This is a genomic window from Methanosphaera sp. (assembly GCF_022768985.1).
Taxonomy (GTDB): domain Archaea; phylum Methanobacteriota; class Methanobacteria; order Methanobacteriales; family Methanobacteriaceae; genus Methanosphaera.
On sequence record NZ_JALEKL010000009.1, the window covers coordinates 173,015 to 288,357 of the forward strand.

The window sequence follows — 115,343 nt, forward strand, 5'->3', positions numbered from 1 at the left end:
TTCGTCGTTGGTATGCAACATCATCAACAAAAGCAGGAGATCAACGTTTCCTAAATTCAATAGATGTTATAAATCTTATGATTGATGTTTTCAAAAAACATGGAGAATATGAAACATATAAAAAACAACTCTTTGATAAAAAAGTATCAACAGGACTTATGAGATATAATAAAATTAAAGAAGAATTTAAAGATGTGTACTATGATACACTACGTGCTGATTTCCTTAAAATATTAGATGATCCTGTTGAATATAATGATCTTATATCTACTGTTAAATATTCAAATAAAAAGATCTTTGAACAAGTAATAATATCTGAAAATCATGATGAATTTGATCTTCTAAGAAGTGCATATTCTGAGGAAATGGATAATCAAAATGAAAAAAGAGAATATTTCAACAATCTTCTAAATGAAGACTTTAAAAACCTTGAAAGAATAGATTCTGATTATAAAAATGCATATTTCAATAAAATAAAATCTAACTTTACAGATATTCTTATGAATAAAAAAAGTTTTGGTAAAATATATCAATTCTTATACCGTAATAATAAGAAAAGATTTGAAAGAGTTATTATATCAGATAGTTATGATGAATTCAATGCTTTAAATCAGAAAGATAAGATTCAAAATGATGTAAATAGATTAAATTCACAAATTAGAAATAAACAAAAACAGTATAATAAGGCTAAAGCTGAGGCTGATGAGTTGTTATCATCAAATAGTTGGAAATTAACAAAGATACTTAGAAGAAATTAAATTATATAATTTAACCTCCCCTAATTTTTTTTTATCTATGTTTTTTTTATGATTTATCTGGAAGTTTTTTCTGATCTGAATCATATGAACTTCCTATTAGTTTTCCAGATTTTGTATCATATTGTCTGAAGTTACCATCTGAATATTCAACTTGTCTGTAGTGACTTCCATCACCTGCTTGGTAGTTTTCACGTACATCTTCACTTACTACTGATGGTCCTGAATGTCCTGAATGGTGTGATGATGATGCTGTTGATTGTTCATGATGATCACCTGCTGGTGTTGTTGTGTTGTTGTCTGTTGTATTGTTTGTATCGTTAAGTGTTGTGTTGTTTGCTGTTGTGTTATTTGTTGTATTGTTTTGATTCATCATTGATGGTATTATTGTTGCTGCTGCACATACTAGGGCTGCTACAATAACTACTGCAACGATAATGGTTATTATTCCTCTTTGTCGCATATTTAAGCCTCCCTTATATTTTATTTTATCTTAAATATAATGTATTTTATTTTTAATCTATTATATTAAGTTTTTTAGTATTTTATTTGGGAGTTTATGCAAACTTTATTCAAATGATGAAATATTTATTCAATTGATGGAAGATATTTTTGATCTTCAGGATATGAACTTCCTATTAGTTTTCCTTTTTCATTATATTGTCTAAATCCTCCATCTGAATATCTAATTTCTTTGAAGTATCCTCCACTATTTTGTCCATTTTTAACTTTTTTTATTGAAACTACTTTTCGTTGAACACCTTGTTTGTTTTTTGATACTTTTTTTCCTTCTTTTTTTAGTGCAGCTTTTACATCTAGATTTTTTAGATTACATTTTACTGTACTTTGTTTTATGTTGTCTTTTATGTTTTCTTCTAGTTTATCTTGATTTAAATCTGTTTTTTTCACTGTATCTTTATGTTGTATGTCTGATGTTGCACATGCACATGACATTGCTGCCATCATTATGCATACAAACATTACAGCAAATAATGATTTTGATTTCATAGTTTATCACCCACTTTTTAATAATTTTTATGATTATCTATCTTTTATTTTAATTATTTATAGTTAATTTGGAGTGTTTTTTAGTATTTTACGAATTATTTATTCTTTTTTTTAGGTTATTATCAAGCTATTTTTATAGTTTTTTATTTCTAAAAACCTTTTTTTATTATGATTATTTTTTCTTATTTTTTTAATTAAAAAAAAAATATTTTGTCATAACATTTTTAGAACAACCTTTAAATACTACGTAGTATAAATTATAATTTAGAGTGTCATAATATGTTGTGACACTCAGAAAAATACCTAAATAATATAAAATAAAAATACTAAAAACTTTAAAAATAACCATTTAATTGGATAAATAAAGCATAATTATATTATTTAGATATTGAAAGATAAGTGATCATGAATTATTATAACATGAAAAAAAGCCTTTCAAAAAAAAATTAAAATAGTTGTCAGAAATATATTAGAACAAAACCTTTATATACTAATGACTATAAATTATAATTTAGAGCGTCATAAAAATATATGACACCACAAAAAAAATAGTGGAGATCAAAAAAATATATAATTTAAAAAAAAATATAGAAAAAGGTGGGATAAGCCATGCAAATAGAATACATGGATGAAATAAAACACTTACAATCAAAGATGACAAAATCAAAATTATATTTTCTAAAAAAATCATTACTAGAAAATAAAGAAAATAAAAATAAAAAAGACAATGTCATAAAATACTTCAATCAAGAAGTATCAGAAAATATGAAATGGAAATTAAGACTAATAAACAACACATAAAAATTAGTAAAATCAGATAAGAGGAGATGTAGCATGACACAAAAGAAATTATATGAAATTGCAGATATCATAATGGGAATGAGAACATCAAGATACATAAAAAATGAAAAAGAAGATACAAAAGAGCAGAAAATATTTGGACGTAAAATAAAAACAGAAGAAGTTGCAAAAGATATAGATGAAAAATTCTATGCAAAAAAAGGTGACATAATACTTTCAACAGCACAACCATACAAATGTCAAATAATAGAAAATGAAAAATACACAGATACAATAATTCCAATGAAATATGCAATAATTCGAATAAAAGATCCAGAAAAATATGACATATCATACCTCTACTATCTACTAAATAGTGACAGCTGTAAAAAACAAATACAAAGAGTAAATGAAGGAACAGGACCACTTAAAATAGTAAAAATGAAAGATATACGTGAATTAGAATTTAACTTCCCAGAAATTGAAAAACAAATAAAATATAGTGAATATCTAAAACTAGTAGATAAAAAAATAGAACTACAACAACAAGTTATAGTGATGAATAAGATAATTAAAAAAGACATCATCAATAGAATTGCAAATAAAGAACAATAAGAAAAGGGTGTATAATATGGATAAAATTACAAATATAATGGGAAAAGTACGTGGATCAAGATTTGCATATGAATATAAAGACTACATATTATCATTCATATTCTACAGATATCTATCAGATAAACAACAAAAACTTCAAAATATGAAAGAAGACATCACACAAGATGAAATAAAATCAGAACTCGGATATTATATAGATGAAAAATACACATGGAATAATATAATATCTAAAATTGAAGATAAAAACATTAAAACAACCACAGATGACTACAAAGAAGTATTTGAAAACTTTAAAAAAGAAGTTCAAGATACAATCTATGATGAAATATTCAATTATATTAATTTTGATAATATAGAATTTAGAGAAAATCCAATAGATAATGAAATAGGAATATTAGATGAAATCACATTAATTATCAATGAAGTTGACTTTGAAAATCCAGATAAAAGTATTGGTGAAATATTTGAAGAATGTATTGAACAATTAGGACTTCAAGGTAGAATAGGAGAATTCTACACACCATGTGAGATAAGTGATCTTCTTGCTGAAATTGTAACATGCAACATTAAAGATAAGAATCAATCATTTAATATCTATGATCCAACAGTAGGATCTGCATCACTACTTCATAAAGTAGGTCAAAAACATGGAGGTTCTAATATTAAATACTTTGGACAGGAAATTAACTATAATACATACAACATGGCATGTATGAATATGTTAATTAATGATATTAAACCTGATAATATCAAATTAAATCATGCAGATACACTAGAAGATGATTGGCCATGCTATATTGACTATGATGGAGTAAATCAGCCATATACATTCGATGCAGTAATTTCAAATCCAACATATTCAATGAGGTGGAATAATAAAGAAAGAAGTGATGATCCAAGATTTAGTGGATATGAACGCTTACCACCAAAATCTGACTATGCATTCATACTTCACAGCCTATATCACTTAAATGAAACAGGAACAATGGCAATTGTTCTACCAGAAGGTGTACTTTTCAGAGGACTTAATGAAAGAAATATTAGAAAAACACTAATTGATGAAAACTACCTTGATTGTGTTATAAGACTACCTGAAAATCTCCTCTACTATACAAGAATTTCTGTTGTAGTACTGGTATTTAAGAAAAATAAATCCAATAGTGATGTTTTATTTATTGATGCAATCAATGAATATGAATCATTCAGGGGAGGAAATAAACTTACATCTATTGATAAAATTATTAATACATACAAAAATAGGTGTGATATAGATGAATTTTCACACCTTGCAACAGTTGATGAAATCAGAGAAAATGAGTATAACCTTAATTTACCACGATATGTTGATACATTTGAAGGAATGCCACCTGTTGATATAGATGATTTCCTTAATGAAATAGAAGATATTGAAGAGGAAATAAAAGAAATTGATGCAAAACTTGAAGAATATAATAAACAATTAAATCTATTCTAATTGTATTAATGGTTGTTGAATTTATGGCAGGAAATGGAGGCAAATAATAATGGTAGGTATGGTTGGAAATAGTTGGAGGAATGATATTTAGGAATTTTGTGAGCATATACATTTAATGGAAACTCTTCAGTAGATAAAAACACCTATTGTATAATATTAAGAATTAAAAGAATATCTGAATGAAGTTTTGACATCTAATGTATAGTTGTTTATTTATTCATTTTTATTTCACTTTGTTTTAAGTTTATAACCCCCGATAGTCATAATAATTTAAACATCCAAAAATCTTTGAAATTGCATAGGAAAAATAGGGTTTAAGTTTCAAGGATTAATTAATCTTAAATATAGGATTATGGGATGATTATGTACTATATCACCACCAATAATTGAAAAGTTTTCTATTTTAACCCTAAAACTTTTTTTTATATTTGTTTAAGTTGGTTAATACATAATAGGTGTTAGTTTTATATGCTAACACCAATCACTCTTTTTAAATTAATTTTATATTATTAAATATTTTAAGAAATATAAATTCTATATATAGCAATAAATTAAATATATTTTAAATTTAAATTTTTTTTACATTAATAAATGGATTATAATATTATGTTAAGTCAATCACCAGTTAATTATAGAAAATCAACACATAGAAGTAAAACTCCTGAGGAGACACTTAGTGAAATTTCTGAAGTTACAAAACAAATAGGTCTTACAAGAACATCAAATATTACACATCTTGATCGTGTAGGTATTCCTGTTTTTACATCAATTCGTCCAATGGCACAAGAGGGTGCTGTTAGTGTATATGCAGGAAAAGGTCCAAATGAGGTTCATGCAAAGGTATCATCTATAATGGAGGCAATTGAGCGATATTCTGCTGAAATGCAAGATGATGATGAAACTATTATTAAAGAGTATGATCCATGTGATTGTCTTAATCCTGAAGATTTAATTCTTCCACGTGATGTATATGATGGACAACCTCTTGAATGGACTAAAGGATATTCAATTAAGACAGGAGAAGAAGTTCTCATTCCATCAAATGCTGTGTATCATCCATATAACACAGAAGATATTACACATATATTCTATTCAAATACAAATGGTCTTGCATCAGGAAATACAATTGAAGAGGCAATATTTCATGGTATGATGGAAGTAGTAGAACGTGATGCATGGAGCTTTTTTGAAGCATTTAAAGAAGAGAAAAAAGAAGTTGACTGCCAGGATGCATCAAATGAATATATATGTGAGTTACTTGATAAGTTCAGAAGTGCAAACGTTGCAATAAAGCTTATTGATCTTACAGCAGACAATAATATCCCAACAATAGGTGCTGTATCTGAGGATTTAACACTTAAAGATCCTGCTCTTTTAACTATTGGTATTGGAACACATCTTGATGCAAATATTGCAGCAATTCGTGCAATTACAGAAGTTGCACAGAGCCGTGTTACACAAATTCATGGTACACGTGAAGATACAACCCGTGCAAATCTCTTACGTGATACAGGTTATGATCGTATGAAACGTCTTAACAGACACTGGTATCGTGAAAATAAGGAGTCTGTTGCAATTGATGATATTGAGAATTTATCTAAGAATTCATTTAAGGAAGATATTGAAGTTACACTTAAACTTCTTGAAACCTCAGGAGTAGAAGATGCATACTATGTTGATCTTACACGTGATATTAATATTCCTGTTGTTCGTGTTATTATTCCACCACTTGAAGTTTATAGTGTTGATTCATCACGTGTTGGTATGCGTTTAAAACCTAAGGATATGTTTTATTAAATTAGATAATAATGGAGTGTGGATTATTTTGAAACAAGCAATAGTTGTTAGAACAGATTTAAAGATGGGAAAAGGTAAAATTGCAGCTCAAGCATCACATGCTGCAATTGGTGCATATAAAATTGCAGATAAAAGTAGCATTCGTAAATGGGAACAGGAAGGACAGAAAAAAGTTGTACTTAAAGTATCATCAGAACGTGAGCTTCTCGAGTTATTCTACAAAGCTAAAAATACATCACCTGTTGCATGTACTTTAATTACAGATGCAGGTCATACACAAATTGAGCCATCAACACGTACATGTATTGGACTTGGACCTGCATCAGATGATGAAATTGATGCTCTTGTTGGGGATCTAAAACTTCTTTAGATGTGATATTTCTATGGTTTGTGTTGTTAAAATTGGTGGTAGCCTATTTCCAGAATATCTTAATGATTTATATCCGGTATTTCAACATTTTAGTAGTGAAATAGTTCTAGTTAATGGTGGTGGTGATCTTGCAAATAAGATCCGTGATTATAACTTGGAATTTAATTATTCAGATGATGTAAATCATTGGTGTGCAATTCGTTGTATGGATATTCTTGGTAAATTAATATGTGATAAATTTGATGATATTATTGCCATAAAATCATTTGATGAAATAGATAAGGTTCATAAGATGGGTAAAATTCCATTAATTCTTGCATATGAGTTGATGAGACAATTAGACCCTCTAGAGCATAGTTGGGATGTTAGTAGTGATTCTATTGCATGTTGGGTTGCAAGTGAAATTAATGCTAAATTATTAATATTAACAAATATAAATGGTATATATAATGGTGACATTTACTCAGCAAATAGAAAACTTATAAAATATATAAGTGCCAACGAACTATTACTTTTTGATGAAACTTGCGTAGATAAATGTTTACCTAAATTACTACTCAAATATGAAGTAGACTGTTTTATAATCAATGGAAAACGTCCCGAATGGGTTTATAGTTTTTTAGATGATAATTTAAATGCAAACGATACATATACACTTATAGGAGGAAAATAACATGGCAAAAATGATTTGTACATCATGCAAACAGGAAATTTCACCAATTGATGAATATGTAAAATTCCACTGTCCTGAATGTGACTCAGAAATTTACAGATGTCCTAAATGCAGAACCTTTGGTCACGAATATGAATGTGAATGTGGATTCAAAGGACCATAGATTCAACTTTGAATTAATTTAAAATTTAAAATTTATAGGAGATATTGATTATGTCTGATGTAGCAGCAATATTAAAAGTAATGCCTGAAAGTCCTGAAGTAGACTTAGATGCATTAAAACAAACAATTACTGAAACAATTGATGAAAATGTTCTTGAAAGAATTGAAGATGAACCTATTGGATTCGGATTAGTTGCACTTAATATTACTATCGTTGTAGACGATGGTGAAGGTGGAACAGAACCTATAGAAGAAGCTTTAGCAAACATTGATGATATTCAAAGTGTTGAAGTAGTTGATGTAAGAAGATTAATGTAAATTTTTATATTTACACATAAATCTTTTTTTTATATAGAATTGAATTCTCTTTTTTTTATACTTAATTTTTATAATTATATACTTTTTTTTGAATTATTATTTTCATAAAACATAAGTATTACTTTTTATAAAATTATTATTAATTTTGTTATGTTAGATATAATATGTGCAATAATAATTGGAATAATTTGTGGAATAATAACAGGAATAATACCAGCACTTCATGTAAATACAGTTGGTATAATAATATTTTCAATATCAGATAAAATTCTAGCCCATGTAAATATAGCAACACTTACAACTTTTTTTATAGCAATTGCAATAACACATGCTATGTTTGAATTTATACCATCACTTCTTGTGGCAATACCACAGGATGATACAGTAATGTCGATTCAACCTGCACATAGATTGATTTTTAAGTCAAAAGCATGTGAGGTAATACGCTGTGTTAGCTTTGGTGGATATTTATCAATAATTATTTTGATAATTTTAATGCCATTGCTTTTTATGATGCTGCCACCAATTTATGGTATGCTTCATGACTATATTGGCTATTTATTAATTGTTGTAATGATTATTATATTATATAATAGTGGTGAAAATAAGATAAAAAAGTTAACATCAACACTTATATTTCTTACATCAGGAATTCTTGGTGTTGTAATGCTTGGTGGTAATGTTAATAGTAATTTAAGTCTTCTTTGTATGTTATCTGGACTTTTTAGTGTTAGTAGTTTGATTTATTATTTTAATAGTAATTCACAAATTCCTCCGCAAGATGAAATTCATAGTATTAATGTTAATTTTGATTTTATAAGATCTGCATTTGCAGGTAGTATTTCAGGTTGTATTCTTGGTCTTCTTCCTGGTCTTGGTCCTGCTCAGGGTAGTGTTATTGCCCAGGCATTAACATTTAATTCAAAGGTATCTTCGCGTGATTTTCTTATTACAAATAGTGGTGTTAATATTTCAGATACACTTTTTTCTATAATTGCAATTTTTCTTATTGGAAATCCTCGTAGTGCTATTAGTGTATATGTTGCAACAATAATTGGTGATGTTACATTTAATTATATCATATTTTTCATATTTGTTTGTCTTATCTGTGTATCTGTTAGTTGTATCATCTCTATTAAGGTTGGTGATTTTCTTATTTCTAAGATTTCAAATATTAATTATAGAAAATTAAATACAATACTTATTGTTGCAATTACATTAATTGTTATAATTTACTGTATTTATACCTCTGAATGTATATGGTATGTTCTTATTTGTTATACTACATCAGTAGCTCTTGGAATTATAGTAAATGTAGTTGATTTAAATAAAACTTTACTTATGGGTGTTTTAATTATACCTTCTATTGTCATATATCTTGGATTGTTTTAGATAATTATAACATCTTTTGCAATTTTTGATAAAACATCCCTAAATTTATCACAATCAATTCCTGGAAATGCATCAATAAAGGCAACATCAAATTCTATATCAGTATGATTTGCTATATCTTCAATATCACAACATAAAAGTTCATAACATTTTGGATCATTAAATCCATTAACTTCAAGATTAAGTTTTGTTGTCTTTATTGCTTCAGGATATATATCATTAAATACAACCTTTTTTGCACCACACATAAGAGCATAAATTCCAAGACTTCCAGGTCCTGCCATTGCATCTAAAACTGTGGGATTATCATATTTTTTCAGTGCATTATCTACATCTACTATTTTTTGTGATATTTCTTTTGGATATTCTATGTGTATTTTACTCTGATTTTTATATACAACTACAGGATCATCTAGTGGTGTATTTTGTATGTCACAGCGTATTGGACATCCTACTTTTAACTCATAGTTGTTAATTTGTGAATCCTTAGTTTTTTGTCCTATGGTTGTATTTACATCACCACATATTATTGCCTTAACTTCACATACTTCATTATAAATTTTTTGTGCAACTTCACCATTAATTTCATCCATTATTATTACAACAGATCGTTTAGGTAAATATGGTGAGCTTTGAAGATATATTGCAGGTGTTATTAGTGGCATTCCAACTTTTCGTATTGATGCTGAATTTGATATTTCCCCACTTTCTATCATTATTTTAAGTATGTGTGCCATTACAATGTCTATGTGGCGTTTATTACACACAGGACATCTCATATAATTTGTATCTATTTTTTCAAGTTTTATTTGACGCTTTAGTGGTATTGCCTTTTTTAGTGTCTTGCTATGACAACTACTACATGGCATGTATCGTTCATTGATATTTTCTAGAATTTGCTGTTTTGTTTTTATACAGCTGGTATTATCACAATTACATTTCATATTATTATATTTCTAGTTTTATAGTATATAACATAAAAGTAATACTTTTATAATAAAGTTGTAATAAAATATTATTAAATCAAAAAATATTATGAAACATATTCCAGAATATAAAATAAAAAAAGACATAAAACTTGATGAAGAACAACAAAAAGAATATGAAAAAATAAAAGAAAAAATCATACAACAAAACCTAAACAACCAAGACATACAACAAGATATAAAAAAGGTAGAAATTGAGATAAAAAAACATACAAACAACACACAAATAATATCAAAACTACTAAAAGACATAAACAATTATGGAAAACTAGATGAACTACTAAAAGATGATGAACTTGAAGAGGTAATGATAATAGGAGATATGAAGCCTGTATATGTCTATCACAGACAACACGGCATGATGCAAACAAACATTAAACTAACATCAAATGAGACACGTGAAATAATTGAAAAAATAGCAAACAATGTACAAAGAAAAATAGACATACAAACACCAATTGTTGATGCACGTCTTGATGATGGAAGTCGTATCAATGCAACAATACCACCAATAAGTGTAGATGGACCAACACTAACAATACGAAAATTTAGAAAAAATCCATACACAATAGTAGATCTAATAAAATCAAATACAATAAATATCCACTTTGCAGCATTTATGTGGCTTGCAATAGAGGGAATGGGAGTTAAATCATCAAATATAATAATTGCAGGAGGAACAGGATCTGGTAAAACAACAACACTCAACACACTTACAACATTCATACCACCATATGAACGTATAATAACAATAGAAGATACACTAGAGATGCAAATACCACACAATCATATTATACGAAATGAGACAAGACCACCAAATATAGAAAATAAGGGAGAAATAACAATGGACTTACTTCTTAAAAACTCCCTAAGACAAAGACCTGACCGGATAATTGTAGGTGAGGTACGGACAAATGAGGCAATAACACTCTTTGGAGCACTTAATACTGGACATTCTGGTATGGGAACAGTACATGCAAACTCTGCACATGAAACAATAACACGACTTATTAATCCACCAATGAATGTACCACCGATTATGATAAAATCAATAAATTATATAATAATGCAAAACAGGCTTTATAATCCAAAGCTTGGAACAATACGACGTATAAGTGAGGTTGCAGAAGTTGTTGGAATGGAAGATGAACATATTCAGTTAAATAAGATCTTTACATATGATCCCTCATGTGATATGCTAAGGTATGTTGCAATAAATTCAATTACATTAAATGAAATTGCAAAGCTTAAAAATATTACAAATCACAAAATAAATGAGGAAATTGAAAAAAGAAAACAATACATCCAATCATATATTGATAAATACCCAGGCACCTCAGATATAGAACACCTGCAAAGATACATTAACAATTACTACTTTAGCTAAAATTAAAGGTTATGATTAAAGAAATTCTAATTAAAATAGGACATATCATACTTACAGGTGATATTAAATTATATAGAAACAATATGGGTGATGATATTGATGATGAAAATAATGATAAGATCTATAAAAACCATTACCTGATAGTAGTGTTATTGTTTGTAAATATTATCTTAGCAGTTATCATACCATATATTATACTTCCCTTAATTATTATTGAAGTTAGTGTATTATTTATTAAATATAAGCTCCCTGATGCAAGGAAAAATAAGAGAAAATCTATGATACTAAAACAACTTCCCTTCATGCTACGACAACTTGCAACACAACTTAAAGCAGGAATAGGACTTTTTGATGCAATGGCAATGATAGCTGATGGAAACTATGGTATACTATCTGATGAATTTAAAATAACACTAAAACAGATACAATATGGAACAAACTACATCCAAGCATTAGATGAACTATCAAAAAGAGTAGACATTGAAATATTTACAAAAATAATAAATCAAATAACAAGAACACTAAAAAATGGTGGAAATCTAGCAGATATACTAAATACAATGGCAAATGAAAATTCAGAAAATATGAAGATAAAATATAAACAATACTCACAGAAACTAAACTCTGTAATGTTAATATACATGTTTATATCAGTACTAATACCTACAATAACATTTATCATGATAATAGCAGCATCAATGATAATGGGACCTATAATACCACCAGAACTATTTATACTACTATATCTAGTATTTTTTCCACTAATTGTAGTGTTAATGGTCATATTTATTAAAAGTATGGAACCTACAATATAATAGAAAAATTCATAAAAAAATATAATTTAAAACTAACTAATATTATATATTAAAAGATTTTTAAAAAAACAATAAAAAAAAAGAGAATGGGATTGAAAAACATTGAAAAAACAGGAAGATTATATTAAAAATTTCTCAGAAAATAAAAATATAATAAGTCAATTTCTAATAAAAGAAAAAGAAATCAGAAGAACAAAACAAAACAAGCCATACCTTCAACTTACAATGCAAGATAAAACAGGTGAAATAAAGGGAAGAATGTTTTCAAACCATACACATAAAGAATTTAATAAAATTAAAATTAACAATGTATACAATATAAATGGAGAAGTACGTGAATTCCCTGAAAATTCAAAAAGATATAATATAATAATAAATTCAATAATGCCATCAAAGAAATATGACATGGAAAACTTCATAAAAAAGGCTGAAAACTATGAAGAAAACATTGAATTTTTCAATAAAACAATAGATTCAATAGAAGATCCTGACTTATCTTTAGTTCTTAGTCAATTCTTTGATGATGAAGAATTTAAAGAACAATTTATAAATGCACCAGCTGCAAAAATGCATCATCATAACTATCGTGGAGGATTACTTGTTCATACAAATGAAGTTATAAAACTTGCAGATGCAATAGCAAGTATTTACTCAAAGATAGATCGTGACTTACTTATTGTTGGTGCAATTCTTCATGATATAGGAAAGACAAAAACATACACCTTTAACGATGAAATTATTGATATTAACTATGAAGGACGTATGCATGATCACCTCTATATTGGTGCAAATATGGTAGACAATAAAATTAAAGATCTTAATATTGATGATGATCTTAAAGTTAAACTTGTTCATATGATACTTTCACATCATGGTGATGCATCACTTGGATGGGGTTCTACTGTAAGTCCTCAAATTCCTGAAGCTATAGCACTTCATTATGCTGATGATATGAGTGCAAAGCTTACTAAGGCTGTTGAAAATATATAATATAAACCCCCTTAATTTACTTTTTTTTATAATTAAATTTATTATGAAATAAAATCAAAGTAATATATATTAAACTTTTATAATAAGAAAATTTATACACTTACAATTATTATAAAAACTAAGAGATAAAATTTTTTTATAAAATCAAACTTTTAAAGGTGTAGAGATTGGAGAAAATCAAAATCGCAATTGTTGGACTAGGAAACTGTGCTAGTTCACTAATTCAAGGAATATACTATTATGCTAATAAAACAGAAGATGACGTAGATGGACTAATGCATTGGAGTATCGAAGGATACAAGCCATCAGACATAGAAGTTGTAGCAGCTATTGATATCGATGAAAGAAAAGTAGGTAAAGATGTAAGTGAAGCTATCTTTGCAAAACCTAACTGTACAACAGTATTCTGCCCTGATATAGATGAAATGGGAGTAGAAGTTACCATGGGAAAAGTTCTTGATGGTGTAGCTCCTCATATGGAAAATTATAAGGATGATTCAACATTTATTATTTCAAAAGAAGCTGAAAAATCAAAAGAAGAGATTGTTGAAGTTCTTAAAGAAAGTGGAGCAGAAATGCTCGTTAACTATCTTCCTGTAGGTTCTGATAAAGCAGGAAAATTCTATGCAGACTGTGCACTTGATGCTGGAATTGCATTTATTAACTGTGTTCCAATATTTATTGTAAGTGACCCTGAATATGAAGCTAAATTTAGAGAAAAATCAATACCATGTATTGGTGATGATATAAAAGCACAAATTGGTGCAACAATAACTCACAGAACACTTGCAAGTCTATTTAAAGATAGAGGTGTTCGTCTTGATAAAACATACCAACTTAACACTGGTGGAAATACAGACTTCCTTAACATGTTAAATCATGATCGTCTTGCATCAAAAAGAGAATCAAAAACAGAAGCTGTACAATCAGTACTTGCACACCGTCTTGATGATGATGACATACACATAGGTCCTAGTGATTATGTACCATGGCAAAAAGATAACAAGCTCTGTTTCCTACGTATGGAAGGACGTACATTTGGTGATGTGCCAATGAATATTGAACTTAGATTAAGTGTAGAAGACAGTCCTAACAGTGCAGGATGTGTAATTGATGCAATTAGATGTTGTAAAGTTGCACTTGAACGTAAAATTGGAGGAGCACTTACATCAATTTCATCATATACAATGAAACATCCACCAATACAATATACAGATGATATTGCACGTGAAAAAGTTGAATCCTTCATTAAAGGAGAACTTGAAAGATAAGAATGTGAAAATTATCTTTTAAATTTTATTTACTCTCCACCTTATATTCTTTTTTTTTTAACTCATTTTTTTAAAATTAAATTACTAGGATAAATATTATATTCATAAAAATAAAAAATAGCTCTATAAAAAAAATTTATGGGGGATGAGGATTAGAAATAGTTATTGATTTTATTCTTTTTTAACTACTTCTTTATGTTCATTATTTGGAACAATCTGCATTTTTCCATCAGTATATGTTTTATTTAATTCTTCACCATCCATCATATAATGAAGACACATTGCAAGTGCTGCAACTTCAGAGTGTGGCTGGTTTGTAACTGATAAGTTCCAATCTGCAAGTTCATATACTTCTGTTGGTACTCTTGATCCACCAACAATTATGAGTTTATCTCGACCATTATCTCTGATTTCTGGAATTACATCCTCTACATGTTTTCCATACATTGTAAGGTGTATGATTTCATATCCATTTCTTTTATGTTCCTTAATTACTTTCATTGCAGCAGGATCATATTCAACTTTAAAGTCTCCTCCCCAGTTTTCAACAACACTTTCTGCAGATTCTATGATATGCTTATCTCTTTCTCCACTAAGAATTACCTTATCTGCACCAAATGCACGAGCAGTTAAACAAACATGTGTTGTAATTCTTGTATCTCTTCCTAATCTGTGATCTAATCTTAAAACTGTTATCATATAAATAATACCTCAAAATATTATATTTTTCTATTAATTTAGTAAAAAAAAGTTTATTTTCTATCTTAGTTAATATTTATGTATTTTATGTAATTTATTATTAATTATAAAAAGTAGACTAAAAAAAATAAGAAGGAGAAGAATAACTTGGAAAATATTAAATCATTAAACTTAGATTTAATACAACAACAACAAGAAATACTAGACGTCCTATTTCATTTGATGCTCCAAGAATATCACCTGTTACACATCCAAAGTTTTTCTGTGCAACTTTTGACATATAAAGTGCTCCAATTACAGTTGCAAATATTGCAATTACACCTATATCTTTAAGAAGAACATAGCCTATTATTAATGCAATTATTAGGTTTACTGTAAGAACTTTATAGTCCATTCCTTTTTTAATTTCACGTCCAATTCCTTTTTTATCTGTTGATCCAAATTCCATTGTTGTAATCATTGCAAGTTTTGCTGCAATTTCCATCATAATTACAACTGCAACTATCTTACCAGCTGGTATTGATGTTAATGCAGCAATTGTTATTGCGGCAATTATGAAAAATGTTGTTATTCCACCTGTTCCAACGCTTGAATCACGCATTACAGATAGTCTTTTTTCACAATCACCATGTACCATTAATCCATCACCCATATCCATAATACCATCGATATGATTATATCCTGTAAACCATATTAGGAAACAATATACTAGTGTTGCACTCATAAATGCTGGAATTTTAAGTGTTACATCAAGAATATATGCAACAACTGCTCCAATTACTCCTATTAATGCCCCAATATATGGCCATAGAAATACATTTCCTGACATGTCCTCTAGTGTTGTAAATCTTTTTATTGGAATTTTTGTTGAAAAACCTATCAGTCCTAGAAATCCATCAATTGATGGTTTTATCTTTGCATGTTTCTGGTATTGTCCTTTTAAATTATTTGACATAATTTATCTTTTATCTCACCATCCCTTTGTTTTATTTAAATTTAAATTAAATCCCTTGAAAGACATCCTATAATTAATCCTAATATAACATCAGAGGTTTTAGATGTAATATTTGATAGTTGATCTATATTCTGATATTCATTGAAACTAAATTTAAGATCTCCACCTGCAATATAGCGTGCAAGTATCAATCCTATTGTTTCATTCATTACACCTGCTTTTTTATCAATTGATCTGATACGACTTCGACTAATATCCTCATCAATACATAGTGCTCCATCAATAAGTTGTATAACATTACTATCATCTAATGCATCAAGTAGTATATCTTTAAATTTATCAATATCTATGCTTGAATCTATTACTGATGCAACATTACACATATCATCAACTGTTATTCCCTTTAAATTGAGAAAATGTGTAATATCTTTTGGATATCCAATCTGTTTTAATGATAAACTTATAGCTTCCTGTGTTATCTCTTTAAGTTCATAGAAAAGTGATATGTCAAATGGAATTACCTTTTCAGGCTCACCACGACATGCAACAAATACAATATTATAGAAGTTTCCAAGTTCATTATCTATCTTTGATGTTGCAATTGCATTTTCATCCCATTGTGTTGTTGAAATTGTCTGAAGTATTGCATTATATGCATAAAGCAGTGCCATATTATCAAGCTTTGTATCAAGAATTGCTGATATATTAACAAAGAATTTCTCATTAAAATATTCAACAGATGCAATTACTGCAATACCATTTCTTTCAACTTTCACTTGTTTATTTATCGGGTCATTAAGATAATGATTATAAAAACTATGATTTGACTTAAAATCATAGCCTGTTATGTTTCCAAATATATAAAATGGATCGCTACAACTTTCAATTTTAAGACCATTATCTGCCTGTGATACTTTTATGCCTTCAATATCAATGTCTATCATTAGCTATTTTCCTCCCCGTGAAGATATTATTTAAGAAAAATTAAATTCAAAATCTTTATGAAAATTAATTATACTAATATTTTATTTATAGATTAATATAAGTCTTACAGCCAATTAAAGCCACCTAAAACAAGTTTACTTAAATTATTAATCTATATTATTCATAAAATTTTAATAATTCACAGATCATGAAATATGTTTTAGATCTAAAATTTAGAAACTTAAAACTAAAAAAAATTAAAATATGAATAAAAATAAAATTTAATGATATACTATAAAAGAAAATACAATACATAATGAAAAGAAAAATAACTAGAAAAAAACAATATAGGAGTAAATTATAATGGTTTTAATTATTGACCCACAAGTATCAGGACTTGCAGGAAACATGTTTATTGGAGCATTTATTGACATTGGGGCAGATAAAGATAAAATTATAGATGTTATGAAGACATACTCTGAAGACTTTGGTGATGTAAAAATAGATATAAAAAAACAGCCAAAAAATGGTATAATGTCAACATATGCAGAAATTATAGCAGAAGATAACAATAAGGCACGACACTACAAAGATATCATAGAAAAACTTGACATGATAACTGAAGAAAAATATCCTGATGATGAAACAATAGCAAAAACAATAGCACTTACAAAGAAGATCTTTAAAACAATAGCAGATGCAGAATGTAAGGCACATGGAATGAGTATTGATGAAATTCACTTCCATGAAGTGGGAAATACAGATGCAATATGTGATGTAATAGGTGCCTCATATGCATACCACCTACTAGGACTTGATAAAGAAAAAGTATACTCTCTTCCTATTGCAACAGGATATGGAACAGTAAATACACAACATGGACTACTACCTGTTCCTGCACCTGCTGTAATAAATATACTTGGTGATGTACCAACACAGGGAGGAGTTGCTAAAACAGAACTTACCACTCCAACAGGTGCTGCAATTGCAGTTAATATTGTTGATGAATTTATAACAACATACCCACAACTTGGATATAAAAAGGTTGGATATGGTGCAGGACGAAAAGACCTAGAAATACTTAATGCATTACGTCTTATTCATGCAGAAAGTATAACACCAAAAGATACAATTACAACACTTGAAACAAATGTTGACACACTACCTGGTGAAGTACTTGGAAGCTTATATGATGTACTACTTAATGAGGGTGCATCAGATGTAAGTATAACACCTACATTTATGAAGAAAAACAGGCCAGGATACATAATTAAGGTAATATGTCGCAATCATAATGCAGCACACCTTTGTGATGTATTAATTAAACATACAGGAACACTTGGTGTACGTATGATTCCAACAATGCATCGTGCAGCTGTTGTACGTAAAAATGTAATACAACAAGTTGAAGTTGAAGGAATTAAAGAAGATGTAAGATTTAAGATAGGATATTCAGATGACATGGTAGTTAAATGTTCACCAGAATATGATGATATTAAAAAATTAGCTGATAAAACAGATATTCCAATTAAAGATTTGATGGAAATTGTAAAAATACAATACCTGGAAAATAATAAAGGAGAATAGTGAAAATATGACAAACTCTAAACCTAAAGCAATAGCAGTACTATCAGGAGGACTTGATTGTTGCGTTGCATCATCAATATATGCAGATGACTATGATATTCATGCAATAACATTTAATTATGGACAAAAAAGTGCAGATATGGAAATTAAACATGCAAAGATGGTGGCAGATAAACTTAACATGACACATGAAGTAATAGATCTTATGTGGCTTAAAAATATCAGTAATTCATCACTTACAACAGATGAAGATGTAGTAGATGTAGGTGTTGATGATCTTGATGATCTTGAAAAATCTAACCAAACAGCTAAATCTGTATGGGTTCCGGCACGAAATACTGTATTTTGTAGTATTGCACTAGCATATGCAGAGGCAATGGGTGCTGAAATTATCATTGTAGGATGGGATTATGAGGAAGCTGTAACATTCCCTGATAATTCAAAAGAGTACCTTGAAAGCTTTAATAAAACAATTGAATATGGATCATTTGATGATATCCAAATTAAAGCACCACTTATTGATATGAATAAGGATGATATCATAGCAAAAGGTATCAAAATAGATGCTCCAATAAATGATGCATACTCCTGCTATAAAGGTGGAGAACTTCACTGTGGAGTTTGTGAATCATGTATGAGACGAAAAAGAGGATTTGAAAAACTTGGACTTATAGATGAAATAGAATATGAAAACTAAATAAATAATTATACTATGTTTTTTGTGGGATGATTTAATATGGATGATATAGACTTTAAATTAACAATGTATGAAAAAACAATGAAAACAGACCAGTTCTATGAACAATTTAATAACTATGATGAGGTACAATCACACTGTCGTAACTGTTTTAATTATGAGAAGAATTTTACATGTTCACCTGTAGATATTGATATTAAAAAATATATTACATCGTATGAATATGTTGATATTATTGTCTCAAAGCTTGACTTTAAGCCAGAGGTATATGAAAAAACGTATTCAAGAGATGAACTTAATAGTATTATAAACAATACCTTTATGAAACAGAAAGATAAAATCAAAGAACAATTACGCAGTGATGAGGCAAACCACACCCGTGCTGTTAGTATAACAGGTCCATGTGATTATTGTGGTATACATTGTCGTGAAAAATATGATATATGTCCACATCCTGAAAAACTAAGATATTCTCTTGCATCTCTTGGTATTGAATCATCAAAAATACTTAAAGATCTCTTTGATATTGATCTTATATTAATTGAGAAGGGAAAACTTCCACGTTATATGAATAATGTATCAGCAATACTATATACTGACTAAGAAAATTAGTTGTTAAATAAAAATAAGTTAATAAAAAAAAATATAAAAAAAAGTCAGGTAAAGAAATTAATGGTCTTATTTAATAACCATTAATACTTCATCTTTATCTACTGTATCTCCTTCTGCTATGAAAATATCTGTTACTTTTCCAGCTTTATCTGATTTTACATCATTTTCCATTTTCATTGCTTCAAGAACAGCTACTGTATCACCTATTTCTACATTGTCTCCAACATTTACTTTAAGTTTTACAATCATACCCTGCATTGATGCTGTAAGTCCACCTTCAACAGATTCTTTAATTTTCTGTGATGCAGGTTCCATTTCCATGTATCCTGATGGTAGAACTTTTACATTGAATGTTTCACCATCTACTTCTACATCGTATGATGTTGGAATACTTGATGCTGTATATTCAACTTTAGGTTCTGGAATTTCTTCAGCTACAGCTTCTCCTTTAAGGAATTTTTCTGCAACTGTTGGATACATTGCATATGTAAGTACATCTTCAGGTTTCTTAATAAGACCTTTTTCTTGAGCTTCAGCTTCTGCTTTTTCAAGTTCTGGTTCTATTAAATCTGCTGGTCTGCAGGTGATACGTTCTTCATCACCATTAGCTTTTTTATAGAGTTCTTCATCTATTTCTGCAGGTGGTCTTCCATATTCACCTTTAAGGTAATCTTTTACTTCTTTTGTAATGTTACTGTATCTTTCACCAGATAATACATTCATTACAGATTGTACTCCTACAATTTGACTTGTTGGTGTTACAAGTGGAGGATATCCAAGATCACGTCTTACTTCTGGAATTTCTTTAAGTACTTCATCGTATTTATCAATTGCATCTTGTTGTTTTAGTTGTGATACAAGATTTGATAACATTCCACCAGGTACTTGGTATCTAAGTACATCTGCATCTACTTTTGCTGATAATGGATCAAATAGTGCATTGTATTTTTCATTTAATTCTTCAAAGTAAACTTTCACTGGATTTAAATCTTCAAGATCTATACCTGTATCATATTTTCCACCAGCAAGTGCTGCTACTACACTTTCTGTTGGAGGTTGTGATGTTCCACCTGAAAATGGTGAAATTGCTGTATCGAGCATGTCAACACCAGCTTCTACTGCTGCTTCATAACTCATAAGAGTCATTCCACTGGTACAGTGACTGTGTAAGTTTACTTCTAAGTCATATTCATCTTTAATTGCACTTACAAGATCATGTGCCATACCTGGTGTTATTAATCCTGCCATATCTTTGATTGTTATTGCGTCACATTCAAGTTCTGCAAGTTTTCCTGCAAAGTCAACGTATGATTCTATTGTATGTACAGGACTTATTGTATAACTTATTGTTCCTAGAACATAAGCTCCCTGATCTTTTGCTGATTTTATAGCTGTTTCCATGTTACGTACATCATTTAATGCATCAAATATTCTGAAAACATCTACTCCATTTTCATATGATTTTTCAACAAAAGATTCTACCATATCATCTGCGTAGTGTTTATATCCTACTAAGTTTTGTCCTCTTAGTAACATTTGAATTGGAGTTTTTGATAGGTTATCTTTGAATGTTCTTAGCCTTTCCCATGGATCTTCATTTAAAAATCTGATACATGTATCAAAAGTTGCTCCTCCCCATGCTTCAAGTGAGAAGTAGCCCACTTTATCCATGTCCTCTAAAATTGGAACCATGTCTTCTGTTCTCATTCTTGTAGCAATTAATGATTGATGAGCATCACGTAAGGCTGTTTCTATTATTTTTACTCTTGCCATTACAACACCTACTTTTAGTTTAGTTAATAAAAATTATTTTTCTTAATGGTTTTTAGTTAAGTATTTAATTATAAAAATAATTCTTTCATTATTTAATTCATATACTATATATGTTTATTTTAATATACCTAATTTTCTATTTTTATTTAATAATTTTAGATTTTCAAGATAATGTTGTTTAAAATTATAGAAAATTGATTATGTTTAATAAATTAATTAAAAATAAAAAAAGTAAATAAAAAAAATTGTAGGTTTATAAAATAAATAGTTAAAGACCTTTAAAGACCTTTAATGATCTTAAAAAGATAAGAGAAAGGTTTTTTATATATTGTAAAAAACTTTCCTATTTTAATCTTTTACCTGTTACAGGTTTTTTATTTTGCCAGCTGTAGCTTCTTAATCTTTTGGATCTTCCAAATCCACATGAAGCACAGTATTTTTTGGTAGGGTTGTAAGCGTTTCTACCACATCTTCTACATCTGGTGTGGTTTTTCTTATTACGTTTACCAAATGATGGTGTTCCTTTCATTGATATTACCTCCTTTGGGACTTAATTGTTAAAAAATAAACACTCAGTTTTTTATTTAAACATACTAAAAAAGTGAGTAAAAAAAAGTAAGAAAATAAGAAAAAAGTGTTTCTTATTTAATTTTTAGATATACGATCGTTTATATCTCCAAATTTAACCTCATTCTAATAAAAAAAAATAAGGATTAGTTCTTGAATAAGGACGATTAATAATAAGAATATTCTACTAATGTCCTGTATTTAATTATCCTGGTGATATGTAGACTATGTTGTCTCCACGAACTAAAACAACACCTAAGCGGCGTAGGGATTCTCCATCTTTTAGTTCTTCTGCGTCATTAATTACTAAATTCATATGCATATCAAAGCTTTGTAAAACTCCTCTGAATTCTTTTCCACCTTTAAGGTTGATAAGAACTTGTGAGTTTAAAGCTTGGCCTAATGCATCTAGAGGTCTAGATGTATTGTTATTATTTTTTTGGTCGTTCACTATTAATCACCTTATCAATAATATATATTTATTATATATTTTAAATTATATTTAAATGTATCTATTTAATTAAATTTTATATGAAAAAATACAACTCATATATTGACTTAAATAATAGATTCAAGGCTAGTAATTATATATGTTTAAATAATATAATAAACTTTTACTATTATAAATAAAAGATATATTATAACAAAAATAAATTATATTCACAGATACAAAAAAATAATGGGATGAAAAGCTTTGAAAACTAAAAAAAGAAATTTCCTAAAAAATAAGAAAATTAAAGAAATAAAAAGTCAACTTGGAGTATATGACTACATAATACCAAAAAAATCACAAGTTGAATATATTAAAGTTGAAGACATGCCAGACATCTATCTTATCGATGGAAAACCATTACTTATGGAAGCAGAAGGTCATATCATACCAACACTAAAAGCTATGAATGAAATTGAAACAATAGAAAAAAAAGTAGTTGTTGATATGGGAGCAATAAACTTTGTAATAAAAGGTGCAGATATCATGTCACCTGGAATTGTAGATGCAGATAGTGACATAGTTGAAGATGAAATTGTAGTTATTGTTGATGAAACACACAACAAGCCACTTGCAATTGGAATGAGTCTTATTACAGGTCCTGAAATGGTTGAAAATTCTAAAGGTAAAGCTATTAAAAATCTTCACTTTGTAGGAGATGCAATCTGGAATCTTGAAATTTAAACAGAGGAGTGTTTTAGTATTTCAGTGGATGAATTTAAATTAAAATATGATTCAGGAAATGTAATATCAAATGATGTTCATAAAATTGGCATTATTGCCCTTGGATCATACCTTGAAAATCATGGAGCAGCACTTCCTATTGATACAGATTCAAAGATTGCAGCAAATGTAGCATTAAATGTTGCAACAAAAACTGGAGCTGTATATCTTGGTATATTTTATGGTGCAACAGAGTATGATTATGTTAAACATGGAATTCATCTAAGTTGTGATGATTTAATAAATAATGAAATAATACCACAACTAAAACATATAAAAAATTCACTTAATCTTGAATATGTAATTATTGTTAATGGTCATGGTGGAAACAATCTTATCATGGACTCTATTGATATGATCTCAGAAAATATTGGCATGAATGTTATATTTAACAATTCAATCATTGAAAATGAAGGTCCTCATGCTACAACTGGTGAATTATCAATGGGTGCAGCACTTGGAATAATAGATATTGAAAGATTAAAAGAACATGAAAACTATACACTTCACCCTGAAGTTGCAATGATAGGACTTACTGATGCAAGAGAAAATAATGAGATAATAAATCAAGAAGCTGAAACTATAAAAAAAGAAGGCTTTAGTGTTGATGTTGAATATGGACATAAATTATTATCTGATGCACAAGATGCAATAATTGCACAAATTAAACAATTACTAAAAATAAAAGATTAAAAAAAAAGAGATGAAAAAAATAGTGTAAAAAATAAAATCTTTTATTTTTTTTTCTTATCACTACCTTTTTTTAGCAAATATTTTTTACTTATTTTCCTAGTTCTATTTTTCTAATTAACTTTTTACATTCATTTGAGGTTTTCTTATTGTTAAATGCAAGACTTATTCTTGATATTGCCTCAAGTGTACGTATAATCTGGTCAAGCCATGTGAATATATCACCAGGATAGATGTGAATATCATAGTTTGTCATGAAATACTTACTTATTGCATTTGGTGACCATCCATGTATTCTTTGTTTTATTATCTTATCTGAAATATTCATTTCAAAACACCTGCAGAATGGCTTTTCTTTACATCTACATGACATAAAATCAACTTGCAATGCAATAAGCTTATCTACATATTGTGGGTCAAGTTTTGCAATTACATCAGCTGATGTTATAATATCACGTGTTGAATCTGCAAATAGTCTTGAACTTACATTTGTCTTAAGTGCAGCAGATAGTCTGCTTGCAAGTCTGTTACTTATATATGCACTTTCAAATGGTTCTATGAATTCAGCAATATTAAGTGGTGGCTGCTTTAGGTGTTTTCTTATATATTCTGCCTTATATATTTCAAGGAATGATATTGATACAGCACGACCATAACGTGTTGTGTGATACTTACCAGTGTTCTTATTTCTCTGAATAAGTTTAAGGTCATATAATTTATCAACCACTTCATCAAAAAGCAGTGGTATTTCAAGAGTATTATAATGCTTATCTAGTTTTTCAATATCACAGTTTCCCATAGCTGAAATATCAGCAAGTACTTGTTCGTATGTATCATCCTCTGAATATTCAACATTAATATTGTCAACATCACTATCAAGCAAGTCAATTGCTGTTTGCTCATCGCTTTGTCCATCAAATTCCTTGTCAAGTTCTGCTATAAGATATACCTTTCCCATATCATGGTATGTTGGCCTACCTGCACGTCCTATCATCTGTGAAAATTCATTGTTTGTAAGCCATTTATTTCCCATACGTAGTGTTTCAAATAGTACCTGTGATGCTGGGAAATCCACACCTGCTGCAAGTGCTGCTGTTGTTACAACTGTTGAAATCTTCTGTTCTGCAAAGTCTTTTTCTATCTTTAATTTCTTTGAATAAGAAAGACCTGCATGGTATGCTGCAGCTGTAATATTATGTTTTGATATACTTTGTGCTATCTGGTGTGTTTTACGTCTTGAATTTGTAAAGATTATTGTCTGTCCATGATATCCCTTAGATGATTTTGTATTATATTCTTTCTTTGCAAGCTTTCCTAGAAGATCTCTTTTTTCATATTCACTTTTTGCAAAGATAAGATGACGCTCAAGTGGTACAGGACGTTGTTTATATTCAACAAGCTTCATATTAAAGTCATGTGCAATTCGTTTTGGATTTTTAATTGTTGCTGAAAGTCCAATAAGCTGTACTTTTGGAAACATGCTAATTATACGATGTACAAGACCATTAAGTCTTGGACCTCTTTGTTCCTCATCAAGCATGTGAATTTCATCAATTACAACACATCCAAGATTACGTAGTTGATCATACTGTCCAGATCTTAGCATAAAGTCAAGTCCTTCATATGTTGCAACAATAATATCTGCATCTTTTACTGACTTATTTTGTAGTGTTAATTCACCTTTTACTTTAAGACGATTTGAACCTACCTTTATTGCAACTTTAAGTCCAAGCTTTGAATATTGACGTTTAAAATCACGGTACTTCTGGTTTGCAAGAGCAACAAGAGGTGTTATGTAGATGAACTTCTGATGTCTCATTGCCTTTGGAATACCGGCTAGTTCACCAATTAATGTTTTACCAGATGCTGTGGCAGATACTACAAGCATATTTTCACCTTCTAGTACTCCTGCTTTAAGTGCAAGAAGCTGTACAGGAAGGAAGTGTTTAAGGCGTTTTGCTAGTATGTTTTTAAATTTATTTGGAATATTAATTTTCTTTGGTGAAATCTTTGGATAATTAGTCTTTTTAACCTCTATTTTATCGTATACTGTTAGTTTATCATGCTTTATTGGATTAAATTTAGGGTCAAGTACACTGAGTGTTTTTTCAAGATTATGTGTTTCATCAAGAAGTTTTATAAATCTTGGATATGATACATCAGAATATCCACGAAGATGCATTATTCTTTTTATTTCACTTCTTGCACATAGCTTACAGATATATTCATCATAGAGTTTATATGCTGATGACTTTTTAAGTAATGTAATATCTCCACTAAATGTACAATGTCGACATATTGTTGTATATTCATATGGGATATTTAGTGAATTAAGCATTTCCTCTAGTTTTTCATCTTTTGTTGCAATGAGAATTTTCTGTTTTCTTAGAATCTTTATTAGCTCTTTTGGTGATTTGAATGTTTCAACATTATCTTGTTGTATTATAAATCGTTGTGGTCTTATCTTTCCATCTGTTTCATGAAGCTTAAAATTACCAAAAAATATTGGCTTTCGTCTATTATTTAAAGCTCCCTTTGCAGGACCTATTGGATATAATTCTATTACTTTCTTATTACGTCTTAAAATTATCATGTTATCTTGTGATTTATATTAAAAATTATTCTATTGTCTTTTCATTTATTTTATTATCTTTATTTAAATCAATGTTATATTATGTTTATAGATATATTTTTCATATCTTATTATTTTTTAGAAGAAAAATTAATAACAACACTTAATGTTGTATAGATTTTCAAGTATTTACATAAATCATACCATAAAATACCAACAGTTGAGATAATTTTTTATGCTTTTCATAATTTGTTAGTATTAAAAATATATACTTTTAAATAAAAAGATAATATCATATAAAAAGCTGATTTTTTAATTAAAATCAAATAAAAGGGAATTAAATGCATATACATACTAAAAACTTTTAATATGTATTTAAAATTAAATATGGAAGATAATATGAGATAAATCATGAAATTAAACAATTAAATAAACTTTCTAGATGAAAAATACCATGTAATTTTATATAAGAAGGGAATTAAAATGAGCAACAATAAATTACCCTACACTGTCTTTGTAGTACCAATACTTCAAATTCTTCAAAAAGCTCCATTTAACATGATAGATTATGATATTGTAGAGCCAATCTATAAAAACTATCCATTTACAATCGAACAAATTGATGAAAATGAAGCACAAATAGAACTTGCAATAAAATATCTTAAACTTGCAGGATTTATTGAAGAAATAAAAGATGAAAATAATGAATTTCTAAAAAATACACCAGAAGGTAGCAAACTACTAAGTGAATCAAAAACAACAAAACAACTACTATCAAAACTAACAGATAAGCTGATGGACGATGTATTTGATCTGCCAAAATATAAACAATCACTATACTATCACATAATAACACTACAATTCCTAAAAAATATTGGAAACATACCACAAACAGAAACAGAAATGGTACGACGTATCATGAGTACTGAAGGATTTATGCAACATGAAAAAGAGACAATGAATGTAAAATCTGGAAGCTCAACATACTGGAGATTCCACTCAGCAATATCACACCTATGTAGTGGAAACTTAATTGAATACACACAATATAAGAAATACAAACTAACAGATGAAGGATACAAGGTACTTGAAAATAGAGAAAACATAGAACAAAACGTGGCAGAAGTACTAAGAAAACATGAACATAAAATTAAGCCAAGAAAGATACCAAAAAAGACATAGCAGATAATATAATTTACAAAGTATCTAGAATAATGAACAAAAAGGATGTAAAATCCGATAAAATAGGGAGATAATAACCAAAAATTAATAGTTTTAAATATGAGGAGAATTAATATGAAAAGAAAACCTGCATACATTGATTTTACAAAAGCTGTACTTGAAACAATAGAGGAAAATCCACAAAAAACACAACAAGAAATACAAGATATCATACTTGAAAAATATGACCAATTCACACAAGATGATATAAATGAAGATGACAACCAAATACAAAGAGTAATAAGATATCTTACACTAGCTGAATTTACAACACAAGATGATGATGGAAGATGTGTTAATACATCTAAAGGATCACAACAACTAGAATTTAGTAATCTTCAAATTAACAAAATAATAAAAAAAATACTCACAATTCAATTCAAAATACCTAAAGAACGTGACCTCTGTTATATATGTCTTAATTACTTTAAAGACTATCCTTCACATCCTATAGGTTCAGGCGAAATGTTATGGGATATGCTTAAGAAAACATCAAAGTATGCAGAAAATAAGGATATATGTGAATTAAGAGCAGCAAAAGGAACACCTATATTATATTCAAAATATGATTTTTCAAATTACCATCTTAAAAAACTAGATTTAGTTAAAAAAACAGAAGATAAAGGATATCAAATAACACAAAAAGGACTTGATATATTAAATAAATATGAAACTGAAGAAGAAGTCAATGAATATATTGATACTCTTTTTCAACAATCTTTAAAAAATAAGGATGAACCAATAAATAAGATTCTTGCATCTGATGATGGACATATCAAAGTATTCTATTATGACTATGAACTTACATATCTTGAAGTATTAATTCCTCTCCTTAAAATTATTGACTCAAAATATTATACAAATCAAGAAGAAAAAATAAAAGATATTATTATAAAAATGGATGAATTTGAATCATATGATAAAGAAGATATCATTAAAGCAATAGATACTGCACTTCATTATCTTTATGATGGAGAATACATAACAATTGAGTCAGGTGAAATCCTAAAAACAGCTAAATTAGCAGCTATTGTTTATAAACTTGATTATAGAATGAAATATGTTGATAGTCTTGATATTGAGGAATCTGAAAAAGATAAAAAAAGACAAAAAAGACTGAATAATATTTGTAGAGAAATAAATAAAAGTCTTTTCAAAGTATATGATGTTCCAACAAAAGAAGATTTATACCAAGATATCTTAAAATATCTGAAAGATGATGATAATAGACCTGTAAATCATCAAAAACTTCCAAGTATAAATTTATTAATAGTACAAGACTTCCTTGAAAAACACAAGACATACTCAGATAATATAATGAGTATAATCGATCCTGAATCAAGAAGACTTTCAATTAATCTAATAATTGAAGATGCATTTAAAGAATTAAAACAAAATAAACTAATTAGAAATACTAAAAAATACGGATACTTAATAGAAGAAAAAGGAATAAGATATTTAGAAAAATTAGAAAATGAAAATAAAACTGAAGACATAAAAAAATCATCCATAGAAGAAGAGAACATAAAACCTGAATTAGTTGATGAAGATAATAATAAAATTGTAAGTACTATTGAACCTATTGAATCTAAAACTTCAGAATTTAAAAATCGTGATATGACAACAGATAATATTTATGAAAGATTAGTATTTGATATTTTATGTGACAATGAAGAACATGAAAAAGTTGACATTATTGATAAAATTGAAGAAACACTAATACCTGGCGTTGTTATACCTAAAGAAATTAAAAATGTTATAAAAGATAATATCCAAGATGCACTTGATAAATTTGCACAATATAATATAATTGAACCTGGTGAAAGATTTGGATACTGGAAGATAACACAAAAAGCTATGACAATTGCACATACTATTGATAGTGAAACACCTACAGTTAATATTGTTAGTGAAACTCCAACTGATGTAGATAATGAAATTGACATTATTGATGAAGATATTATTGAAAGTCCTCTTGAAGATGAAATAGAAAATGAAACAATAGAAGATGTTGAAGTAATTGATAAACAAGAAGAAACTACTGAATTTATTGAAATAAATCCTGTTGATACATTTAAAAAGGCATATGGTGCTATTAATAAAGATCTTAAAAGACGTCTTCTTAATAAAGTTAAATCATGTTCACCATACTTCTTTGAAAAACTTGTACTTGACTTATTTATGAAAATGGATTATAACCATGTAAAACCTAAATATGGTGAAGTAACCAAGAAATCAAATGATGGTGGAATTGATGGAGTAATACAACTAGGATACTTAAATACAAACCCAATATACTACCAGGCAAAACGATATGATAGTAACATTCAAAGACCAGCAATACATCAATTCATTGGAGCTCTTCGAGAAATAAAATCAGATACAGGAATATTTATAACAACATCAGGATTTTCAAAAGGAGCAATAAAAGCAGCAAAATCTGAGAACATCTCAATGATAGATGGGGATGAACTTGTAAGTTTAATGATAGAATTTAAAATAGGAGTTAAAGTTAAAAATTATGATATAAAACTTATAGATGATGAATACTTTGAAGATTAACTTCCACATCATCCTACTTTTTTTTATAAATAATAAGGAATAATTAAAATGACCAAACTAAGTAAAAAACCAACAAACATAGTCTTTCTTTTGCCAGTTCTTAGAATACTTGATAAAACATCATATTATCTAGATGATGATGAAATTCAGCAAATAATCCTTGAAAACTCTGAATATACTACTAATGATATAAGAGAAGATGACAACCAGATAAAAAGAGCTATTCTTTACTTAAATCATGTAGGATTTATTAAAGAAGATCATCATGGAAATTATCAAATTACAAAAGATGGACGCACTTTATTTAATGATTCTAAAAAAACAGAAGAACAAAAAGAAAGAGTGATAGTTAATAAGCTTTCAAAAGATGTCTACAATATACCAAGTACTGATGATGTTTATTCAACATTCCTTATTTATCTTCGAGATAATCCAAATCATCCAATAAGACGTAAAGATTCAATATATGATGCAATAGAAAAGAACACTAACTTTTATAATAATAAAGATGTTATGGAACTTAGATCACCTAAGAAGAGAACATTTAAAGGAGAAAATATTATTTACTCCAGATTTGACTATGCAATTTCTGATCTTAGCAGAGTTAACTTAATTGAAAAATCTGATAATAAAGGATATCAACTAACACAGAAAGGTTTTAAAATACTTGAAGATGAAGAAAATATTAAAACTAATGTATCTAAACTACTAAAGAATACAAAACCAAAATCAAAGAAAAAGAAAAAGAAAAAACAAGTTGTAGCTGATATTAAAATAGAAAATAATCCACCTGTAAGTATATCTGCTGATGAAGTTTATGAAAAACTATTTCTTGAAGTTTTAAGTGATAGAAAAGAACATAAAAAGAGAAGTATATTTAAGGCAATTGAGGAAGCTCTTATCCCAGATGTTGAAATTCCAGATAATATTAAAAAGGCTGTAGATAAGAATATTGAAAAAGTGAAACTAAAACTTGAAAAAGAAGATATTATTATACAAGCTACTAAGAAGGGATACTGGAAACTAACAGATCATGGTATTAAATTACTCAATGAAGATAATAGTCATAAAGTTGAAGTTCCAATTGAAGTTAAAAAAAATGATAATATAAATCCTATTGATACATTTAAAAAGTCATATCATGATATTAAGAATTCATTTGATAAACAATTACTTGATAAAATTACATCATGTTCACCTGAGTTTTTTGAAAATCTTGTACTTGATTTACTACTCAAAGAAGATAAGATTGATGGATTAAAACCAATAGATGGTTATGTTACACCTTTATCACGAGATGGTGGTATTGATGGTAAAATTTATTTTGATGGTTTAAAATTCCCTATGTGTTTTCAGGCAAAACGTTATCAGATAAAAAGTAATGTTCAAAGACCTGAAATTCAGAGTTTTATTGGAGCTCTAAGAGATTATGAAAATAGAACTAATGAAGAAACCTTCAAAGGTATATTTGTTACAACATCAGACTTTTCAACCGGTGCAAAAGAAACTGCAAAATCCAATGATATTATCCTAAAAAATGGTGACGATATTGTAAAATTAATGAAAAAACACAAAGTTGGAATTAAGAAAGAAACATATAAAGTAGATCTTATTGATGATAAATACTTTGAAGAATAATCCCATTAATGAAAACTATTTTAAGAGTTGATTAAGCTATGAATAAGAATTCAAAAATTATAATAGGTATCATAGTTGTTATCTGTGTTGTTCTTACAGCTGGTGTGCTTTATGGTTATGTTGGATCTTCAAGCTTCTATGCTAACATGGCAAATATATCAGCTGAGGAGAAGTTAGCATATATTTCAGTAGATGATGCTGTAAGTGAAAATGTTACAAATCCTGTTGATATAATAGAAGAAGAAAATGATTATATTATCTCACTTAATGAATCTATCAAAAAACTTGATGGTAGTAAGTGGATGATTCAAAATGAAACAATAAAGCAATACATTGATCTTGAAATTACACAACGTCAAAATCAGATAAAGCTTTGTAAAGACATTATAGAATTAAACAATATAAAACAGGAATATAATGCTGATCACTTTGGATATGGACAATATAAACTACAAGTTGATACAGCAATGGATAAAATTAATGAAACTAAAAAATCAGTTGATACAACTAAAGATATGAAAAAACAATTACTAAATGCACATAGTGACATTAAAAGTCAACTAAAAAGTGCAGGTGTTGATGTATAATGAAGAAAAACATTAAAATTCTTGCAATACTTCTAGTTATTATTATAATCCCTGTAGCATATTATGGAATAACAACAGCTATGAACAACATGGAACAGGAGAACTTCTATAATACAATAAAAAATGTAAGTGATAATGAAAATATAACAGATAAACCTATATCCCAATACATAGAAGATGATAAACTTAATACAACAAGACTAATAGAACTTGAAGTTGAAAATTCAAAAACACTCAATACATCTATCGCAACACTGAAAGAACTTAATAAATCACTTCGTAATGAAACTCTAAAAGAATATGTAAATATTGAAATTATACGTATGGAAAATGAAGTTGAAAGTTCTGATGCTCTTATAAAATTTGCACAAAAAGCAAGAGATTACTATGATGGTAAATTAGGTGCAAATGAAATGTTATCATATCTAGATAATCATAAAAAACAGACAGATAAGATAGATACTAGAGTTGATGATGCTAAAACTGATGCTATGGAGTTTCTAACAGCACATCCTGATATAAAAGAGAAATTTGATGAACTGAAAATTGATGAAGACTTTATGATACTGGAATTTGGTCCTAAATCTAAGAAGAATTAAAGTGGTGAATATATTATGCGACAAAAATATAAGATTCTTATTATTGTATTAATTGTTATATTGATTCCTGCAGGATTTTATGGATTAATGACACTTATGAATAATATGGAGCAGGAGAACTTCTATAATACAATTAAAAATGTTAGTGATAATGAAAATATTACAGATGGTCCTATATCTGAAACTATTATGGATAAGAATTTAAATATTACAAAAGCTATTGATGCTGAAGTTGGCAATTCAAAGACTCTTAATAGTTCAATTGCAACACTTAAAGAACTTAATGAATCACTTCGCAATGATACACTAAAGGAGTATGTGAACATTGAAATTAGGCGTATGCAAGAGGAAGTTAAAGTTGCAGATAAAGTTATAAAGTATGCATATGAACTTAGAGATTATAATAATGGTAAGATAAGTTCATCTGAGATGTTATCATATTATAATCAGTATGAAAAAGATATTGCTAAACTTGGAACTCGTGTTGATGATGCAAAAACTGATGCTATGGAGTTTTTAACAGCACATCCTGATATGAAAGAGAAGTTTGATGAACTAGGAATTGATGAGGATTTCATGATTCTTGAACAAGGTCCTAAATCTAGCAAAACATAACCACCCCTATACTTTTTTTTATACTTTTTTTATCATGATTATTTTAAGATTTAGTTTAGGTTTTTCTAGTAAATTTAAATTTAGTGTTGTATTTTTTTATTTAAATTTAACTTTAAGGGCTTAAATAATAATATATAGAGTTATAAAATATTATTATAGTTAAAACTAAAATATGAAAAAATAAATTTTTAGAAAAAATGAAAAACTTTTTTAATTAAATTATAGGATGTATGATATTTTGTATAATATGGGAGCATCAACCAAACCTGGATATGATATTGCAAATAAAAGTCGTGAAATTATTAAAGAATTAATTGATGATCAAACTAAAGATCTTACATATGAAGAACGTGACATTGTTGAACGTGTTGTTCATTCAACAGCAGATCCTGAATATGCAAAGCTTGTTAAAATTTCACCTGACTTTGTTGACACAGCACTTAAATGCTTTGATGATGGTAAAGATATATTAACTGATATTAACATGGTAAAATCTGGAATTACAAGATATGAAGGAGATGTAATGTGTTATATTCGTGATGAACGTGCTGTTAAACTTGCAAAAAAAGAGGAAATTACACGTTCTGCAGCTGCTATGAGAGTTGCAGCTGAGGATGGATTTAGTGGTGTTGTTGCAATTGGTAATGCACCTACTGCATTATTTGAAGTTATGGATCTTGTAGAAGAAGGTATTATGGATGCTAAAGCTGTTGTTGGTGTACCTGTTGGATTTGTTGGAGCTGCTGATTCTAAAGAAGCTCTTAGTTTAACTGAAATTCCACATGTTATAACAACAGGTCCTAAAGGTGGAACACCTATTGCTGTTGCTGTAATTAACTCACTTCTTAACATAAGAAAATAGATACACTTAAACACCCCTTCTTTTTTACTTTTTTAAAAGAAAATAAATAAAAATAAATTTTTATAGGAATTAGATAATTATGAATAATGATATATCAAAGAAATTATATGAAGAATCTGTTAACTACCTTCCTGGTGGTGTAAATTCACCTGTACGTGCATATAAGCCTTACCCATTTTTTGCAACTAAAGCTAAAGATTCAAAACTTTATGATGTAGATGGTAATGAATACATAGACTACTGTCTTGGATATGGTCCTATTATCTTTGGTCATGCAAATGATGATATTGTTGCAGATTCAATTGAACAACTTAAACTTGGAACAGATTATGGTGTTCCATCTGAAAAAGAATTACTTCTTGCAAAAGAAGTTGTTAAACGTGTACCATGTGCAGAGATGGTAAGATTTACAAACTCTGGTACTGAAGCTACAATGAGTGCTATTAGACTTGCACGTGGTGTAACTGGTCGTAAGAAAATTATTAAATTTGAAGGAGCATATCATGGAGCTCACGATGCAGTACTTGTAAAATCAGGTTCTGGAGCTGCAGGTCAGCCAGATTCTCCTGGTGTTCCTGAGGAAGCTACACGTAACACAATTCTTGTTCCATACAATGATGTTGATGCTCTTAAAGCTACAATTGAAGATCATAAAGATGAAATTGCATGTGTTATTGTTGAACCTGTAATGGGTAACATTGGATGTGTACCTCCTAAAGATGGATATCTTCAATTTATGCGTGAAATTACAGAAGAAAACGACATTATCTTAATATTTGATGAGGTTATCACAGGTTTCCGTCTAAGTTATGGTGGAGCACAAGAGTATTTTGGCATTACACCTGATCTTGCAACATTTGGTAAAATTGTTGGTGGAGGATTCCCAATTGGTGCTATTGCAGGTCCTGTTGAACTTATGAGTCAATTTACACCTAGTGGTAAAATCTACCAGGCTGGTACATTTAGTGGAAATCCAATGTCTATTAATGGTGGACTTTCTGCATTTAAAGTACTAGATAAAGATGCATATAAACAACTTGGAAATACTGGTGATTACTTACGTAGTGGTATTGCTGATATTCTTGATAGACTTGACTTCAACTACCAGATAAATGGTGTTGAATCAATGACTCAGGTATACTTTACAGATAAAGAAGTATATGATTATGAAACAGCACAAACATCAGATCTTGAAGGATTCCTCAAATACTTCCACACATTACTTGAAAATGGTGTATTTGTTGCTCCATCACAGTATGAATGTGCATTCCTTTCAATTAAACATACAAAAGAAGATATTGACAATACTCTTGCAGCAATTGAAGTTGCACTTAAAAACTTATAGAATTGAATTTAAAATTACACAGATAAAATACCCTTCCCCACCCCATTTTTTTTTATCTTAAATATTTTTTTTATAAAATAATTATACTTATTAACTTTAATATTTAGAAATTATATAAGAATACGAACTACCATAAATTAGAAAAATTGGTAGTTAAATTATAAATTTAGGGAATTAATAATTATGAAAATTGCAATTGGTCTTGGTGAAAATAAAAATGTAGTTGAAGCTATTGAAAGATTTCCATTTGATGATATAGTTATTGCAAAGACAAATAAAGAACTTCTAGACTATATTGAAGATCCAACAGTTGATGGTGTTATACGTGGATCTCTTGAATCAAATATTATTAAGGATTTAAGATGTAAATATCCACACATATTCAGGGCATCTGTTCTTCAAAAAGATGGACATGTATTTCTTCTAACACCTGTAGGAATTGATGAATGTGACACAAAAAAGGCAAAACGTGTTATAATTGAAGAATCAGCAAAAGTTATTGAAATGATGGGAATTGAGCCTAAGATTGCATTAATATCAGGTGGACGAAGACAAGATAAAGGACGAAGTAGTAAGATTGATCAGTCAATTGATGAATGTGAAGAGCTAACACATGAATTTGAAGATAAATATGATATTAAACACTACTATATTCTAATTGAAGAGGCAATAAAAGATCAGGCAAATATTATTATTGCACCAGATGGTATTATTGGAAATATAATCTTTAGAAGTCTTGTTCTTGTATCTGGAATTACAAGTTATGGAGCATTAACTCTTAGACAGCCAAACTTATTTATTGACACATCACGTTCACAAACAACACAGGGATATGTTAATGCTATTGAACTTATAAGTCATCTTATTGATAGTAAGAATAAATAAGAAAAATACATATTAATTTAAAATTATATAACTATTAGATATGTTAAATTTTTAAAGGGAATTTTGAGAATATGAGATTATTACAGCCACTATACTCCTTATATGAATGGTATATAACACGAAATCTTGATGCATCTAAGATGCCTAATCATGTTGCTATTATTATGGATGGTAATAGACGCTATTCTAAACTTCAGGGAAATATGAAAGTTATTGAAGGTCATAAAAGAGGAGTTAATACACTAGAAAACGTACTTGAATGGTGCGTTGATCTTGGAATTGACATAGTTACAGTTTATGCTTTTTCTACTGAAAACTTTAATAGAGAAGAAAATGAAGTTCATGATTTAATGGATCTTTTCTCTGAAACATTTAGAAATATAAGTGAAAATAAGAAGATTCATAAAAATGAGGTACGTATTAATGCTGTAGGTAAACTTGAAATGTTTCCAGAAGATGTACGTGAAGCAATTACAATTGCAGAGAATGCAACAAGTAAATATCAGAAACGATTAATTAACATAGCATTAGGATATGATGGTCGTGCTGAAATTGTAGATGCATTTAAAAAGATTGCAACAGATGTTCGTGATGGAAAAATAGAACCTGAAGATATAGATGAAGATATGATAAATGATAACCTCTACACAGCAGGTCTTGAAGATCCAAACCTTGTAATACGTACAAGTGGAGAAGAACGTCTTAGTGGATTTCTTCTATGGCAATCATCATATTCAGAGTTATACTTCACAGACAGCCTATGGCCAGAACTACGTAAGGTAGACTTCCTACGTGCAATACGTTCATATACACAAAGAGATAGAAGATTTGGAAAATAAAATAAAATAAAAAAAAATAAATTGGTGATAATAAAATGATTGATGTACACTGCCACCTAAATTGTCGCAACTTCGATGACAAACGTGACGAACTTATAGAAAATACACAAAAAAGATTCAAATACGTAATAGATTCAGGAGCTTCATATAAAAGCAATCCTAAATCACTAGCACTAAGTGAAAAATACGACCTAATAAAAACAACAATGGGATATCACCCAGAATATGCAGGATGTGATGATGAAGAAACAATCAAAAAAACAGAAAAACAGATTGAAGAAAACATTGACAACATCCAAGCAATAGGAGAAATAGGACTAGACTTTTCACAAAAGCGAAGTGAAGATGAACTAAAACGTCAACACAGAGTATTTGAAGACTTACTTAACATGGCAGAAGAATATGATGTACCAGTAGTTCTTCATGTACGTGATGCAGAATCACATGCTCTTGAAATAATAAAAAAACACACAAATCTTCCAGATGTAGTTTTCCACTGCTTTAGTGGATCAAAACAAACAGCAATAGATGCAGTAGATTGTGGATACTACATATCATTTGCAACAAATGTACTACATTCAAAAAATCATAAAAAAAATATCAAAGCAACACCACTTGAAAACATACTAACAGAAACTGACAGTCCATATCTTTCACCACAAAGAGGAGAAGACAACCAGCCACTAAATATTGTTGAAACAATTAAGAAAATTGAAAGATATAAACAAATAGACTTTGATGAAATTGAAAAACAAACAGAAAAAAATGCAATAAAAGTATTTAACTTATAAAACTAAAGGGGAGATGGATTTTCATATGGATGATATGCTAAAATTATATGTAGAAAAAAGAAGTCAATATGAAGAAAAGATACAAGGTGATCTTCTAAAAATAGAAGAAGCAGTATCAGGCATTACAAAAGTTGGCGACTATTTTAGTGTAGGCTATGATGAGATGATCATAACAATTAAAGCAATAGAAATTGATGGAGAAAAACACCTAGGTGTATATACAGATAAAAATCCTACACTAGTACCATTTTGTGAACTTACACTTCTTGAACATCCAGACTTAATACTTTGGATTATTCAAAATACAAAACTAATAGAAGATGCATTTCGTGAAGTTCTAATAAATGTTGTAAGAAATGGTGAAAATATCATCAATACCCTACGTCAACTTAACCTTAACTATGAATGATTACTATGAAGCCATATGTTTATCTTAATGCTGCAATGACAGCAGATGGTAAGATTGCAACAAAAGATTCATCACTTAAAATATCAGGTGAGGATGATCTTATACGTGTACATCAGATACGAAAAGATGTAGATGCAATAATGGTTGGAATTAACACAGTAATTATTGATGATCCAAAACTTACAATACATAAAATTGATGCAGAAAAATCAGACAATCCAATACGTGTTATAATTGACTCAAATGGTCGAATACCACCAACATCACGTCTTTTAAATGATGATGCAGCAAAAACCATAGTTGTAATAGCAGAAGATGCACCACAAGAAAATATAGAAAAACTAGAAGGTATATGTGATATTATCATTGCAGGTAAAGGTCATGTCAACTTAAAAGTTGCACTTGAAATATTATATGAAAAATATAATGTTAAGTCAATTCTTCTTGAGGGTGGATCTACTCTTAATTTTTCAATGTTTAAAGAACACCTAATAGATAAGCTATCAATATGTATAGGATCTAAGATTCTTGGTGGGTGTGAGTCAAAAACTCTTGTTGATGGTGAAGGATTTAATGCAAGTGAATGTGTTGATCTTAAAATATCAGATGTTAAAAAAATAGATGATGATATTTTAATTGAATATGATGTAGTTTACTAAAAAAAATAATAGTTAAGATTGTGAAAATTCACACAATCTCTCATTTTTTCTTACTTTTTTTTATAATTTAATTCCATGTTTTTTAAGTACTTTTTCAGGATTTGTTTTTAGAACATCAACTACTTTATCTTCTGGAATTCCTGCACCAAGTGCTACTCTTTCTGCAAGTTTATAGTCGATAAGATCTCCTGGTGCATGTGTATCTGTATCTACTACGAGGTTTGCTCCAAGTTCTAATCCTAATTCTGCAACATGTCCATTTCCAAGACAGTGTCCGCCACGATAACTTATCTCAAGTGATACATCGTTATCTATTGCCATTTGTACTTCTTCTTCTGTTATAAGTCCTGGATGTCCAATAATATCTACAGATGGTGATTGTGCTGCCATCATGTTTGTTCCAGGTTTTACTGGTTCTACTATTGTTTCACCGTGTACTACTACAATTTCAGCACCAAAGCTTCTTGCCTTATTTGCAAGTTTATCAATTACTTCAATTGGAGTGTGTGTTATTTCAACACCTGGTATTACTTCAATATCCCAGTTGTCACGTATATCATTTACTGCTTCTGCTATTTTTCCTGCAACTTCTATATTTGATGCATCTACATGGTCTGTTATTGCTATTGCTTTGTGTCCTAGCACATCTGCTCGTCTTACAAGTTCTGATGGTAATAATTCTCCGTCACTAAATAAACTGTGTGTATGTAAATCTATTCTCTTATTTTCAGACATTTTAAATTAAGCTCTCCTGTGAATGTATGGTATTATATATTTATTTTTTAATATAATAAGATTTTATGAATAAGTTAGTATATAAATAGTTATTATGATTAAAGAACTTAAAGTTTTCATACCCGCAAATATTACAGGCTTTTTTGAAATTATTGATGATCCTAACCCAGCCCTTAAGGGATCAAAGGGTGCAGGTATTACACTCGATAGTGGTGTAACTACACATACTAAAATAAAAGATGGATGTGGTCGTGTTTGTATTTCAACTAATGGTGAGATTAATGATCTTAATACTGTTACATCTGCTGCTGTTGATATTATATGTGAGAAATTTAATGTTGATTTGTCATGTTATGATATTTTAATTGAACATGTGCATGATTTTCCAATTAGTGCTGGTTTTGGTAGTAGTGCTGGTTTTGCTCTTGGTGTTAGTTTTACACTTCCAAAGCTTCTTGGTATTAATCTTTCATATAATCAGGCAGGGGAGATTGCTCATCTTGCAGAAATTAGACTTTCATCTGGTCTTGGTGATGTTATTGCATCTCTTAATGGTGGATGTGTTATGCGCTTAAAGCCTGGATCACCTGTTAATGGTATAATTGATAAAATTCCAACCACTCAACCTATATATGTTATATCAAAAACTATTGGTTTACTTCAAACAGGTGATATTATTGATGATCCAGTTTATAAAAAATGTATTAATGAAAATGCAAGCCATTTACTTAACTGTCTAATTAAAGATCCTTGTATTGAAAATTATATTAAATTATCAAGAAGATTTGCTGAAAACACAAAACTAATAACACCACAACTGCATGAAATTCTTGAAATAATGGATGATGAAACAATAGGCTCATCAATGGCAATGCTTGGAAATACTGCATATGCACTATCATATACACCAGACATATCAATTGAGGACTGCCATATAACAACACTAAATACAACAGGAATCAAATATCTCTAAAAAAAAATAATTATAAAAAAAAAGTTTTGGTGGGGATGTATAAGGATTAATTTATAAAAGGGAAAGAGTTTAATATATATTTAAACTTTTTTAACATCTTCAATACAATAAATAATTCCTTTTTCTTCAAGTCTTGATGTTACCCTATTTGTCATTTTTCCCACAGCAAATACAAGTACTCTTAAACCTTTTTCAGCAGCACTACATGTAGCTTCTGCTGTTGCAAATTCAAAGTCAGGGTAAACATTTAAGTGGTTTGTAATAGCTCTAGCACTTGTACCTAGAACTCCAATTCTATCGAATTCCTGGCTGTATATTTCTTCTATTTTTTCCATATCACATGCACGTGATCCACCTTCTGCAATAGGAGGTATTTTTACAATAACTACATCTTTAGGAACAAGGTCAATTTCTCCACCAAGGTTGATGAGTGTTACATCTTCCCCTTCAAGTACATCATTAAATACTTCAGCATATGCATTAGATTTATCTTCAGTATCAGCATATAAGATACCATCTTCCATATTTAACCATACCTGTTCACCTTGATGTAAATCTTCTGCTGCTATTGCAGGCCAGATGGATTTATAACCATTCATTGTAGCTAGTACCATGTCAGAGTAGGATTTAAGATTTACAGCTTCAGTTTTTACTTTATCGATACCATATTTTGTTATTTTATATCTGTAGTTTGAACTACCAGTTTCTACATAACCTTCTTTAACTAAAGCTTTAATATTTTCTGAAACAGCCTGTACTGTTATTCCAAGCTCATCAGCAATATCTTTCTGTTTTAAGTGAGGCTCTTGTTGTGCAATTTTTGCAAGTATTTGAAATTTAGTAAATTCCCCTTTATTTTTAAAAATTCTCATAATTTTATTCCTCTGCCTTTTAATTGTTTGGTCATAAACTCTAAAATAATTTCCTTAATATCATAATATATTGAAAAAATTAATTCTTGAAATTATAAGTCTCTAGTAATTATTTATAAGTATAATTTTATTTAAATATTTACAAAAATAAGAAGATTTATTCAACTCAAATAGAAAATTTTAGTCATAATATATATACTTATTTCTTTAAATTAAAAAAAAATAAAAAAAAATAATTAAATTACTTTTACTGTATCATTAAGTAAACTAATAAATTTTTCTATATTATCCTCTGGTATGTATGCACCACATGCAACACTGTGACCTCCACCAGATCCACCACATTTCTGTGCAACTTTTGAGACAATATTACCATAATGAGTATTATCAACATATGAAAGAAGCTTTGAACATCTAAGAGATACCTTATATGATGGATTTTCATCATCAGTATGAGTGTAGGCAACCATAGGTTTTTGCCAATCATACTGTCCAATTAACATTCCACAAATTGTTCCAACAACATTTGCACGAATATCTCCACCATCAAAGAATTGGATATTGTCAAGAATTTCAACATCACGAGCTCCACTATTAAAACTACCCATAGTCTGTGCAATATACCTTTTATGTGCCTTTGTAACATCATCAAGTTCACCCATAACAGATATACGATCCTTTATTGCCATCATACCAAGATGATACTTCTTATTTCGTCCACATGCATTAACAGCTGATGAATACTCTGATGCATCACGAAAAGTTGTATGGAAAGGTTCATTTGGAAATTCATAGTATTCACCCATCAAAAGCTTTGGAACATGCACAGTATACTTACTTGGAACAGTTCTTGAAAGCATACTTGTTAGTTTTCTAAATAATACTCCTTTTTCATCAAATGTAAGATCACAAAGATTTCTATTACATCCAAAATCATCTTGTACTGGAATTCCAAGATCATTAAGGAAATATATAGCCTCATTTTTATCCCCTGTAAATGGAAGTTTTACATCATTAAAATATGATAAAGCAACAAAAAGTGGTCTTGTTTGACGTCCATAGAGTATTAAGTCATTATCATAATCTACAGCTCCAATAGATGCAGCATCAGAAAGTATTTCACGATTTACTTCACATAACTTTCCATTATTGCGTGTATTTTGTACATCACCGATAGCACTTAAAATTCCCATCCAGCTAAGATCATTATATCCAAATTCACGTGCAAAAAGATATGAAAGACCTCCACCTGAAACTGTGTATGATCCATCAAGTCCATAGTTACAAGGATTTATCTCAATTAAAGTAGCACCACAATCTAGTTGATATCCTACTTTGCGTATTGATGGGTGATGATCAAGTATAATAACTGTTTGATTTGAATTTGAAACAACATTTGAAATATCCTGTCCTGATCCTAGATCTGAAAATAGTGCAATTTCACTATCACATCTTATTGATTCAACTGTATTAATTTCACGAAATTCAATATCATAGTCAATTTCAAGTCTGTCAAGAACTGTTGTAAGAATACTTCCTGCTGTTATTCCATCACAATCTGTGTGTGTATAGACTGTAACATTTTCAGCATCTAGAAGTTTATCTTTAGCTTTTTTAAATAGCATATTCATTTGACTTGTTGCATTTATATATTCTGTCGAATCGTTACTTAGTATATTCAATTTTAAAACTCCAAAAAATAAATAATATATTTTAATTTTCTAAAAAAAATAAGAAAAAAGGTTAAAGTTGTGGGAGTTTAGTTTTCTCGTGATTTATTAATATTTCTAGCAATTACACGAAGAAGTTCAAGTTTTGTTCTTTTATCTTGACTTACAACAACACGTCCTGATCTTTCCCACCATGATCCAGGATATGCTTTACTATGATCTACATTATAGCTTATTCTAAGTTTTTTTAGTGCTTGTGTTATTTCACGAATTTTAGGTTCACTTACTGCTTCATCAAGTGAGATCTTACGACCTTCACTGCGTGTATGTTCTGCATCTATATATACAGGCCAAATTATTGTTTCCATCTTAATGTCACCCTTAGTTTATATTTTTAACTACTGCATCTATCATATCTTTTGTTGTATATTTATCAGGTTCAATATATTTAACATCTACATCTTTAAGTACTTGTCCTGTTATTGGACCTATTGATGCAACTGTAATATTTTCACTTAGTGATGTGATTAATTTATCATAGATTCCATCATCCATTTCCTTTGCAACACTAAAGAGATTACTTACAGTTAAAGGACTTGTAAATGTTATAATGTCAACTTTTGAATCTATTATATCACATACTAACTTTTTAATATCTGTTGTATCATCTGGTATTGCAGATGTATATGCTTCTGCAATAAATACATTAGCACCAAATTCCTTTAGTGTATCTGGTAGAACTTTACGTGCACTTAATGTACGTGGAAGTGCAATTTTCATACCTTTTATGTCAAGCTTGCTAAATTCTTCAATTAAACCTTCAGCTGTGAACACATCAGGTATCATATCACATGTTATATTATATTCATTTAGAATTTCCTCAGTTTTAATTCCTATTGCTGCAACTTTAGCTGGTATTGTGTCTTTATCATACACATCAAAGAATGATTTTACACCAGCAGGTGATGTAAATATGATCCAATCAAATGTTTCAATATTTTCTGCAATATATACTAGTTCATCAGATTTTACATATTTTAATTCAAGTGTTGGAACAACAACAGCATCTCCACCATAATCTTTGATGATATCAACAAGTGCTTGTGCTCTGTGAATTGGACGTGTAACTACTACTTTTTTATCCTTAAGAGTTAACATTATTCTAGTTTACTCCTTAGTTTTTGACTTTCAAGGTAAATATTTACAACTTCTCCAATAATTACAAGTGCTGGTGGGTTAATTTTTTTCTCTACAATATCACCAAGTGTACCTGTGATAACTCTCTGTTCTGGAAGTGTTCCATTTTCAATTACACATACAGGTGTTTCAGGTGATCTGTATTCAAGTATTTTTGGAACATATTTTTTAAGAAGTCCTACACCCATAAATACAACGAGTGTATCTGCTGTATAATCCCAGTTTACTTGTTTTTCTGATTTTTCAGGATCTTCGTGTCCTGTAATTAATGTAAGACTTGTTGATACTGCACGGTGTGTAAGTGGTAATCCTATCATTGCAGATGATCCAAGTGCTGAGTTAATACCAGGTACAACTTGTACATCAATACCTTCTTCTAGTAGTGCAAGTTCTTCTTCTCCTCCACGACCAAAGATAAATGGATCTCCACCTTTAAGACGTACTACAATATCGTGTTGTTTACCTTCTTCAATTAATAATTGATTTATTTCAGGCTGTTTTCTGTAGTGTTCTCCTGCTCTTTTACCAACAAATATTAGTTTTGCATCATCAGGTGCATATTCTAATAATTCATCGTTTGCAAGACTATCATAAAGTACTACTTCTGCTTTCTTTAATATGTTAATTGCTTTGAGTGTTATTAATTCAGGATCTCCAGGTCCTGCTCCTAACATGTATACTGTCATAATTATTCACTTTAATTTTATTTTATTTTAATATTATAATTTATCTTTGTTAGTTTTAATTATTAAAAAATTTGTCAAATTTATGTGAAATAAACTCCAAAATAAGTAAAATATGCTTTAAAAAGTTAAAAAAAATTAGTGAAGGTGAGGTATTAGGATGTGGAAATATTAATATTTACACTTAATCCATGAAGCTTTCAAAGAATTTAAGACCATCAACTGATCTGAGTAACTCTTCTACTGCACGTTCAGGGTGTGGCATTACAGCTACAACATTTCCTTCCTTATTACATACACCTGTGATGTTATCCATTGATCCATTAGGATTTTCATCAGAAAATGCAAGTACAATCTGGTCATCATCATATAGTTGCTCAATATCATCTGTGTAGAATCTTCCTTCTTTATGTGCAATTGGAAGATCTATGATGTCATCTTTTTTATATAATTTTGTAAATGGAGTTCTTGTTGTTTTAACTTGTAATTTCATGTTTTCACAAATGAATTTTGCATTTTCATTTTCAATAAATACACCAGGTACAAGGTCAATTTCACCAAGAATCTGTGCACCATTACAAATACCAAGTACAGGATTTCCTTCTTTTGCAAAGTCTTTAATTGCATCAATAATTGGAGTGTTACCAGCAATAGCACCTGCTCTTAGATAATCCCCATATGAAAATCCACCAGGAATTATCACAACATCAATATCTGATAAGTCCTTTCTATTCCAGTTAATATATTCAGATTTTGCTCCTACAAGATTTACTGCATATTCAATGTCACGATCACAGTTTGTTCCAGGAAATCTGATTATACCAACATTTACATCTTTATCTGTCAATATTATTCCTCACATACAGTTATTTCATAATCATGTATTACAGGGTTACATAATAGTTTTTGACACATTTCATCAACTTGTGCTTCTACATCTTCTTTACTTTCTGCATCCATCTTAAATTTGATGATATTGCTAGTTTGTGCATCATATACATCAAAGTTTAATAATGCTAATGCTTTTTGAATTGTAGATGCTTCTGGATTTAACATTCCTTTTTTTAGACTTGTTTTTACTTCAACTAAATAACTCATATTAATTACTTCCCAAATTTCATATTTTGTAAAAAAAATTATATTAAAAAAAAATAGAATTAAAAAGAAAAAATTCTAGATTCTTATAAATCTAGTTTTTCAACGTTCCATTTTTCTTTTTCTTCATCAGTTAATACTAAGTTAACTACTACATGGTATGCATCTACTACTCCTTCTTCTCCTTTTCTGAAGATATCTTTATCGAAGTTTTCATAGGTTTCAGCATCCCATAATCTTGTTGTATCAGGACTTATTTCATCACCTAATACGATGTTTCCTTCTTTGTCGAATCCAAATTCAATTTTGAAGTCTACAAGAATTAATCCTCTTTCTTTAAGGAAGTTGGATAGTATTTCATTTATTTTTAATGTAATTCTACGGATTTCAGCTAATTGTTCTTCTGTTGCAATTTTTAATGCTATGATGATACTATCATTTAACATTGGATCATGATATACATCATTTTTATAATCAAATTGTAATACAGGTGGTTGTAATTCCTGATTTTTGTGGAAAGGATATTTTCTAAGAAGACTTCCTGTTGCAATATTACGACAAATTACTTCAAGTGGAATCATATCAAGTGATTTAGATATCATTTCATCTTCATTAACTAACTTTACATACTGAGTTAAAATACCCTCTTCTTCTAAAATTTTGAAAAATTTAGCAGAAATTAAAGCATTGTATGCTCCTTTTTTGCTTAAAGTATCTTTTTTACCACCATCAAGTGCAGTAATATCATCTCTGAACTTGATTAATACTTCGTCATCATTTTCTATTTTATAAACGTTTTTAGCTTTTCCTGTGTATAGTAACTCTTTTTTTATTTCAGTCATATTAAATACCACAATATTATTTTTTCATCAAAATATATTTTAAGATAAAATAATAATTTAATTTTATTATAATATAATATATGTTTATGATAAGTATTATAATATATGAATTAAATATAGTATAATTAATATAGAAATGAAATAAATAAGAATAATTATTAATTATTTATTACTATAAAATTCCCAGGTGATTAGATAATGTGTGGAATAGTCGGATGTGTATTAAATAAAACAGCAGCCCCTACCTTACTTAATTCAATAAGGAAATTAGAATACAGAGGTTATGATTCAGTAGGAATATCAACAGTTACAGACACTATCAATATAAAAAAGGGTAGTGGAAAGATAAATGAAGTAGATTCAAGAATTAATCTTACAGACCTAGAAGGAACTACTGGAATTGCTCATGTAAGATGGGCAACACATGGAAACCCAACAGAGGAAAATGCACACCCACACAATGACTGCGAAGATAAAATTAGTGTTGTACATAATGGAATAATTGAAAACTATAAACAATTACGTCAAGAACTAATAGATGAAGGACATGAATTTAAGTCAATGACAGATACAGAAGTAATACCACATCTAATTGAAAAATATATGAAAGATGGATGTGATCTTCTTTGTGCAGTACAAAAAACAGTAAAAAGACTTGAAGGATCATATGCAATAGCTGCAATATCAACAAGTGAACCAGATAGAATTGTTGGAGCAAGAAATGAAAGTCCACTAATAATTGGAGTTTCAGAAGATGGTAACTATCTTGCATCTGATGTTCCTGCAATTCTTAATGAAACAAATCAAATCATATATCTTGAAGATAAAGAACTTATTGTTGTTGAAAATGATAATGTTGAAGTTCTAGATTATGATTTAAATAAGATAGAAAAAGAAGTTACAACAATTACATGGGATCCTGAAATGGCAGAAAAATGTGGTTATGATCATTTCATGATAAAAGAAATCTATGAAGAACCACAAGTTATTAAAGACACATTATCTGAATCAGAATCTATACATGAAATTGTTAAGAAATTTAAGAAATTCAATAGAATCTGCTTTGTTGCATGTGGAACATCATATCATGCATCACTTGTTGGTGAATACTTAATTGAATCTCAAATAGGAATACCAACTGAGGTAATTCTTGCATCTGAATTTGAATACTTCCAGAAAACAACAGATGATCATACACTAGTAATTTTCCTAACACAATCAGGAGAAACAGCAGATACAATTAAAGCACTTAAAATTGCAAAACAGAAATCTGAAACTCTTGCTATTGTAAATGTTGTTGGAAGTTCAATAACACGTGAAGCAGATCATGTAATATATACAAGAGCAGGACCTGAAATAAGTGTTGCTGCAACAAAAACATATATTAGTCAACTTATATGTATCTATCTTCTTGTTGCATATCTTGGTGAAAATCAGGAAATTCTTGATAAACTTGAAAAAATCCCAGAATATGCAGAAGAACTTCTTAAAGATGAAGATAAAATACATACAATTGCAAAAAAATATAAAGATGCAAAAGACTTCTTCTATATAGGTCGTGGATTTAACTATCCTACAGCACTTGAAGGAGCTCTTAAACTTAAAGAGATTACATATATTCATGGTGAAGGTTATCCAGCTGGAGAACTTAAACATGGACCTTTAGCTCTTATTGATAAAAACATTCCTGTTGTTGGAATTCTTCCACCAGGACCAAGTTATATGAAGACATACAATAACCTTGAAGAGATCAGAGCACGTGGAGCTGACATGATAATTCTTGGATCTAAAGATGATCAAATGATATCTGAAATTGAAGATAAGATTTTATTTGACCCTGAAATTGATGAAATTATCGCACCACTACTTTACATCATAAACTTACAACTACTATCATATCATATAAGTGTAGAAAAAGGAATTGACCCAGATAAGCCTAAAAACTTGGCAAAATCTGTAACAGTAGAATAGAATAAAAATAAAATAATATAATAAAGTAAATCATTTAGGTGGTTTTATTGAAGGATAAACTTAAAGGAAAAGTCCTTATTGTCCTAATAGTAGCACTAAATGCAATGCTTCTAGGCTGTGTTTGTGGTATGACAAATATTGTTGAAAAAAGCAGCAATATAATACAACCAATATCATTAACTGATGAAAATAATAAAACAAACATAACAAATCATAGTAGTGTTGAAACAAACAACATGACACATACAAATTTAACTAAAACAAATACAACTAACATAACACAAAACAACACTACAACAAATAATACAAACAATACAACAACAAACAACACCAACACAACAAATAATACACATAACAATATTATTGAAGAAATTCTTAATAGAAATCTTACAATAGTAGAAAATAATACAACACAAATTATACCAGAAAGCACACAAGAAGATGTAAATGATACCTACTTTAACTAGAACTCAAACGGACTTTAAAAAAAAATATAACAAATACTTCCCCCCCCCTTTTTTATAACTTTAGAGATAAATCTTATTTAAATTATAAAAAATAAATTTATATCTATACATAAAATAAAAATTAAAATGAGGTAAAAATAGAATGTTTAAAACAACAATTACACCACGTATTGGAGATACAGACGGATTAAGACATATAAATAACACAGTACTACCTATATGGTTTGAAACAGCACGTAATCCTATATTTGAAATCTTTGTTCCAAACTATGAATTAACATATAAAAAATGGAATCTTATAATGGTACGTACAGAATTTAACTACTTCGACCAGATATACTTTGGATATGACGTTGAAATAAGAACATATGTAACAAAAATAGGAAATTCCTCATTTACAGTTCATCATGAAGCATGGCAAAATGGAACACTAAGAGCAGATGGAAAAGCAATAATGGTATACTTTGACTTTATAAAACAAGAAAGCATAACAATACCAGAAAACATCAGAGAAGAACTTAAAAAACACCTAGTTTCACTTGATGACCTAGAAAAAGAAAATAAAAAGGAAATGAAAGAAAATGAAAAGAAAGTTGATGAATTAGATTATATTAACTCTGATTTATAATTAAAACATCAACTCTCCTCTCCCCTAATTTTTTTTATGAATACTGATTTTTTTTACATCTGATTTGACATTATGAAATTCATAATATCCTCAGGTGATGAACGATTTACAACAGATAAGTATGGATCATCAGATTTCTGGCGTATAATAAGAATATCTGAAACATTACCCTCCATGATACTAATATCTTTTCCAAGAATTTTAAATCCATTAATTGTTGCCATTTTAAGTATGTCATGTGCTGTTATCTTATTTTTATATGCTCCTCTTGATGATTTAAGTGCATATTCCATTTCACGAAACATGTCAGGGGAGTTAAACATTACATTATCACTTCCAAGTGCAACATCAATACCTTCCTCATTATATGCTGCAATTGGTGGCATACCAGATGAGAGCATTCCATTTGATCTTGGACATGATACAACTGTTGCAGCTGAAGCTGAGAGAAGATCAAGATCTGTAAGTATTGGTGATGTTACATGTACAAGATTACTTATTCCTGCTTTAAGTGAAAGTTCTACTTCTGTTTGATTTGTAAGTTGTACAGCTTTTTCTTGCAGGTCATAATATTCTGCTGCATGAATCATTATAAGTTTATCTTCTTGATTACAAATATCTGCAATTTGAAGTATTCTTTCATAGTCCATATCTGCAATTCCACTAAGTCCTATTCCATCACAGTTTCGTAGAAGTTCACGTGTTTCCATTGCAATTTCATCAGCTGATACTTCTGGATCATAGAATTTATCACTACGACCAAGAATACATGCATTTATTGGAAGATCATATATTGCCTCTTTTAGGAGTTTTATTCCATGAAGTCCTCCTTCTCTGAAGTCTATAAATGTTGATATTCCATTATACATCATTTCTTTTGCAGCTTCATGCATTGCATCTACAAGTTGTGCATCTGTTGCACTGTTTAGTAGTTGATGTTTAAGTCCATTTGGTGGTGCTACAAGTTCATCTAATGAAAGTCCATCTCCTACATCTTTTGCTATAGCATCTCCAATGTGAGTATGTGCATTTATAAATGCAGGCATCACAATACAGCCTGTAGCATCAATTATTTCACCTGCTTCATCATGAGGTGATAGTTTAATTATAGTTCCTTCATCATTTATTATAACATTTGTTTTTTTAGCTTCTAAGTTAAAGCCTACAAGTACCAAACCATTTTTAATTGTTATCATAATATTCACCTATAAGTTTTTAATCTATAAAAAAGATTCAATAAAAGATTCTCTATAAAATAATAAAATAAATACTCAAAAAATAAATTTTCTAAAAAAAATAAAAGATGGTTAAAAAAAAGAAAAGTGAAAGTGTATTAAGCTTATAATACACTGTATTCATTTAATGATTTAACATTAATTTCACCAGATGCTGCCTCTTCAATAGCTTTAAGTACAGCATTTGCACCAGCAATAGTTGTTACATATGGAATACCAAGTTCTATTGCAAGTCTACGTATAATGTATCCATCATCAGCTGACTGTTTACCAGATGGTGTGTTAATTACAAATGCAACTTCACCATTAATCATAGCATCACGAATATTTGGTGATCCTTGACTTACTTTTCTAATTACTTCAACATCAACATCTTCTGCTGCTTTTGCAGTTCCACGTGTAGCAATAAGATCAAATCCTAAATCTTTAGCTTTACGAGCAATAGCTGCAATTTCAGGTTTATCACTATCACGTACACTTAGGAATATTTTACCTTCTGTAGGTAAGTTCATATTTGCTGCAAGTTGAGCTTTATAATATGCAAGTCCAAAGTTTTTATCAATACCCATACTTTCTCCAGTAGATTTCATCTCAGGTCCTAGTACTGAGTCTGCATCTGGGATTTTAAGGAATGGGAATACAGATTCTTTAACTGATACATGATCAATATCAGCATAACTTACAAGATCAAAGTCTTTAAGTTTAGCTCCATTCATAAGTTTTGCTGCAATTTTAGCAATAGGTATTCCTATTGATTTACTTACAAATGGTACTGTACGACTTGCTCTTGGGTTTGCTTCAATAATGTAAAGTTTTGGTTCTGGATCCATTTTAATTGCATATTGTATGTTAATTAAACCTTTTACACCAATTTTAAGTGCAAGTTTTGTTGTGTATTCTTCTACCTGTTTTATAATATCTTCAGGTACACTTTGTGGTGGAATTACACATGCTGAATCTCCAGAGTGAATACCAGCCTCTTCAATGTGTTCCATAATACCACATACAAATACTTCTTCACCATCAGATAAAGCATCCACATCAAGTTCTATTGAATCTTCAAGGAATTTATCAACAAGTATAGGATGTTCTTTTGATACTTTTACAGCTTCTTTCATGTAGCTTTCAAGTTCATCATCATCGTATACAATTTCCATTGCACGTCCACCAAGAACATATGATGGTCTTACAAGTACAGGGAATCCAATTCTATGTGCTGCTTCTCTTGCATCATCAAGTGAATTTGTAATACCATATTCTGCCTGTGGAATTTCAAGTTCATTTAATACTTCTGTAAATCTTTCACGATCTTCTACCATATCAATACTTTCAAATGGTGTACCAAGTATTTTATATCCTGCTTTATCAATTGCTTCTGCAAGGTTAATTGATGTTTGTCCACCAAATTGTACAATTACTCCATCAGGATCTTCTTTACGTAAAACTTCAAGTACATCTTCTTTTGTTAATGGTTCAAAGTATAGTTTATCTGAAATATCATAATCAGTACTTACTGTTTCGGGGTTATTGTTTATAAGTATTGTTTCAATATCATCATCTTTAAGTGCTAATGCTGCATGTACACAACAGTAATCAAACTCAATACCTTGACCAATTCTTATAGGTCCTGCTCCAAGAACAACAACTTTCTTCTTATCTGATTTTTCTGGTGTTGATTTTGAATCGTATGTTCCATAGTAGTATGGTGTTTTTGCTTCAAATTCAGCAGCACATGTATCTACCATTTTATATTCTGCGTGAAGATCAAGTTTTTCACGAGCAGCTGTTACTTCATCTTCATCAATATCAAGTATTGATGCTATTGTTTTATCAGCAAATCCATACTGTTTAATTTTTCTAAATAGTTTTTCATCATCAAAGATTGCTGTTGATTTTTCACGAATAACATCTTCCATATCAATGATGTTTTTAATTTTATTTAAGAAAAATGGACTGATTTTTGTAATTTCAGATAACTCATCAATGTCACGTCCATCTTTAAGTGCTGAGTATATCTGGAAGAATCTTTGATCTGTTGCATGTTCAAGATCATAATCAGTATAATCTGAGTATTCAAATGCAAACTGGTCAATATCAAGTGAACGAATAGCTTTTTGAAGTGCTTCTTCAATTGTTCTTCCTATTGCCATTACTTCTCCTGTTGATTGCATCTGTACACCAAGTTCTCCAGTGTTACCTTTAAACTTGTCAAATGGCCATCTTGGGATTTTTACAATTACATAGTCAACTGCAGGTTCAAATGATGCAGGTGTTTCTTTTGTAATGTCGTTTTTAATTTCATCAAGTGTCATTCCAAGAGCTATTTTTGATGATACTTTAGCAATTGAATATCCTGTAGCTTTTGATGCAAGTGCACTACTTCTACTTACACGTGGATTTACTTCAATTACTTTGTATTCACGAGTTTCAGGATGTACAGCAAATTGTATGTTACATCCTCCTTCAATTCCAAGAGCTCTTATGATTTTTATTGATGCATCACGAAGTCTTTGATTATCATCATTTGAAAATGTTTGTGTTGGTGCAACTACTACACTTTCACCTGTGTGAATTCCCATAGCATCGATGTTTTCCATGTTACATACAATGATACATGAATCATTTTTATCACGCATTACTTCGTATTCAAATTCTTCCCATCCAAGAACTGATTCATCAATTAATACTTGGTTGATGAAACTCATTTCAAGACCATGAGTTACAATTTCTTCAAGTTCTTTTTTATTGTTTGCAATTCCTCCACCTGTTCCACCAAGTGTGAATGCTGGTCTTACAATTACAGGATAACCAATGTCATCTACAGCTTTATATGCTTCATCTAATGAATTTACTGCATGACATTTTGGTATAGGTTCATTTAATTTATCCATAAATTCTGCAAATAAGTCACGATCTTCTACATTATTAATTGTTTCAATTGGAGATCCTAAAACTTTTATATCGTCAAGTACTCCCATTTTATCAAGATCTATTGCAATATTTAATCCTGTTTGTCCACCCATTGTTGGAAGGATAGCATCTACTTTTTCTTTTTCTATGATTTTTGCTACCATTTCTGCTGTTAATGGTTCTACATATACTTTATCTGCTGATTCTATATCTGTCTGAATTGTTGCAGGATTACTATTTACAAGTACTGTTTCAATATTTTCTTCTCTTAATGATTTACATGCTTGTGATCCTGAATAATCAAATTCTGCAGCTTGACCTATCTGAATCGGTCCTGAACCAATAATTAATACTTTTTTAATATCTTCATTCTTTGGCATATCTATTTAACTCCTACTAATAAAAAAATTCTTTTTTAAATTAATTGCATTTCCCTTAATAATTTTTAACAACTTCTAGGAATTCATCAAAGAATTCACTTGAATCGTGTGGTCCAGGTCCTGCTTCTGGGTGATATTGTATTCCAGATACTGGAAGTTTTGTGTGTTTTATTGCTTCTGGTGTGTTATCATTTAGGTTAATTTGTGTTATTTCAAGATCTGTGTTTTCTATTGAATTTTTATCTATTGCAAAGCTGTGGTTTTGTGATGTCATGTAAACTTTTTTAGTTTTAAGATCTTGTACTGGTTGATTTAATCCTCTGTGTCCAAATTTCATTTTATATATATCTGCACCATATGTAAGTGCAATGATCTGTTGACCAAGACAGATTCCAGCTACTGGCATATTCTGAGCTAATGTTTTTATTGTATCTTGTATTTTTTCAACATTTTCTGGATTTCCAGGTCCACTTGATATGAGAACTCCATCTGCTCCTGAATCTATAATTTCCTGTGCATCTACTGATGCTGGATATATTGTTACACCTACATCACGTTGTAGAAGGTTGTCTATGATGTTTTTCTTTACACCACAATCTATTACTGCAATGTTTGTTTCTTTTTGTGCAAGTGTTTTAGGTTCTGCTATTGTGATTTTTTCAACAAGTGATTGTTCTTCAATTGGTGTTTGATTTCTTGTAATTTCAAGAAGTTCTTCATCAGAAATATCCACATTTGCAACAGCAGCTTTCATTGAACCGCGTTCTCTTATTTTAAGTGTTAATGCTCGTGTATCTATATTACTTATTCCAGGTACACCATTTTCTTCTAAAAATTCAGATAAACTTTTCTCAGATTTTGGGTGATATGGTTGTGTACAGAGTTGTCTTACAACGTATGCTTCTGTTTTTATGTCATCGGATTGGTACCATTCTTTTGATACTCCATAGTTTCCCTCAAGAGGGTATGTTGACATAAGTATTTGTCCTTTGAATGATGGATCTGTAAGTGCTTCTACATATCCTACCATTGCTGTGGAAAATACAAGCTCTCCAGTTTTCACACATTCTGCACCGAATCCTTCACCTTCAAGTATTGTACCATCTTCTAATGCTAATTTTGCAGTTTTTACCAAATTTAAAACCCCGATTTATGATTATAATAATAAGAAAAAAATATTATTATATGTACATTTATTTTATATAATGTAGTAATTTTTTCTACTACAACTTTAAAATCAATATTAATTATTTTCTTTATAGCTAAAAAGAGATTGTTATTTTAAATACATTAATAATTTCTATTAAATATTTTATCAATATTTACTAGGATATAGGAATTATTTTATTTATATTTAAAAATTTTTTAAGTAATTATTTTTTACTTAACTTTAAAATAGTATGAAAAATTATTTTATTAATAAAAATTATTTATAGTATAACAATTAAAAATAAACTTTTCTATAACTATTTATGTCTTTTTTTACTAGAAAAAAATTTAATATTCATTCCTAATATTTATATATTGTTTTTAATACTAAAAAAAAGTAACGGTAAAAAAGTGGATTTTTATTTAAAAAATATTGGTATTTATTTTCATTTTAGGGTTCTATTTTTATGTTATATTTTAAAAAAATTAATTAAAAGAAAAATTACTATTTTTATGGAAAATTTTTATTTAATGAAAAAATTATAAATCTTCATGTGTATATAGCATGATGACTGCAGTTTCTCCATCTTCATAATAATTTTCTTCTTCCCCTATATGTTTGAAGTTATTTTCCTGGTAGAAATGTATTGCACCTATATTTGTCTTTTTTACTTCAAGTTTTATGTCTTTTATTCCATTAAGTTTAAAAATTTGAAGTGCATTTTGAAGTAAAAGTGAGCCTATTGACATACCTCTATATCTTGAGTCAACTGCTATAACAATAATATGTCCAATATTATCCTTAAGCCAGAAAATAATATAACCTAAAATATTTGATGAATCCTCAGCTACAAGAAAACCTGCACCTGCTTCATATAACTGTAATATTATATCAATAGGATAAGGATGTCTGAAACTTTCATATTCAATTCTTATTATATCATTAATATCTGCTGGCTTAAAATCACGAATTATCATCAGCAAATCAACTCCACTATTTTTATAAATTTAAACATCTTACTTAATTATATTTATTAGGAACATTCAAATATATTTTTAATAAAAAAAAAATTTTTTTATTCAAATCAAAAAATAAAATCTTCTAGATGATAAAATATGATAAAAGCATGGAAAGATTTCTCAGACTATATAGTTGAAAATTATAAAAAAAGTAGTAAAATCATAGAAGTAGGAGTGGGTAAAATACTTGATGTAGGATGCCTACTTAAAGAAAAGATGCCAGATACAGATGTGAAACTTGTTGATTTATATCCTGCAAATGAACATGTAATATGTGATGATATAACAAATCCAACAGATGTGATATATCAAGATGCAGATTTAATCTATTCAATAAGACCACCTGAAGAGTTACAACCAGATATAATGAATCTAGCAGATAAATATGAAACAGATGTAATAATAAAGCCATTATTTACAGAAGAAATTAACTATAAATATAAGGCAAGATTAAAGCTTGTAAATTACAAGCGATTATCCTTCTATCACTATAAAAGGTGATATATCACCACACACCATAAAAAGGTGATGATATTGACAAACTGGGAAGAAAAATCAATTGATGATATATTTAAAGAGCTTAATACAAAAAGTAGTGGACTGAATAAAAAACAGGTAGATGAAAACATACAAAAGTATGGAAAAAACATTCTTAAAGAAGAAAGTAAGGATTCTACAATAAAGAAAATATTAATGCAATTTAGTGAACCATTAACAATACTTCTCATAATTGCCGCAGTAATATCAGCATTAATTAACAATATAATAGATGCAGCTGTAATAATACTAGTTGTAATAATAAATGCATATCTTGGATATTCACAAGAAAAAAAAGCAGAAGATGCAATTGAAAAACTAAAATCAATAAGTAAAAATCATGCAGTTGTCATGCGTGATAATAAAAAACAACAGATAGATGCAGAAGATGTCACAGTAGGTGATATTTTAGTAGTTGAAGAAGGTGATTGTTGTGCTGCTGATATACGATTAATTGAAGAGTATGATCTTAAAGTTGATGAATCAGCACTTAGTGGTGAATCACTCCCAATAAAGAAATATACAGAGCAAGACTTAGAAAATAAGCATTCAAACATTGTTTTCATGGATACATATATAACAACAGGTCGTGGAGTTGGTGTTGTTGTTGCAACTGGTATGGATACAGAAATTGGTAAGATTGCAACACTTATTCAAGAAGATGAAGGTAGCAAAACTCCACTTGAAATAAAAATTGCAAATCTCAGCAAAACACTTGGTCTTCTTTCAATTATAATATGTGTTGTAATTGTAGCTGTTGAACTTCTACATAATACACCACTTAATGATACATTTATGATTGCAGTATCACTTGCTGTTGCTGCAATTCCTGAGGGTCTTCCTGCAATACTTACACTTACTCTTGCTCTTGGTATGCAGAAGATGGCACGAAATAATGTTATTATACGAAAGCTTCTTGCTGTTGAAACTCTTGGATCATGTAGTGTTGTATGTACAGATAAAACAGGAACATTAACAGAAAATAAATTAACAGTAACAGATTCATACATATCAAATGAAAAAATGGCATATATGATATGTTATCTTTGTAATAATGCAAAAGTTGAAGATAATACTAAAATTGGTGATCCAACAGACATATCAGCACTTGAATTTGCACAGAAAAACACAGAAATTAACAACAAAGACTATGAAAGAGTTCATGAAATTCCACTAAGTAGTATACGAAAAAGAATGACAACAGTAAATATTATTGATAATAAACAATATGTTCTAATTAAAGGTGCACCTGAAATTATACTACCAATGTGTAAATATACAGATAATAATGGAAAAATAGAAAAACTTGACACACAACAACTTGAAACAATAAATAAACAAGTAACAAACTACACACAAGATGCACTAAGAGTACTTATGCTTGCATATCGATGTGTTGATAACTATGAGAACTATTCAAATGAAGAACTTGAAGATGAACTAGTATTTTGTGGTATAATTGGAATGATGGATCCACCACGAAGCAGTGTATGTGATTCAATTGCTACTTGTCATGATGCAGGAATTACTGTTAAAATGATAACAGGAGATCATAGAAATACAGCATCAAAGATAGCACAAAATGTAGGAATTAAAAATCCAGAAAATACACTAACAGGATCTGAACTTTCTAAATTATCAGATAATGAATTATGTGAAAAAATAGATGATATTAATGTATTTGCACGTGTATTTCCAGAACAAAAGGTACGTATCATCAAGGCATTGAAGATGAAAAATGAAGTAGTGTCAATGACAGGTGATGGAATAAACGATGCACCAGCACTAACAAGTGCAGATATTGGTGTTGCAATGGGATCAGGAACAGATGTTGCAAAGAATTCATCAGATATGATACTTGAAGATGATAACTTCTCAACAATAGTCTATGCAATTAAAGAAGGTCGTGTAATATATTCAAATATTAAAAGATTTATCAAATATCAGCTATCAACAAATATTGCAGCAATATTTACAATTCTAATATCATCACTTCTTGCACTACCACTTCCATTTAATGCAATACAACTGTTATGGATTAATATTATAATGGATGGACCACCAGCACAATCACTTGGAGTTGAAGGTGCAGATTATAATATTATGAACAATCCACCAAGACGTGAAAATATTCTTACAAAAGAAAATATCATACATATTTCAGTTATTGGTATTATGATGTCAGTAGGTACACTACTGTTATATATGTATGAATTAAGTCTTAATGTTGGACACACTCAAGCTGTAAGTGTTGCATTTACATGCTTTGTGATGTATCAGTTATTTAATGTATTTAATTGTAGATCAAAATCTAAAAAGAAAAATACTACACTTATAATATCAGTTATCTGTGCATTTCTGTTACAGTTGTGTGTAATTTATATTCCATTACTTCAGCCAATATTTAAAACAACAGCAATAGATCTAAGTTCATGGATATTAATTATAATTGTTTCACTTACAATTGTAGTTGTTGAACATATAATTCAGATATTTGAAAAGAAATTAAATTAAATTTTCAATACCTACCCCTCATTTTCCCCCTTTTTTTGATATTTTTTATTTTTTATAAATTTAATTTTATTTCTAAGGTATTTTTGATAAATAATTTTATTAACATATTAAAAATAAATGAAATATTAAAGAAGATAGTATATTCAAATAAAAATAAATTTTAGGAGAAATATGATAAAATGAGATATATTGTAATGTCTGGTACATCTGATTCAACAAAAGTTATTAACTATTTAAGTCAAGATTCAAATAATTTCATTCTTGCAACAACAGTTACAGACTATGGTGCTGAAATTGCAAAAAATGCAGGGGCAACTGAAGTTATATCAAAAGCATTAAGATGTGAAGATTTCATTGATGTAATTAAAGAAAATAACATCGACACACTAATTGATGCAACACACCCATTTGCAGCAGTTGCAACAGAAACAGCAATAGAAAGTGCATCAAAAGCAGGAATTAATTATATAAGATATGAAAGAGCATCAACAGTACTTCCTCAATCAGATCTAATATATAATGCTGATACATTCAATGAAGGTGCAATAAAAGCTAAAGAAATAATAGAAGATGGAAAACTAATGCATCTTGCAGGAGTAACAACACTACCAAAAATAACAGAAGTAATAGATCCAAACCAGGTAGTTGTACGTGTACTTCCAAATAATTTCAGCATATCAAATACACAAAAAACAGGAGTTCCAGCAGAAAATATTGTAGCAATGCAGGGAACATATACAAAAGAGTTTAACAAAGCATTAATGAAAGAATATAACATTAAAGCAATGCTTACAAAAGAAAGTGGAGAAAGTGGAGGAGCAGAAGAAAAAATTAATGCTGCTATAGAACTACAAATTCCAGTAATACTAATTAAAAGACCAAAAATTGATGGAATAGAAAATTATCCTATTGTACGTTCAATTGAAGAACTTGCAGAAGTTATAGAATAGATCAAATTACCATCTTAATCTCCACACTTCCTTTTTTTATATTTAAATTTTGAAAAAATAAATTTTGTAAATATCCTTTATAAAAAATTAGTTTTATCATGTCTTATTTGGTGGTTATCTTTTTTTTCATGAAAATTTATATGAAAAGTTAGTCTCAGATCGCCCATCATTCATCATCATATCAGAGCTCATAGGGTTCATCATAGACTACTAATATTTTTCAATATAAACTTTTAATCTTTTAATCTCATATTCCAATCATTGACTAGAAGATATTAAATTATAGAAGTATTTATGTAAATACTCCTATACAAACATTACTGTTTCTTGTTTTTCTTGTTGTTTTGATGTTTTATTCATAATTTTTTCTACAGCTTCATTGAAGTCGTCAACTGAAATTTTACTTCTTTCTTCACGAATTGCAAACATACCAGCTTCTGTACAGATAGCTTTAAGATCTGCACCAGATGCACCTTTTGCTTTAAGTGCAATTTCTTTTAAGTTAACATTTGCTTCAAGTGACATATTTTTTGTGTGTATTTTAAGAATTTCAACTTTACCTTCATCATCAGGTACAGGAACTTCTATGATACGATCAAATCTTCCTGGTCTTAGAAGTGCAGGGTCAAGTATGTCAGGTCTGTTTGTTGCTGCAATAATTCCAATGTTTCCTCGTGATTCAAATCCATCCATTTCAGCAAGAAGTTGCATTAATGTTCTTTGAACTTCACGATCTCCACTTGTGGAGCTTTGTAATCTTTTACCTGCAATAGCATCAATTTCATCAATAAATATGATTGAAGGTGCTTTTTCTTTTGCAAGTTGGAATACTTCACGTACAAGACGTGATCCTTCACCTATGTATTTTTTAACAAATTCTGATGCTACAATTTTAATAAATGTTGCATTTGTTTCTTTTGCAACTGCTTTTGCAAGAAGTGTTTTACCAGTTCCTGGAGGTCCATAGAACAGTACTCCTTTAGGTGGGGTAATACCAACATCTTTGAATATTTCAGGGTTTTTAAGTGGTAATTCTACAGTTTCAATTGTTTCTTTTACTTGTTCTGATAATCCACCAATACTATCATAGCTAATGTCAGGTTTTTCATCAACTTCCATTCCAGCTACATTTGGATCTTTTTCTGATGATATTACATCAACAATTGCAAAGGTTTGTTGATTTAATGCTACTCTTGCATCAATTTCCATTTTCTTTGCATCCTTATCTGAGTATCTTATAAGGAATGATGGTCCTGTTGAGCTTTTTACTACGGCTTCATTATTACCAAGTATTTCTGTAACTGTTGCAATTACAAGTGGAGGTGCTCTATATCTACTAATTTCATTTTTTAGAGATTTTACTTCACGATCTAATCTTAGGTTTTCATTTTCTAGTAATACTTTGTCTTTTTCTAGTTTTCTGATTTCCCAGGTTAGATTTCTTTCCATTACATCGAATTTCTTCTGCATATCTGATAATTCACTGTCTTGTTGTGGCATCTCATCTATGAGAAAATCTTCATCTAGAATGCTAGGTTCTTTTGGTTCTTCATTAATGAGATTTTCTATTGTTTTATCTGTGTTAAATTCATTTTCATCCATTTTTTATACCTCCTTTATTTATAATAATTATATAAAAAAAACTTAATTTTTTTAATTTATCTTTATTTTATATTTTTATTCAATTTCATTCTATTACTACATATAAAGTTTTAACTTTTTTTATTATATAAATTATTTGTTTTATACTTCGTTATATCTTAATAAATACGATATATTAAAACATAAATAGAGATAAAAATATAATTATAAAACATTAAAACTAAAAAATACAATTTAATTAGAAAAATTTTATTAAGTGAATAAAAATGAACTGTGAAATATGTGGAACAGAAATTAAAGGACAACCTTATAAAACAAAAATTGACAACTCATTAATGATAACATGTAAAGAATGTTCAAGTTATGGTAAAGTACAACAAGCACCACAAAATCCTAGAAACAGAAACAACAAAAAAGGATCAAACAACAGAAGATCACAACAGAAAAGATCATACTCAAGACCATCAAAACCAGAATATGAACTTGTAGATGACTATGCAAAAATTGTAAGACAAGCAAGAGAGAAAAAACATCTCACACAAAAACAGCTTGGAGAAAAACTCTATGAAAGAGAATCAGTAATTGCACACATTGAATCATCCAAGATGGTACCAGAAACAAAGCTTGCTAAAAAACTTGAAAAAATACTTAACATAAAAATTATTGAAAAAGTAGAAGATGCAGAACAACAAATGAAAGATGCATTTAAATTCAGAGAAGCAACAATTGGTGACATTGCTAAAATTACAAGAAAATAAGTTTTAAAAAAAGGATTATATAGGAAGTAAAAATTACTTTATTTCCTATTTTAATTTTTATCTTCATCTTTAGATTCATCATCAGATTTTGATGATTTTCTTTTAGATGAATAATAACCATCAAATATTCTAGATTTATTATACTCTTTTTTAATATCACTATATTCAGGATATTCCTCACTAATAACAATTAGATGTGCTGGAGGATGTATCTTTCTGAGATTCATGATACTTTGTGTTGTTGATTCTTTAACTTTTACAACAACAGCCTGTTTTATATCGCCTCTTGGCTCTTTTTTAAGTATTGCTTTTGTAACTTCATGTGCTTTTTTAGTATTAATAGACTTAGGTTTTCCAACTATTGTAAGTTTTGCATGTCTTTCAATATCTGCAAGACTATTTAATGCTTTTTTCTTATTTGCTGCTCGAACTAGTATAAATGCCATAATTAATCTTTAGCTCCTTAAAATTAAAAAAAATTGCTCCTAATTTTTTTTGAATATATTTTAATTAAAAAAAATTTTTATTATAAAATTTCATTAAAAAAAAGTTAATAAAAAAAAAAGATGATAAAAAGATAATTTTATTTATCGTCTTTTAAAGTATGATTTTATTAAAGTGCTTCTAAATACTGCAAGAAGTATTAATAAAACACCAATTACAGTTTGAACATTACCAAGTAAATCAAATATAGATGAACTTATAGGTAATTTCCATACTGGTGCACTTCTACCATTTGATGCTGCTGTATAATATACACCAACAGCTTTAATATTTTCTTTTACATTTATATCTGATGCATCAACGTATTCAACACCAACAATTGTACCAGAATTAATAGCACTGTTAATTGATTTTGCAATTTTTACAGGGTCATATCCATTCTTTTTAACTGATGATGTAACAACACTACTTGTTGCCTCACCAATACCTTTTTTATCACAACCATATGATGATACAGTTGGATTATCATTAGATACTGTTATTGCATTTCCTAGTGTTTCATATGCATAGACTGTTTTTAATGGTGATCCATCAATTGGTGATACTTCATAGTTTTCAGCTTCAGGATAACCTACACTCCAACCATTTTCACTTACTTTTGCATATGGATCACTCATATTGTATCCATAAGTGTTAAGTTGTTGTGGTGTAAACATGTCACCTGTTGTAACACCTGATATTAGGTTTATTGCACCACCACCGTGTTTTTCACCAGAGTCTCTTGCAACTTCTCCAAATGCTTGTGCAACGATTTCAGTTGCAGGATATCCATCTCTTATCATTTTTCCAATGTTCATAGCTGTTTGTAATCTTACAGTTTGTGCAGTACCTGCTTGAGGGTTTCCTTCAGAGTTACGAAGGTGTATAATAGCTCCTTTTGTACCTGCTGGTACTGATGCTATTCCACCACTTGCAGCTTTTACAGAAACTGTACTGTTATTATCTACAGTAACTACATATACATCAAAATCCCCACCTACAGCAATACCCTGTGTAGGATTTACAGCCATTAGACGAATACCTGAATATGATGAAGCTACACTAACAACTTCCTGTGGACTTCCACCTTTTTGTAGCTGTGTTAAAGCATTAATAATTGCTGTTACACGAACATCAGAGGTACCTTCACCCCCTGATAGTAGAGCCATTTTATGTTCTTGTGAAAATATAAAAGTTGACTGGAACATGTTAGGTGCAAATGACTGACTTCCAGCAGCACAACCATTAGGATCCTTACCTGTTGGATCTGTTATAACTGCCACGTTCATTGTTGCTGATGCAGTAGTTGAAAAAGCAATAACAACTAGTAAGAATAATGCTATCTTTGTTATATTAGATTTTCTCATTGTTATTTCTCCCTTATTAATTTATACTCCTGCTTTTGTAGAATTTGTTGAATTTGTTGAATTTTTAGGTATACTTGACATATTTTTTTGTAATACTGAGAAGTCCTCAACAACTGTAACTACAACATTTCCTGTTTTTGTATCAACTTGAACATCCACAGCATTAATAGGTGCTATAGAAGTACCTGGTATAGTTGATTTTTTAACCATCTCTGCCGCGTTTTGTTGGGCATCAGATAAAAGCAGCTGCCTTTGTGATGTTATAAGAGTATTACCATTAATAGTACTGTTTGATCTGAAACCTGCAGCTTCCACATTTGCCTTAATTGTACTTGTTGGAATAATATCGTTACCTTTTACCATAATTCCTGCAATAGGAACATCATCTCCTGTACTTTCAGATGAAGCAAAAGCAACATATGTCATAAGTCTTCCAGATAAAATTAAGATAAATGCTAAAATTAAGATAACAAGTGTATCTCTTCTAACTTTTATATACAAAAATTTCACCTCTAATTATAAAAGATTATATATTTTTTCTCACTCTTTTTTGGAATATACAAAAAATAAAATAGAAAAAAATTAATCTTAGAAAAAAAATGTTGTAATGTATATATTTACAACTTTTTTATACAATATATCTAGTTATATTTTTAATATTAATAGTATTTAATTATATCAAAAAAATAGAAAAGAAACTAGAAAAATCTAGTTATTATTAATGGAGTTTATTTTATCAGATATTACATCCTCATACTTAAATGCTGCTTCACCTGTACATATTATAAGATCACAGTCAATGTCTAATGCACGCATAAATCCAACAATTACCTGGTGTTGTGATGCTCCTGTTGTACCTTCTTTTTGGAAGTTTGACATTTCATCAGGAAGTATGATTTTACCCTCACCAATTCCATTTTTAAGTGCTTCTTTTGCACAAAGATATGAATTATATGATGCAGGAACTATGAAATCAGCATATTCTAGTGCATTTTCAAGTATTTCATGATCTCCTTCCATACCAGATTCAGATTCTGTTGTAATTACATTAACTACACAACCATAACTATTTTTAACCTCTGATAGTACTGTTGAAATACCAGCAGGATTATGTGCATAGTCAATCATAATATCTTTACCATCAACAACTCCAAGTTTTTGCATACGTCCAGCAACACCACCAAAGGATGCAACAGCATCAGCAATTACCTCATAGTTAAGATCAAGCACTTCAATTGCTGCAATTATTGCACCTGTTGCATTGTAGATGTTATGAAGTCCACTAATTGATAGACTAAATTCTAGTTTTTCACCACTAGGTGTAAGAAGTGTAAACTTATTATGTTCATCATTTATATCACATGCTACATAGTCTGGTTTTTCATATTTAATACCACAACTACATTCATATCTTCCACTACCTGATATAAATTCATCAACTTCAACATCACATCCACAGAAGCATTGCTTGGTTGATTTAGATGAAGTTTCATAATCTACTCCAAATGTTATTAGATTTCCCTGATAGTTGAGTTTATTAATTAATGATTTTATTGTTGGATCATCACTATTTACAATAAGTGTTTTATCATCAAGAAGTCTTATAAGCTCTCCTTTTACCATTGCATAGTCGAGAAATGTTGAATCTTCTGCTATATGATCGGGTGTAATATTTGTTATTATTCCAACATCAGGATCACATGGTTTTGCAAGATTATAAAGACTATCTTTAACTCCAAATGTTCCTGTTTCAAGAATATTTAAATCTCCTGCAAGTCTTGATTGTAGTGCTGGAATATCATTTGTATTTCCCTGCATATCTTTAAGATTATGCTCACATGGCTTCATATCTGCTGCATATGCAATATGTTTTAGTAGATTTGTTGTTGTTGACTTTCCATTTGTACCTGTTATACATATTACAGGATGTTTTGGCTCAAACATTTCAAATATATCATTTGGTGTTAAAACTGGAATATTATGTTTTTTTACTTTCTGATATATCATTGATTTAGACTCAATAAGTGCCATTGGAAGTACCATATAGTCACTTTCTGTGAAAAATGTCTGTGGTATTTTTCCATAGTAAACTTTCATGTCAGGATAATCAGCAAGTGCTCCTTTAAAACGACAATCCTCTTCATTTACCATGTCATTTGCCTGTACTTTAAAGCCATGATCCATGAGAACACGACTTATCAAGTTACCATTTATTCCACATACACCTATAACACCAAATGTTGCATCTTTGTCAATATCATCAATCTGCATATCTTTTACTTCCTATTTCTAAACCTTTTATCATTCTTTCTTTTGCAAGTTCATATGAATTTGATGCATCAGGACCAAGGTGTACAATTATATCACCAGGTTTTGCATATTTCATTGCAAGTTCTGCTGCCTCATCAAGTGTACATACAGCAATTTTAAGTACATCATCATTTTCTATTGCGCCAAGAAGTTCTAATGCTGCATCCATGTTAAGTGTATTTGTTACCTCAACATATCCTGATGCTATTACAATATTTGCATAATCTCCAATTACACGTCCACTTTCCTTTTTATCACGTACTGTTGTTGAATCAACATTATCATATAATATTATTAGATTTTCATCTTTTATTGCTTCAAGTGCTTGACGTACACTTTGATCTCCATATGATGCATCATAGTATGCATCTACACCATTATATTTTCCAATATATTCCATACGTCCTCCAACACCTGTGAAGTTTGCAATACCCTTTTTAATATCATCAAGACTTACACCATATGTCATAGCAGTTGCAATTGCTGCTGTTAAATTTTCATATGTATAATGTGCTATTGTATCAATATCTATTATATCATCACTACCATTTTCTGATAGTTTTATATGATATTTTCCATCATCATCAACTAATCCTTCATATAATGGAGCATATTTTTCAAGATCAAGTTCTTCATTATCCTGGAAATTAAAGTAGATTGTATCATCACGTTTATATGTCATAATATCTCCACACTGGGAGTTTGCAACAAGAGTTTTTGAAGCATCAAGCATACATGCTTTTCTATCCACATATTTCTGGAATGATCCACCAAATTCACATAAATGTTCTGGACGTAGATTTGTAATTACTCCAATGTCAAGATCTAATTCTCCAAGAAGTCCTAATGTTCCATGTGGAAGTTCAACTATTGCAACATCAGCACCTTTTGGTTCTCCACGTATTATATCATCTACTACTGCTTCACTTACAAGATTCCATTTCATTGATGAACACTGATAAAGGTTGTATCCTGCAGCTTTAAAGATATGTGTTAGCATATCTGTTGTTGTTGTTTTACCAAATGATCCTGTTATTCCAATTTTAGGCATTGGAAGTTCTTCATTTACAATATCACTTATTGTTTTTCTTGTAACAATTTCCTTTTTCTGATCTAGTACTTGTTGATATATTGGTGCTGTTTCTGGTATTGTTGGTGCTAGAAATACAGCATCAAATTCATCAATACAAGGCTGTTTTACTCCTAGTTGTAGTTTAACTCCCTCATCTTCTAGTAGTTTAAGTCTTCCTTGTCTTCTTGTTGTAAATTCATCAAATTTTTTAGCATCAGATATTGTTACATCAACACCCCTGTAATTTAATAATCTTGCAACTGGACGTCCAGCATTTCCTGCACCTACAACTAAACATGATTTAAACATTATGATAAAACACTCCTGTATTATTTTTTTTTATTATATAATTTTTCTTTAATGTTAAATGGTGATAAAAAAATAAAAATTATTAATTTTTTATTCTACTAATTTATTATTTCTATAAACTATATGATAAATTATTTTTTAATTAAATATACTCAAAAATTGTATAAATTTAAAAGAAATTTCTAAAAAAAGTAAGAAAGAAAATTTTTTCTATTTGGTGGTTAGGATTTTATTATTCTATTATGTCATGTTTTTTAAGTATTCCTGCTGCTGGATCCATTCCTTGTGCTCCAAGAAGAAGTATTACATCATCATCTTCTGCAAGAGAATATGCTTTAAGTAAGCTTTCTTCAAGTGTTTCAATATGTGTATATTTGATATTTTCACTCTTTAGTGTATCTTCAAATACTTCAAGTTCTGAATCACAAACCCAGTTTAGATGATCTACAACATCAATACTTGATGTAATAAAGAGAGTATAATTATCTTTATCTTTAAGAACTTCTGCTAATGCTTCGGCTATTTCATGGTTTATATCATCGCCACGACTTCCACGTATTGCATCAACTACAAATACATTACATCCTAGATCATAACCATTTTCTATTGTAAGTTTTATTCCTGATGGATTATGTGCAAAATCATCAATAATTACAGGATCATCTCGTAGTTTTATGAAACGTCTTGCAAGTGGTTTATAGTTTTTTAGTGATTTTATAACACCATCTTGTGGAAGATCATAATATATACATACACAGATTGCTGCCATTATATCTTGTATAAAATGCATTGATGTAAATGGAAGATCTTCATATTTAATATATAGTTCATCTTCTACATAGATTCCAACATTCTTTTTGTAACTTACAGCTAGAATATCATCGTTATCTTGATAGTTTCCAAAATACATTACATGTACATTGCTATTTTCTTGAACTATTGAATTCATAGGACGTATATTTTCATCATCATAATTAAGAATAAGTAATGATTCTTTATCATCATAATCTATTGCTCTTGCTGCTCCTGATATTTCATCAAGAAGATGATCAAATGAACGAAGTAAGTTTATATGATCCATTGAAGCATTTGTTATGATACTTACATCACTCATCATAGCTGAAATCATTTCATATGCATGATTTTCCATAATTCTATCGTCCCATCCTTGAACTTCTGATACTTCAAGTGAAACCACATCTATTTTTCCATTTTCTTGTGTGAACTCTGCAAGTTCTGATGCAACTTTAGGATCTATTAGTGTATTTCCCTCAGATTCAGCATCAGTATTTGTATAAGTATTATATCCTAAATCTGAAAAAATAGTATAAAGAAGATGGGTGGTGGTAGATTTACCATTAGTACCAGTAATGGAAATCTTATAAGCATCTGAAGCATACATCCTTGAGGCACAGTTAAGTGCATATGCTGTTGCATATTCAATATAATCTGTAACAATTAATGATATATCTAACTTTTGTGCTGTTTTTATTGTATCATCTTGTGGATCTTGTGTAATTATACATGATACTTTTCTATCTTTTGCAATTTCTACACCTTTATCATTGATCCAGTGTCTTATTACAATATCATCCTCTTGTGCTTTATTTAAAAAAGTATATTTTCCTGATAATGTATGATCAGGACCATATAATTTACCTTTAATAATATCAGCTAATTTTGATGCTTTTATGCTTAATTTATCCATTAATAACTCCACCTTTTTTATAAAATTTTTATTAGTTTATTAATATTATATTACACCAAATGCTATTAAAGCTACTACTGAAACTATTAAAGTTACAGCCCAGTATAATATAACAATTTTTTGTTCTGACATTCCATGATAGTTAAGTGTATGATGTAATGGTTCAACAGGTAATGTAATAATATGTGCTCTGTGAAGAAGACTTATTATTACAGATATTATAGGTACAGCAAGTGCTATTACAGAAAATACAAATGTATTTCCAATAAGTGCTGCTGCCATATAACCTGCACCTAATGCATATGATCCTGTATCTCCCATAAATACCTTTGCAGGATAATGGTTTAATACTAAAAATCCTACAGATGCACCTGCAATTACAACAAATGGTAATGATGCAACAGATCCAGTTGTCACTGATGCATATAATGCTGATGCAATAGAAGCTATTGCAATAATACCAGCTGCAAGTCCATCCATACCATCTATCAGATTAACAGAGTTTATAGATCCAATAATTGCAAATATTGCAACAGGTATTATTAAAAGACCAATGTCAAATCCGAATATTGTTGATGGTATAAATCCTGGAAGAATTAAGAAACATGCTAGAATTATTTGAGTAATAATTTTTTCAGTTTCTGTTGTTTCACTTTTAATTGGTATTTCATCAATTAATGTAAGTTTATGTTCTTCTTCAACAATTTTTGCATAGTCAGCTTTTGCTTTTTCTGATGCAATTCTTGCTTCTTCTCCAGGTTGTAGTGATAATAATCCTATCTGAACAGCTTCAGATCCATCGTTACGTACAACTTTTTGGTATTCTTTTACTTTAAAACCAAGTAAATCATCAAATATACCAAAGATTCCTGCAACGACCATGAAAATAGTAACTACCATAAGATAACTATTTGAAAAAGTGAAAGTTGCCTGTGAAAGAAGTAGTGCTATAAAACAAACCCCTAATAGAATTCCTAATCCTCCCATAGTAGGTGTTCCACTTTTTTGTCTATGTTCTGATACTATTGGATTGTCTCTAATATCTGCTTCAAGAAGTTCACGTCTTACAAATGCAGTAAATACTGCTGATGCAACGAGAGTTATGAAGAATATTAGTACGTCAACTTGACTAATCACCTATCTCTAACCTCCATTTTATTTCTAAAAAAATAAAATAATTTATTAATAATATATCTATGTTCATTTTAGTATTAAAATAAGTATGTTAAAAAAAAGTTAAGTGAAAGATTAAGGAGGAATAAAATTAATATTCATCCTTAAAATCTAGGTCATTTTCATTTGCATAATCATATGCTACATCATATGCAAGATCTGTGAGTTTTGACTTACTTTGAGCACGTAGTGTTACTCTCTGATAATTTGCAGGTCCATGTACAACATAACAGTTTTCATCTTTGAAGTATTTTATGTTAGGATTTTTATTATCATCTACAACTCCAACTGGAAGTTCTGCTGCATAATAGTTTTTCATAGACTTTTTAACATCACATGCATCCCATTGACCTTTTGCCATATCAACAAGTTGACATAATGGATAGATATTAGTTGATGCTGCTGTCATATAACGTGTACCACTTGGTCTGGTGTTAAGTTCTATTATATAATCATTTTCAGAATTTACATCATGGAGTATGTCAATATCCATTGTTCCTGATAAATCCACCATTTCTGCAAGTTTAACTGCTAGATTTTGCAATTTTTTGTTATGTTTTTCATTATCTATACCTGCAATATTTAGTGGTGCTTGTTTTATCTTTGCAAGTGGATGTACACCTTTGAGTGTTGTAACTCCCTTATATACAGGAACAAGTGGTACTGTTTGATTGTTATATCGTAGTACTTCAATTGATGCTTCATATCCTTCCACATATTCTTCTGTAAAGATGTCAGAGTCTATATTTGCATCTATAAATTCATCACAATCACTACTATTTAATGCTATTTTTACACCACATCCTCCCTGTCCTGCTGGTGTTTTAATTACTAATGGAAGATTATTATAGATATTTTCACGATTTGTTTTATCTTCTATTTTTTCATATTTTGGTGTTTTAATATTATTTTTATCAAGTAATTGTTTTGTATCATACTTATCTGCTGCAATTGTTGCAGTCATTTCACTTGCTGCAATTACTGGAATATTATAATCTTTTTCTAGTTTATCTTTTAGTGCTCCAACATCTATAAGTGGTGGATCTATACCAATTAGTGGAATTACAGCATCAACATCTTCATCTATTGCTATTTTCATTGGTTCATCCATTCCACGTGGTACAATATATTTTTTATCTGCAAGATCTAAATTTGCTGCATTTTCATTTGATTCTGTTATTATTGATGTTATACCTTCACTCTTAAGATACCAATCTACATCATCAAATAGTCTTGATCCTATAAATAATATTTTCATAAAAATTAATCCTCCATTATTAAATTGTTTCAACTATCATTTCTGCAAGTTCACCTACACTTTCATCTACTACATCTGATATTGTATTTACAAGTGTCATACTTTCAGGTTGTATTCCTATTATCATTGATTTACTTCCAATTGTTGTTTCTATATAGTTTATTAGAAATGATATTGGCATTGAATGTGTTGAAAATGAAAATTCATCGATTTGTTCTTTATTTATTAATACTATTTCACCTGGTGTTGTGTCAAATTCTACTGCATCTACAATTATTATGTGTGATGGATTTATTTGACGTATTGTTGTCATCTGATTTTCAGGTGCTGCTTCTGCATTTAGAAGAAATATATTATCTGTATTTTTTGTTGTTTTTGTTAGTTTATCATATACTACATCTATAAACAATGGTCCTAGACCATCATCTCCTCGTAGTATGTTTCCTATTCCTAGAATTAGGAGTTTATCATAGTCTTCTATAAATTCTTTAATTTCGCATGATAGTTGTTTGGATGGTATTAAGTCCACCCCCCATTATATATTTAAGATGTACATCTATAACATCATCTTTTTTAACATCAATATGATTTACTGGTATGATAAGTGGAGGATTTAGCATTGGTGTTGGTTCTATTGTTAAATCATCACATAGATGTGTATATGTTGTTATCATTACTGAATTTATAATTCCATCTTTTGTTGCTTTTAATTTAACTGTTATATCAACATTTTCATCATTTATTTGTGTGAAATCTATGGTGCTATATTCTACTTCATCAGATAATACTTCATGTTTTGGATATCCATCTTCATAGTATTGTATGTAGTTTATCTTTGAATTTGTTAGCTTTATTGTATTTTTAACACCTTGTGGTATGAAGATTGTTTTATTATTTGAATATTTATGTGCATTGTTAATTACTGGTATTTGTTCTTCATCAATTAATGCTGTATCAAGCATCTCACAAATTATTGTATCTGGAATTTCTCTAAATTCATAGCATGTTGCATCTGTTTTAATTAAGTTAATATTGTCATAATCTTTAAAATTTGATCTTGTCTTTTTTAAAATTAGTGGATTTGACTCAATTGCATATACAATATCTGCATTTTCTGATGCTATTGTTGCAAGTATTCCTGATCCTGTTCCAAGATCGTATGTTATACCGTTTGCTTTTGCATCAATTGCCTTTTTAAATGCTGATACTCTTTTTTTATCATTTACTAGATCGTCATAATATGTCATTATAAGATAGTTATGTAAGTACTAATTATAAAATAATTATATTAAAAAAAAAATTAGTGTGCTGTGTTGTTTTTATTAAATATTTAAAAAAAGTAGATTTTGTGAAAATATAACTAATCACTAGAATTCATTTATTATCTATGTATGAATGATGTATGTGTGGTGATTTTTAAGAATAAATAAGATGTATGTGGGTATTTTTCTTATTTTTTCAAATTATTTATTCTTCTTCACTTAATTGTTCAATTTCGCCTGTTCCAGCACTAGTGAGTTTTACATGTTCTACGCCTTTGAGTCTCATTAATTTTTCAGTTAACTCACGTATATATTTAACATCACCTTTTACAATGATAACTTCTAAACAATACTTTTCATTCATGTGAATGTGTAAACTTGCATCAATTTGATCTCTATAATGGTGTTGAATATCAGTCATTGACTCCATTACACCTACGTAGTTATGATCATATATAACAGCTAGTACTCCAACACGTTCTCCTTCCATCTCATTCATCCATTGATACCTGAGAATATAATCTTTTAGAGCATCACGAATTCCTTTTGAACGAGATTGGTAACCTCTATCCCTAAGAACATCATCAAATTCTGTTAATAACTTGTTAGGGAGAGACATACTTATTCTCATAATAACTACTCCAGGATACTTTTAATACAATTTTTATTATTGTATCTGTTGTGTAAATAATTTATTGAAATATAATAAATAATTTAATCCTTAAATAGTCTAAAAAAATTAAAATTTCCAGTATGAAAATAATAATAATTCTAGTATTAATATTAAATTAGTTATATAATATATATTATTGAAAATAATATGTTTAATAATTTATGTTAAAAAATTTTACAATTAAGTAATTTTTTATTAAACTTTTAAATTTAATTTAATTTATGGCGTGCGTGATTAGTTATGATCATAAAAGATGTTATGAATAATACAATTTATTCAATAAAATCTAATGAAAAAGTTAGAGAAGCAATAAGGCTATTGCAGGAATATAATATTAATAGATTATTTGTAGTTAATGATAATGACAGTATTATTGGATCTATAGGTTATATTGATTTATTTGAAATTATAAAACCTGCAGAAAAATTAAATATTGATGATATATCAGTATCTGAGTTAATGGATGTTAATATTAATTTTATTGATGTTAATGAAGTTGTAGAAAATGCTGCTAATCTTATACTTAGATCTGAAACTTCAGCATTAATAGTAACAGAAGACAATAAAAATGTTGGTGTTATAACTAAAACTGATATTTGTCGTTGTGTTGCAATGTCAAAATTGATTGGAAAATAGTTTTAGTTAAAAGTTTAGACCAAAATCTTTATATATAACATAGGATAAAGTTTATAATAGTTGCTAGTAATGACACTTGTAACTATTATCATATGCAGCGATAGTCCAGTCTGGCTAAGACTCTACCCTGCCACGGTAGTGACCCGGGTTCGAATCCCGGTCGTTGCATCATTTTTACATATGCGGTTGTAGTCTAGTCTGGCTAGGACTTGGGCCTTCCAAGCCTACGACCCGGGTTCAAATCCCGGCAGCCGCACTAACTTTTATAAAAAAACTATTTCTAAATAAATTAAAAAATTCATATTTACATATGCGGTTGTAGTCTAGTCTGGCTAGGACTTGGGCCTTCCAAGCCTACGACCCGGGTTCAAATCCCGGCAGCCGCACTAACTTTTATTACAAAAATTATTTCTATTAAATTCTACTTTTTATATTAATTTATTATTTATATTGATTAATTCTAGTTTTAAAATATTTACACTAAAATTTTAACAATCTATCATTTTTCAATTGCTTATTTTATCTAAATTTAATAAAAATTTAAATATTGAAATTATTATTATACTATATTATATAATAAAAAAAAATCAGTCAAAAGATGGCTGTGTAATTTTTCAGAGGGTGAAATATAAAATGAATGGTATAATAGTAGGAGCTGGACGTGTTGGCTATAACTTGGCTAAAAAGATGCAAACAGAACATGATATAACAGTTATTGAAAAAGATCATGATAGATTTGTTAGAGCATCTGAGGATCTTAGTTGTTATGTAGTTCATGGAAGTGCTGCAAATACATCAACACTTGAAAAAGCAAATATTCAATCTGCTGACTTTTTTGTTGCAGTAACAGGAAATGATGAGGTAAATCTCTTATCTTCTGTATATGCAAAAGAACATGGTGTTTCTATTATTTCATCAAAACTTAATAATCCAGACCATTCATCTATATTTGAGAAATTAGGAATAGGATTTATTAATCCTGAAAGAAGTGTTGTTAGATTTATTACACGTATGATTATCAGACCATCTGCACAATCTCTTGTAACTTTAGGAAAAGGTGGAGCTGAAATTCTTGAATTCACAGTACAAAATGAAGAACTAGATGGAAAGAAGATATCTGAAATTGAAAATGATTCACCTTATTTTAAAATTGTATCAAAATTTGTCAATGATGAAGATGATGCAATCATACCAAATCCAGAAACTATCATTGAAGTTGATGATTCTGTAAGTGTAATTGTAAAAAATGAATATCAAAAACAAGTACAACATTTATTTACAAATGAATAAAAAAAAATACCCCTCTCCATTAAATTAATAGAATTTAGATGTTTCACCCTTTAATAGTAAAATTTAACTAAAATTCAAAAGAAGATGAAGCAAATGACATCAGAGGTAACATCAGAAAGTATTATTACACTTTCAAATCTACTAAGAAAAGATGGTATGATTGTAAGTATACGTAGTTCAACAACAGCTTCATGGTTCTGGGAAAACTACCATGAAGACATTGATGAGGCACATCTAAAAGAATCATTAAAATGTATCTATGTTAAAAATAAAGAAGATGAAGTAAAATTTGACAGAGCATACACACAAGTATTTGATACAAAAAGCAAGGATAGCTATAGAAAATACAAAGAAAAAGTAAATAAAAAACGAAAAAAGATTGAAGAAACATCAGAAAATGTAAATGTTGAAGTTCAAACACAGGACAACACACAATATAATGAAAATATTGAATTAATTGAACAAAGAAAGAAAAGTAAAATAATCAATGAAAAACTTACACAAGATAGTATTGTACTTCTTGATAACTTTGATAATCGTGTATTTGACATATGTAGACGTTTAAGTAAAAAGATTGCAAATCAGAGAAAAAAACGTAGAAAACTTGCTCGTTCACATAAAATTGACATGCAACGTACAATACGATATAATCTTAAAAATGGTGGACACCTAGTTAAGTTATATACACAAAAACCTCCACTTAAAAAGACAAAACAAATCTTTCTTTGTGATGTGAGTGGATCATGTAAATGGGTAAGTACATGGTTTTTTGCAATACTTTATGGATGTTATAAGACATTTGATAAAGTTACAATATTTGACTTTGACAATAAAGTTGTTGATGTAACAGGAACATTTAACTGTGATTTTAAAAATACAAACGATATTAATGAAGCACACCAGGCATATGGTCTTAAATCATATGGACAATCTGATATGACAAAGGCATTTAAACAATTTGAAGAGGAAGCTAATTTAAATAATAAGACTGATGTTATAATTCTTACAGATTGTCGTGACTGGAAAGGTGAATTTGTTAATGGTAAACTTGAAAGTGCAGCTATTCTTGAAAGAATTGCTAAAAAGTCAAGACGTCTAATAATATTAAATCCTGAAAAGAAAATACGCTGGAATACACCTACAAGTTATGTATCTGAATATGAAAAAGCAGGTGCAACAGTTTATGAAACAGGTACACTTGAGCAGTTTGCTAATGTAATATCAAAATTATAAAAAAAATAAGTTAAATGTTTTAAAAAAAAATAAAGAGGTTATGAAATTAAACCCCTTTATTATCCTTTTTTTCTAGTTTTTAAGTAGATTATTTATGAAGTCCATATCTACATTATCTGCAAATAGATCTCCTAGTTGGTTGTAGTTGACACGTTTTGAATCTTTGAAATCATCATTACCCATGCCTAATTTTTCAAGTCCTTTATTTTCACGGAGAACATCGGTAAAGCTTCGTCTAAATTCAAAGTTATGGAATATTCCATGGAGGTATGTTCCACATACATTACCATTTACTGCTCCATCAAATTTACGTGATGTATCGTTTCCAAATCCTTTATCTAGTTTTATGAATGGTTTTACATCACCAAGTACTGTTACTGCTTCGTGTAATTCATAACCTGTTACTGGTGTGTTCATCTTAAATCCTAGAGGACTGTCTGCTATTACATGTCCACTACTTTGTTCTACTACTTTATCTGTTAGTGTTCCAAATTCTGTTTTTATATCAAGAAGTCCCATTCCATCAACAGATCCATATTTTGATTCTTTACACTTAGGATCTATGATTTTATTTGATAACATTTGATATCCACCACATATTCCAAATACTGGAATTTCTTTTGCTACTTCTTGTATGTAATCAAAGAGTCCTTGTTCTTTTAGTGCCATTAGGTCACTTACTGTATTTCTTGTTCCAGGTATTATTAATGCATCAAGATCATCAAATTTATCATATATATTTACTAGTTTTATTCCTACATCTGGTTCATAATCTAGTGGATCTATATCTGTAAAGTTTGATATTTTTGGAAGTCTTAGTGTTCCTATTGTAATTTTCTCATTTTCTGAGAAGTGATGTGTTGATAGTGATGCTGAATCTTCTTCTGGTAGATTTAATGTTTCATCAAATGGTATAATTCCAATAATTGGTATGCCTGTAATTTCTTCAACTTTTTTAATTCCTGAGTCAAGTACATCTGCATTTCCTCTGAATTTATTGATTATTACAGCTTTTATACGATTTCTATCTTCTTCTGGAAGTAGGAAGTATGTTCCTACAATTGATGCAAATACTCCTCCCTGGTCTATATCTGCAACTAGTATTACATCTGCATCTGTCATTCTTGCAATTAACATGTTTGCAAGATCTTTATCATACATGTTAATTTCAGCTGGTGATCCTGCACCTTCAATTACTGTTATATCATAGTCTTCATCTAGTTTTTTTAGTGATGATTCTATTGCATCTATTGCTTCATCTCTGAAGTTGTTTTGGTAGTCATCAAAGCGCATATCTCCTGCTGGTTTTCCCTGTACAATTACCTGTGATACAAATCCTTCTTTTGGTTTTAGAAGTATTGGATTCATGTTACAGTTTGGTTCTATGTCTGCTGCTTCTGCTTGCATTACTTGTGCTATTGACATTTCATCATTGTCTATCGTTGTATATGAGTTAAGTGACATATTTTGTGATTTAAATGGTGTTACACGATAGCCATCTCTTGCAAGTAAGTTACATAGTGCTGCAACTGTCAGTGTTTTTCCAGCATTTGATGATGTTCCTTGAAACATTATGTATTTCATATCATATTCAAATCCTTTTTAGTTGTTTAAAAATATTTTCTAATTTTTATATATGTTTTAGGAAATAATTTAATACTATTGATAATTATTTGTAGGATTTATGAATTTTGTAGCTATTTTTTTAGGATTTTTTTATTTTATTTTGAAATTTTTTAATTTAAAAAAGGTGTGAATCATTTTTTAAGTTTTAGTTTATTAAAACTATATTTTAAATACCTTAGGTTACTTAAATATTATTATAAATAGAAATTTATATATTAAATAGAATAAAGAAAATAAAAAGTATAACAAAAAAAATATAACTTAACATTAATTTAATAAAAATATAATCACAAAAAAAATATAATAATTTTAATCAAATAATTCACAAAAAAACTAAGGAGGGTTAAATATTACCACCCAAGATAATAACCAACAAGATGAAAACATATCACTCGAACTAGATGATGATATAGTTATTCCTGAAAATTCTGATATAAAAGAAGAAACAGAGGAAAGTCAACAAAAAGACGAAAAAACTGAAGAAAAATCAGAACCCACAAAAGATGACATAAAAAGTCACGTTATATCAGAAATTAACCCAGATGAATATGCAGATACAGAAGACATAGACATACCACCAATGCTAATTGACCAAATTATAGGTCAAGAAGAAGCTGTAGAAACAATAAAAAAAGCAGCAAAACAAAGAAGAAACGTACTTCTTATAGGAGAACCAGGTATTGGTAAATCAATGATTGCAAAAGCAATGGCAGAACTACTTCCACCAGAAGACCTACAAGATATACTTATATATCCAAATGTAGAAAATCCAAACAACCCAGTTGTAGGAGTAATGCCTGCAGGACAAGGAAAAAAAGTAGTTCAAAATGCAAAAGATGAATTCAAAAAACAAGAATCAAAAAAGAACACATTAACAATAGCAATAATAGCACTTATTATGGCAATAGGATTTATAACAAATCAATTCCTAACTGCAATAATAGCTGTTGGAATAGTATTTTTTGCATTATACCAAATCAAACCAAAATCCCAACATCTTGCACCAAAACTTCTAGTAAATAGTGATGCAAAAAAAGTAGCACCATTTATAGATGCAACAGGAGCACATGCAGGAGCATTACTTGGTGATGTAAGACACGACCCATACCAGTCAGGAGGACTTGGAACACCAGCACACGAAAGAGTAGAAAGTGGAATGATCCACAGAGCAAACAAAGGTGTACTCTACATTGACGAAATCGGTACAATGGACATGAAAACACAACAAGAACTACTCACAGCACTCCAAGAACATAAACTTCAAATTACAGGACAAAGTGATACCAGTAGTGGAGCAATGGTAAGAACAGATGCAGTACCATGTGACTTCGTACTTGTAGCATCAGGAAACCTTGAAGTACTCGATGGCATGCACATTGCACTTAGATCAAGAATACGTGGATATGGATATGAAGTATTCATGAAAGATACAATGGAAGATACATCAGAAAACAGAAAGAAAATATCACAATTTGTAGCACAAGAAGTTAAAAATGATGGACGTATACCACACTTTACAAAAGAAGCTGTAGGTGAAATCATCAAAGAAGCACAACGTCGTGCAGGTAAAAAAGACACACTTACACTTAAACTACGTGATCTTGGTGGACTTGTAAGAGCAGCAGGAGATATAGCAGTAGAACAAGGAGCTAATGCTGTAACACCAGAACATGTATTTGAAGCTAAAAAACAGGCAAGAACACTAGAACAACAAATAGCAGACAGATACATAAAACAAAGAAAAGACTACAGTGTATATTCAAATGAAGGATCAAAAATTGGATGTATCAATGGTCTTGCTGTAATTGGAGATTCAAGTGGTATAGTACTACCTATTGCTGCTGAAGCAGCCCCATCCCAGAGTAAAGAAGAAGGTAAAATTATTGCTGCAGGAAAACTTGGAGATATTGCAAAAGAAGCAGTACAAAACGTTGGAGCTATAATTAAGAAAAGTATTGGAACTGACATTTCAAACTATGATATACACATACAATTTGTACAATCATACGATGGAGTAGAAGGAGACAGTGCAAGTGTATCAATGGCAACAGCAATAATTTCAGCAATTGAAGATATACCAATTGATCAAACACTAGCACTTACTGGATCTTTAAGTGTACGTGGAACAGTACTACCAATTGGTGGAGCAACATATAAAATAGAAGCTGCAGCTCAATCAGGAATTAAAAAAGTATTAATACCTGCATCAAATCTTGATGATGTATTAATTGATAAAAAATATGTTGATGAAATTGAAATAATTCCAGTACATACACTTACAGAAGTACTAGAACATGCACTTGTAGGACCTAAAAAAGATGCATTTATCAATTCATTAAAAGAAAAACAACAAAAAACAAATCAATAAACACCAAAGACTAATCAAAAGAAGATAACTGATCTTCTTTTATTTTTTCCTATTTTTTTAGAAATTAAATTTTACATTAAAAAAACAATAGATTTTAATAATTTAAAACTTAGAAATAATAAATATCTTATTTTTTAAAAAAGAAACCAAAAACTTCTACTTAGAAAAAAAGAATTTGAATTTAAAAAAAAACATGTTTTAACAAGCCCCAAGGCTAGCAGATAAAAAAGGATAAATTAAGAATTTATAATAAATAAGGGGTTAAATTAGAGAAAAATAAAAAGAATACTTTTTTTTAGTTTTAAAAAAGAAAAACATGTTTTACTTAGAGAAAATAAGGGTTATATAGAGATATTTAATGGAATTTTAGATAATATGCCAATATTATCATTATACGAAATATACAAAAAATAGAAAAGGACAATCCCACCCTAAAAAAGTGACAAAGACAGACAATCATAACCCTTAAAGAAAAGATTATGGATAAAAACTGGAAAAAGAAATAAAAAAAATAACAATACTAAAACTATGAGATGGATTTTATGGAAAAATTAAAATTTAAAGATTTAAACATATCAGAAGAAATACAAAAAGCTGTAGAAGATATGGGATTTGAGGAAGCATCACCAATTCAGTCACTTGCAATACCAAAGATTTTAGCAAAAAAAGATGTAATAGGACAAGCACAAACAGGAACAGGAAAAACTGCAGCATTTGGAATACCACTTCTTGAAAATATAAATGAACATGATGAAAGTCTGCAAGCAATAATTTTATGTCCTACACGTGAACTTGCAATACAAGTTGCAGAAGAACTTAGAAAACTTGCAGCATACCTACCAGAAATAAATGTACTACCAGTATATGGTGGACAACCAATAGATAGACAAATTAAAGCACTGAAAAAAGGTGTACAGATAATTATAGGAACACCAGGACGTGTAATGGATCATATATCACGTGGAACAATAAATCTCAGTACAATAAAAACAGTAATACTTGATGAAGCAGATGAAATGCTTGACATGGGATTTAGAGATGATATAGAATATATTCTTGAATTCATACCAGATGAAAGACAATTTTTACTATTTTCAGCAACACTTCCAGGTGAAATACTTCAACTTGCACAGAGATACCAGAATGATTCTGAAATTGTAAAAGTAACACGTCATGAACTCACCACCCCTGATGTTGACCAGAAATACTTTGAAGTAAAAGAAGATATGAAACTCGAACTTCTATCAAGACTTCTTGATATAAATGATTTTGACTTATCACTTGTATTTTGTAATACAAAAAGAAAAGTTGACAAACTTGTAAGTCATCTTCAAGTAAGAGGATATCTTGCTGATGGTCTTCATGGAGATTTAACACAAAATCAGAGAGATCATGTAATGCGTAAATTTAAAAATGGTAACATTGAAATTCTTGTTGCAACAGATGTAGCAGCACGTGGTATTGATGTTGGTGGTGTTGAAGGAGTATTTAACTATGATATTCCAAATGATAATGAATACTATGTTCACAGAATAGGACGTACAGGACGTGCAGGTAAAACAGGAAAAGCATTTAGTTTTGTATCAGGACGTGAAATATATCAACTTCGTGATATTCAAAGATATGCAAAAACAAAGATTGAACAAGCACCAATTCCATCACTTATTGATGTAGAAGAAGTTAAAAAAGACAACTTCATAGAAGAACTTAAAGAAAGAATTAACACAGAAGATATTTCAAAAGAAACATACATCATTGAAAAACTTATAGAAGAAGATTATAACTCAATTGATATTGCAGCAACACTTCTTAAAGGAATTATTGAAGAAAGTCCATATAAACAGGAAGAATTTGGAGATACAGATGCAAATGAAGGATTTGTAAGATTCTTCATGAGTCTTGGAAGAAAACAAAACATTACAATTAGTGTAATTCTTAATTCAATCTATGAAAAAACAGCACTTACTGGTCGTCAAATAGGAAACATTGATATATTTGATAACTTCTCATTTATTGAAATTCCACAAGATCATGCATCAGACTTCTACAGATTCATGGGAGATACATACATAGACAATAAAAGAGCACACATTGAACCTGCAAAACCTCGTGATAAATCAAATAAAAAAGATAAGAAACGATATTCAAATAAAAGAAAAAGAAAAAGTAATAAATTCAATCCACATAAAAAAGATAATAACTATCATGGTGGAAAAAATACTTATCGTAAAGATAGTTATAATAAAAAAAATACTTATAAAAAACATTCATACCAGAATGATTCCTACAAGTCATATCAAAAAGATGACTACTAGAGTATAAATAATTATACTCCCAAATTTAACCACCCTTTTATTTTAAAAAAAAAGTTTATTTTTCTTGTATTTATTGTAATGTTTTTAAATGATCTGCTATTGTTTTTCCAACAGATATACTTGCAACTTCACTAATTAATGTATTTGTTGCTTTAACTGATGATGCTCCTGCTGCACTTATTTTAAGTATTGCATCTCCAACAAGTACTGGATGTACACATACAACATCTACTTTTTTTGCACCTTGTTTTTTAAGAATATCTATTGCATTTACTATTGTTCCACCTGTACTTATAATATCATCAACTATAATTACACTACGATTTTCAACAGATATTGATTTTGTTTTTGTTTTAACAACTTCTGGTGAAAGTCTTACTTTTTCAAGGTAGTCATAGTCTGTATCTAGAATTTCTGCAATTTCTTTTGCAAAGTTTTCTGCTCCCTTATCTGGTGCAAGTATTACAGGTTTTTTATCATCATGATTGTTTCTTATGTATTCAGCAATTGATGGCATTGCAGATAGGTTATCTACTGGTATGTCATATAAATCACAGATACTTTCTTCATGTAAATTTATTGATATTAAATGTTTTACTCCCATGCTTTGAATAAGTTTTGCTGTTGCTTTTGCTGAGATACATTCAACTTCTTTAAATCTACGTTCTTGTCTGCTGTATCCAAGATATGGTGAAACTACTGTAATATCTTCTATATTCATGTCACTAAGTGTGTCAAGTATGAAGAATAATTCCATCATATTTTCATCTTGTGGATATCCTGTTGATTGAATAATTACTACTTTTTCATCTTCTGGAATTTCATCTTTGATTCTGAAATATTTTTCTCCATCTGGAAACTTTTTAATTTCAACAGTACATAATTTTTCATCTAATTGTTTTGCTACTTCTGCAGCTAATGATTGTGATGCAGATCCTCCAATAATCACTTAATATTACTCTCCCTTTAATTATAAATCTTATGTTGTTGTGAATTTATTTTCTTTTTAGTTAAGAAAAAAATATTATAATGTTATATATTTAGTATTTATGATTTTTATTTTTAAAATAATTTACATATATTATCAATATTTTATAAAACTAATAAATAATACAAATTAATAAAATGTTATTAAATATAATACTTAAAAAAATTATATATAAAAATGTAAAATAAACATAATAATGTATAAAAAAAATTAATAAAATAATTTTATAAAATAATTGGAGAATAATCATGCATGAATTAGCTATGGCTTCAAGTATTGTAGATGCAATACTTGATACTGCTAAGAAAAACAATGCCATTGAAATAACAGAGGCAGTTATAGAAGTTGGAGAACTTACAATGCTCAATCCTGAACAACTCAGATTCATGATGGAAATTTTAAGTGAAGACAACATGCTTAAAGATGCTGAAGTTATAATTAACATGATCCCTATTGAAATTGAATGTGAAAACTGTGGATATGAAGGAAATGTTGAAGCAGACGAAGAAGAAGTAGATCATTATATGGCAGCAACAGAGTGTCCTGAATGTGGAAATACAAGAGTAAATGTAATAAAAGGACGCGAATGTAGTGTAAAAACAATAAAAATTGAAAAGGAAGATGAATAAAAATGCATAATGTAGCAAGTATTGAAATAGAACAAGATATAATTCAAGCAAACGATAAATTAGCATCAGCTAACAGAAAATACCTTGATTCAAAAGATATTTTCGCAGTAGACCTTGTAGGAGCTGTAGGATCTGGTAAAACATCACTTCTTGAAAAACTTATAGATGTAATAGAAGATGAAGATCTTGGAGTAATTGCAGGAGATATACTCAGTAAATTTGATGCAAAAAGAATTGAAGATAAAAACGTACCTGTAAAAGGATTAAACACAGGAAAAGAATGTCACCTTGATGCACACCTTGTTGAACATGCACTTGAAGATATTGATCTTGATGATATTTCAATGTTATTTATTGAAAATGTAGGAAACCTAATTTGTCCTGCAGACTTTAACCTTGGAGCTCACATTAGAACTGTAATTATCAGTGTAACAGAAGGTGACGACACAGCAGAAAAACACCCAATGATCTTTAAAACAGCAGATATGGCTATTGTAAACAAAGTAGATCTTGCTGATGCTGTAGGTGCAGATGCTGATAAAATGGTTGAAGATATTAAAACAATAAATCCTGACATACCAGTTGTAAAATGTAGTATTAAAACTGGTGAAGGTGTAGATGAAGTTATTTCATTATACAAAGAATTTAAAAACAACAAGTAGATAAGTTTTTTTCTACTTTCTTTCTTTTTTTACTAAATTTTATTAATAGAAGATTTATATTTTTTTAATTAAAAATTAAAGAACTTACCTCTTTTTTTTCATAAATCTTAAAAATATAAGGGATGGAATTAATCATGAAAATATGGATAGATATTGTAAATTCACCACATGTACGTTTTTTTAATGGTATTATTAAAAGACTTAAAGCTGATGGACATGAAGTTATTATAACAGCACGAGATTTTTCAAATATTCACGACTTACTTGATATTTTTAATATAGAATATACATCTATTGGTGATCATGGTGTTACACTTGAAGAAAAGCTTCTCTCAAGTACAAAACGTGCATATGATCTTGCAAATTTTATTAAAGATAAAGATATTGATGTTGCAATTACAAAGCATTCTATTGAACTTCCAAGAGTTGCATTTGGTCTTAAAATTCCAAATATTTTTATTCTTGATAATGAACATGCAATTGCTGCAAATAAGTTAACTCTTCCTCTTGTAAATAAGCTTGTTATTCCCGAAATTTTTGATGTATGGGATAGTATAAAATTTGGTATGGATCCTAATAATATCATTCGTTATGATGGAACATGTGAAGTTACACATCTTGAAGATTTCACATACAATGAAAACATACTTGAGGATTTAGATATTGAAGTTTCAAAGAAATATACTATTTTAATGAGACCAGAACCATCACTTGCATCATATCTTGATACAGATTGTAATAAATCAGTACTTACACCTATAGTTGATGAACTAAAAGATATTGCAGACATACTTGTAATTCCAAGATTTAATGCTCAAAGTGAAATATTTAAAGATATTGATGGTGTACATGTTGTTAAAACACCTGTTGATACATTTAGTCTTATGAAACGATGTGACCTTGTAATTGGAGCAGGAGGTACAATGAATCGTGAAGCAGCACTTCTTGGAACACCTGTTATATCATGCTATCCTGGAGCACAACTATCTGTAGATTCATACTACATAAAACGAGGATTAATGAAACGTTCAACAGATCTTAATGAAATAATAAAACTTGCAAAACAATTACTTGAAAATAAAGATGAACAAGTTACACTAAAAACAGATGATCTTGTTGATATAATAGTAAATGAAATCTATAAAACATATAATGAAAATTCATCCTAAATTTTCATACCCCTTTTTTTTAATCTCCCAAATTTTTTATAAAAAAAATAATAATTTCTCATTTTAAATAATATTCATAAAAATAGTATAATCATAAAAAAAAGAACTTCTTTAGTGGACTAGTCGGGAGTTGAACCCGAGGCCTCCGCCATGCCAAGGCGACGCTCTACCAAGCTGAGCTACTAGCCCATATTTCTATTTAATATTTATATATTTATTAATATTTATTTTTTATGTAAATTTCAACAACCCCATAAAATTGTCACTTTAAATTTATTTTACATACTTATTAATAAAATAAAGTAATATAATATAGAATATAGATAAAAATATTTTCTAAAGCATAAAAAAAGGACATTATATTCTTTCTTTAGAAAAAGTTTTAGAATTCATTTATGAATTGGAGGTTGAATTATTACATGGCATTAATAGCTACAAATCACCTATTGTTTATAATAGAATTTGCAATTCTTATACACATAGGAGTACTTCTACTATTAAATTTTGTAGATTTAAATCTTAACCTTGCATTTTTCGTAGCACTGATTGCTAGTGCAGGATTAACATTAATATTTGGTTTCGATGCTGCTTGTCTTCTTCTTCCTATGTTAAATCATCATGAATTTACACATCCATACGGGCCGTTAGCAATACTCTTTGTAGTAACGGCGTGGGCATGTATACCCATGTTTAAGGATGACAAGTTAAAGATTAACAATATTAAAATGTTGTTAATTATTATGACAATAGGTATAACAATATTTGGTGCAATTGTTCACAGAGATTTCCTTATCATGTGGATTCTTGGATTACTTATTGGTGTATTTATTATCAGTAAATTATTCAAACACTCATCATCCAAACTTCTATCTGCAAGAAATGTAATTCTTATAATTGGTGCATTAATTGCCGTATTTGGATTAATGGAACTTCTTGCACAAGTATTAAACATGCCTATTATAAGTCCTCTTTCAAGAATTGATCGTATGAATACAAATCAATTTGCAAGTCTTCAGCTAGTAATAGATAATACAAATCTATATGGACACAATCCAAATGCTACATACTGGGGAAATTCAAGTCTAGGAAGCAGTGATGGTTACATATCACTTCCATTAACATTCATTACATACTTTGGTCTTCCATTCCCATTGTTTTATGGAATTCTTGTAACTAAAAAGGATGTTATTGACTACTTCTTACCTGGAATATTTGGTATAGGATTTGACTTTGGATACATTATACTTGCATTATTAATTATCTGGATTCTTATTGTGATGATCATAGGATTTAAAACATTAACTAAGTACAGACTTCAAAGAGAACGTGGAAATAGGAAATTTAGAGGTAGAGAGGCGTTACTTGTTGGATCATTATCAGCATTTATTGCACAGACAATTTTAGGACTATTTGTTATTACAAGGACAATAAATGGTTCAGCACTGGTAACATACATATTCCTTAGTGCTATGGTTATAGCACACGTTGTTACAACAAAACGATAAAACAATAAAAAGGAAACCTAAAACTAACCACCCCCTTACTTATTTTTTTTAGAAAAACTTCAAAAGTTTTATTTATTTTAGATATTTTTTAAAAATTAATAATACATTACAAATATAGTATTATACAATAAAACATTATTTTTATTTTAAATAGGCAAATTAGGAGTTTTTTTTATGATACTTGATATAAATCCAATACGATGTGTAAGATGTGGATTATGTGAATCAGTATGTATATTTGATAATATATCACTAGAAGGAGATGTTCATGAGGTAGGAAATGACTGCTTTAAGTGTGGACATTGTGTTGCAATCTGTCCAACAGGTGCAATAAATCTCAAGGAATATGAAGATTATGATACAATAAAAACAAAATATAAAACTGACTCACTACCAGTAAATTATGATGATTTTCTTGAAGTTTTAAATAGACGCCGAAGTATGCGTTGGTTTAGAAAACAGAAAATTGAAAAACAAACATATGAAAAACTATTTGAATGTGTATATAACTCACCAACAGCTACAAATGCACAGGATCTTGAATTTGTTGTAGTATCAGAGAGAATTGATGAATTTAATGATATGCTCTATGACATACTAAAAGATCACACAGATATACATCCACGTGTTGTTGAATTTATTAAGTATATGGAAAATAACAAGGAAGGTAAAAATCCTATGCTTTGGGATGGACGTGAAGTAATTCTTGGATTTTCAACAAATGCTACAACTACCTGTGTTGCTGCTGCAAGAATTGAGATAATGGCACAAATTATGGGTCTTGGTGGATTTTATAACAAGTTTATTGTACTTGCTGATGAATTTGATCATGAAAAAGTCATGTCATTTTTCCCAGATATAGACAGTGATAAACATCTTCATTCAGCATTTATAATAGGATATCCTAAGAAGAAATTTAAAAGACCACTTCCAAAACGTGAAGTTAAAATTAGCTATGAATAAAATATAATAATAATTAATTGAGGGTAATATATAATGAACATAACTACAACTATTGTTGGTAGCTATCCTGTCATATCACATGAGGCTAACTGTTTCGGGGATAAATTAAGAGATCATCTTGGAATATATGATAAATATCATGACTCTATTGTTCATACAACAACCATGTTTGCAAAAAATGGTATTGATGTTATATGTGATGGTCAGCCAAGAGATGATATGGTTAAGATCTTTGCAAGTAAAATTAATGGATTTGATATTATTGACAACTCTGTACATGTTATAGGAAAAATCACACCAGCAGCTCATGCTATTGGAGTTCGTGATCTTAAACTTGCATATAATGTTGCACATAAAATTAACAATAAATATCAACTACACACATCACTTGATGATATCTTTAAAGGCAAAGCAAAAGGAATTAAAGGTATGCTAACAGGACCAACTAGTATAATACATTCATGTGCTATTGATAATTTCTATGCAAATAAACAAGAAGCAATATTTGATCTTGCAAAAGCACTATGTTATGAGGCAAAACAACTACAAAAAGCAGGTGCATGTGCAATACAAATAGATGAACCATTCATATCAACAGGAGTTGAAGATATAAAAGTATCAAAAGAAGCAGTAGAAATAATAGCCGAATCTGTTGACATACCTGTTGTTGTACATGTATGTGGAGATCTAAAAGATGTACTTAAAGACCTGCTAGAATTTGATGTAGAAGTACTAGACTTTGAATTCCAAGGACAAAAAGACAACATAAACACACTAAAGAAAGTATGGACTAAAAATACAGATAAAAAAATAGCAATAGGATGTATAGATACAAAACTTCATGAAGTAGATGATGAAGATGAAGTTAAAAATACAATCAAAAAAGTAGTAGATATAATGCAAAATGAAGATGTAATAATAGATCCAGACTGTGGAATGAGAATGCTAGATGAAGAAGTTGCAATAGGAAAACTTGAAATTTTAAATAATATAAAAAATGGTGGTATCATATAATGGCAAAATTTATAAGAACAAACAACATAGCAAATGCATGGCTAATGAGTGTAAAAAAGATAATGCAAGAAGGACATGAAGTAGTAGATGAACGTGGAAGTCTAACACGTGAACTTCAAAATGTGATGATTGAAATTACAGATCCAGACGACAACACAATACCAGAGTGCAGTCCATGGAAAGATGACAGACTTGAAACATACAAACAAGAACTACTAGATGCATCAAATGACCAGGGATTTGTATACACCTATGGAAATCGTCTACGTCAATACTTCAATATTGACCAACTAGATACATGTATTGAAAAACTTAATAATTGTCGTCAGTCAAGACGTGCAATTGCAATAACAATCGACCCAATACAAGACAATAGTGTAGATGAAATACCATGTCTTCAAGAAATTGCATTTTTAATACGTAATGATGAACTATACATGACAGACTTCTTCCGTAGCAATGACTGTGGAGGTGCAACATTTCCAAATCTCTTTGGAATACGAGAAGTAGGATATTATGTTGCAAAAAATACAGATACAAAACTTGTAAATATGGTACATCATGCAATGAGTCTTCACATCTATGAACATGACTGGGATAAATGTAATGAAATATTAAGAAAATATTAATAAAATTAATAAAAACTTAATTATCCATGACTAGTGCATAGTAAAAATAGATAAACAATTATTAAAAAAAACAAATAAACATTTTAAATAATTTTAAATGAAATAAATTGGAGGCTAATATATGGCTGAAAGTATGAATATAGAAGCAAAAAAAATAACAGACAAAATGATTCAAGATGCAGAAAAACTTAACATTGAAGCATTTCAACTTGAAAACAACACAACAGTAATTGATTGTGGAGTAAATGTAGCTGGAAGTATTAAAGGTGGAGAATTATTTGCAAAAGTATGTCTTGGTGGAATATCAGATGTAGGTATTTCAATACCTGGTGATTTAAGTGATATTATGGCAATGCCTGCTGTAAAAGTTAAAACTGACTTCCCAGCACTATCAACACTAGGATCACAAAAAGCAGGATGGAAAATAAGTATAGGAGACTACTATGCAATAGGATCAGGACCTGCACAAACTCATAAATTTATAAACAATCCAATCTATGAAATGACAGGATATAGTGAAACAGCAGATGTTGCAGTAATTACCCTTGAAGCTGATGAACTTCCAAATGTTGAAGTTGCAGAATATATTGCAAGTGAATGTGGCGTAACACCTGAAAATCTTGTTATTGTTGTTGCACCAACATCATCACTTGTAGGATCAATTCAAATATCTGCAAGAGCACTTGAAACTGGAATCTTTAAAATGTATGAAATACTCGACTTTGATGTTACAAAAATAACATATGCAGCTGGTATTACACCTATTACACCTGTTGATCCAGATGGATTTAAAGCAATGGGAAAAACAAACGATGCTATCATCTTTGGTGGACGTGCATACTACTACATACAGCCTGATGAAGGAGAATGTCTTGAAGAACTTGCAGCAAATCTACCATCATCTGCATCAGATAAATATGGTGAAAGCTTCATAGAATTATTCAAACAAGCAGATGGAGACTTCTATAAAATGCCAAAAGATATCTTTGCACCAGCACAAGTTATTGTAAACGATATGCTTACAGGTCAAATGTATCATACAGGATTTATAGATCTTGAAAGACTTAAAAAATCATTTGAAGTAATTGAAATTATTAATAAAAAATAATTACACAAAAAAAATTAAGGAGTTGTTAAATTAATGTCTAAAAAAATTGGAATTTGTAGTACTACATTTTCACGATATGATATGGGAGCTGCTGCAATTAAACAGATCAAAAAACAAGTAGATGGAGTAAAATTCATTGAAAGATATGTTCCAGGTGTTAAAGATTTACCTGTTGCATCTAAAAAACTTATTGAAGAGGATGGATGTGACATTGTAATGGCATTTGGTATGCCTGGTGGTGAAAAGATAGATAAACTATGTGCACACGAGGCAAGTACTGGTCTTATTCAAGCACAGCTTATGACTAACACCCATATTCTTGAAGTTTTTGTTCATGAAGATGAAGGAATTAATGATAAGGATCTTAAAGAACTTGCACATAACAGAGCAGTTCAACATGCAGATAATCTTGTTAAAATGCTATTTAAACCTAAATCAATGAAGAAAGAAATTGGTAAAGGAATACGTGAAGGTAGAGAAAACAAAGGACCATTATAACTTGGACATATTAACAATTTAGTAATTATTTAACCCCCATTTTATTTTTATTTTTTTTAGAAAATTATTTGGAAATTAATATATTTTAGAAATAGAAAGTATTTATTTTATATATTATTATAGCTATTAATTTTATATAATATTAAAAAATAGTAGATAAACAATGTTTAATTTTAGTATCATATGATACAATTATATTTAAAAATATTACACAATAATTACCACAAAATATACATATACCTTAATTATATAAAAAAATATGGTATTATGATTAATAACAAATCTGATATAAGTTTACGTTTTTCAGCTATTGATTGTGATACATCAACTAAGTATTACCAGTTAACTCAGAAAATTTCTGATGAACAAAAACAGTTAGTTAAACCTTACTTTGAGTACTACACACCTGAAAAATTCTCAAATAAGGAAAATGTTGCTGGAAATTTAGAAGGTTGGATGTGTAAAGATGAAGATATTCAGACAGTAGAAGAACTTCTTGGTATCTATGAACATCACAAAAAGCGTATGGCTAAACTTGAAGCAATAGATGAAAAAATAGAAAATACTCTAAAAGATTCAATAAAAGATATTGATTGTCTTTTAGAATTAAATATATAGATTATAACCTATTTCTTTTTTTATAATTTTTTTTTATTTATAACAACTTTAGCGTCATTTTTTTGAAATTGTATTCATTTTATTTAGATCTTCTCCATGTATTTCCACATTTTGTGCAGCGATAGAATCTTGTCTCAGCTTCATCACTTTTTCTCATTTGTACTAGCCACCATTCAAGTTCACGATTTCCACATCTGTAGCATAAACCTTTTGTTGTTGGTAGTGTATTTATTTTTTCACCTGCTATGATAATATCCTCTTTTTGTGATACGTCTTGTTCTATGATATAATCCTCTTTTTGTTTATCTGTTAGTGATTTGTCATATCCACATTCAAAGCAGTGAAGTATGCCATTTTTTGGAAGTAAAACCTTTCCACATTTTGGACAAAATTCCATTTTAAAAAAAGACCTCTTTTTATATTTAATATAACTTAGTATATTATTGGTAAGTATTAATATTATTATTAATTTAATTTTATTTTAAAAAATATACTAAACATTATATAATAAGAAAAATAAATAAAATATAGTATGATAGATTATTTAGTTATAATCTATATTTTCTTATAATATGAAAAATCCATTTCATATTATTTTTATATGAAAATTTTTCGGGATTAATATTCCAAAAATTTAATGAATATAAACTCTTTTCCTAGACTTTAAAATAAAGTTACTAGGAGAACTATTATATTTTTAGGAGAATATTAATAAAAAAGCAAATAATTAGTTTTACTGTTATTTCTTTCTACTCCTTAAAAATAATTATTAAAGAAAAACTTTAATATTGGATGTGGCCTTAAGGCTGAACAATTGAGGTAGATATAATGTATAAGTATTTAAAAGATGCATGGAAAAACCCATCAGAATCATATGTAAAAGAACTTATGAAAGAAAGATTACCTAGATGGAGAAGACAACCTGTTATTGTAAGAATCGACAAACCTACAAGAATCGACAGAGCAAGAAGTTTAGGTTACAAAGCAAAAACAGGATACGTAGTAGCTAGAATCAGAGTTAGAAGAGGATCAAGAAGAAAATCAAGATTCAAAAACGGTAGAGATCCAAAAAGAATGGGTGTAAAGAAAATTTCAGGAGAAAAATCCATTCAGAGAATGGCTGAAGAACGTGTTGCACGCAAATATCCTAACTTAGAAGTACTAAATTCATACTGGGTATGGGAAGATGGTAAAGCTAAATACTACGAAGTAATAATGGTTGATCCACAATGTCCTACAATTAAAAACGACAATTCCATCAACTGGATTTGTTCAAACAAACACACCAGACGTGCTCACAGAGGTTTAACAAGCGCTGGTAAAAAAGGAAGAGGATTAAACAAAAAAGGTAAAGGTGCAGAAAAGGTTAGATAAATGATTCATAACATTTCGTATAGAACATTTGTTTATACAACCGAAGATGAAGATAAGGTAACAGATGCAATAAGTTACCTTTTCTTTAATTCTTTACCTGAAGCAACCATTGATGAGGATCATTTCAACAATGAAATTCTTGTCCTATCAGATAAAATAACAAAAAAACGATCAATACGTGAATTTATTGATTTTCTTAATGAAAACCTATCAGATGCTGATAAAGAAACTATTAAAGATGAATTATCACGCAGAATTGATGATAAAGGTAACTTATTTTTAAGATTTGATAAACAAGAAGCAGTTGATGAAAATCTTAAATTAACCTACTCAGGTAATGCAATACATACAAAGATTAAAATTGCATCTTATCCTTCAAATAAGGAAAATGCAATTAAGGTTGCAAAAGAGAAGATTTTTAACTTCTTATAAAAAATCAAATTTTTTTAAACTATTAATTTTTTTCTAAAAATTAAAATGAAATTTTAACCTAATTTCTTTTAATTAATTTTTACAATTTATTTATAAAACAAATATAAGCGAGGATTTTCAAGTTATGTGCTATTTTTATGATTTTAATATTAAACCTGAATTTGAAATTATAGATACACTTAGTAAATTTAATTACCATGGTGCATGTATATTTTATGATCCAAGAAAGTATTCAAATAAAGAGATTGATGAATCATTTAATGAACTTCAAAGTAGAACTGATCTTAAATTATATCATGGTGTATATATTAAAGAGGCAAATCCTCAAGTTATGTCTAAACAAGTACAACATTTCTATAAAAAAGCTGATCTTATAATGGTATCAGGTGGAGATAGTAAACTTAACAGGGCAATATGTGAAATGCCACAAGTTGACATTATTAATCATCCATATAAAAACAATAAAAATAGTGGAATTAATCATGTTCTAGCAAATCTCTTAGTTGAAAATAATATTACAGTAAACATCAATATAATGGATATACTTAATAATCATGGATTTTACAGAGCAAAGATACTTTCACAAATTAATCAACTCATACATCTTCAGAAGAAATTTAACTTCAGAATGATACTATCAAGTGGTTCAAGAAGCTTTTATGATGTAAGATCACCAAATGATATGATAAATCTAAGTTCTCTTATGAATATGGATGAAGAATTTGCAAAAAAAGCTCTTAGTTGTAATATGCAAGAAGTTATTGACAATATTGATGTACATAAAAGAAGTATTGTTGAGGGAATTCAAATTATTGACTAAAAAAAATATAGGATAAGATGATGTTATTATGAAGATGTCTAAATTAAAAATTTTACCTCCCACACTACGTGAGAAGAAACGATATGTTGCATTTGAATTATTTTCTGAAAATAAGATTAATAAGGATGATTTCATAGTATTTATGTGGAATAACTTAATTAACTTATATGGTGAGATAACCTGTGGAAATATTAATCTATGGCTTATTAGTTTTAAATATATTGAACATAAAAATAATAGATTTAAATATAAATGTATTGTTAAATGTCAAAGGGGTTATGAAAAAAATATTCACACAATGCTTGCAAGTATTATACGATATAAAAATATGCGTCTTGTAGCACATACTCTTGCAACATCAGGTACAATACATTCACTTGATAAAAAATATGACCTTCTATAACAATTTCTCTTTTTTATCTATTTTTATAATTAATTAATGGTAATTACTAATATTATAAAAAAGATACATATTATATAATAATAAATTATTTTAAATTATAAACTCATTTTTTTATTGGAAAATAATATAATTCATTTCCCAATAAGGAATAATAAAATTAAATAAATAAATATTTTTAACTGATTATTATGGCAATACATCCAATAGAATTCCGATACGGTACTCCTGAAATGAAAGCTGTATGGGAACAGGAAGCAAAATTACAAAACATGTTAAAAGTTGAAGCAGCACTTGCTAAAGCTGAAGGTGAAATAGGATTAATTCCAAAAGAAGCAGCAGATGAAATTAATAGAAAAGCTTCAACAGAATATGTTAAACAAGAACGTGTAGATGAAATTGAAAGAGCTACAAACCACGATATTGCAGCATTAATGAAAGCATTACAAGAAGTATGTGATGATGATGCTGGAGAATATGTGCATTATGGTTCAACAAGTAATGATATTATTGATTCATCACAATCATTACAACTTAAAGAATCAATTGAAATTATAAGAGCAAAAGTTGTTAAACTTATTGAAGTATTAATTGATCTTGCAGAAGAACATAAAGATACAGTTACAATAGGACGTACACACGGACAACATGCTCTTCCTACAACATATGGTATGAAATTTGCAATCTACATAGATGAACTTATGCGTCAACTTGAAAGACTTGACCTTACACAAAAACATGTATGTGTAGGTATGATGACAGGAGCTGTAGGTACAACAGCAGCACTTGGAGATCAAGGATATGACATTCATATGAGAGTATCTGAAATTTTAGGATTAAATCCTGTACAGATTTCAAACCAAGTTGTACAAAGAGATAACCATGCAGAATTCATTATGACACTTGCAAACATTGCAAGTACACTTGAAAAAATGGCACTTGAAGTACGTAACTTACAAAGAACTGAAATTATGGAAGTTGGAGAAAAATTCGACCCTGAAAAACAAGTTGGTAGTAGTACAATGCCACATAAAAGAAACCCTATTACTGGTGAAAGAATTTGTGGTGTTTCAAGAGTTATTAAATCATACGTTAATGTTGCACTTGCAAACAACCCACTATGGCACGAACGTGACTTAACAAACTCATCATCAGAACGTATTATACTTCCTGAATCTGCAATTCTTACAGATTACATACTTAATTTATCAATTAAATTATTCTCAAAACTTGACTTCTATGATGAAAACATTGAACACAACCTTAACTTAAGTAATGGTCTTATAATGGCAGAAAGATTCATGTCAAAACTTACACAAAAAGGTATGGGAAGACAAAGTGCTTATGCTCTTGTACGTTCCTGTTCAATGGATGCATATGCTCAAGATACAGGTCTTCGTGAAATCTTATCACAACAAGAAGAAATTCTTAAATACCTTACACAAGAAGAAATTGATGAAACAATGGATCCACACACATACCTTGGAAGCAGTACTAAATTTGTAGATAATGTAATTAGTAGAGCTAAAGATGTTATAGGTGAATAGATTATAAAATGAAAACTATTTTATTCTAACCACCCATCTACTTTTTTTTATTTTTTTTAGTATGATTGTTTATTAATTCATTGTTTTATTATTGTTTTTATCTTCATATAGTATGTAAAAATATATTAATAACAAATAGTTATAATAAGTAATTGTAATAACTTAAATAACATAATAACAAAAAAAATATAAAATTTTAAATTAATTAATAATAACTTTTTCAATAAAAACAAATGTGAGGTATAGAAATTATGCAACAATTTTCAAGTGCAGGATATGACAGAGCACTAACAGTATTTAGCCCAGATGGACGTTTATTCCAGATTGAATATGCAAGAGAAGCAGTTAAAAGAGGAACACCAGCAATAGGAATAGTATCACAAGATGGTGTTGTTCTTGCAGTAAATAAAAAAGTTAAAAGTAAACTCATTGTACCATCATCAATTGAAAAAATATTTAAAATTGATGAACACTTAGCAACAGCATCAAGTGGACTTGTTGCAGATGCAAGAAGACTTGTAGATGTTGCAAGAACACAAGCACAAGTTAATAAAGTAAACTACCATGAACCTATATCTGTAACAGGTCTTGCAAAATATATTGGTGATCTTGAACAGATGTACACCCAAAGTGGTGGAATTAGACCATTTGGTATTTCACTTATTATTGGAGGAGTATCTGATGGTGAATGTAAATTATATGAAACAGATCCAAGTGGAGCACTTGTTGAATATAAGGCAACATCAATAGGATATGGACGTGAAAAAACACTTAACTTATTTGAAGAAAAATACACAGATGACATCTCACTTGATGATGCAATAGATCTTGCAGTAGAAGGAATCTATGTTGCAACAGATTCTAAAATATCTGATGATGATAACATAGAAATTGCAATTATTGACAAAGATACAGAAAAATTCAGAAAACTTGATGAAGAAAGCATCAATGAACGCGTTGAAAAACTTCTAGAAAGAAAAGAAGAAGAAAAACGTGAAGCTGAAGAAAAAGCTAAAAAAGAAGCAGAGGAAAAAGAAGCAGAAGAAAAAGCAAAAGCAGAAGCTGAATCTAAAGCAAAAGCTGAAGAAGAAGCTGCAAAAGAAGCAGAAGAATCAGAAGATGCAGAAGCTGAATCTGAAGAAGTTGCTGATGAAACCCCTGCAGATGATGAATAGATTCAACATCAACATACCTAACCACCCTATTAAATTCTTTTTTTTTATTTTTTTTTAAAATTACTATTTTTTCATACAATAAAATCATCATATAAAAACTACCTAAATTATTAACTTATTTATCAATATAGAAATAAATTATTAATAGTATTAGTAAATTAAAAAACAAATAAATATAATAGATCTAGAAAGATGAAAATTCAATAAAATTAAAATTATACTGAAATTAAACTAGAAACTAAATATTAAAAAAAAATGTGTAGGTGAAATTAATTATGGTAAATGTAGATGAAGCAGTTATTGCAAGACTAGAAAGCTATGGTGAAAGATTTGAAATACTAGTAGATGCAGAACTTGCAAGTGACTATAAAAGTGGATCAGATGTTGCAATTGAAGATGTAATTGCAGTAGAAGAAGTATTTAAAGATGCACATAAAGCAGATAAAGCATCAGAAGAAAATATGATGAAAGTATTTGAAACAACAGATGTACTAGAAGTTGCAGATAAAATCATTCATAAAGGAACAATACAAATAACAGCAAAACAAAGACGTCAAATGCAGGAAGAAAAAACAAAACAAGTAATTGCACAAATTGCACGTGAAGCAATCAACCCACAAACAAAACTTCCACATCCACCAAAACGTATACAAAAAGCAATGGAAGAAGCAAAAGTACACATTGATCCAATGAAAAGTGTAGAATCACAAATAAAACCAACAGTAAAAGCAATTCTTACAAAAATACCAATAAGAATTGAAAAAGTACAAGTTGCAGTAAAAATACCAGGAACATATGCAGGAAAAGCATACTCAACAATAAGCCAATTTGGAAAACTACAAAAAGAAGAATGGGAATCAGATGGTAGTTGGATTGGTATTGTAGAAATACCAGGTGGACTTCAAGATGAATTCTACAGAGAACTCAGTGGAATGACACATGGTGAAGTTGAAACTAAATTAATGAAATAAATAATCATAGCCTAAAATTTTTTAGATGTGTTAAATTATGCGATATGTAGAAAATAAGGAAATGGTACTACCAGGAAGTCTTCTTGCTGATAATAACTATAAAGCAGGAAACTTTACATTTAAAGAAGATGGTAAAATCTATTCAAATACAGCAGGACTTGTTTATTTTGACAGTGAACGCGTATATGTCATACCATTTAAAAATACATACAACCCAGAATATGGAGATCTTATAATAGGACGTGTTATAGGATCAACATACTCATCATGGACTATTGATATTAACAGTGCATATAATGGATTTCTATTAACATCAGAAATATATGATAAAAATGAGCCAAACATCAACAATGTCATTAATGTAAACGATGTACTACTACTTCGTGTAGGTAATGTTGATGAAATACACAGAGTAAAACTAACACTCCGCTCACATGGTCTTGGTAAGTTTAATCAAGGTGTAATAGTTGATGTTAAACAGCCAACAATACACTTTTTAAGTGAAGAAAATGCATTTCTAACAAATATGATACAAGAATATACACATACAGATATCATAGTTGCAAAAAATGGACTAATATGGCTTAATGGTCTTAAAGAAAACATAGAAAAAACTATTGAAATAATTAATTTAATAGAAAAAAATCCATTCAAATACAATCTAATTAAAGACGTACAAAGTATGCTTATAAAATTCCAAAAAGAGGGATATTAAATGAATAATCAATTTATACGTGAAGATGGAAGATCTGCAACAAGTTTCAGAAACATGAAAATGGAAGTTGGCATACTTAACAATGCTGATGGATCTGCATACATTGAATGTGGAGGAAATAAGATACTTGTAGGTGTATATGGACCAAGAGAACTTCATTCAAAGAAACATTCAAAACCTGATGGTGCAGTACTTAGATGTAAATATAACATGGCACCATTTTCTGTAACAGAAAGAAAAAGACCAGGAAATGATCGTCGTTCAACTGAAATATCAAAACTTATATCTGAGGCAATTACACCATGTGTATTTCTTGAAAAATATCCAAGAGCATCAATTGATATTTCAATAGAAGTACTTGAAGCTGAAGGTGGAACACGTTGTCTTGGTATTATTGGTGCAAGTCTTGCTCTTGCTGATGCTGAAATTCCAATGCGTGATCTTATAAGTGCATGTGCTGTTGGAAAAGTTGATGGACACATTGTACTTGACTTATCAGAAAAAGAAGATCAGACAGGAGATGCAGATGTACCTGTTGCTATAATGCCTAGAACTGGTGAAATAACATTTCTCCAGATGGATGGTAACCTAACACAGGAAGAATTTATGGAAGCTCTTGATCTTGCATATGCAGGTTGTGAATTTATTAACAACCTTCAACGTGAAGCTTTACTTAAAAAATTTAGAGGAGAATAAGAAACTATGGTTAATGTAATTTCAGAAGTGTCAAAAGAAGCCATATTTGATCTTTTAAATCAGGGAAAAAGAATAGATCATAGAATGTTTACAGAATACAGAGATATTACAATTAAAACTGATTATATTTCAAAAGCTAATGGTTCAGCTCTTATTTCTATTGGTAATACAACAGTTATTGCTGGTGTTAAAGCTCAACTTTCAACACCATTTAGTAATTCTCCTGATGAGGGAATATTAATTGTAAATACTGAAACTCTTGCTTTAGCAAATAAAAACTTTGAACATGGACCACCTAACAAGTTTACTGTTGAAATTTCAAGAGTTGTAGATAGAACAATACGTGAAGCTCCACTTATTGACTTAAAACAGTTATGTGTTGTTGAAAACTCAAAAGTATGGAAACTACACGTTGATATTTACATTATTGACTTTGATGGTAATATGATGGATGCAGCAGCACTTGCTGCAATTTGTGCACTCCTTACAACTAAGATTCCAACAGCATCATGTGTTAATGATGAAATTACAATTGATGAAGATACACAGATGAATCTTCCAATTAAAAACAAATGCATGCTTACAACTGTTACAAAAATTAACAATCAGTTAATATTTGACCCTACATATGATGAAGAACAACTTATGGACTCAAGTCTATCTGTAGGTTTTAGAGAAGATGGTTCTCTTTGTGCAATGCAAAAATGTGGTCTTAATGTTATGAGTATGGCTGAAGTTAAAAAGACTATTAAACTTGCTGAGATAAAATCAAAAGAATTCTTTGAAATAATTAATCAATTAAAATAATAAACTTTATATTAAGTAACAACAAATATATTTAATAGTTATATTATAAGGGTTTAATAGAAATTAGGTATCTATTATTTAATTCCGAAATAATATTATTTTTAAAGCTAATTATTAATAGAAGGACAGCTTCTTGCTGTATATTCTTTGTTAATGAATATGAGAGTTGTTTTGAGCAATTATAATTATAAAAAGTGACATTTTTAGGTTTTTGTTATTTTTTGAAACATAATTATATTTGATTCTCAAAAAGTTTTTATCTTCAATATAATGGAAAAAAAATATTTTAGAGTATTTTTATTAAAAAAAGGAAGATAATATATAAATCTTTTTTAATTATTAACTTAATGGAAGGTGAAAAAATGGTAAGAAAAAGTAAAGTTGGATCTACTGGTCGTTTTGGAGCTAGATATGGAAGAAAAGCTAAAAGAACAGTGAAAGATATCGAAGATAAAATGCATGCAAAACACGTTTGTCCTAAATGTGACAGACCAGGAGTAAAAAGAACACATGCTGGTATCTGGAAATGTAAAAAATGTGGTAACGTATTTACCGGCGGAGCTTATGTTCCAGCAACACCAATGGGAAAAGTTGCAAAACGTAACATTAAACGTATTACTGGAGGAGAATAAGTATGTACAAATGCATTAACTGTGGACAAAGTGTGGATATTAAAAAATATTCAGAATCAAAATGTCCTAAATGCAGATACAGAATTTTATTTAAAGAAGTTCCTGTAGTAAAACGTACAGTAAAAGCCAGATAAAAAAATTTTTTACTATTTTTTTAAATAAAGAGTAGATTATTTTTACATAATCTTACCCTCTTTATTTTTTTAATTAAACTCAAAATTTAAATTAAATCAAACATAATTCTTTTTATTTTATTATTATACTAAAAATAGGATACTGTGGAGATTAAAATGATATTTCAACTAGATTCTGATGTATTAATAACAACAAGCCGTAAACCATCACAAAAAACTAGACGATTTAGTCAATTTCTCAAACATTATTTTAATTTTAAATATATAAATCGTGGAAAATCTAGTTTTAATAAGGTTGTTACACAAACAAGACAAGAAGATGTATCAAAGCTCATTGTTATTACAGAAACAAAAGGTAATCCTAGTAGTATCAATGTTTATGATATAGAAAAAAGTAGTGAAGAACCATTATATAGTATTTATATAAATTGTTCTCTACCATCAAATAATTCTAAGATTAATACAAAATCTAACGATATATATGTTATAAACAAGGCTAAATCACTAAGTGAATTTAATAAATTTTTTATGCAAATAAAGCCATCTGAGAAAATTAAGACAAACTGTGTTATTTGTCGTGATTATGATAAAGATGACTATGTTGCATCTGTTAATTTTATTGATAAAAATGGTGATGATACTAAATTTAAGATTTATATTAGTGGATTTAAAATCAATGAATAAGAAGTGTGATTTACATGGAAGATAAAAAGGTTTTAAATAACATTGAAACAGTCTTTGAAGTTGAATTTGATAGTGATCGTGAAGCTGAAATTGTATATAATGCAATTTATCCTGAGTTATCATTTTCACATAATGATAGATCAACTACTGATATTAAATTAGATAATAACAATATGATTATTACAATTAATTCAAAAGATGTTGTTTCACTAAGAGCTTCTATAAATTCATATATTAGGTGGATTAAATTATCTACTGAAATATTAAAAATATAATAAAAAGATAAAATATATATGTTTATATAATAGAAAAAAAATTAATTAAATATTTTTCTAAAAAAATTAATTTTATATAATAAGAATTATTTTTTTATTTACAAAATAAAAGAAATTAGGTGATTAAAGATGGAAATGCCTGAAAATATACAAGAACAATTAAATCAATTCCAACAAGCACAACAACAAGCACAATCAATTGCAATGCAAAAACAAAACTTAACAATTCAACTTAATGAATCTAAAAAAGCTTTAGATGAACTTTCAAAAATTGCAGATGATGAAGATGTTTACAAAACAGCTGGACCTCTTCTCATTAAAACAACAAAAGCACAATCTGAAGCAGACTTAAATGATTCAATTGAAATGCTCCAAATCAGAGAAAAAACAATCAACAAACAAGAAAAACGTATCAATGATAAACTTACTGAATTACAAGCAAGTCTTCAAAATGCAATGAACCAATTACAACAATAAATTGGAATCTAAATTGGGATTTATTTTTAGAGGAAATATTTTTTTCTTCTAAATTTATATCTTTTTTTAAATTAATTTGACCACCATAAATATAAATGTTTTATATTACAAAATCCTTTTTTTTTATTATATAAATTAACTAAAAACTAAATTAAAATTTTTATAAAGGTGAAATTTTTTATGATTAAATTAACACAAGATGAAGCAGATGAAATTATTAAACTTGCTCATAATACAGCTGAAAAATACATTCTTGATAATGTAAATAAGAAACAATTTGAAGATATTAATATTATGATTAATCTTAAAGCATTAGAAGATAGTTTTGATATTGATATTAACATTAAACTTGATAGTGATGTTGAACTTCCAAGTGATTTATCACAAAAAGCTATTGATCTTAGCCTTGATGCTGTAGATGAATATGTTCAGGCAAGAAAAGAAAGATTAAATGATTATTAGATGGTTTTTATGATTATTCCTGTTGTTGATATGAAAGATTCAATGTGTGTTTCTGGTAAATCTGGAATGCGTGATACATATACAGAACTTAGAAGTATTTATGGTCGTGGTTGTGATATTATTGATCTTGCATCTAATCTTCGTGATGATGGTGCAAAGCTTATGTATATTGCAGATCTTGATAAGATTGAAGGTGTTGGTGACAATAGTAGTTTAATTTCTAAAGTTAATGATATTATTCCTGTTATGCTTGATAATGGTATTTCAACACCAGATGATATTGAAGAAAATAGTAAAATTTGTACATACAATATAGTTGCAACAGAAACATTATCTAGTATTTCTGATGCCTATGCAATATTTGAAAAATATGACAATGAAAAGTTAATCTTTAGTGTTGATATTAAAGATAATGAAGTGCTTCTTAAAGATAAAAGCATCAAAGTATCTGAGTTAATTGAACTTATCAATGATGTTAAACCAAAATATGTAATACTACTTAACATTACACAAGTAGGACAAAAACAACAAAAACAGTGTGATGTAGTTGATGAAATCATATCAAAAACACCAACAGTTGAACATATCATGGCAGGTGGAATAACAAACCAGGCAATAGCAGAATATAAAAAAGTGGGAATTGACAACTTCCTTATTGGTACAATACTACATGAAGGAAAACTAGAATATGAAATGTGATAATATATGCAAAATAAGATACTTACAATAGGTCCAATTACAAAAGATATAATAATTACACCACAAAGTAGAAATTCACAAACAGGTGGATCAGTATTCTACCAGTCAAAAGCATTACACCTAATAAACACGCCACATGATGTAGTATTAACAATAGCAGATGATGATCTTAAATTACTCAATAGTTTTGATAGCCAAGAAAACATTAAAACAATAATAACCAAACAAACAATGCAATATACAAACATCTATGATGAATCAATGCAAAGAACACAAAAAGCAACACTACCTGAAAATCCAATAGGCATAGATAACATCAAAGATATTAATCTAAGCCAATATCACACAGCAATAATCTCACCACTATGTGAATATGACATACCACCTGAAACAATAAAATATCTAAAACAAAACAATCTTAAAACAACAATAGTAGCACAGGGATATCTAAGATCTACAGATAAAGATGGTAACATAAAAAGACATGAATGGAACAATAAAGATGCATACCTAAAATATGCAGATACAATAATACTAGATGATGAAGAAACAAAAAAAGCATTTAATCTTAATGAAATAACAGATGATAATATCAATGAAATACTAAAAAAATATGACATTGAAACATTCATAATAACAAAAGCATCAAAAGGATCAACAATTTACATGCAAGATATGAAAACTGATATTCCATGTATAAAAGCTGAAAAAATAGTAGATCCTACAGGACTTGGAGATACATATATTGCAGCATATACATCAAAAATTATGGAAAATAAGTCAGTCTATGAAGCTGGAATATTTGCAGCAGAAATGGCAAAAGAAAAAATAGAAATTAAATATCAATAAATCATTAAAAAAATAGAAAAAAGGAAGTAATACCCCTTTTTACATCCCAATTAAATTAAGTTTGTTAGGATAATAAATGGTACTGCTACCGATGCAATAAATAAAACAATTCCAGCTACAGCTTGTGTTCTTTTGTGATCAAGAATACCAGTACCTAAAAAGTAAACACCTGCTACTGCAAGAATTGTTGGAATAATTTCAGAATAAACAATTACAGATTGAACCATAATATTAACCTCCCATTAAAATAAAATCAAAAAAAATAATCTAATTTTATAGTTTATTATATAATATTAATATTTTTAAAATTAATTATATACATATTTTTTTATAATATTTTCATTAAATCAATTAAATTATTTAATTTCTTAACAGTATATCCACGTTTATCAAGAAGTTCTTGTTGTTCATCTGTAATATCAGAATTAATAATCATACTCTGCATACCAGCATTACATGCACCAATAATATCAGTATCAAAGTTATTTCCAATCATAATAGATGTATCTGCTGTAACATTAAGACGATCCATTGCAATTTTAAAAATTTCAACATCAGGCTTTTCAATACCTACATCTTCTGATGTAACAACATCATCAAAGAATGGATAAACACCAAGACGTACAAGTTTCTCCCACTGCTTCAATTTCTTACCATTAGTAATAAGTCCAACCTTATAATTTTTACTCTTAAGATATAATAGTATTGAAAAAGATTCAGGTTCAAGTTTTAACATAGCAAATTTTGTATTATGATATGTGATAATTCCATTTACAATAATTAATGGATCTTCCTCACCATTGATTCTTTCTGTAAGAATATTGAAATGTTTATCATAATTTGATCCTTTCTCTTTAACAATTTCCATTAAACATTCATAACCTTCATCTTCACTACATTTTAGACCGTTATGTACCATGGACTTAACAGCTGCTCTACGTGCAATAGCAGCAAAACCTGAAGTATCATATATTGTATCGTCCATATCAAAAAATACTGCTTGAATCATATGTATAATATTATAATCTTCAATTTATATATAATATAATTATAAAAAAAGTTGATATAATTAAAAGAAATTTGAATATGCTAAAAAAAAGATAAGATAAAAGGGTGGTTAATTTAAGATAAATCTATCTGTTTTCAAATACATCGTCTTTATCTTTTGAATGAGCAAATGGAACAGGTATTCCAAATTCAAGTTTTTGGTCGATGTTTTTCTGATTTTTAGTTTTCTTATTTGTTGCAAGTTTTCTAAGCATTCCAAGACCAAATTTACCTTCATTTGTTTCAGTTTGCTCAAGAACTCCATCTTCTAGTGCTTGATCAATGAGTGATGCACCTTTATCTGTTCTTTTTATAACTGTTGACCATCCTTCTTTTGCACCTACAGATCCACATGAGAAATCTGAAAGTTCTGCTACATAGTCCATACAATAGTTACATCCTGTTTGTTCATATCCATGTGTATTTTTAAGAGGAATTGAATCTTCACCTTCATGATGTTTTACTATGAATTTACCTTTTGTAATATCAAGTTTTTCAACATTTTCAAGTGATACTCCAATTGAATCTTCTACAAATGTTTTAAGAGATTCATATGGGAAGTTTTCCATACAATAAATACCTACAACAAGTGCTATTTTTTCTGCTGTATTTCTGAATCCCATAGGATATGTTTGTGATTTACGAATTCCCATAACTTGACATGGTGTTCCTACAGTTCCTATTTTTTCAAGACCATATTCACGTGTTGCTTCCTTAATTAATGCAATGTTAGGACACATTGTGTATTTTGTTCCTGCACCTTTAAGAATTTCTTTTGTTGTTGTTGCAACAAGAGGTTCTGGTTTCCATGGATCTTCACCTGGTGCTGCTACAATTGTACCATCTATTACTCCAGTTTCAAGAGCATATGAAAGAAGTGCTGATACAATTCCACCATCTTGTGATACTTTTAGGATTTTATTATCTACAGCTCTTACTGTTATTATTTCTTGGTGTGGTCCAAGAATTGAATCATTTATTATACTCACTTTAATAGCCTCCCTATCTATTGTAATCCCATTTCTTTTTTAATTTGATCTATAGACCACCAGCTACGTGTACATTGATAGTAGCATAAACCACATTTTACACAACGATCACAGTTATATGATGGTCTTCCATCTTTCATTAACATTGCACGTGTAGGACATGCAGCTGCACATGTTCCACATCCAATACAAATTGATTGATTTACAATATTTTTCTGTAAGTCACATCCACATGCATCTTTTTTCTCTGTAAATTTCATAAATGGTTCAAGATATTCCATATCTCCATTTACTGCTGCAAGTATAACTTTTTTAATTGCCTCAGGTCCTGGTGGACATCCTGGTATTGCTAAATCTACATCAACTAAGTATTGTAGTGGTACAAATGATGCATGTTGAGGTTGTGCTTGTTGTCCTCCTTTTGCATATACTGTAAATCCACCAGTTGATGCACATGATCCAAATGCTACGAGAAGATCTGCTTTTTCTCTTGCTTCTCTTAATTCTTTTACTGAATGTTTATCTTCAAGACATACAGATCCTTCAACTAAAACTATGTCCATTTCTGGCATATCCCATCTATCTACAAGTGTTTGTCCATATACAATATCAACAGCATCAAGTAGATCTACAAGATCATCATAGTTTTCTGTAAAAGACATGATATCTCCAGTACATCCTGATAAGTGGATATATCCTACTTTTAATTTTTCATTTCCATTTTCAGACAAGACTCTCACCTTTATTTTTATTATAATTTAATTTTTATATTTCCTTTAGTTCCTAGTTATTTTAAAGTTAGCTCATATTATAATCACATGGAGATCTTATTTACTAAGCATTTCATCTAATACTTTCATTGTTAAATCAACACATTCAGGTATTTTATCTGATAATACATCAGTTAAGCCCATTTCCATCTCTAGTGGTACACACTCTGGTTGACATACAACAAGTTTTATATTTACTTTATCTTCAAGATCATGAAGTGGATATGTTACACTCACACCATGTACATCCATATATCTATCCTCTTCTTTTACATCACCCAGATCTAGTACTGCAAGTGTTCCTGGCTTTGTATCTAGTTGTGCTATATCTATTATTATGATATTTTTCCATTTATCTTCAGGTAATGTGAAGATATAGTGTGGTGCACTTGTTGCTCCATCAATTAGACATGTATCTCCTGGTAGTTGTATGTTATTTTCTTTCATATAATTGATAACTTCAGGTCCAAAGCCATCATCTTTAAATAAGATATTCCCACATCCAACTATTAGATTTTCATGATTATATGCCATCTAACTTCTCCATTATATTAATTCTATAATTGTATCATTTCATCTTTTATTACTTCTTTAGATTCATCATCTACAACTACCATATGTGTTGCACATGATAGACATGGATCGTATGCACGTATTACATCTGCTCCATATTTATGATGATATCCTTCTGTTGCTTTACCCATTGTTGGGATGTTCCATGTTGTTGGTACAATTGCACGGTAATCTGAAATGTATCCTTGTGGTGATATTTTTGCCATGTGTATGTTTGTTCCACGTGGACCTTCAATTACTCCTACTCCAAGTTTGTCTGTTCCTTCAATGTTGAATTTTGCCATTGTTTCAGCTGATGTGTCAAGTTGATCTATGAGTTCAAGAATTCTTTCTGCTGAATTTACCATTTCTAGTGCTCTTGCTATATGTTGTGCTTTTACACCTTTATCTTTGAAGTTGCGGAATTTTACAGCTCTTGCTCTTGGTCCTGTTTCTACAACTTCTCCTTTGTATAATGGTATTTGTGAGCATGCTCTTTTTCCTATTTCTGGTTGATCATACCATGAACTTGGTAGAATTTCTTCTACTGCATCCATATCTATTGCATCTCTTGAACCATATGTGTTTGATGATGCAAATACTGGTTGGCTGTGTTCTCCAAGTTTATCTGGGAAGTCTTTTTTCTCAACTAGTTCTGCCATTGTTTCTATGTGTTCTTTAATTAATGGTAAAACATTTGAGATTCTTTCCTGAATTTTATTTTTTGTATTTTCTGTGATGTTATGTGCCATTCCACCAATTCTTATATCTGATGGATGAATTCCTTCTCCTCCAATAACATCTTCTACAAATTGTGCTTGTTTTCTTATTTCAGAAACATTTGCTATTACATCAGCACGAATACTATCATCTACAAAGTCTGGTGCTACTAGGAAATGGTGTATTGCATGACTATTTATTATATGTGCATTTAGACACATTTCTCTTAGATATTTTGCATTTTCTGGTATTTCAATTCCTAGTGAATCATCTACTGCTTCTACTGATGCAAGTGTATGTGTTACAGGACATACTCCACAGATTCTCTGTGCAATTACTGGTGCAGATTCTGGTCTTCTGCCTATTAGCATCTTTTCTATTCCACGAACAGGTGTAATACTAAAATAACGTCCTGTTGTAACTATTCCGTTTTCATCAACTTCCATTGATAGTTCCGCATGCCCCTCTTGACGAGAAGTAGGGGATATTACTACTGTTTCACTCACTTTCAATCACCTATTTAAGTAATATTTTTTTTACTATTTTTTTCTAAAATAATTTATTTTTCATATGTGTAACACTTTTTGTTACAAGAATTTTTTTTAGAAATTCAACTGATTATAATATATTACCATAATTTGTAATTATTAATTATGTTGATTTTGATTCTGAAAAATTAACAATAAATTATACAAAAAACATCTTATTTTTATAAAAAAATAATTTAAATTACTTTTAAATTATAATCTTTATATTTATCTTTATTTTTTTTAATTAATAAACTATTAGATCTTAGTTTTAACTAAATTTAATTTTAAAAATTTAGTAGAATTTTACATAAAAAAATGGTATTTTTTCTAAATATTTTCAACTACAATTATAACTTTAAAAAAACAATTAAACTTATCCTAGAAATAAGGTTATGAAAAACAAATAAAGTATGATTTTATAATTAATCTATTTTATTAACAATAGGAGTTGATGCTTTTATTGAAATCTTTAAAAATAACAAAAAACAACACGACAATGGAAAATGGCAGGAAATTAAAACAGATACCTGGAATCCAAAAGAAGGTGAAATGATAGAAGGAAAACTTATATCACAAAAGCATGGTGTTGGACGATACAATCAGAATATGTATATTCTTGAATATAATTCAAAAAAGACTATTATCTGGGGTAAAACTCAGCTTGATAAGCTTATGGATGATGTTGATATTGATGATTATATTAGAATTACATTTAATGGTTGTATTAAAACAGGTAGTGGACATAAGATGCATGTTTATAATGTTCAAAAAAGGATGGATTAGAAATGGAAATTAAAACAATTTATTGGAATCCTGATGTTGATGATTCAATTGAGGGAATTTTAATTGATAAACTTAGTAATGTTGGAAAATATAAAAGTAATCTCTATAAAATTCAGGATGATGATACTATTTATTGTATCTGGGGTAGGTTTCATCTTGACATACTTATGAAAACTACTCTTATTGGTGATAAGATTTTTCTTAAATATGTTGGTGTTGAAGAAATAAATGATCATAAAATGAAACGATATATCCTTAAAGTTAATGAATAATATGCATGATAAAATACAACAATACATCAAAAAAGACAAGCATTTACTACTCTATAAACAACCATTATATAACATCTACAAAATTCATGATAAAAAATATAATCCCATCTATATTTCAACACCAAAAAAGGGAAAAACTGCAATTGAATTAATACTAAAAAAAGTAGATGAAAAACAACACAAAAATATGACAATAAGCAGCCTAATTGATGAAATTAATAAACAAACAGAAGATAAACAACTACACATCTTTCTTGACCACTTCGAACATCTAACACGACGAGAACTAACATACTACAGACAACTATCAGAAAATAAAAACATAACAATAATAGCAAATATCACAGAAGACCAAGACCTCATAGATGAAGAATTTCTACAAAAATTCATAATAGTAGATGATAAATTCTACACAAACCGCTCATTAAGTATAAACATACAATTTAGTCTACTTTTAGTTTTTACAATACTGGTATTTCTACTATTTCTTAAAATACAACTAAGTATAGTAGGAATTATAGTAAGTACACTATGGTTTACATTTCTAATGTATAGATCGTTCTATTACATGATACGAAGATAAAAAAATGAGGATGGTAAATTATGAGTAATATAAATGAACTTCTAGCATCAGTTGTACTATATTCACTAATATCATACCTTCTAAACATACCAGATTTTCTAGTTGGATTAATATTTGCAACTATAGCCTCACAAATAAGTACAATACTACCATCAAATTATAAAACATCACTACTAGTATTTATTCCAATAATAATCTTTTCAATAAAATATCCAACCATAATGATAGCACTAACTGTAGGATATGCCTCATCAATAATAATATCACTACTATCAAAAAATGGATGTAAACTACTCTATCCAATAGGAAACATTACATTTACAGGACCTGCAAACTACATACAAAACGATACAAAAGGAGACTATGCAGCAACAGTATTTCTAGTAGTACTTGCTATAACATCAATCATATTTTCAATGTATGGAATGGACATAATAAGTACACTAAATGAAACAAACACAGATAATATCCACACATATTTTACAAACCAGGAAAAAAATACAACAGACAATAGAAACTATGTACACTATGTAAATATAAATCCCACAGAAGTTGTAAATAAAAACATAACAACAATACACAAAGATAACACTACAACAACAATAGTATCAGAATACAATCCAAATACCACATGAGAAATTATTAAAAAAAAAGTTTTAGAAGGTTAAAAAAAGAAGAAAATAAAAAAAAATAATTAATCTTCTTTTTTCTCTATTTTTTGAATATCAAGACTAACACGTGCTTTAACAAGTGAATTTTCCTCAATATCACGGTAAATTACACATCCAGCATTAATGAAT

121 protein-coding genes, 4 tRNA genes and 1 pseudogene (2 of these 126 running past the window's edge) are annotated in these 115,343 nt (G+C 29.1%); 80 read left to right on the plus strand and 46 right to left on the minus strand.

What is annotated here, in order from left to right; genetic code table 11:
• Positions 1-758 carry the 3' portion of a glycosyltransferase gene (locus MRZ80_RS04085; protein WP_292536405.1) on the plus strand. The gene continues 634 nt to the left of window position 1, outside the view, so only the last 758 of its 1,392 coding nucleotides appear in the window; its start codon lies beyond the left edge, outside the window; it ends in the stop codon at positions 756-758.
• 46 nt (positions 759-804) lie between these two features.
• On the opposite strand, the gene MRZ80_RS04090 is transcribed toward MRZ80_RS04085, so the two are convergent.
• Both MRZ80_RS04090 and MRZ80_RS04095 read right to left on the minus strand, forming a co-directional pair.
• A complete protein-coding gene (locus MRZ80_RS04090) occupies positions 805-1,218 on the minus strand; it encodes a flagellar protein, FliL (RefSeq protein WP_292536406.1) in 414 nt (137 codons plus the stop codon).
• A gap of 125 nt (positions 1,219-1,343) precedes the next feature.
• Complete coding sequence (locus MRZ80_RS04095) at positions 1,344-1,763, minus strand: hypothetical protein (RefSeq protein ID WP_292536409.1); 420 nt, start codon at positions 1,761-1,763, stop codon at positions 1,344-1,346.
• 609 nt (positions 1,764-2,372) lie between these two features.
• On the opposite strand from MRZ80_RS04095, the gene MRZ80_RS04100 reads away from it, so the two are divergent.
• The 9 genes from MRZ80_RS04100 to MRZ80_RS04140 all read left to right on the plus strand — a co-directional run bounded on the left by MRZ80_RS04100 (position 2,373) and on the right by MRZ80_RS04140 (position 9,344).
• Positions 2,373-2,564 carry a hypothetical protein gene (locus tag MRZ80_RS04100; protein ID WP_292536412.1) on the plus strand — a complete coding sequence of 64 codons (192 nt, stop codon included), beginning with the start codon at positions 2,373-2,375 and terminating at the stop codon, positions 2,562-2,564.
• Between the two features lie 33 nt (positions 2,565-2,597).
• Positions 2,598-3,158, plus strand: a complete 561-nt coding sequence (locus tag MRZ80_RS04105; RefSeq protein ID WP_292536414.1) for a restriction endonuclease subunit S — start codon at positions 2,598-2,600, stop codon at positions 3,156-3,158.
• A 16-nt stretch (positions 3,159-3,174) separates the two neighbouring features.
• The gene (locus tag MRZ80_RS04110; protein WP_292536417.1) at positions 3,175-4,632 is read left to right on the plus strand and encodes a type I restriction-modification system subunit M; all 1,458 of its coding nucleotides are present in this window, start codon (positions 3,175-3,177) and stop codon (positions 4,630-4,632) included.
• 606 nt (positions 4,633-5,238) lie between these two features.
• Entirely contained in the window at positions 5,239-6,429 is a 1,191-nt protein-coding gene (locus tag MRZ80_RS04115; RefSeq protein WP_292536419.1) for a YcaO-related McrA-glycine thioamidation protein, read from the plus strand.
• 28 nt (positions 6,430-6,457) lie between these two features.
• The gene (gene pth2 / locus MRZ80_RS04120) at positions 6,458-6,799 is read left to right on the plus strand and encodes a peptidyl-tRNA hydrolase Pth2 (protein ID WP_292536420.1); all 342 of its coding nucleotides are present in this window, start codon (positions 6,458-6,460) and stop codon (positions 6,797-6,799) included.
• A 13-nt stretch (positions 6,800-6,812) separates the two neighbouring features.
• Positions 6,813-7,472, plus strand: coding sequence for a delta 1-pyrroline-5-carboxylate synthetase (locus MRZ80_RS04125; RefSeq protein WP_292536423.1), 660 nt, complete (start codon positions 6,813-6,815; stop codon positions 7,470-7,472).
• A 1-nt stretch (position 7,473) separates the two neighbouring features.
• Positions 7,474-7,635, plus strand: coding sequence for a zinc finger domain-containing protein (locus tag MRZ80_RS04130; protein ID WP_292536427.1), 162 nt, complete (start codon positions 7,474-7,476; stop codon positions 7,633-7,635).
• A 50-nt stretch (positions 7,636-7,685) separates the two neighbouring features.
• A complete protein-coding gene (locus MRZ80_RS04135; RefSeq protein ID WP_292536428.1) occupies positions 7,686-7,952 on the plus strand; it encodes an elongation factor 1-beta in 267 nt (88 codons plus the stop codon).
• Positions 7,953-8,102: 150 nt separating this feature from the next.
• Complete coding sequence (locus MRZ80_RS04140; RefSeq protein ID WP_292536430.1) at positions 8,103-9,344, plus strand: tripartite tricarboxylate transporter permease; 1,242 nt, start codon at positions 8,103-8,105, stop codon at positions 9,342-9,344.
• Here the strand turns inward: MRZ80_RS04140 and MRZ80_RS04145 are convergent.
• A complete protein-coding gene (locus MRZ80_RS04145; protein ID WP_292536431.1) occupies positions 9,341-10,288 on the minus strand; it encodes an RsmD family RNA methyltransferase in 948 nt (315 codons plus the stop codon). The genes MRZ80_RS04140 and MRZ80_RS04145 overlap by 4 nt on opposite strands.
• A 91-nt stretch (positions 10,289-10,379) precedes the next feature.
• Here MRZ80_RS04145 and MRZ80_RS04150 point away from each other — a divergent pair, with 91 nt between their 5' ends.
• From MRZ80_RS04150 to MRZ80_RS04165, 4 genes are all read left to right on the plus strand, one after another.
• Entirely contained in the window at positions 10,380-11,717 is a 1,338-nt protein-coding gene (locus tag MRZ80_RS04150) for an ATPase, T2SS/T4P/T4SS family (protein ID WP_292536433.1), read from the plus strand.
• 11 nt (positions 11,718-11,728) lie between these two features.
• Positions 11,729-12,532, plus strand: coding sequence for a type II secretion system F family protein (locus MRZ80_RS04155; protein WP_292536435.1), 804 nt, complete (start codon positions 11,729-11,731; stop codon positions 12,530-12,532).
• Positions 12,533-12,634: 102 nt separating this feature from the next.
• A complete protein-coding gene (locus MRZ80_RS04160) occupies positions 12,635-13,522 on the plus strand; it encodes an HD domain-containing protein (protein ID WP_292536437.1) in 888 nt (295 codons plus the stop codon).
• Between the two features lie 167 nt (positions 13,523-13,689).
• Entirely contained in the window at positions 13,690-14,793 is a 1,104-nt protein-coding gene (locus MRZ80_RS04165) for an inositol-3-phosphate synthase (RefSeq protein ID WP_292536440.1), read from the plus strand.
• Positions 14,794-14,964: 171 nt separating this feature from the next.
• On the opposite strand, the gene MRZ80_RS04170 is transcribed toward MRZ80_RS04165, so the two are convergent.
• The 3 genes from MRZ80_RS04170 to MRZ80_RS04180 all read right to left on the minus strand — a co-directional run bounded on the left by MRZ80_RS04170 (position 14,965) and on the right by MRZ80_RS04180 (position 17,391).
• Positions 14,965-15,492, minus strand: a complete 528-nt coding sequence (locus tag MRZ80_RS04170; protein WP_292536442.1) for a tRNA (cytidine(56)-2'-O)-methyltransferase — start codon at positions 15,490-15,492, stop codon at positions 14,965-14,967.
• Between the two features lie 157 nt (positions 15,493-15,649).
• Complete coding sequence (cobS, locus tag MRZ80_RS04175) at positions 15,650-16,447, minus strand: adenosylcobinamide-GDP ribazoletransferase (protein ID WP_292536444.1); 798 nt, start codon at positions 16,445-16,447, stop codon at positions 15,650-15,652.
• 41 nt (positions 16,448-16,488) lie between these two features.
• Entirely contained in the window at positions 16,489-17,391 is a 903-nt protein-coding gene (locus tag MRZ80_RS04180; RefSeq protein WP_292536447.1) for a hypothetical protein, read from the minus strand.
• A gap of 343 nt (positions 17,392-17,734) precedes the next feature.
• Here MRZ80_RS04180 and larC point away from each other — a divergent pair, with 343 nt between their 5' ends.
• From larC to MRZ80_RS04195, 3 genes are read left to right on the plus strand one after another with little or no spacing between them, the layout of a single operon-like run.
• On the plus strand, positions 17,735-18,958 hold the full coding sequence (gene larC, locus MRZ80_RS04185) for a nickel pincer cofactor biosynthesis protein LarC (protein WP_292536450.1): 1,224 nt from the start codon (positions 17,735-17,737) through the stop codon (positions 18,956-18,958).
• Positions 18,959-18,965: 7 nt separating this feature from the next.
• The gene (gene queC / locus MRZ80_RS04190; protein ID WP_292536452.1) at positions 18,966-19,655 is read left to right on the plus strand and encodes a 7-cyano-7-deazaguanine synthase QueC; all 690 of its coding nucleotides are present in this window, start codon (positions 18,966-18,968) and stop codon (positions 19,653-19,655) included.
• A 39-nt stretch (positions 19,656-19,694) separates the two neighbouring features.
• Complete coding sequence (locus MRZ80_RS04195; protein ID WP_292536455.1) at positions 19,695-20,258, plus strand: DUF2284 domain-containing protein; 564 nt, start codon at positions 19,695-19,697, stop codon at positions 20,256-20,258.
• A 75-nt stretch (positions 20,259-20,333) separates the two neighbouring features.
• Here MRZ80_RS04195 and oadA read toward each other — a convergent pair whose 3' ends face one another.
• From oadA to MRZ80_RS04210, 3 genes are all read right to left on the minus strand, one after another.
• Positions 20,334-22,040, minus strand: coding sequence for a sodium-extruding oxaloacetate decarboxylase subunit alpha (gene oadA, locus MRZ80_RS04200; protein WP_292536457.1), 1,707 nt, complete (start codon positions 22,038-22,040; stop codon positions 20,334-20,336).
• Between the two features lie 343 nt (positions 22,041-22,383).
• Entirely contained in the window at positions 22,384-22,569 is a 186-nt protein-coding gene (locus MRZ80_RS04205) for a 50S ribosomal protein L37e (protein ID WP_292536459.1), read from the minus strand.
• A 243-nt stretch (positions 22,570-22,812) separates the two neighbouring features.
• Positions 22,813-23,058, minus strand: coding sequence for an LSm family protein (locus MRZ80_RS04210; RefSeq protein ID WP_292536462.1), 246 nt, complete (start codon positions 23,056-23,058; stop codon positions 22,813-22,815).
• Between the two features lie 243 nt (positions 23,059-23,301).
• Between MRZ80_RS04210 and MRZ80_RS04215 the strand changes: the two genes are divergently transcribed.
• Both MRZ80_RS04215 and arfB read left to right on the plus strand, forming a co-directional pair.
• Positions 23,302-23,781: an RNA-binding protein gene (locus tag MRZ80_RS04215; RefSeq protein ID WP_292536465.1), complete on the plus strand. Its 480-nt coding sequence runs from the start codon at positions 23,302-23,304 to the stop codon at positions 23,779-23,781.
• A 24-nt stretch (positions 23,782-23,805) separates the two neighbouring features.
• A complete protein-coding gene (gene arfB / locus MRZ80_RS04220) occupies positions 23,806-24,513 on the plus strand; it encodes a 2-amino-5-formylamino-6-ribosylaminopyrimidin-4(3H)-one 5'-monophosphate deformylase (protein WP_320786666.1) in 708 nt (235 codons plus the stop codon).
• A gap of 88 nt (positions 24,514-24,601) precedes the next feature.
• Here the strand turns inward: arfB and MRZ80_RS04225 are convergent, their stop codons facing one another.
• Complete coding sequence (locus tag MRZ80_RS04225; RefSeq protein WP_292536467.1) at positions 24,602-27,103, minus strand: DUF5814 domain-containing protein; 2,502 nt, start codon at positions 27,101-27,103, stop codon at positions 24,602-24,604.
• A 462-nt stretch (positions 27,104-27,565) separates the two neighbouring features.
• Here MRZ80_RS04225 and MRZ80_RS04230 point away from each other — a divergent pair, with 462 nt between their 5' ends.
• From MRZ80_RS04230 to MRZ80_RS04290, 13 genes are all read left to right on the plus strand, one after another.
• Positions 27,566-28,264 (plus strand): hypothetical protein, encoded by a 699-nt coding sequence (locus MRZ80_RS04230; protein WP_292536469.1) that lies wholly within the window; start codon positions 27,566-27,568, stop codon positions 28,262-28,264.
• A gap of 114 nt (positions 28,265-28,378) precedes the next feature.
• Positions 28,379-30,865, plus strand: a complete 2,487-nt coding sequence (locus MRZ80_RS04235; protein ID WP_292536471.1) for a restriction endonuclease — start codon at positions 28,379-28,381, stop codon at positions 30,863-30,865.
• A gap of 48 nt (positions 30,866-30,913) precedes the next feature.
• On the plus strand, positions 30,914-32,503 hold the full coding sequence (locus tag MRZ80_RS04240; protein ID WP_292536473.1) for a restriction endonuclease: 1,590 nt from the start codon (positions 30,914-30,916) through the stop codon (positions 32,501-32,503).
• 38 nt (positions 32,504-32,541) lie between these two features.
• Positions 32,542-33,090, plus strand: a complete 549-nt coding sequence (locus MRZ80_RS04245) for a hypothetical protein (protein WP_292536475.1) — start codon at positions 32,542-32,544, stop codon at positions 33,088-33,090.
• A complete protein-coding gene (locus tag MRZ80_RS04250; RefSeq protein ID WP_292536478.1) occupies positions 33,090-33,689 on the plus strand; it encodes a hypothetical protein in 600 nt (199 codons plus the stop codon). Before MRZ80_RS04245 ends, MRZ80_RS04250 begins: the two co-directional genes overlap by 1 nt.
• 15 nt (positions 33,690-33,704) lie before the next feature.
• Positions 33,705-34,304 (plus strand): hypothetical protein, encoded by a 600-nt coding sequence (locus MRZ80_RS04255; RefSeq protein ID WP_292536480.1) that lies wholly within the window; start codon positions 33,705-33,707, stop codon positions 34,302-34,304.
• Between the two features lie 226 nt (positions 34,305-34,530).
• Positions 34,531-35,166 (plus strand): cobalt-precorrin-8 methylmutase, encoded by a 636-nt coding sequence (locus MRZ80_RS04260; protein WP_292536482.1) that lies wholly within the window; start codon positions 34,531-34,533, stop codon positions 35,164-35,166.
• A 79-nt stretch (positions 35,167-35,245) separates the two neighbouring features.
• Positions 35,246-36,511, plus strand: coding sequence for a glutamate-1-semialdehyde 2,1-aminomutase (gene hemL / locus MRZ80_RS04265; RefSeq protein WP_292536484.1), 1,266 nt, complete (start codon positions 35,246-35,248; stop codon positions 36,509-36,511).
• Positions 36,512-36,694: 183 nt separating this feature from the next.
• Positions 36,695-37,396 carry a methanogenesis marker protein Mmp4/MtxX gene (gene mtxX / locus MRZ80_RS04270; RefSeq protein WP_292536487.1) on the plus strand — a complete coding sequence of 234 codons (702 nt, stop codon included), beginning with the start codon at positions 36,695-36,697 and terminating at the stop codon, positions 37,394-37,396.
• A gap of 71 nt (positions 37,397-37,467) precedes the next feature.
• The gene (gene uppS, locus MRZ80_RS04275; protein WP_292536489.1) at positions 37,468-38,235 is read left to right on the plus strand and encodes a polyprenyl diphosphate synthase; all 768 of its coding nucleotides are present in this window, start codon (positions 37,468-37,470) and stop codon (positions 38,233-38,235) included.
• Positions 38,236-38,270: 35 nt separating this feature from the next.
• A complete protein-coding gene (locus tag MRZ80_RS04280; RefSeq protein ID WP_292536491.1) occupies positions 38,271-39,026 on the plus strand; it encodes a TatD family hydrolase in 756 nt (251 codons plus the stop codon).
• Positions 39,027-39,051: 25 nt separating this feature from the next.
• A complete protein-coding gene (locus tag MRZ80_RS04285; RefSeq protein WP_292536493.1) occupies positions 39,052-39,435 on the plus strand; it encodes a hypothetical protein in 384 nt (127 codons plus the stop codon).
• Between the two features lie 5 nt (positions 39,436-39,440).
• Positions 39,441-40,094, plus strand: a complete 654-nt coding sequence (locus MRZ80_RS04290; RefSeq protein ID WP_292536495.1) for a 2,5-diamino-6-(ribosylamino)-4(3H)-pyrimidinone 5'-phosphate reductase — start codon at positions 39,441-39,443, stop codon at positions 40,092-40,094.
• A gap of 60 nt (positions 40,095-40,154) precedes the next feature.
• Here the strand turns inward: MRZ80_RS04290 and MRZ80_RS04295 are convergent, their stop codons facing one another.
• The gene (locus MRZ80_RS04295; protein ID WP_292536498.1) at positions 40,155-40,829 is read right to left on the minus strand and encodes a histidinol phosphate phosphatase domain-containing protein; all 675 of its coding nucleotides are present in this window, start codon (positions 40,827-40,829) and stop codon (positions 40,155-40,157) included.
• Between the two features lie 94 nt (positions 40,830-40,923).
• On the opposite strand from MRZ80_RS04295, the gene MRZ80_RS04300 reads away from it, so the two are divergent.
• Positions 40,924-41,802, plus strand: coding sequence for a pantoate kinase (locus tag MRZ80_RS04300; RefSeq protein ID WP_292536501.1), 879 nt, complete (start codon positions 40,924-40,926; stop codon positions 41,800-41,802).
• An 80-nt stretch (positions 41,803-41,882) separates the two neighbouring features.
• Here MRZ80_RS04300 and MRZ80_RS04305 read toward each other — a convergent pair whose 3' ends face one another.
• The 8 genes from MRZ80_RS04305 to purC all read right to left on the minus strand — a co-directional run bounded on the left by MRZ80_RS04305 (position 41,883) and on the right by purC (position 48,161).
• Complete coding sequence (locus MRZ80_RS04305) at positions 41,883-42,674, minus strand: winged helix-turn-helix transcriptional regulator (protein WP_292536503.1); 792 nt, start codon at positions 42,672-42,674, stop codon at positions 41,883-41,885.
• 236 nt (positions 42,675-42,910) lie between these two features.
• On the minus strand, positions 42,911-44,356 hold the full coding sequence (locus MRZ80_RS04310; RefSeq protein WP_292536505.1) for a DHH family phosphoesterase: 1,446 nt from the start codon (positions 44,354-44,356) through the stop codon (positions 42,911-42,913).
• Between the two features lie 77 nt (positions 44,357-44,433).
• A complete protein-coding gene (locus tag MRZ80_RS04315; RefSeq protein WP_292536507.1) occupies positions 44,434-44,712 on the minus strand; it encodes a signal recognition particle subunit SRP19/SEC65 family protein in 279 nt (92 codons plus the stop codon).
• Between the two features lie 13 nt (positions 44,713-44,725).
• Positions 44,726-45,502 (minus strand): uroporphyrinogen-III synthase, encoded by a 777-nt coding sequence (locus MRZ80_RS04320; RefSeq protein ID WP_292536509.1) that lies wholly within the window; start codon positions 45,500-45,502, stop codon positions 44,726-44,728.
• Positions 45,502-46,227, minus strand: coding sequence for a uroporphyrinogen-III C-methyltransferase (gene cobA / locus MRZ80_RS04325; RefSeq protein WP_292536511.1), 726 nt, complete (start codon positions 46,225-46,227; stop codon positions 45,502-45,504). Before cobA ends, MRZ80_RS04320 begins: the two co-directional genes overlap by 1 nt.
• 181 nt (positions 46,228-46,408) lie before the next feature.
• The gene (gene purQ, locus MRZ80_RS04330; RefSeq protein WP_292536513.1) at positions 46,409-47,071 is read right to left on the minus strand and encodes a phosphoribosylformylglycinamidine synthase subunit PurQ; all 663 of its coding nucleotides are present in this window, start codon (positions 47,069-47,071) and stop codon (positions 46,409-46,411) included.
• A gap of 2 nt (positions 47,072-47,073) precedes the next feature.
• Positions 47,074-47,322, minus strand: coding sequence for a phosphoribosylformylglycinamidine synthase subunit PurS (purS, locus tag MRZ80_RS04335; protein WP_292536516.1), 249 nt, complete (start codon positions 47,320-47,322; stop codon positions 47,074-47,076).
• Between the two features lie 83 nt (positions 47,323-47,405).
• Positions 47,406-48,161, minus strand: a complete 756-nt coding sequence (gene purC / locus MRZ80_RS04340) for a phosphoribosylaminoimidazolesuccinocarboxamide synthase (RefSeq protein WP_292536518.1) — start codon at positions 48,159-48,161, stop codon at positions 47,406-47,408.
• Positions 48,162-48,359: 198 nt separating this feature from the next.
• On the opposite strand from purC, the gene glmS reads away from it, so the two are divergent.
• The 3 genes from glmS to MRZ80_RS04355 all read left to right on the plus strand — a co-directional run bounded on the left by glmS (position 48,360) and on the right by MRZ80_RS04355 (position 51,227).
• Positions 48,360-50,132, plus strand: a complete 1,773-nt coding sequence (gene glmS, locus MRZ80_RS04345) for a glutamine--fructose-6-phosphate transaminase (isomerizing) (RefSeq protein WP_292536521.1) — start codon at positions 48,360-48,362, stop codon at positions 50,130-50,132.
• 47 nt (positions 50,133-50,179) lie between these two features.
• On the plus strand, positions 50,180-50,599 hold the full coding sequence (locus MRZ80_RS04350; protein ID WP_292536523.1) for a hypothetical protein: 420 nt from the start codon (positions 50,180-50,182) through the stop codon (positions 50,597-50,599).
• A 142-nt stretch (positions 50,600-50,741) separates the two neighbouring features.
• Positions 50,742-51,227 carry a thioesterase family protein gene (locus MRZ80_RS04355; RefSeq protein WP_292536525.1) on the plus strand — a complete coding sequence of 162 codons (486 nt, stop codon included), beginning with the start codon at positions 50,742-50,744 and terminating at the stop codon, positions 51,225-51,227.
• A gap of 53 nt (positions 51,228-51,280) precedes the next feature.
• Here the strand turns inward: MRZ80_RS04355 and MRZ80_RS04360 are convergent, their stop codons facing one another.
• From MRZ80_RS04360 to rimI, 4 genes are all read right to left on the minus strand, one after another.
• Positions 51,281-52,423: an amidohydrolase family protein gene (locus tag MRZ80_RS04360; protein ID WP_292536527.1), complete on the minus strand. Its 1,143-nt coding sequence runs from the start codon at positions 52,421-52,423 to the stop codon at positions 51,281-51,283.
• A 143-nt stretch (positions 52,424-52,566) separates the two neighbouring features.
• A complete protein-coding gene (gene carB / locus MRZ80_RS04365; protein WP_292536529.1) occupies positions 52,567-55,752 on the minus strand; it encodes a carbamoyl-phosphate synthase large subunit in 3,186 nt (1,061 codons plus the stop codon).
• Positions 55,753-55,807: 55 nt separating this feature from the next.
• Positions 55,808-56,887 carry a glutamine-hydrolyzing carbamoyl-phosphate synthase small subunit gene (carA, locus tag MRZ80_RS04370; protein WP_292536533.1) on the minus strand — a complete coding sequence of 360 codons (1,080 nt, stop codon included), beginning with the start codon at positions 56,885-56,887 and terminating at the stop codon, positions 55,808-55,810.
• 554 nt (positions 56,888-57,441) lie between these two features.
• Positions 57,442-57,879, minus strand: a complete 438-nt coding sequence (gene rimI / locus MRZ80_RS04375) for a ribosomal protein S18-alanine N-acetyltransferase (RefSeq protein WP_292536536.1) — start codon at positions 57,877-57,879, stop codon at positions 57,442-57,444.
• A gap of 138 nt (positions 57,880-58,017) precedes the next feature.
• On the opposite strand from rimI, the gene MRZ80_RS04380 reads away from it, so the two are divergent.
• From MRZ80_RS04380 to cobK, 3 genes are all read left to right on the plus strand, one after another.
• Positions 58,018-58,422 (plus strand): UPF0146 family protein, encoded by a 405-nt coding sequence (locus MRZ80_RS04380; RefSeq protein ID WP_292536538.1) that lies wholly within the window; start codon positions 58,018-58,020, stop codon positions 58,420-58,422.
• 33 nt (positions 58,423-58,455) lie between these two features.
• Positions 58,456-60,972 (plus strand): cation-translocating P-type ATPase, encoded by a 2,517-nt coding sequence (locus MRZ80_RS04385; RefSeq protein ID WP_292536541.1) that lies wholly within the window; start codon positions 58,456-58,458, stop codon positions 60,970-60,972.
• 179 nt (positions 60,973-61,151) lie between these two features.
• Positions 61,152-61,922, plus strand: a complete 771-nt coding sequence (gene cobK, locus MRZ80_RS04390) for a precorrin-6A reductase (RefSeq protein WP_292536544.1) — start codon at positions 61,152-61,154, stop codon at positions 61,920-61,922.
• 306 nt (positions 61,923-62,228) lie between these two features.
• On the opposite strand, the gene MRZ80_RS04395 is transcribed toward cobK, so the two are convergent.
• Complete coding sequence (locus tag MRZ80_RS04395; RefSeq protein WP_292536938.1) at positions 62,229-63,422, minus strand: proteasome-activating nucleotidase; 1,194 nt, start codon at positions 63,420-63,422, stop codon at positions 62,229-62,231.
• Positions 63,423-63,790: 368 nt separating this feature from the next.
• Here MRZ80_RS04395 and MRZ80_RS04400 point away from each other — a divergent pair, with 368 nt between their 5' ends.
• Positions 63,791-64,282, plus strand: a complete 492-nt coding sequence (locus MRZ80_RS04400) for a multiprotein bridging factor aMBF1 (protein WP_292536546.1) — start codon at positions 63,791-63,793, stop codon at positions 64,280-64,282.
• A 50-nt stretch (positions 64,283-64,332) separates the two neighbouring features.
• Here the strand turns inward: MRZ80_RS04400 and MRZ80_RS04405 are convergent, their stop codons facing one another.
• From MRZ80_RS04405 to nikR, 11 genes are all read right to left on the minus strand, one after another.
• Entirely contained in the window at positions 64,333-64,728 is a 396-nt protein-coding gene (locus tag MRZ80_RS04405; protein ID WP_292536549.1) for a DUF356 domain-containing protein, read from the minus strand.
• Positions 64,729-64,869: 141 nt separating this feature from the next.
• Complete coding sequence (locus MRZ80_RS04410; RefSeq protein WP_292536941.1) at positions 64,870-66,054, minus strand: hypothetical protein; 1,185 nt, start codon at positions 66,052-66,054, stop codon at positions 64,870-64,872.
• A 99-nt stretch (positions 66,055-66,153) separates the two neighbouring features.
• Positions 66,154-66,633: a hypothetical protein gene (locus MRZ80_RS04415; RefSeq protein ID WP_292536551.1), complete on the minus strand. Its 480-nt coding sequence runs from the start codon at positions 66,631-66,633 to the stop codon at positions 66,154-66,156.
• A 207-nt stretch (positions 66,634-66,840) separates the two neighbouring features.
• The gene (locus tag MRZ80_RS04420; RefSeq protein WP_292536553.1) at positions 66,841-68,403 is read right to left on the minus strand and encodes a Mur ligase family protein; all 1,563 of its coding nucleotides are present in this window, start codon (positions 68,401-68,403) and stop codon (positions 66,841-66,843) included.
• Complete coding sequence (locus MRZ80_RS04425; RefSeq protein WP_292536555.1) at positions 68,393-69,823, minus strand: Mur ligase family protein; 1,431 nt, start codon at positions 69,821-69,823, stop codon at positions 68,393-68,395. The genes MRZ80_RS04420 and MRZ80_RS04425 overlap by 11 nt, the downstream gene beginning before the upstream one ends.
• A 232-nt stretch (positions 69,824-70,055) precedes the next feature.
• A complete protein-coding gene (locus MRZ80_RS04430; protein WP_292536558.1) occupies positions 70,056-71,531 on the minus strand; it encodes a Mur ligase family protein in 1,476 nt (491 codons plus the stop codon).
• Between the two features lie 45 nt (positions 71,532-71,576).
• Positions 71,577-72,668 carry a phospho-N-acetylmuramoyl-pentapeptide-transferase gene (locus MRZ80_RS04435; protein ID WP_292536560.1) on the minus strand — a complete coding sequence of 364 codons (1,092 nt, stop codon included), beginning with the start codon at positions 72,666-72,668 and terminating at the stop codon, positions 71,577-71,579.
• Between the two features lie 127 nt (positions 72,669-72,795).
• Positions 72,796-73,962, minus strand: a complete 1,167-nt coding sequence (locus MRZ80_RS04440; protein WP_292536561.1) for an ATP-grasp domain-containing protein — start codon at positions 73,960-73,962, stop codon at positions 72,796-72,798.
• Between the two features lie 19 nt (positions 73,963-73,981).
• A complete protein-coding gene (gene hycI / locus MRZ80_RS04445; protein WP_292536563.1) occupies positions 73,982-74,491 on the minus strand; it encodes a hydrogenase maturation peptidase HycI in 510 nt (169 codons plus the stop codon).
• The gene (locus MRZ80_RS04450) at positions 74,451-75,209 is read right to left on the minus strand and encodes a 50S ribosomal protein L11 methyltransferase (protein ID WP_292536565.1); all 759 of its coding nucleotides are present in this window, start codon (positions 75,207-75,209) and stop codon (positions 74,451-74,453) included. The genes hycI and MRZ80_RS04450 overlap by 41 nt, the downstream gene beginning before the upstream one ends.
• 220 nt (positions 75,210-75,429) lie before the next feature.
• On the minus strand, positions 75,430-75,855 hold the full coding sequence (gene nikR, locus MRZ80_RS04455; RefSeq protein WP_292536568.1) for a nickel-responsive transcriptional regulator NikR: 426 nt from the start codon (positions 75,853-75,855) through the stop codon (positions 75,430-75,432).
• Positions 75,856-76,137: 282 nt separating this feature from the next.
• Between nikR and MRZ80_RS04460 the strand changes: the two genes are divergently transcribed.
• The 6 genes from MRZ80_RS04460 (at position 76,138) to MRZ80_RS04485 (ending at position 79,056) form a co-directional block, all read left to right on the plus strand.
• Positions 76,138-76,533 (plus strand): CBS domain-containing protein, encoded by a 396-nt coding sequence (locus MRZ80_RS04460; protein ID WP_292536570.1) that lies wholly within the window; start codon positions 76,138-76,140, stop codon positions 76,531-76,533.
• A gap of 94 nt (positions 76,534-76,627) precedes the next feature.
• A tRNA-Gly gene (locus tag MRZ80_RS04465) sits at positions 76,628-76,701 on the plus strand.
• Positions 76,702-76,715: 14 nt separating this feature from the next.
• Positions 76,716-76,789 (plus strand) — tRNA-Gly (locus MRZ80_RS04470).
• A gap of 56 nt (positions 76,790-76,845) precedes the next feature.
• Positions 76,846-76,919, plus strand: a tRNA-Gly gene (locus MRZ80_RS04475).
• A 247-nt stretch (positions 76,920-77,166) separates the two neighbouring features.
• Positions 77,167-77,823 carry a TrkA family potassium uptake protein gene (locus tag MRZ80_RS04480; RefSeq protein WP_292536573.1) on the plus strand — a complete coding sequence of 219 codons (657 nt, stop codon included), beginning with the start codon at positions 77,167-77,169 and terminating at the stop codon, positions 77,821-77,823.
• Between the two features lie 93 nt (positions 77,824-77,916).
• Positions 77,917-79,056 (plus strand): VWA domain-containing protein, encoded by a 1,140-nt coding sequence (locus tag MRZ80_RS04485; RefSeq protein ID WP_292536575.1) that lies wholly within the window; start codon positions 77,917-77,919, stop codon positions 79,054-79,056.
• A gap of 72 nt (positions 79,057-79,128) precedes the next feature.
• On the opposite strand, the gene cobQ is transcribed toward MRZ80_RS04485, so the two are convergent.
• Positions 79,129-80,640 carry a cobyric acid synthase CobQ gene (gene cobQ, locus MRZ80_RS04490; protein ID WP_292536578.1) on the minus strand — a complete coding sequence of 504 codons (1,512 nt, stop codon included), beginning with the start codon at positions 80,638-80,640 and terminating at the stop codon, positions 79,129-79,131.
• A gap of 550 nt (positions 80,641-81,190) precedes the next feature.
• On the opposite strand from cobQ, the gene lonB reads away from it, so the two are divergent.
• Positions 81,191-83,050, plus strand: coding sequence for an ATP-dependent protease LonB (lonB, locus tag MRZ80_RS04495; RefSeq protein WP_292536943.1), 1,860 nt, complete (start codon positions 81,191-81,193; stop codon positions 83,048-83,050).
• Between the two features lie 542 nt (positions 83,051-83,592).
• The gene (locus MRZ80_RS04500) at positions 83,593-85,365 is read left to right on the plus strand and encodes a DEAD/DEAH box helicase (protein ID WP_292536581.1); all 1,773 of its coding nucleotides are present in this window, start codon (positions 83,593-83,595) and stop codon (positions 85,363-85,365) included.
• A gap of 70 nt (positions 85,366-85,435) precedes the next feature.
• Here the strand turns inward: MRZ80_RS04500 and MRZ80_RS04505 are convergent, their stop codons facing one another.
• On the minus strand, positions 85,436-86,314 hold the full coding sequence (locus tag MRZ80_RS04505) for a ribose-phosphate diphosphokinase (protein WP_292536583.1): 879 nt from the start codon (positions 86,312-86,314) through the stop codon (positions 85,436-85,438).
• Between the two features lie 287 nt (positions 86,315-86,601).
• Between MRZ80_RS04505 and hypA the strand changes: the two genes are divergently transcribed.
• From hypA to MRZ80_RS04520, 3 genes are all read left to right on the plus strand, one after another.
• Positions 86,602-86,982, plus strand: coding sequence for a hydrogenase maturation nickel metallochaperone HypA (gene hypA / locus MRZ80_RS04510; RefSeq protein WP_292536585.1), 381 nt, complete (start codon positions 86,602-86,604; stop codon positions 86,980-86,982).
• A gap of 2 nt (positions 86,983-86,984) precedes the next feature.
• Positions 86,985-87,644, plus strand: coding sequence for a hydrogenase nickel incorporation protein HypB (gene hypB / locus MRZ80_RS04515; protein ID WP_292536587.1), 660 nt, complete (start codon positions 86,985-86,987; stop codon positions 87,642-87,644).
• 134 nt (positions 87,645-87,778) lie between these two features.
• Positions 87,779-88,813 carry a DUF354 domain-containing protein gene (locus tag MRZ80_RS04520; protein WP_292536590.1) on the plus strand — a complete coding sequence of 345 codons (1,035 nt, stop codon included), beginning with the start codon at positions 87,779-87,781 and terminating at the stop codon, positions 88,811-88,813.
• A gap of 115 nt (positions 88,814-88,928) precedes the next feature.
• On the opposite strand, the gene MRZ80_RS04525 is transcribed toward MRZ80_RS04520, so the two are convergent.
• A tRNA-Ala gene (locus MRZ80_RS04525) sits at positions 88,929-89,002 on the minus strand.
• A 230-nt stretch (positions 89,003-89,232) separates the two neighbouring features.
• Between MRZ80_RS04525 and MRZ80_RS04530 the strand changes: the two genes are divergently transcribed.
• The 7 genes from MRZ80_RS04530 to MRZ80_RS04560 all read left to right on the plus strand — a co-directional run bounded on the left by MRZ80_RS04530 (position 89,233) and on the right by MRZ80_RS04560 (position 95,148).
• Positions 89,233-90,318 (plus strand): hypothetical protein, encoded by a 1,086-nt coding sequence (locus MRZ80_RS04530; RefSeq protein ID WP_292536592.1) that lies wholly within the window; start codon positions 89,233-89,235, stop codon positions 90,316-90,318.
• A 174-nt stretch (positions 90,319-90,492) separates the two neighbouring features.
• Entirely contained in the window at positions 90,493-91,281 is a 789-nt protein-coding gene (locus tag MRZ80_RS04535) for a nitroreductase family protein (protein WP_292536595.1), read from the plus strand.
• Positions 91,282-91,314: 33 nt separating this feature from the next.
• Positions 91,315-92,295, plus strand: a complete 981-nt coding sequence (locus MRZ80_RS04540; protein WP_292536598.1) for a methionine synthase — start codon at positions 91,315-91,317, stop codon at positions 92,293-92,295.
• Positions 92,295-92,924, plus strand: coding sequence for a thymidylate synthase (locus tag MRZ80_RS04545; RefSeq protein ID WP_292536600.1), 630 nt, complete (start codon positions 92,295-92,297; stop codon positions 92,922-92,924). Before MRZ80_RS04540 ends, MRZ80_RS04545 begins: the two co-directional genes overlap by 1 nt.
• Before the next feature lie 121 nt (positions 92,925-93,045).
• Complete coding sequence (mch, locus tag MRZ80_RS04550) at positions 93,046-94,032, plus strand: methenyltetrahydromethanopterin cyclohydrolase (RefSeq protein ID WP_292536604.1); 987 nt, start codon at positions 93,046-93,048, stop codon at positions 94,030-94,032.
• Between the two features lie 33 nt (positions 94,033-94,065).
• Positions 94,066-94,530, plus strand: coding sequence for a riboflavin synthase (gene ribC, locus MRZ80_RS04555; RefSeq protein WP_292536606.1), 465 nt, complete (start codon positions 94,066-94,068; stop codon positions 94,528-94,530).
• A 267-nt stretch (positions 94,531-94,797) separates the two neighbouring features.
• On the plus strand, positions 94,798-95,148 hold the full coding sequence (locus tag MRZ80_RS04560) for a hypothetical protein (RefSeq protein WP_292536609.1): 351 nt from the start codon (positions 94,798-94,800) through the stop codon (positions 95,146-95,148).
• Positions 95,149-95,227: 79 nt separating this feature from the next.
• Here MRZ80_RS04560 and MRZ80_RS04565 read toward each other — a convergent pair whose 3' ends face one another.
• Complete coding sequence (locus MRZ80_RS04565; RefSeq protein WP_292536611.1) at positions 95,228-95,545, minus strand: transcription factor S; 318 nt, start codon at positions 95,543-95,545, stop codon at positions 95,228-95,230.
• A 431-nt stretch (positions 95,546-95,976) separates the two neighbouring features.
• Here MRZ80_RS04565 and MRZ80_RS04570 point away from each other — a divergent pair, with 431 nt between their 5' ends.
• From MRZ80_RS04570 to MRZ80_RS04655, 18 genes and pseudogenes are all read left to right on the plus strand, one after another.
• Positions 95,977-96,522, plus strand: a complete 546-nt coding sequence (locus MRZ80_RS04570) for a 50S ribosomal protein L15e (protein WP_292536613.1) — start codon at positions 95,977-95,979, stop codon at positions 96,520-96,522.
• Positions 96,523-96,954 carry an RNA-binding domain-containing protein gene (locus MRZ80_RS04575; protein WP_292536616.1) on the plus strand — a complete coding sequence of 144 codons (432 nt, stop codon included), beginning with the start codon at positions 96,523-96,525 and terminating at the stop codon, positions 96,952-96,954.
• 124 nt (positions 96,955-97,078) lie between these two features.
• Positions 97,079-97,774: a ribonuclease P protein component 3 gene (rnp3, locus tag MRZ80_RS04580; RefSeq protein WP_292536618.1), complete on the plus strand. Its 696-nt coding sequence runs from the start codon at positions 97,079-97,081 to the stop codon at positions 97,772-97,774.
• Positions 97,775-97,808: 34 nt separating this feature from the next.
• Positions 97,809-98,177: an Rpp14/Pop5 family protein gene (locus MRZ80_RS04585; protein ID WP_292536621.1), complete on the plus strand. Its 369-nt coding sequence runs from the start codon at positions 97,809-97,811 to the stop codon at positions 98,175-98,177.
• A 188-nt stretch (positions 98,178-98,365) separates the two neighbouring features.
• The gene (purB, locus tag MRZ80_RS04590; protein ID WP_292536623.1) at positions 98,366-99,721 is read left to right on the plus strand and encodes an adenylosuccinate lyase; all 1,356 of its coding nucleotides are present in this window, start codon (positions 98,366-98,368) and stop codon (positions 99,719-99,721) included.
• A 251-nt stretch (positions 99,722-99,972) separates the two neighbouring features.
• Positions 99,973-100,728, plus strand: a pseudogene (gene psmA / locus MRZ80_RS04595) (archaeal proteasome endopeptidase complex subunit alpha); the annotation flags it as partial.
• A gap of 443 nt (positions 100,729-101,171) precedes the next feature.
• Complete coding sequence (locus MRZ80_RS04600) at positions 101,172-101,867, plus strand: ribosome assembly factor SBDS (protein WP_292536629.1); 696 nt, start codon at positions 101,172-101,174, stop codon at positions 101,865-101,867.
• 37 nt (positions 101,868-101,904) lie between these two features.
• Positions 101,905-102,582, plus strand: coding sequence for an exosome complex protein Rrp4 (locus MRZ80_RS04605; RefSeq protein WP_292536631.1), 678 nt, complete (start codon positions 101,905-101,907; stop codon positions 102,580-102,582).
• Positions 102,583-103,278 (plus strand): exosome complex exonuclease Rrp41, encoded by a 696-nt coding sequence (rrp41, locus tag MRZ80_RS04610; RefSeq protein WP_292536632.1) that lies wholly within the window; start codon positions 102,583-102,585, stop codon positions 103,276-103,278.
• A gap of 6 nt (positions 103,279-103,284) precedes the next feature.
• Positions 103,285-104,085 (plus strand): exosome complex protein Rrp42, encoded by an 801-nt coding sequence (gene rrp42, locus MRZ80_RS04615; protein ID WP_292536633.1) that lies wholly within the window; start codon positions 103,285-103,287, stop codon positions 104,083-104,085.
• Between the two features lie 362 nt (positions 104,086-104,447).
• Positions 104,448-104,717: a 50S ribosomal protein L37Ae gene (gene rpl37A, locus MRZ80_RS04620; protein WP_292536636.1), complete on the plus strand. Its 270-nt coding sequence runs from the start codon at positions 104,448-104,450 to the stop codon at positions 104,715-104,717.
• Between the two features lie 2 nt (positions 104,718-104,719).
• Positions 104,720-104,851, plus strand: a complete 132-nt coding sequence (locus MRZ80_RS04625; protein ID WP_292536637.1) for a DNA-directed RNA polymerase subunit P — start codon at positions 104,720-104,722, stop codon at positions 104,849-104,851.
• A 156-nt stretch (positions 104,852-105,007) separates the two neighbouring features.
• On the plus strand, positions 105,008-105,535 hold the full coding sequence (locus MRZ80_RS04630; protein WP_292536640.1) for a hypothetical protein: 528 nt from the start codon (positions 105,008-105,010) through the stop codon (positions 105,533-105,535).
• A gap of 14 nt (positions 105,536-105,549) precedes the next feature.
• Entirely contained in the window at positions 105,550-105,810 is a 261-nt protein-coding gene (locus tag MRZ80_RS04635) for a KEOPS complex subunit Pcc1 (protein ID WP_292536641.1), read from the plus strand.
• A gap of 129 nt (positions 105,811-105,939) precedes the next feature.
• On the plus strand, positions 105,940-106,287 hold the full coding sequence (locus MRZ80_RS04640) for a prefoldin subunit beta (RefSeq protein ID WP_292536644.1): 348 nt from the start codon (positions 105,940-105,942) through the stop codon (positions 106,285-106,287).
• A 180-nt stretch (positions 106,288-106,467) separates the two neighbouring features.
• Positions 106,468-106,749, plus strand: coding sequence for a DUF3194 domain-containing protein (locus MRZ80_RS04645; RefSeq protein WP_292536645.1), 282 nt, complete (start codon positions 106,468-106,470; stop codon positions 106,747-106,749).
• Between the two features lie 9 nt (positions 106,750-106,758).
• On the plus strand, positions 106,759-107,448 hold the full coding sequence (locus tag MRZ80_RS04650) for a HisA/HisF-related TIM barrel protein (RefSeq protein ID WP_292536648.1): 690 nt from the start codon (positions 106,759-106,761) through the stop codon (positions 107,446-107,448).
• A 6-nt stretch (positions 107,449-107,454) separates the two neighbouring features.
• Positions 107,455-108,297, plus strand: coding sequence for a PfkB family carbohydrate kinase (locus MRZ80_RS04655; RefSeq protein ID WP_292536650.1), 843 nt, complete (start codon positions 107,455-107,457; stop codon positions 108,295-108,297).
• Positions 108,298-108,347: 50 nt separating this feature from the next.
• Here MRZ80_RS04655 and MRZ80_RS04660 read toward each other — a convergent pair whose 3' ends face one another.
• The 6 genes from MRZ80_RS04660 to frhA form a co-directional block, all read right to left on the minus strand.
• Positions 108,348-108,524, minus strand: coding sequence for a hypothetical protein (locus MRZ80_RS04660; RefSeq protein ID WP_292536653.1), 177 nt, complete (start codon positions 108,522-108,524; stop codon positions 108,348-108,350).
• A 101-nt stretch (positions 108,525-108,625) separates the two neighbouring features.
• Positions 108,626-109,306 carry a TIGR02253 family HAD-type hydrolase gene (locus MRZ80_RS04665; protein WP_292536654.1) on the minus strand — a complete coding sequence of 227 codons (681 nt, stop codon included), beginning with the start codon at positions 109,304-109,306 and terminating at the stop codon, positions 108,626-108,628.
• A 124-nt stretch (positions 109,307-109,430) separates the two neighbouring features.
• Complete coding sequence (gene frhB / locus MRZ80_RS04670; protein WP_292536946.1) at positions 109,431-110,327, minus strand: coenzyme F420 hydrogenase subunit beta; 897 nt, start codon at positions 110,325-110,327, stop codon at positions 109,431-109,433.
• 23 nt (positions 110,328-110,350) lie between these two features.
• Positions 110,351-111,091 (minus strand): coenzyme F420 hydrogenase subunit gamma, encoded by a 741-nt coding sequence (gene frhG, locus MRZ80_RS04675; RefSeq protein ID WP_292536949.1) that lies wholly within the window; start codon positions 111,089-111,091, stop codon positions 110,351-110,353.
• A 69-nt stretch (positions 111,092-111,160) separates the two neighbouring features.
• On the minus strand, positions 111,161-111,637 hold the full coding sequence (frhD, locus tag MRZ80_RS04680) for a coenzyme F420-reducing hydrogenase, FrhD protein (RefSeq protein WP_292536656.1): 477 nt from the start codon (positions 111,635-111,637) through the stop codon (positions 111,161-111,163).
• A 23-nt stretch (positions 111,638-111,660) separates the two neighbouring features.
• Positions 111,661-112,881: a coenzyme F420 hydrogenase subunit alpha gene (frhA, locus tag MRZ80_RS04685; protein WP_292536657.1), complete on the minus strand. Its 1,221-nt coding sequence runs from the start codon at positions 112,879-112,881 to the stop codon at positions 111,661-111,663.
• Between the two features lie 573 nt (positions 112,882-113,454).
• On the opposite strand from frhA, the gene MRZ80_RS04690 reads away from it, so the two are divergent.
• Genes MRZ80_RS04690 through MRZ80_RS04705 form a run of 4 tightly spaced genes read left to right on the plus strand, consistent with a single transcriptional unit; the run spans position 113,455 to position 115,178 of the window.
• A complete protein-coding gene (locus MRZ80_RS04690; RefSeq protein ID WP_292536659.1) occupies positions 113,455-113,688 on the plus strand; it encodes a hypothetical protein in 234 nt (77 codons plus the stop codon).
• A 2-nt stretch (positions 113,689-113,690) separates the two neighbouring features.
• Positions 113,691-113,960, plus strand: coding sequence for a hypothetical protein (locus tag MRZ80_RS04695; RefSeq protein WP_292536661.1), 270 nt, complete (start codon positions 113,691-113,693; stop codon positions 113,958-113,960).
• A gap of 1 nt (position 113,961) precedes the next feature.
• Positions 113,962-114,543: a hypothetical protein gene (locus MRZ80_RS04700; protein ID WP_292536664.1), complete on the plus strand. Its 582-nt coding sequence runs from the start codon at positions 113,962-113,964 to the stop codon at positions 114,541-114,543.
• 20 nt (positions 114,544-114,563) lie between these two features.
• Positions 114,564-115,178: a hypothetical protein gene (locus tag MRZ80_RS04705; RefSeq protein WP_292536666.1), complete on the plus strand. Its 615-nt coding sequence runs from the start codon at positions 114,564-114,566 to the stop codon at positions 115,176-115,178.
• A gap of 59 nt (positions 115,179-115,237) precedes the next feature.
• Here the strand turns inward: MRZ80_RS04705 and glmU are convergent, their stop codons facing one another.
• Positions 115,238-115,343, minus strand: the 3' end of a protein-coding gene (gene glmU / locus MRZ80_RS04710; protein ID WP_292536668.1) for a bifunctional sugar-1-phosphate nucleotidylyltransferase/acetyltransferase. The gene runs 1,187 nt beyond the window's last position; the window shows 106 of its 1,293 coding nt (coding positions 1,188-1,293); the start codon falls outside the window, past its right edge; its stop codon occupies positions 115,238-115,240.

Coding starts and splice junctions, on each gene's coding strand:
- MRZ80_RS04090 (WP_292536406.1), bottom strand. CDS start 1,218: ATGCGACAAAGAGGAATAATAACCATTATCGTTGCAGTAGTTATTGTA.
- MRZ80_RS04095 (WP_292536409.1), bottom strand. CDS start 1,763: ATGAAATCAAAATCATTATTTGCTGTAATGTTTGTATGCATAATGATG.
- MRZ80_RS04100 (WP_292536412.1), top strand. CDS start 2,373: ATGCAAATAGAATACATGGATGAAATAAAACACTTACAATCAAAGATG.
- MRZ80_RS04105 (WP_292536414.1), top strand. CDS start 2,598: ATGACACAAAAGAAATTATATGAAATTGCAGATATCATAATGGGAATG.
- MRZ80_RS04110 (WP_292536417.1), top strand. CDS start 3,175: ATGGATAAAATTACAAATATAATGGGAAAAGTACGTGGATCAAGATTT.
- MRZ80_RS04115 (WP_292536419.1), top strand. CDS start 5,239: ATGTTAAGTCAATCACCAGTTAATTATAGAAAATCAACACATAGAAGT.
- MRZ80_RS04125 (WP_292536423.1), top strand. CDS start 6,813: ATGGTTTGTGTTGTTAAAATTGGTGGTAGCCTATTTCCAGAATATCTT.
- MRZ80_RS04130 (WP_292536427.1), top strand. CDS start 7,474: ATGGCAAAAATGATTTGTACATCATGCAAACAGGAAATTTCACCAATT.
- MRZ80_RS04135 (WP_292536428.1), top strand. CDS start 7,686: ATGTCTGATGTAGCAGCAATATTAAAAGTAATGCCTGAAAGTCCTGAA.
- MRZ80_RS04140 (WP_292536430.1), top strand. CDS start 8,103: ATGTTAGATATAATATGTGCAATAATAATTGGAATAATTTGTGGAATA.
- MRZ80_RS04145 (WP_292536431.1), bottom strand. CDS start 10,288: ATGAAATGTAATTGTGATAATACCAGCTGTATAAAAACAAAACAGCAA.
- MRZ80_RS04150 (WP_292536433.1), top strand. CDS start 10,380: ATGAAACATATTCCAGAATATAAAATAAAAAAAGACATAAAACTTGAT.
- MRZ80_RS04155 (WP_292536435.1), top strand. CDS start 11,729: ATGATTAAAGAAATTCTAATTAAAATAGGACATATCATACTTACAGGT.
- MRZ80_RS04170 (WP_292536442.1), bottom strand. CDS start 15,492: ATGATAACAGTTTTAAGATTAGATCACAGATTAGGAAGAGATACAAGA.
- cobS (WP_292536444.1), bottom strand. CDS start 16,447: ATGTCAAATAATTTAAAAGGACAATACCAGAAACATGCAAAGATAAAA.
- MRZ80_RS04180 (WP_292536447.1), bottom strand. CDS start 17,391: ATGATAGACATTGATATTGAAGGCATAAAAGTATCACAGGCAGATAAT.
- larC (WP_292536450.1), top strand. CDS start 17,735: ATGGTTTTAATTATTGACCCACAAGTATCAGGACTTGCAGGAAACATG.
- queC (WP_292536452.1), top strand. CDS start 18,966: ATGACAAACTCTAAACCTAAAGCAATAGCAGTACTATCAGGAGGACTT.
- MRZ80_RS04195 (WP_292536455.1), top strand. CDS start 19,695: ATGGATGATATAGACTTTAAATTAACAATGTATGAAAAAACAATGAAA.
- oadA (WP_292536457.1), bottom strand. CDS start 22,040: ATGGCAAGAGTAAAAATAATAGAAACAGCCTTACGTGATGCTCATCAA.
- MRZ80_RS04205 (WP_292536459.1), bottom strand. CDS start 22,569: ATGAAAGGAACACCATCATTTGGTAAACGTAATAAGAAAAACCACACC.
- MRZ80_RS04225 (WP_292536467.1), bottom strand. CDS start 27,103: ATGATAATTTTAAGACGTAATAAGAAAGTAATAGAATTATATCCAATA.
- MRZ80_RS04230 (WP_292536469.1), top strand. CDS start 27,566: ATGAGCAACAATAAATTACCCTACACTGTCTTTGTAGTACCAATACTT.
- MRZ80_RS04235 (WP_292536471.1), top strand. CDS start 28,379: ATGAAAAGAAAACCTGCATACATTGATTTTACAAAAGCTGTACTTGAA.
- MRZ80_RS04240 (WP_292536473.1), top strand. CDS start 30,914: ATGACCAAACTAAGTAAAAAACCAACAAACATAGTCTTTCTTTTGCCA.
- MRZ80_RS04245 (WP_292536475.1), top strand. CDS start 32,542: ATGAATAAGAATTCAAAAATTATAATAGGTATCATAGTTGTTATCTGT.
- MRZ80_RS04250 (WP_292536478.1), top strand. CDS start 33,090: ATGAAGAAAAACATTAAAATTCTTGCAATACTTCTAGTTATTATTATA.
- MRZ80_RS04255 (WP_292536480.1), top strand. CDS start 33,705: ATGCGACAAAAATATAAGATTCTTATTATTGTATTAATTGTTATATTG.
- MRZ80_RS04260 (WP_292536482.1), top strand. CDS start 34,531: ATGTATGATATTTTGTATAATATGGGAGCATCAACCAAACCTGGATAT.
- hemL (WP_292536484.1), top strand. CDS start 35,246: ATGAATAATGATATATCAAAGAAATTATATGAAGAATCTGTTAACTAC.
- mtxX (WP_292536487.1), top strand. CDS start 36,695: ATGAAAATTGCAATTGGTCTTGGTGAAAATAAAAATGTAGTTGAAGCT.
- uppS (WP_292536489.1), top strand. CDS start 37,468: ATGAGATTATTACAGCCACTATACTCCTTATATGAATGGTATATAACA.
- MRZ80_RS04280 (WP_292536491.1), top strand. CDS start 38,271: ATGATTGATGTACACTGCCACCTAAATTGTCGCAACTTCGATGACAAA.
- MRZ80_RS04285 (WP_292536493.1), top strand. CDS start 39,052: ATGGATGATATGCTAAAATTATATGTAGAAAAAAGAAGTCAATATGAA.
- MRZ80_RS04290 (WP_292536495.1), top strand. CDS start 39,441: ATGAAGCCATATGTTTATCTTAATGCTGCAATGACAGCAGATGGTAAG.
- MRZ80_RS04295 (WP_292536498.1), bottom strand. CDS start 40,829: ATGTCTGAAAATAAGAGAATAGATTTACATACACACAGTTTATTTAGT.
- MRZ80_RS04300 (WP_292536501.1), top strand. CDS start 40,924: ATGATTAAAGAACTTAAAGTTTTCATACCCGCAAATATTACAGGCTTT.
- MRZ80_RS04305 (WP_292536503.1), bottom strand. CDS start 42,674: ATGAGAATTTTTAAAAATAAAGGGGAATTTACTAAATTTCAAATACTT.
- MRZ80_RS04315 (WP_292536507.1), bottom strand. CDS start 44,712: ATGGAAACAATAATTTGGCCTGTATATATAGATGCAGAACATACACGC.
- MRZ80_RS04320 (WP_292536509.1), bottom strand. CDS start 45,502: ATGTTAACTCTTAAGGATAAAAAAGTAGTAGTTACACGTCCAATTCAC.
- cobA (WP_292536511.1), bottom strand. CDS start 46,227: ATGACAGTATACATGTTAGGAGCAGGACCTGGAGATCCTGAATTAATA.
- purS (WP_292536516.1), bottom strand. CDS start 47,322: ATGAGTTATTTAGTTGAAGTAAAAACAAGTCTAAAAAAAGGAATGTTA.
- purC (WP_292536518.1), bottom strand. CDS start 48,161: ATGACTGAAATAAAAAAAGAGTTACTATACACAGGAAAAGCTAAAAAC.
- glmS (WP_292536521.1), top strand. CDS start 48,360: ATGTGTGGAATAGTCGGATGTGTATTAAATAAAACAGCAGCCCCTACC.
- MRZ80_RS04355 (WP_292536525.1), top strand. CDS start 50,742: ATGTTTAAAACAACAATTACACCACGTATTGGAGATACAGACGGATTA.
- MRZ80_RS04360 (WP_292536527.1), bottom strand. CDS start 52,423: ATGATAACAATTAAAAATGGTTTGGTACTTGTAGGCTTTAACTTAGAA.
- carB (WP_292536529.1), bottom strand. CDS start 55,752: ATGCCAAAGAATGAAGATATTAAAAAAGTATTAATTATTGGTTCAGGA.
- rimI (WP_292536536.1), bottom strand. CDS start 57,879: ATGATAATTCGTGATTTTAAGCCAGCAGATATTAATGATATAATAAGA.
- MRZ80_RS04380 (WP_292536538.1), top strand. CDS start 58,018: ATGATAAAAGCATGGAAAGATTTCTCAGACTATATAGTTGAAAATTAT.
- cobK (WP_292536544.1), top strand. CDS start 61,152: ATGAGATATATTGTAATGTCTGGTACATCTGATTCAACAAAAGTTATT.
- MRZ80_RS04395 (WP_292536938.1), bottom strand. CDS start 63,422: ATGCCACAACAAGACAGTGAATTATCAGATATGCAGAAGAAATTCGAT.
- MRZ80_RS04400 (WP_292536546.1), top strand. CDS start 63,791: ATGAACTGTGAAATATGTGGAACAGAAATTAAAGGACAACCTTATAAA.
- MRZ80_RS04405 (WP_292536549.1), bottom strand. CDS start 64,728: ATGGCATTTATACTAGTTCGAGCAGCAAATAAGAAAAAAGCATTAAAT.
- MRZ80_RS04410 (WP_292536941.1), bottom strand. CDS start 66,054: ATGAACGTGGCAGTTATAACAGATCCAACAGGTAAGGATCCTAATGGT.
- MRZ80_RS04420 (WP_292536553.1), bottom strand. CDS start 68,403: ATGCAGATTGATGATATTGACAAAGATGCAACATTTGGTGTTATAGGT.
- MRZ80_RS04425 (WP_292536555.1), bottom strand. CDS start 69,823: ATGTTTAAATCATGTTTAGTTGTAGGTGCAGGAAATGCTGGACGTCCA.
- MRZ80_RS04430 (WP_292536558.1), bottom strand. CDS start 71,531: ATGGATAAATTAAGCATAAAAGCATCAAAATTAGCTGATATTATTAAA.
- MRZ80_RS04440 (WP_292536561.1), bottom strand. CDS start 73,962: ATGAAAATATTATTTATAGGATCAAGACTATTTGATGATGTAGATTGG.
- MRZ80_RS04450 (WP_292536565.1), bottom strand. CDS start 75,209: ATGACATATTATGACGATCTAGTAAATGATAAAAAAAGAGTATCAGCA.
- nikR (WP_292536568.1), bottom strand. CDS start 75,855: ATGAGAATAAGTATGTCTCTCCCTAACAAGTTATTAACAGAATTTGAT.
- MRZ80_RS04460 (WP_292536570.1), top strand. CDS start 76,138: ATGATCATAAAAGATGTTATGAATAATACAATTTATTCAATAAAATCT.
- MRZ80_RS04480 (WP_292536573.1), top strand. CDS start 77,167: ATGAATGGTATAATAGTAGGAGCTGGACGTGTTGGCTATAACTTGGCT.
- MRZ80_RS04485 (WP_292536575.1), top strand. CDS start 77,917: ATGACATCAGAGGTAACATCAGAAAGTATTATTACACTTTCAAATCTA.
- cobQ (WP_292536578.1), bottom strand. CDS start 80,640: ATGAAATACATAATGTTTCAAGGAACATCATCAAATGCTGGAAAAACA.
- MRZ80_RS04500 (WP_292536581.1), top strand. CDS start 83,593: ATGGAAAAATTAAAATTTAAAGATTTAAACATATCAGAAGAAATACAA.
- hypA (WP_292536585.1), top strand. CDS start 86,602: ATGCATGAATTAGCTATGGCTTCAAGTATTGTAGATGCAATACTTGAT.
- hypB (WP_292536587.1), top strand. CDS start 86,985: ATGCATAATGTAGCAAGTATTGAAATAGAACAAGATATAATTCAAGCA.
- MRZ80_RS04520 (WP_292536590.1), top strand. CDS start 87,779: ATGAAAATATGGATAGATATTGTAAATTCACCACATGTACGTTTTTTT.
- MRZ80_RS04530 (WP_292536592.1), top strand. CDS start 89,233: ATGGCATTAATAGCTACAAATCACCTATTGTTTATAATAGAATTTGCA.
- MRZ80_RS04535 (WP_292536595.1), top strand. CDS start 90,493: ATGATACTTGATATAAATCCAATACGATGTGTAAGATGTGGATTATGT.
- MRZ80_RS04540 (WP_292536598.1), top strand. CDS start 91,315: ATGAACATAACTACAACTATTGTTGGTAGCTATCCTGTCATATCACAT.
- MRZ80_RS04545 (WP_292536600.1), top strand. CDS start 92,295: ATGGCAAAATTTATAAGAACAAACAACATAGCAAATGCATGGCTAATG.
- mch (WP_292536604.1), top strand. CDS start 93,046: ATGGCTGAAAGTATGAATATAGAAGCAAAAAAAATAACAGACAAAATG.
- ribC (WP_292536606.1), top strand. CDS start 94,066: ATGTCTAAAAAAATTGGAATTTGTAGTACTACATTTTCACGATATGAT.
- MRZ80_RS04560 (WP_292536609.1), top strand. CDS start 94,798: ATGATTAATAACAAATCTGATATAAGTTTACGTTTTTCAGCTATTGAT.
- MRZ80_RS04565 (WP_292536611.1), bottom strand. CDS start 95,545: ATGGAATTTTGTCCAAAATGTGGAAAGGTTTTACTTCCAAAAAATGGC.
- MRZ80_RS04570 (WP_292536613.1), top strand. CDS start 95,977: ATGTATAAGTATTTAAAAGATGCATGGAAAAACCCATCAGAATCATAT.
- MRZ80_RS04575 (WP_292536616.1), top strand. CDS start 96,523: ATGATTCATAACATTTCGTATAGAACATTTGTTTATACAACCGAAGAT.
- rnp3 (WP_292536618.1), top strand. CDS start 97,079: ATGTGCTATTTTTATGATTTTAATATTAAACCTGAATTTGAAATTATA.
- MRZ80_RS04585 (WP_292536621.1), top strand. CDS start 97,809: ATGTCTAAATTAAAAATTTTACCTCCCACACTACGTGAGAAGAAACGA.
- purB (WP_292536623.1), top strand. CDS start 98,366: ATGGCAATACATCCAATAGAATTCCGATACGGTACTCCTGAAATGAAA.
- MRZ80_RS04600 (WP_292536629.1), top strand. CDS start 101,172: ATGGTAAATGTAGATGAAGCAGTTATTGCAAGACTAGAAAGCTATGGT.
- MRZ80_RS04605 (WP_292536631.1), top strand. CDS start 101,905: ATGCGATATGTAGAAAATAAGGAAATGGTACTACCAGGAAGTCTTCTT.
- rrp41 (WP_292536632.1), top strand. CDS start 102,583: ATGAATAATCAATTTATACGTGAAGATGGAAGATCTGCAACAAGTTTC.
- rrp42 (WP_292536633.1), top strand. CDS start 103,285: ATGGTTAATGTAATTTCAGAAGTGTCAAAAGAAGCCATATTTGATCTT.
- rpl37A (WP_292536636.1), top strand. CDS start 104,448: ATGGTAAGAAAAAGTAAAGTTGGATCTACTGGTCGTTTTGGAGCTAGA.
- MRZ80_RS04625 (WP_292536637.1), top strand. CDS start 104,720: ATGTACAAATGCATTAACTGTGGACAAAGTGTGGATATTAAAAAATAT.
- MRZ80_RS04630 (WP_292536640.1), top strand. CDS start 105,008: ATGATATTTCAACTAGATTCTGATGTATTAATAACAACAAGCCGTAAA.
- MRZ80_RS04635 (WP_292536641.1), top strand. CDS start 105,550: ATGGAAGATAAAAAGGTTTTAAATAACATTGAAACAGTCTTTGAAGTT.
- MRZ80_RS04640 (WP_292536644.1), top strand. CDS start 105,940: ATGGAAATGCCTGAAAATATACAAGAACAATTAAATCAATTCCAACAA.
- MRZ80_RS04645 (WP_292536645.1), top strand. CDS start 106,468: ATGATTAAATTAACACAAGATGAAGCAGATGAAATTATTAAACTTGCT.
- MRZ80_RS04650 (WP_292536648.1), top strand. CDS start 106,759: ATGATTATTCCTGTTGTTGATATGAAAGATTCAATGTGTGTTTCTGGT.
- MRZ80_RS04655 (WP_292536650.1), top strand. CDS start 107,455: ATGCAAAATAAGATACTTACAATAGGTCCAATTACAAAAGATATAATA.
- MRZ80_RS04660 (WP_292536653.1), bottom strand. CDS start 108,524: ATGGTTCAATCTGTAATTGTTTATTCTGAAATTATTCCAACAATTCTT.
- MRZ80_RS04665 (WP_292536654.1), bottom strand. CDS start 109,306: ATGATTCAAGCAGTATTTTTTGATATGGACGATACAATATATGATACT.
- frhD (WP_292536656.1), bottom strand. CDS start 111,637: ATGGCATATAATCATGAAAATCTAATAGTTGGATGTGGGAATATCTTA.
- MRZ80_RS04690 (WP_292536659.1), top strand. CDS start 113,455: ATGATAGAAGGAAAACTTATATCACAAAAGCATGGTGTTGGACGATAC.
- MRZ80_RS04695 (WP_292536661.1), top strand. CDS start 113,691: ATGGAAATTAAAACAATTTATTGGAATCCTGATGTTGATGATTCAATT.
- MRZ80_RS04700 (WP_292536664.1), top strand. CDS start 113,962: ATGCATGATAAAATACAACAATACATCAAAAAAGACAAGCATTTACTA.
- MRZ80_RS04705 (WP_292536666.1), top strand. CDS start 114,564: ATGAGTAATATAAATGAACTTCTAGCATCAGTTGTACTATATTCACTA.